At 63.3% G+C, this 115,343-nt stretch carries 97 protein-coding genes (2 of these 97 cut by a window edge); 40 read left to right on the forward strand and 57 right to left on the reverse strand.

Features of this window, described 5'->3' with window-relative positions:
* Positions 1-1,516, forward strand: partial view of a glycosyl transferase gene (locus H351_RS01880; protein WP_019746419.1) — the 3' portion only. Its footprint begins 317 nt before the window's first position; the window shows 1,516 of its 1,833 coding nt (coding positions 318-1,833); its start codon lies beyond the left edge, outside the window; its stop codon occupies positions 1,514-1,516.
* A gap of 9 nt (positions 1,517-1,525) precedes the next feature.
* Here the strand turns inward: H351_RS01880 and map are convergent, their stop codons facing one another.
* Positions 1,526-2,290, reverse strand: coding sequence for a type I methionyl aminopeptidase (gene map, locus H351_RS01885; RefSeq protein WP_020905776.1), 765 nt, complete (start codon positions 2,288-2,290; stop codon positions 1,526-1,528).
* A gap of 49 nt (positions 2,291-2,339) precedes the next feature.
* Between map and H351_RS01890 the strand changes: the two genes are divergently transcribed.
* The 3 genes from H351_RS01890 (at position 2,340) to H351_RS01900 (ending at position 9,325) form a co-directional block, all read left to right on the forward strand.
* Entirely contained in the window at positions 2,340-2,609 is a 270-nt protein-coding gene (locus H351_RS01890; protein ID WP_003943854.1) for a helix-turn-helix domain-containing protein, read from the forward strand.
* 49 nt (positions 2,610-2,658) lie between these two features.
* Positions 2,659-5,949 (forward strand): arabinosyltransferase domain-containing protein, encoded by a 3,291-nt coding sequence (locus tag H351_RS01895; RefSeq protein ID WP_459426308.1) that lies wholly within the window; start codon positions 2,659-2,661, stop codon positions 5,947-5,949.
* Positions 5,950-6,022: 73 nt separating this feature from the next.
* Positions 6,023-9,325: an arabinosyltransferase domain-containing protein gene (locus H351_RS01900; protein WP_029254212.1), complete on the forward strand. Its 3,303-nt coding sequence runs from the start codon at positions 6,023-6,025 to the stop codon at positions 9,323-9,325.
* Here H351_RS01900 and H351_RS01905 read toward each other — a convergent pair.
* Positions 9,322-10,272, reverse strand: coding sequence for a DMT family transporter (locus H351_RS01905; protein ID WP_029254211.1), 951 nt, complete (start codon positions 10,270-10,272; stop codon positions 9,322-9,324). The genes H351_RS01900 and H351_RS01905 overlap by 4 nt on opposite strands.
* 73 nt (positions 10,273-10,345) lie before the next feature.
* On the opposite strand from H351_RS01905, the gene H351_RS01910 reads away from it, so the two are divergent.
* On the forward strand, positions 10,346-11,257 hold the full coding sequence (locus H351_RS01910; protein ID WP_029254210.1) for a LysR family transcriptional regulator: 912 nt from the start codon (positions 10,346-10,348) through the stop codon (positions 11,255-11,257).
* On the opposite strand, the gene H351_RS01915 is transcribed toward H351_RS01910, so the two are convergent.
* The 17 genes from H351_RS01915 to H351_RS01995 form a co-directional block, all read right to left on the reverse strand.
* The gene (locus H351_RS01915; protein WP_019746413.1) at positions 11,254-12,795 is read right to left on the reverse strand and encodes an acyl-CoA carboxylase subunit beta; all 1,542 of its coding nucleotides are present in this window, start codon (positions 12,793-12,795) and stop codon (positions 11,254-11,256) included. The genes H351_RS01910 and H351_RS01915 overlap by 4 nt on opposite strands.
* The gene (gene pks13, locus H351_RS01920; RefSeq protein ID WP_037119111.1) at positions 12,792-17,735 is read right to left on the reverse strand and encodes a polyketide synthase Pks13; all 4,944 of its coding nucleotides are present in this window, start codon (positions 17,733-17,735) and stop codon (positions 12,792-12,794) included. The genes H351_RS01915 and pks13 overlap by 4 nt, the downstream gene beginning before the upstream one ends.
* A 37-nt stretch (positions 17,736-17,772) precedes the next feature.
* Positions 17,773-19,662 carry a long-chain-fatty-acid--AMP ligase FadD32 gene (gene fadD32, locus H351_RS01925; protein ID WP_003943899.1) on the reverse strand — a complete coding sequence of 630 codons (1,890 nt, stop codon included), beginning with the start codon at positions 19,660-19,662 and terminating at the stop codon, positions 17,773-17,775.
* Positions 19,663-19,844: 182 nt separating this feature from the next.
* A complete protein-coding gene (locus H351_RS01930; RefSeq protein ID WP_019746410.1) occupies positions 19,845-20,840 on the reverse strand; it encodes an LLM class F420-dependent oxidoreductase in 996 nt (331 codons plus the stop codon).
* Between the two features lie 206 nt (positions 20,841-21,046).
* Positions 21,047-22,000 (reverse strand): cutinase family protein, encoded by a 954-nt coding sequence (locus H351_RS01935; protein WP_019746409.1) that lies wholly within the window; start codon positions 21,998-22,000, stop codon positions 21,047-21,049.
* 9 nt (positions 22,001-22,009) lie between these two features.
* The gene (locus H351_RS01940; RefSeq protein WP_021342459.1) at positions 22,010-22,561 is read right to left on the reverse strand and encodes a DUF732 domain-containing protein; all 552 of its coding nucleotides are present in this window, start codon (positions 22,559-22,561) and stop codon (positions 22,010-22,012) included.
* A 106-nt stretch (positions 22,562-22,667) separates the two neighbouring features.
* A complete protein-coding gene (locus H351_RS01945; RefSeq protein WP_020905771.1) occupies positions 22,668-24,551 on the reverse strand; it encodes an alpha/beta hydrolase-fold protein in 1,884 nt (627 codons plus the stop codon).
* A 253-nt stretch (positions 24,552-24,804) separates the two neighbouring features.
* On the reverse strand, positions 24,805-25,815 hold the full coding sequence (locus tag H351_RS01950; protein WP_020905770.1) for an alpha/beta hydrolase: 1,011 nt from the start codon (positions 25,813-25,815) through the stop codon (positions 24,805-24,807).
* Between the two features lie 331 nt (positions 25,816-26,146).
* Positions 26,147-28,066 (reverse strand): arabinofuranosyltransferase AftB family protein, encoded by a 1,920-nt coding sequence (locus H351_RS01955; protein ID WP_029254208.1) that lies wholly within the window; start codon positions 28,064-28,066, stop codon positions 26,147-26,149.
* Positions 28,044-28,949: a decaprenyl-phosphate phosphoribosyltransferase gene (locus tag H351_RS01960; protein WP_003943808.1), complete on the reverse strand. Its 906-nt coding sequence runs from the start codon at positions 28,947-28,949 to the stop codon at positions 28,044-28,046. Before H351_RS01960 ends, H351_RS01955 begins: the two co-directional genes overlap by 23 nt.
* Entirely contained in the window at positions 28,946-29,479 is a 534-nt protein-coding gene (locus tag H351_RS01965) for a phosphatase PAP2 family protein (RefSeq protein WP_003943893.1), read from the reverse strand. Before H351_RS01965 ends, H351_RS01960 begins: the two co-directional genes overlap by 4 nt.
* Positions 29,460-31,373, reverse strand: a complete 1,914-nt coding sequence (locus H351_RS01970) for a glycosyltransferase (RefSeq protein ID WP_029254207.1) — start codon at positions 31,371-31,373, stop codon at positions 29,460-29,462. The genes H351_RS01965 and H351_RS01970 overlap by 20 nt, the downstream gene beginning before the upstream one ends.
* Positions 31,370-32,584, reverse strand: coding sequence for a UDP-galactopyranose mutase (gene glf, locus H351_RS01975; protein ID WP_007731822.1), 1,215 nt, complete (start codon positions 32,582-32,584; stop codon positions 31,370-31,372). Before glf ends, H351_RS01970 begins: the two co-directional genes overlap by 4 nt.
* A gap of 69 nt (positions 32,585-32,653) precedes the next feature.
* The gene (locus H351_RS01980) at positions 32,654-33,577 is read right to left on the reverse strand and encodes an MBL fold metallo-hydrolase (RefSeq protein ID WP_029254206.1); all 924 of its coding nucleotides are present in this window, start codon (positions 33,575-33,577) and stop codon (positions 32,654-32,656) included.
* A 110-nt stretch (positions 33,578-33,687) separates the two neighbouring features.
* Complete coding sequence (locus tag H351_RS01985; RefSeq protein ID WP_029254205.1) at positions 33,688-34,839, reverse strand: acyl-CoA dehydrogenase family protein; 1,152 nt, start codon at positions 34,837-34,839, stop codon at positions 33,688-33,690.
* A gap of 2 nt (positions 34,840-34,841) precedes the next feature.
* Positions 34,842-36,023: a thiolase family protein gene (locus H351_RS01990; protein WP_007731825.1), complete on the reverse strand. Its 1,182-nt coding sequence runs from the start codon at positions 36,021-36,023 to the stop codon at positions 34,842-34,844.
* A 90-nt stretch (positions 36,024-36,113) separates the two neighbouring features.
* Positions 36,114-37,535 carry an amino acid permease gene (locus H351_RS01995; protein WP_019746401.1) on the reverse strand — a complete coding sequence of 474 codons (1,422 nt, stop codon included), beginning with the start codon at positions 37,533-37,535 and terminating at the stop codon, positions 36,114-36,116.
* A 170-nt stretch (positions 37,536-37,705) separates the two neighbouring features.
* Between H351_RS01995 and H351_RS02000 the strand changes: the two genes are divergently transcribed.
* A complete protein-coding gene (locus H351_RS02000) occupies positions 37,706-39,199 on the forward strand; it encodes a PucR family transcriptional regulator (RefSeq protein WP_019746400.1) in 1,494 nt (497 codons plus the stop codon).
* Positions 39,200-39,301: 102 nt separating this feature from the next.
* Here the strand turns inward: H351_RS02000 and H351_RS02005 are convergent, their stop codons facing one another.
* Positions 39,302-40,864, reverse strand: a complete 1,563-nt coding sequence (locus H351_RS02005) for a SpoIID/LytB domain-containing protein (RefSeq protein WP_029254204.1) — start codon at positions 40,862-40,864, stop codon at positions 39,302-39,304.
* A gap of 331 nt (positions 40,865-41,195) precedes the next feature.
* On the opposite strand from H351_RS02005, the gene H351_RS02010 reads away from it, so the two are divergent.
* Positions 41,196-43,193, forward strand: coding sequence for an N-acetylmuramoyl-L-alanine amidase (locus H351_RS02010; RefSeq protein ID WP_029254203.1), 1,998 nt, complete (start codon positions 41,196-41,198; stop codon positions 43,191-43,193).
* Between the two features lie 37 nt (positions 43,194-43,230).
* Here the strand turns inward: H351_RS02010 and H351_RS02015 are convergent, their stop codons facing one another.
* Positions 43,231-44,052 (reverse strand): Cof-type HAD-IIB family hydrolase, encoded by an 822-nt coding sequence (locus H351_RS02015; RefSeq protein WP_029254202.1) that lies wholly within the window; start codon positions 44,050-44,052, stop codon positions 43,231-43,233.
* 268 nt (positions 44,053-44,320) lie between these two features.
* Here H351_RS02015 and H351_RS02020 point away from each other — a divergent pair, with 268 nt between their 5' ends.
* Positions 44,321-44,995 (forward strand): Ltp family lipoprotein, encoded by a 675-nt coding sequence (locus H351_RS02020; RefSeq protein ID WP_021332808.1) that lies wholly within the window; start codon positions 44,321-44,323, stop codon positions 44,993-44,995.
* 25 nt (positions 44,996-45,020) lie between these two features.
* Here the strand turns inward: H351_RS02020 and H351_RS02025 are convergent, their stop codons facing one another.
* Together H351_RS02025 and H351_RS02030 are read right to left on the reverse strand one after the other, a co-directional pair.
* A complete protein-coding gene (locus tag H351_RS02025; RefSeq protein ID WP_029254200.1) occupies positions 45,021-45,755 on the reverse strand; it encodes a lysophospholipid acyltransferase family protein in 735 nt (244 codons plus the stop codon).
* A 3-nt stretch (positions 45,756-45,758) separates the two neighbouring features.
* On the reverse strand, positions 45,759-46,514 hold the full coding sequence (locus H351_RS02030; protein WP_020905757.1) for a lysophospholipid acyltransferase family protein: 756 nt from the start codon (positions 46,512-46,514) through the stop codon (positions 45,759-45,761).
* Positions 46,515-46,607: 93 nt separating this feature from the next.
* Between H351_RS02030 and H351_RS02035 the strand changes: the two genes are divergently transcribed.
* A complete protein-coding gene (locus H351_RS02035; protein ID WP_029254199.1) occupies positions 46,608-47,447 on the forward strand; it encodes a hypothetical protein in 840 nt (279 codons plus the stop codon).
* A gap of 10 nt (positions 47,448-47,457) precedes the next feature.
* Here H351_RS02035 and H351_RS02040 read toward each other — a convergent pair whose 3' ends face one another.
* The 4 genes from H351_RS02040 to H351_RS02055 form a co-directional block, all read right to left on the reverse strand.
* Positions 47,458-50,931: a beta strand repeat-containing protein gene (locus H351_RS02040; protein ID WP_144440090.1), complete on the reverse strand. Its 3,474-nt coding sequence runs from the start codon at positions 50,929-50,931 to the stop codon at positions 47,458-47,460.
* A gap of 251 nt (positions 50,932-51,182) precedes the next feature.
* Complete coding sequence (locus H351_RS02045) at positions 51,183-54,398, reverse strand: beta strand repeat-containing protein (protein ID WP_059016391.1); 3,216 nt, start codon at positions 54,396-54,398, stop codon at positions 51,183-51,185.
* A 364-nt stretch (positions 54,399-54,762) separates the two neighbouring features.
* Positions 54,763-56,016, reverse strand: a complete 1,254-nt coding sequence (serS, locus tag H351_RS02050) for a serine--tRNA ligase (protein WP_003945400.1) — start codon at positions 56,014-56,016, stop codon at positions 54,763-54,765.
* Between the two features lie 65 nt (positions 56,017-56,081).
* Positions 56,082-56,477 (reverse strand): ankyrin repeat domain-containing protein, encoded by a 396-nt coding sequence (locus H351_RS02055; RefSeq protein ID WP_003945404.1) that lies wholly within the window; start codon positions 56,475-56,477, stop codon positions 56,082-56,084.
* A 70-nt stretch (positions 56,478-56,547) separates the two neighbouring features.
* On the opposite strand from H351_RS02055, the gene H351_RS02060 reads away from it, so the two are divergent.
* The 6 genes from H351_RS02060 to H351_RS02085 all read left to right on the forward strand — a co-directional run bounded on the left by H351_RS02060 (position 56,548) and on the right by H351_RS02085 (position 62,739).
* The gene (locus tag H351_RS02060) at positions 56,548-57,654 is read left to right on the forward strand and encodes a septum formation family protein (protein ID WP_019746391.1); all 1,107 of its coding nucleotides are present in this window, start codon (positions 56,548-56,550) and stop codon (positions 57,652-57,654) included.
* A 3-nt stretch (positions 57,655-57,657) separates the two neighbouring features.
* Positions 57,658-58,008 (forward strand): metallopeptidase family protein, encoded by a 351-nt coding sequence (locus H351_RS02065; RefSeq protein ID WP_007736028.1) that lies wholly within the window; start codon positions 57,658-57,660, stop codon positions 58,006-58,008.
* A gap of 133 nt (positions 58,009-58,141) precedes the next feature.
* On the forward strand, positions 58,142-58,441 hold the full coding sequence (locus tag H351_RS02070; protein ID WP_029254193.1) for a PE family protein: 300 nt from the start codon (positions 58,142-58,144) through the stop codon (positions 58,439-58,441).
* Positions 58,442-58,509: 68 nt separating this feature from the next.
* On the forward strand, positions 58,510-59,778 hold the full coding sequence (locus tag H351_RS02075; protein ID WP_029254192.1) for a PPE domain-containing protein: 1,269 nt from the start codon (positions 58,510-58,512) through the stop codon (positions 59,776-59,778).
* A gap of 65 nt (positions 59,779-59,843) precedes the next feature.
* Positions 59,844-60,596, forward strand: a complete 753-nt coding sequence (locus tag H351_RS02080; RefSeq protein WP_244891421.1) for an ESX secretion-associated protein EspG — start codon at positions 59,844-59,846, stop codon at positions 60,594-60,596.
* 40 nt (positions 60,597-60,636) lie between these two features.
* Positions 60,637-62,739, forward strand: a complete 2,103-nt coding sequence (locus H351_RS02085) for an acyltransferase family protein (RefSeq protein WP_029254190.1) — start codon at positions 60,637-60,639, stop codon at positions 62,737-62,739.
* Between the two features lie 9 nt (positions 62,740-62,748).
* On the opposite strand, the gene H351_RS02090 is transcribed toward H351_RS02085, so the two are convergent.
* From H351_RS02090 to H351_RS02100, 3 genes are read right to left on the reverse strand one after another with little or no spacing between them, the layout of a single operon-like run.
* A complete protein-coding gene (locus H351_RS02090; RefSeq protein WP_019746386.1) occupies positions 62,749-63,417 on the reverse strand; it encodes a histidine phosphatase family protein in 669 nt (222 codons plus the stop codon).
* Positions 63,414-64,346, reverse strand: coding sequence for a prephenate dehydratase (gene pheA / locus H351_RS02095; RefSeq protein WP_029254189.1), 933 nt, complete (start codon positions 64,344-64,346; stop codon positions 63,414-63,416). The genes H351_RS02090 and pheA overlap by 4 nt, the downstream gene beginning before the upstream one ends.
* Before the next feature lie 13 nt (positions 64,347-64,359).
* Positions 64,360-64,998, reverse strand: coding sequence for a hypothetical protein (locus H351_RS02100; protein ID WP_029254188.1), 639 nt, complete (start codon positions 64,996-64,998; stop codon positions 64,360-64,362).
* Positions 64,999-65,137: 139 nt separating this feature from the next.
* Between H351_RS02100 and H351_RS02105 the strand changes: the two genes are divergently transcribed.
* The 5 genes from H351_RS02105 (at position 65,138) to H351_RS02125 (ending at position 69,286) form a co-directional block, all read left to right on the forward strand.
* Positions 65,138-65,917 (forward strand): DUF2470 domain-containing protein, encoded by a 780-nt coding sequence (locus tag H351_RS02105; protein ID WP_019746383.1) that lies wholly within the window; start codon positions 65,138-65,140, stop codon positions 65,915-65,917.
* 10 nt (positions 65,918-65,927) lie between these two features.
* Positions 65,928-66,749, forward strand: coding sequence for a CPBP family intramembrane glutamic endopeptidase (locus H351_RS02110; RefSeq protein WP_020905746.1), 822 nt, complete (start codon positions 65,928-65,930; stop codon positions 66,747-66,749).
* A gap of 148 nt (positions 66,750-66,897) precedes the next feature.
* The gene (locus H351_RS02115) at positions 66,898-68,133 is read left to right on the forward strand and encodes an LCP family protein (protein ID WP_198586386.1); all 1,236 of its coding nucleotides are present in this window, start codon (positions 66,898-66,900) and stop codon (positions 68,131-68,133) included.
* Between the two features lie 99 nt (positions 68,134-68,232).
* Positions 68,233-68,703 carry a hypothetical protein gene (locus H351_RS02120; RefSeq protein WP_029254187.1) on the forward strand — a complete coding sequence of 157 codons (471 nt, stop codon included), beginning with the start codon at positions 68,233-68,235 and terminating at the stop codon, positions 68,701-68,703.
* 37 nt (positions 68,704-68,740) lie between these two features.
* Positions 68,741-69,286, forward strand: coding sequence for a ferritin (locus H351_RS02125; RefSeq protein WP_020905744.1), 546 nt, complete (start codon positions 68,741-68,743; stop codon positions 69,284-69,286).
* 11 nt (positions 69,287-69,297) lie between these two features.
* On the opposite strand, the gene H351_RS02130 is transcribed toward H351_RS02125, so the two are convergent.
* Positions 69,298-70,239: a cytochrome c oxidase assembly protein gene (locus H351_RS02130; protein ID WP_029254186.1), complete on the reverse strand. Its 942-nt coding sequence runs from the start codon at positions 70,237-70,239 to the stop codon at positions 69,298-69,300.
* A gap of 126 nt (positions 70,240-70,365) precedes the next feature.
* On the opposite strand from H351_RS02130, the gene H351_RS02135 reads away from it, so the two are divergent.
* Positions 70,366-71,010, forward strand: coding sequence for a DsbA family protein (locus tag H351_RS02135; RefSeq protein WP_029254185.1), 645 nt, complete (start codon positions 70,366-70,368; stop codon positions 71,008-71,010).
* On the opposite strand, the gene H351_RS02140 is transcribed toward H351_RS02135, so the two are convergent.
* The 3 genes from H351_RS02140 to H351_RS02150 are packed head-to-tail and all read right to left on the reverse strand — an operon-like array spanning position 71,011 to position 72,972.
* On the reverse strand, positions 71,011-71,958 hold the full coding sequence (locus H351_RS02140) for a M56 family metallopeptidase (RefSeq protein WP_029254184.1): 948 nt from the start codon (positions 71,956-71,958) through the stop codon (positions 71,011-71,013).
* Positions 71,955-72,314, reverse strand: a complete 360-nt coding sequence (locus H351_RS02145) for a BlaI/MecI/CopY family transcriptional regulator (protein ID WP_019746375.1) — start codon at positions 72,312-72,314, stop codon at positions 71,955-71,957. Before H351_RS02145 ends, H351_RS02140 begins: the two co-directional genes overlap by 4 nt.
* Before the next feature lie 28 nt (positions 72,315-72,342).
* Positions 72,343-72,972: a M23 family metallopeptidase gene (locus H351_RS02150; protein ID WP_020968091.1), complete on the reverse strand. Its 630-nt coding sequence runs from the start codon at positions 72,970-72,972 to the stop codon at positions 72,343-72,345.
* 179 nt (positions 72,973-73,151) lie between these two features.
* Between H351_RS02150 and H351_RS02155 the strand changes: the two genes are divergently transcribed.
* Together H351_RS02155 and H351_RS02160 are read left to right on the forward strand one after the other, a co-directional pair.
* Entirely contained in the window at positions 73,152-74,078 is a 927-nt protein-coding gene (locus H351_RS02155) for a cation diffusion facilitator family transporter (RefSeq protein WP_029254183.1), read from the forward strand.
* A gap of 154 nt (positions 74,079-74,232) precedes the next feature.
* Positions 74,233-74,778 carry a ferritin gene (locus tag H351_RS02160; protein ID WP_024487904.1) on the forward strand — a complete coding sequence of 182 codons (546 nt, stop codon included), beginning with the start codon at positions 74,233-74,235 and terminating at the stop codon, positions 74,776-74,778.
* Here H351_RS02160 and H351_RS02165 read toward each other — a convergent pair.
* From H351_RS02165 to H351_RS02180, 4 genes are read right to left on the reverse strand one after another with little or no spacing between them, the layout of a single operon-like run.
* A complete protein-coding gene (locus tag H351_RS02165) occupies positions 74,775-75,593 on the reverse strand; it encodes an alpha/beta fold hydrolase (protein ID WP_020905739.1) in 819 nt (272 codons plus the stop codon). The two genes, H351_RS02160 and H351_RS02165, sit on opposite strands and share 4 nt — an antisense overlap.
* Positions 75,594-75,646: 53 nt before the next feature.
* A complete protein-coding gene (locus H351_RS02170; RefSeq protein ID WP_021342421.1) occupies positions 75,647-76,561 on the reverse strand; it encodes a DUF5926 family protein in 915 nt (304 codons plus the stop codon).
* Between the two features lie 11 nt (positions 76,562-76,572).
* Positions 76,573-77,337: a glycerophosphodiester phosphodiesterase gene (locus H351_RS02175; RefSeq protein WP_019746370.1), complete on the reverse strand. Its 765-nt coding sequence runs from the start codon at positions 77,335-77,337 to the stop codon at positions 76,573-76,575.
* Entirely contained in the window at positions 77,334-78,275 is a 942-nt protein-coding gene (locus tag H351_RS02180) for a DUF4328 domain-containing protein (protein ID WP_029254182.1), read from the reverse strand. Before H351_RS02180 ends, H351_RS02175 begins: the two co-directional genes overlap by 4 nt.
* A 415-nt stretch (positions 78,276-78,690) precedes the next feature.
* Here H351_RS02180 and H351_RS02185 point away from each other — a divergent pair, with 415 nt between their 5' ends.
* Positions 78,691-80,472, forward strand: a complete 1,782-nt coding sequence (locus H351_RS02185) for a hypothetical protein (protein WP_029254181.1) — start codon at positions 78,691-78,693, stop codon at positions 80,470-80,472.
* Positions 80,473-80,488: 16 nt separating this feature from the next.
* Complete coding sequence (locus tag H351_RS02190; protein ID WP_020905735.1) at positions 80,489-81,418, forward strand: LLM class F420-dependent oxidoreductase; 930 nt, start codon at positions 80,489-80,491, stop codon at positions 81,416-81,418.
* A 15-nt stretch (positions 81,419-81,433) separates the two neighbouring features.
* Here H351_RS02190 and H351_RS02195 read toward each other — a convergent pair whose 3' ends face one another.
* The 3 genes from H351_RS02195 to H351_RS02205 form a co-directional block, all read right to left on the reverse strand.
* On the reverse strand, positions 81,434-82,030 hold the full coding sequence (locus H351_RS02195; RefSeq protein ID WP_020905734.1) for an Rv1733c family protein: 597 nt from the start codon (positions 82,028-82,030) through the stop codon (positions 81,434-81,436).
* Positions 82,031-82,141: 111 nt separating this feature from the next.
* Positions 82,142-82,855, reverse strand: coding sequence for a peptide-methionine (S)-S-oxide reductase MsrA (gene msrA, locus H351_RS02200; protein WP_020905733.1), 714 nt, complete (start codon positions 82,853-82,855; stop codon positions 82,142-82,144).
* Complete coding sequence (locus tag H351_RS02205; RefSeq protein ID WP_201026957.1) at positions 82,794-83,972, reverse strand: acyltransferase family protein; 1,179 nt, start codon at positions 83,970-83,972, stop codon at positions 82,794-82,796. Before H351_RS02205 ends, msrA begins: the two co-directional genes overlap by 62 nt.
* A 260-nt stretch (positions 83,973-84,232) precedes the next feature.
* Here H351_RS02205 and H351_RS02210 point away from each other — a divergent pair, with 260 nt between their 5' ends.
* On the forward strand, positions 84,233-84,856 hold the full coding sequence (locus tag H351_RS02210) for a superoxide dismutase (protein WP_003944189.1): 624 nt from the start codon (positions 84,233-84,235) through the stop codon (positions 84,854-84,856).
* Here the strand turns inward: H351_RS02210 and H351_RS02215 are convergent, their stop codons facing one another.
* From H351_RS02215 to H351_RS02230, 4 genes are all read right to left on the reverse strand, one after another.
* Positions 84,857-86,203: a YhgE/Pip domain-containing protein gene (locus H351_RS02215; RefSeq protein ID WP_021342413.1), complete on the reverse strand. Its 1,347-nt coding sequence runs from the start codon at positions 86,201-86,203 to the stop codon at positions 84,857-84,859.
* A 44-nt stretch (positions 86,204-86,247) separates the two neighbouring features.
* Positions 86,248-87,396, reverse strand: coding sequence for an AI-2E family transporter (locus tag H351_RS02220; RefSeq protein WP_019746362.1), 1,149 nt, complete (start codon positions 87,394-87,396; stop codon positions 86,248-86,250).
* A complete protein-coding gene (locus H351_RS02225) occupies positions 87,386-87,958 on the reverse strand; it encodes an HdeD family acid-resistance protein (protein WP_019746361.1) in 573 nt (190 codons plus the stop codon). Before H351_RS02225 ends, H351_RS02220 begins: the two co-directional genes overlap by 11 nt.
* Positions 87,959-88,114: 156 nt before the next feature.
* Positions 88,115-89,464 carry a DUF1254 domain-containing protein gene (locus tag H351_RS02230; protein WP_029254179.1) on the reverse strand — a complete coding sequence of 450 codons (1,350 nt, stop codon included), beginning with the start codon at positions 89,462-89,464 and terminating at the stop codon, positions 88,115-88,117.
* A gap of 165 nt (positions 89,465-89,629) precedes the next feature.
* On the opposite strand from H351_RS02230, the gene H351_RS02235 reads away from it, so the two are divergent.
* Together H351_RS02235 and H351_RS02240 are read left to right on the forward strand one after the other, a co-directional pair.
* Positions 89,630-90,157, forward strand: a complete 528-nt coding sequence (locus H351_RS02235; protein WP_019746359.1) for a hypothetical protein — start codon at positions 89,630-89,632, stop codon at positions 90,155-90,157.
* Between the two features lie 292 nt (positions 90,158-90,449).
* The gene (locus H351_RS02240; protein WP_019746358.1) at positions 90,450-91,163 is read left to right on the forward strand and encodes a TMEM165/GDT1 family protein; all 714 of its coding nucleotides are present in this window, start codon (positions 90,450-90,452) and stop codon (positions 91,161-91,163) included.
* A gap of 3 nt (positions 91,164-91,166) precedes the next feature.
* On the opposite strand, the gene H351_RS02245 is transcribed toward H351_RS02240, so the two are convergent.
* On the reverse strand, positions 91,167-92,186 hold the full coding sequence (locus H351_RS02245) for an Lrp/AsnC family transcriptional regulator (RefSeq protein ID WP_029254178.1): 1,020 nt from the start codon (positions 92,184-92,186) through the stop codon (positions 91,167-91,169).
* 99 nt (positions 92,187-92,285) lie between these two features.
* Between H351_RS02245 and H351_RS02250 the strand changes: the two genes are divergently transcribed.
* The 3 genes from H351_RS02250 to H351_RS02260 are packed head-to-tail and all read left to right on the forward strand — an operon-like array spanning position 92,286 to position 96,269.
* A complete protein-coding gene (locus H351_RS02250; protein WP_029254177.1) occupies positions 92,286-93,494 on the forward strand; it encodes an MFS transporter in 1,209 nt (402 codons plus the stop codon).
* A 27-nt stretch (positions 93,495-93,521) separates the two neighbouring features.
* Positions 93,522-94,784, forward strand: a complete 1,263-nt coding sequence (locus H351_RS02255; protein ID WP_029254176.1) for an amidohydrolase — start codon at positions 93,522-93,524, stop codon at positions 94,782-94,784.
* A gap of 33 nt (positions 94,785-94,817) precedes the next feature.
* Positions 94,818-96,269 (forward strand): amidase, encoded by a 1,452-nt coding sequence (locus H351_RS02260; RefSeq protein WP_029254175.1) that lies wholly within the window; start codon positions 94,818-94,820, stop codon positions 96,267-96,269.
* Between the two features lie 12 nt (positions 96,270-96,281).
* Here H351_RS02260 and H351_RS02265 read toward each other — a convergent pair whose 3' ends face one another.
* On the reverse strand, positions 96,282-97,295 hold the full coding sequence (locus H351_RS02265; RefSeq protein ID WP_029254174.1) for an ABC transporter substrate-binding protein: 1,014 nt from the start codon (positions 97,293-97,295) through the stop codon (positions 96,282-96,284).
* A gap of 152 nt (positions 97,296-97,447) precedes the next feature.
* Between H351_RS02265 and H351_RS02270 the strand changes: the two genes are divergently transcribed.
* The 6 genes from H351_RS02270 to H351_RS02290 all read left to right on the forward strand — a co-directional run bounded on the left by H351_RS02270 (position 97,448) and on the right by H351_RS02290 (position 102,593).
* Entirely contained in the window at positions 97,448-98,338 is an 891-nt protein-coding gene (locus H351_RS02270; RefSeq protein ID WP_244891422.1) for a helix-turn-helix domain-containing protein, read from the forward strand.
* Positions 98,339-98,391: 53 nt separating this feature from the next.
* On the forward strand, positions 98,392-99,363 hold the full coding sequence (locus H351_RS02275) for a TroA family protein (RefSeq protein ID WP_029254172.1): 972 nt from the start codon (positions 98,392-98,394) through the stop codon (positions 99,361-99,363).
* Between the two features lie 54 nt (positions 99,364-99,417).
* Entirely contained in the window at positions 99,418-100,140 is a 723-nt protein-coding gene (locus H351_RS02280; protein WP_029254171.1) for a FadR/GntR family transcriptional regulator, read from the forward strand.
* A complete protein-coding gene (locus H351_RS02285) occupies positions 100,137-100,787 on the forward strand; it encodes a sterol desaturase family protein (protein WP_019746348.1) in 651 nt (216 codons plus the stop codon). Before H351_RS02280 ends, H351_RS02285 begins: the two co-directional genes overlap by 4 nt.
* 144 nt (positions 100,788-100,931) lie before the next feature.
* On the forward strand, positions 100,932-101,090 hold the full coding sequence (locus tag H351_RS32230) for a hypothetical protein (RefSeq protein WP_020905720.1): 159 nt from the start codon (positions 100,932-100,934) through the stop codon (positions 101,088-101,090).
* A 90-nt stretch (positions 101,091-101,180) separates the two neighbouring features.
* Entirely contained in the window at positions 101,181-102,593 is a 1,413-nt protein-coding gene (locus H351_RS02290; RefSeq protein WP_029254170.1) for an amidase, read from the forward strand.
* A 19-nt stretch (positions 102,594-102,612) separates the two neighbouring features.
* Here H351_RS02290 and H351_RS02295 read toward each other — a convergent pair whose 3' ends face one another.
* From H351_RS02295 to H351_RS02315, 5 genes are read right to left on the reverse strand one after another with little or no spacing between them, the layout of a single operon-like run.
* Positions 102,613-104,811 carry an acyl-CoA dehydrogenase family protein gene (locus tag H351_RS02295; RefSeq protein WP_029254169.1) on the reverse strand — a complete coding sequence of 733 codons (2,199 nt, stop codon included), beginning with the start codon at positions 104,809-104,811 and terminating at the stop codon, positions 102,613-102,615.
* A gap of 4 nt (positions 104,812-104,815) precedes the next feature.
* The gene (locus H351_RS02300) at positions 104,816-105,682 is read right to left on the reverse strand and encodes an SDR family oxidoreductase (protein WP_007735961.1); all 867 of its coding nucleotides are present in this window, start codon (positions 105,680-105,682) and stop codon (positions 104,816-104,818) included.
* A gap of 41 nt (positions 105,683-105,723) precedes the next feature.
* Complete coding sequence (locus H351_RS02305; RefSeq protein ID WP_029254168.1) at positions 105,724-106,599, reverse strand: MaoC/PaaZ C-terminal domain-containing protein; 876 nt, start codon at positions 106,597-106,599, stop codon at positions 105,724-105,726.
* 7 nt (positions 106,600-106,606) lie between these two features.
* Complete coding sequence (locus H351_RS02310; protein ID WP_029254167.1) at positions 106,607-107,038, reverse strand: type II toxin-antitoxin system Rv0910 family toxin; 432 nt, start codon at positions 107,036-107,038, stop codon at positions 106,607-106,609.
* 42 nt (positions 107,039-107,080) lie between these two features.
* Positions 107,081-108,271 carry a lipid-transfer protein gene (locus tag H351_RS02315; RefSeq protein WP_007735955.1) on the reverse strand — a complete coding sequence of 397 codons (1,191 nt, stop codon included), beginning with the start codon at positions 108,269-108,271 and terminating at the stop codon, positions 107,081-107,083.
* 102 nt (positions 108,272-108,373) lie between these two features.
* On the opposite strand from H351_RS02315, the gene H351_RS02320 reads away from it, so the two are divergent.
* Both H351_RS02320 and H351_RS02325 read left to right on the forward strand, forming a co-directional pair.
* The gene (locus tag H351_RS02320) at positions 108,374-109,057 is read left to right on the forward strand and encodes a TetR/AcrR family transcriptional regulator (RefSeq protein WP_020905717.1); all 684 of its coding nucleotides are present in this window, start codon (positions 108,374-108,376) and stop codon (positions 109,055-109,057) included.
* On the forward strand, positions 109,054-109,521 hold the full coding sequence (locus H351_RS02325) for a GNAT family N-acetyltransferase (protein WP_244891423.1): 468 nt from the start codon (positions 109,054-109,056) through the stop codon (positions 109,519-109,521). Before H351_RS02320 ends, H351_RS02325 begins: the two co-directional genes overlap by 4 nt.
* 61 nt (positions 109,522-109,582) lie before the next feature.
* Here H351_RS02325 and H351_RS02330 read toward each other — a convergent pair whose 3' ends face one another.
* The 4 genes from H351_RS02330 to H351_RS02345 are packed head-to-tail and all read right to left on the reverse strand — an operon-like array spanning position 109,583 to position 113,431.
* Positions 109,583-110,701 (reverse strand): FAD-dependent monooxygenase, encoded by a 1,119-nt coding sequence (locus tag H351_RS02330; protein ID WP_051636437.1) that lies wholly within the window; start codon positions 110,699-110,701, stop codon positions 109,583-109,585.
* 3 nt (positions 110,702-110,704) lie between these two features.
* A complete protein-coding gene (locus H351_RS02335) occupies positions 110,705-112,162 on the reverse strand; it encodes an HNH endonuclease signature motif containing protein (RefSeq protein WP_029254165.1) in 1,458 nt (485 codons plus the stop codon).
* A 35-nt stretch (positions 112,163-112,197) separates the two neighbouring features.
* Positions 112,198-112,848, reverse strand: a complete 651-nt coding sequence (locus tag H351_RS02340) for a DUF6308 family protein (RefSeq protein WP_029254164.1) — start codon at positions 112,846-112,848, stop codon at positions 112,198-112,200.
* A complete protein-coding gene (locus tag H351_RS02345) occupies positions 112,841-113,431 on the reverse strand; it encodes a hypothetical protein (RefSeq protein WP_029254163.1) in 591 nt (196 codons plus the stop codon). Before H351_RS02345 ends, H351_RS02340 begins: the two co-directional genes overlap by 8 nt.
* A 158-nt stretch (positions 113,432-113,589) precedes the next feature.
* Between H351_RS02345 and H351_RS02350 the strand changes: the two genes are divergently transcribed.
* Positions 113,590-114,357, forward strand: coding sequence for an SDR family NAD(P)-dependent oxidoreductase (locus tag H351_RS02350; protein ID WP_019746337.1), 768 nt, complete (start codon positions 113,590-113,592; stop codon positions 114,355-114,357).
* A 55-nt stretch (positions 114,358-114,412) separates the two neighbouring features.
* On the opposite strand, the gene H351_RS02355 is transcribed toward H351_RS02350, so the two are convergent.
* Positions 114,413-115,343, reverse strand: the 3' portion of a protein-coding gene (locus H351_RS02355) for a putative bifunctional diguanylate cyclase/phosphodiesterase (protein WP_029254162.1). 1,397 nt of this gene lie beyond the right edge of the window; the window shows 931 of its 2,328 coding nt (coding positions 1,398-2,328); its start codon lies off the right edge, out of view — the gene reads right to left on this strand; its stop codon occupies positions 114,413-114,415.

Here is a 115,343-nt window from a genome sequence, read left to right on the forward strand (position 1 = left end):
TACCGCGATGTTCGGCATCAGCATCCCGCTGGCCCCGATCACGCTGATCTTCGGACCGACGGCCACGTATGCGATCGGGCTGACCGCCGGCCTCGGCGGCACTGCCATCGCTTGGTACTGGGCATTCTCGCGGCACGTACTGACCGGCGTCTCCGTCCGCTCCAAGATCGCGGCCGCCGTCGGAGCGGGGTTCTGCGGATTCGCGCCCGCCATGATCTCGCATGCCAACGGCCACCCGAACTTCGTCGCGTTCTTCGTACTTCCGTTCATCTTCTTGCAGGTAGTGCGCATCTCGAACGGCAAGCGTCCGGTTCGCGACGGAATCGTTCTCGGCCTACTCGTCGCGTGGCAGATCTTCCTCGGCGAAGAGCCGCTCCTCATCTTCACGATGTCAGCCATGGTGTTCGGCGCCGCCTATGCACTGCCTGACCTGGCCAAGTCGCGCCAGGCGATCAAGCGCGCGATGCCCGGTCTCGTGATCGGCGGCGCGGTCACACTCCTGATCACCGCGGTGCCGCTGTGGTCGCAGTTCTTCGGCCCTGCGAGCTACGACGGCGTCTCGCACGGTCAGGCCGGCAACGACACCGCTGCACTCACCACGTTCCCGACCGAATCGGTCGCGGGCGATCCCGAGGGCGCGGAGTTCCGGATGAACCCGACCGAGGAGAACGCGTACTTCGGATGGCCGTTGGTGCTCCTGCTTCTCGGCGCAACGGTGTGGCTGTGGCGCATCCGCCTGACCCGCGCTGCCGCCGCCGTGATCGTGGTGATGGGTGTGCTCTCGCTCGGTTCCGAACTGACCATCGACGGTGACAAGACCGGCATCACCCTGCCGTGGAAACTCCTCGCCGACTTGCCGTTGTTCGAATCGGTGCTCGAATCCCGATTCGCGATGGGCGCGATTCCGGCGATCGGACTGTTGCTCACCCTCGGCACCTACCGCGCTTTTGTCGAACTTCGTGGACCGCGCCGCACGGCAGCCGGTGTCTGGCTGGTGGCACTCGCCGTCGCGATGATTCCCCTCATCCCGACCCCCATCGACGCCGATCAGCGATCTGCGACGCCCGAATTCATCACCAGCGGCTCGTGGGAGAACTACGTCAGCGACGGCACCCTGGTGACGGTCCCTGTCGCGAGCGCCGAAGACGCCCGCGCACTGAGCTGGCAGGTCGACGCCGACTTCGGCTTCCCCATCGCCGGCGGGTACTTCGTCGGCCCGGATTCGAAGACCCGCGCCGGGATCTACGGCGCCGAGTCCCGGCCCACCTCGACCCTGCTGGTCAATGCCAAACAAACCGGCAAGGTCCCGTTGATCGACGTGGGCACCAGGGCGAACGCACTGACCGACCTGCGGTACTGGCACGCCGACGTACTGGTGCTTCCCCGATTCTCCGGCGACGACGCCCTGCGCCACACGGTCGACGAGCTGGTCGGCTTCGACGCCAAGCGCGTCGACGACGTGTGGGTGTGGGACGTACGAGACCTCGTGAGCGGCAAGACCTCCAACCAGAGCTGAGCGGGTTGATCAGCGGGTCATGATCACCGGACCGTCTTCGGTGATCGCGACAGTGTGCTCACTGTGCGCAGCCCTGGCGCCCGAAACGGTGCGAAGGGTCCACCCGTCGGCGTCGTGCCGGTAGTCGTCGGTTCCGTCGGCGATGAGCATCGGTTCGATGGCGATGACCAGGCCGGGCCGTAACCGGAAGCCTTTGCCTGCTCGACCTTCGTTGGGCACGTCCGGCCCTTCGTGCATCTCGCGGCCGATGCCGTGCCCACCGTGATCGGCGAGCATTCCGTATCCGAGGCCGCGCGCGTACTGTCCGATCGCGGCACCGATGTCGCCCAATCGGTTTCCGGGCTGGGCGGCGGCAATGCCACGGGCTAGTGCCTCATCGGTCGCGTCGATCAGTGCCTGATCCTCACTACTTCCCTGTCCGACGGTGAAGCTGATGGCGGAGTCACCACACCAACCGTCGAGTCTCGCGCCGCAGTCGATACTGACCAGGTCACCGTCACGGAGTCGGTACCCATTCGGGATACCGTGCACCACAGCATCGTTCACACTGATGCAGGCGACACCGGGAAAGGGTATCGGCGCCGTCGCCGGCCGGTAATTCAAGAACAGCGCCGAGGCGCCGGCAGCCGAAATGACCTCCGCGGCAACGGCGTCCAATTCGAGCAACGTCACTCCGACGCTTGCCGCCTCACGCGCCGCAGCCAGCGCCTGCGCGGTGATTCTCCCCGCCGCCGCCATCGCGTCGATTTCCCCTGCGGTCTTGATTTCGACCATCTCGAACACCTTCCTTGTCGAATAACTATACCGGTATTACTATAAGCACATGGTGCGCGTGCCGCTGACGGCGGAAGAACTCGAACGAGGACTAAGACTGGGTGAACTCCTGCGATCGGCGCGGGGGGACCGAAGCATGGTTCAGGTAGCGCTCGACGCCGGTATTTCCGTCGAAACGCTGCGCAAGATCGAAACCGGACGCATCGCGACACCCGCCTTCTTCACCATCAGCGCGGTCGCGGAAGTGTTGGGTATTTCACTCGACACCATCGCCCGAACACTTGAAACACCACAATCCGAACAGGAAGTTGCATCCTGAGTAGTTCTCTCAGGATGTGTGGGCCCGCACTCGCCTAACATCGTTCCTTGTGCCGTCTGAAGTAGTAGTGCCCCCGAAACCCGTGCCCACTGGCCCCGAAGCTCCCCGAGAATCGGATTCCCAGAGAGTCCGGACGGCACGACTCATCGCGATAGTCACCGGCCTTCTTGGCCTGCTTCTTGCACTCGCGACGCCGTTCCTGCCCGTCAAGCAGGAAGCCGCGAGCATCGACTGGCCGCAGGGTGGGACCGTCAACAGCGTCTCGTCGCCGCTGATCTCCTACTCGCCCACATCGCTGGACATCAGCATTCCCTGTTCCACCCTCGGCCAGTTGGGCGGCAGCGGCGGCACACTGCTCTCGACCATGCCGAACGGTGCGCCGGACCGAAACGCCCGCGGCCTCACCGTCCGCACCACTGCCGACCGCCTGGAAGCACTCACTCGCGATTCGGTGCTGATCTCGGCTCCGCTCGATCAACTGAGCGGGTGCACGGCGATCACCATCACGACCAACTCCGAGCAGACCGTCGCGGCGGTCACCGGAATCGACGGCGTCGGCACCACCCTGACCGGTGACTACCGCCCACAGGTTGTCGGCATCTTCACCGACCTGCAGGGCGCAGCGCCCGCCGGACTGTCCGCCCACATGGACGTCGACTCGCGGTTCTCGTCCAGCCCCACACTTCTCAAACTGTTCGCGATGATCGTCGCCGCACTCTCGACCGTCGTCTCGCTGTACGCACTGCACCGGATCGACGGCGTCGACGGCCGTCGTGCCCGGCGGTTCCTTCCGGCACGGTGGTGGAAGTTCACCGGCATCGACGCCCTGGTGATCGGCACGCTGGCGCTCTGGCATGTGTTCGGCGCCAACACTTCCGACGACGGTTATCTGCTCGGCATGGCCAGAGTCTCGGAGCACTCCGGGTACATGGCGAACTACTTCCGTTGGTTCGGCGTCCCCGAAGCGCCGTTCGGTTGGTACTACGACGTGCTGGCGCTGTTCGCGAAGGTCAGCACCGCGAGCATGTGGATGCGCCTGCCCGCGTTGATCGCCGGCATTCTGTGCTGGATGGTCATCAGCCGCGAGGTGATACCGCGACTCGGTGTTGCGGTGCGCCGCAACAAGGTTGCCATCTGGACGGGCGGGCTCGTGTTCCTGGCCTTCTGGTTGCCGTACAACAACGGCCTGCGTCCCGAACCCATCATTGCCCTCGGCGCCCTGCTCACGTGGTGCTCCATCGAACGCGCCATCGCCACCGGACGTCTGTTGCCCGCCGCGATGGCCGTGCTGATCGCCGCATTCTCGTTGGCCGCCGGACCTTCGGGGCTGATCGCCATCGGCGCGTTGATCGCCGGAGCCAGGCCGATCCTGCAGATCCTGATCGCCCGCGGCAAACGCGTCGGCTTCCTGTCCCAGGTCATGCCGATCCTCGCAGCCGGAACCGTGGTTCTTGTCGCAGTCTTCGCAGATCAAACCCTCGCAACGGTTCTCGAATCCACCAGGGTGCGAACCGCCGTCGGGCCGAACGTTCCGTGGTTCGAGGAGCGGTTGCGGTGGGACGCACTGATGACCATCTCCCCCGACGGCTCACTGGCCCGCCGCTTCGGCATGTTCGTCATGATCGTCGGACTCGTCTTCTGCGTCATGATGATCCTGCGCAAGGGCCGGATCCCCGGTACCGCGATCGGGCCCTCGCGCCGAATCCTCGGCATCGTGTTCGCGTCGCTGCTCCTGATGCAGTTCACCCCCACCAAGTGGACCCACCACTTCGGTGTGTACGCCGGTCTGGCCGCCACGGTTGCCGTGCTCGCCGCTGTCGGCGTGAGTGCGTCGAGCATGCGTTCCAAACGAAACCGCGCGCTGTTCGCCGCGGGCATCCTGTTCATCCTCGCTGTGGCGTTCACCAGTTCCAACGGCTGGTGGTATGTCTCGAGTTACGGCGTGCCGTGGTGGGACAAGCCGCCGTCAATCGCCGGCAAGGGATTCTCGACGGCCTTCCTCGGCCTCACGATCCTCGCGCTGCTGTTGGCAGCTTGGTACCACGTCATGGAGCCGCGCGAGCGAAACGGCACAGAAGACAGCGTCAAGAAGACAAGGCGACTTCGTCTTCTCGCCCCGTCACCGTTGACCATCGCGGCCGGAGCCGTCGTGCTCTTCGAGGTGCTGTCCCTACTCAAGGGAGCGGTCGCTCAGTACCCCGCGTACTCGATCGGCAAGTCCAACATCGAATCCGTCTTCGGCGGAAGCTGCGGTCTCGCGGGCGAGGTACTCGTGGAGTCCGATCCCAACACCGGCGTCCTGCAATTGGTGGACAGGCCCACCGATCTCGCCGGCGCCGGAGCTTTCGGTGCAAGCGAATCGACCGGATTCTCGCCGGACGGAGTCGCCGGCGACCTCACCGCAGACGCCGAGGACTCGACGGCAGGCAGTGCAAACAGCCTCGACACGACAACATCTCAGTCCGGCACCACCAGCACGCCCGGCACCGGATCCGGAACCGCTGGCGGCTCGCAGTCGACCTCAGGCGTCAACGGCAGCAACGTCGCGCTCCCGTTCGGGCTCGACCCCGCAAAAACGCCGGTGCTCGGTAGTTACGGAGCGCCCCAGAACGCGTCACTGACCACCGGTTGGTACTCACTGCCCGAGCGCAACGACGCCGCGCCGCTCCTCACCGTCGCCGCGGCCGGACGAATCCGCTACGTCAACTCCGACGGCATCGTCACCCCCGGCGCGGTCTTGCAGGTCGAGTACGGCAAGAAGCAGGCCGACGGAAGCGTCGACGCGCTGGGACGAGTCGATCCGATCGACATCGGCCCGTCGCCGTCGTGGCGCAACCTGCGCGTTCCGATGGATCAACTGCCCGCAGACGCCGACACCGTGCGTCTGGTGGCCAGTGACACCGACATCAGTGCCGACCAGTGGCTGGCGGTGACACCGCCGCGAGTGCCGACCATGCGCACGCTGCAGGACGTCGTCGGATCCACCGATCCGGTGCTGATGGACTGGGCCGTCGGTCTGGCCTTCCCGTGCCAACGTCCGGTCGATCATCTGTACGGCGTCGCCGAGATCCCCGAGTGGCGCATTCTGCCCGACCGCATCGGCGCGGAGTCCACCAACGCCTGGCAGGACCACTACGGCGGCGGACCGCTCGGTTGGACCAGCGAACTGCTCTCGGCCAGGGCATTGCCCACCTACCTGGACAACGACTGGGATCGTGACTGGGGTTCGCTCGAGCAGTACACACCGCTCGATCCGGACGCAGTTCCCGCGCAAATGAACGTCACCACCGAGACCCGGTCGGGCACCTGGACACCGGGCCCGATTCGTTACCAGTCGTAACTGTTACGCGTGGACCTACCAACCACCCGGTCACGGTAGGTCCACGCTCAGCCCTGACATACCATCGGTAGCCGTGCCCGACGCCGTGACAGCTTCACCCCAGACTTCGAGTTCGCCGCCTCCTGCTGGTCAGGATGCCCGCGAGCGTTTCCATCGCACTCGATGGGTTGCGATCATCGCCGGCTTGCTCGGCTTCGTACTCGCACTGGCAACTCCGCTGCTTCCTGTCGTGCAGACGACGGCGACGGTCAACTGGCCACAGAACGGCGTGATCGGCGACGTCGAGGCACCGCTGATGGCGCAGGTTCCCATCGACGTCAACGCGTCGATCCCCTGCACCGCGGTCAGCTCGCTCCCCGAGGGCGGCGGCATCCTGATGTCGACGGCACCTGCTCAGGGCGACGGCGCCGCGCTCTCGTCGATGTTCGTCCGCGTGTCCGCTACCAGCGTCGACGTGCTCGATCGCAACGTCGTCGTCGCTTCGGCAGCGCGCGAGGACGTCGAGTCGAGTCGCTGCGGCGCCATCGCGTTCAGCTCTGACGTCAACCGGACCTCGGCAGAGTTCGTCGGCCTGACCTATCCCGACGGCAACCCGATTCGTGGCCAGCTCGACGGCGACTTCCGCCCGCAGGTGGTCGGCGTCTTCAGCGACCTGCCCGACGGCGCTGCCCCCGAGGGCCTCGGCTTCTCGATGACGATCGACTCACGTTTCTCGTCGAGCCCCAGCGTCCTGAAGCTGGTCGCGATGATCGTGGCAGTGCTCTCGACCATCGTCGCGCTGGTCGCCCTGGCTCGCCTCGACGGCACCGACGGCCGCAAGCACCGACGCTTCCTGCCCGAACGCTGGTGGAAGTTCTCCGGTATCGACGGAGTTGTGGTCGGCACGCTGGTCGTCTGGCACTTCATCGGCGCGAACACCGCCGACGACGGTTATCTCCTGACCATGGCCCGAGTCTCGCCGGACGCGGGATACATGGCCAACTACTTCCGTTGGTTCGGCGTTCCCGAGGCCCCGTTCGGTTGGTACTACGAAGTCCTGGCCGTGATGGCGAAGATCTCGACGGCGAGCCCGTTCATGCGTCTGCCCGCTCTGCTCGCCGGAATCCTCTGCTGGATGGTGATCAGCCGCGAGGTCGTCCCGCGTCTCGGCCGGGCGGTTCGCCGGAGCAACGTCGCCCTGTGGACCGGCGGTCTGGTATTCCTGTCCTTCTGGTTGGCGTACAACAACGGTCTTCGCCCCGAGCCCATCGTGGCTCTCGGCGCACTGCTCACCTGGTGCTCCATCGAGCGCGCCATCGCCACCGGACGTCTGCTGCCGGCGGCCACGGCAATCTTGATCGGCGCCTTCACTCTTGCCGCCGCACCCACCGGATTGATGTGTATCGCAGCCCTTCTCGCCGGTGTGCGCCCGTTGGTGCGCATCGTCGTCAAGCGTCACCGACTGGTCGGCACACTGCCGCTTCTCGCTCCGATCGCCGCTGCCGGAACCATCGTGCTGGTGGCCATCTTCGCCGACCAGACCTTTGCCGGCGTCATGGAAGCCACGCGCGTCCGAACGATCATCGGCCCCAATCTCGAGTGGTACCAAGACTTCCTGCGCTACTACTACCTCTTCGTCCAGACGGTCGACGGCTCGGTTGCCCGACGCTTCGCGTTCTTGACGATGATCCTGTGCCTCTTCACGACGCTCTTCGTGTTGTTGCGCCGCGGCCGCGTCCCCGGCGCGGCAACCGGTCCGTCGTGGCGCCTGGTCGGCGTCGTCTTCGGCACGATGTTCCTGATGATGTTCAACCCCACCAAGTGGACTCACCACTTCGGTGCGTACGCGGGCATCGCCGGTTCTCTCGCCGCGCTGACCGCCGTGGCAGTGTCCGCGTCTGCCCTGCGCTCGCGTCGCAACCGATCGGTGTTCGTGGCCGGGCTGCTCCTGATGCTCGCGTTGACGTTCGCCGGCATCAACGGCTACTGGTACGTCTCGAGTTACGGCGTTCCGTGGTTCGACAAGACCATCTCCTACGACGGCCGTGAATCCAACACACTGTTCCTCGCGCTCTTTGCTCTCGCCTTGGCCTTTGCCGCCTGGCAGTACCTGCGTGAGGGATTTGCAGCCCCGCCCGAGAAGCCGAACACGGCCAAGGGCAGACGAATTCGCAAGTTCGCGGCTGCTCCGCTCACCGTGATCGCCGGTCTGATGGTCCTGTTCGAGGTGCTCTCACTACTCAAGGGCGCTGTGTCGCAGTACCCGGCGTACTCGCTGGGCCGAAGCAACATCGAGGCACTCGCGGGCAAGACCTGCGGCATGGCCGAGGACGTTCTGGTCGAGACCGACGTCAATTCCGGAAATCTGCGGCCTCTGCCCGCTCCCGGATTCAACGCCGAGGATCCGTTGTCCGGAGTCGATTCGAAGGGCTTCTCCCCCAATGGGGTTCCCAGCGATCTGACTGCGGATTACATCGAAGTCAAGCAGGGCATGGGCAATACCGACAGCCAGAGTGTCGGCCCCACCTTCGCCACCGGTTCCGGCGCCGGAACCAGCGGCGGCACCGGTAACCTCGGCGTCAACGGCAGCACGGCCAAGCTCCCCTTCGGCCTCGATCCGTCGAAGACGCCGGTCATGGGCAGCTACCAGCCCGGCGTGCAGGAACCTGCTTCCCTCATCTCGAGTTGGTACGGATTGCCCACTCGCAGTGAAGAATCACCGCTGGTGGTCATGTCCGTAGCGGGCCGCGTGTGGTCCGTCGACAACACCGGTGCGATCACGTACGGCCAGTCGCTTCTGGTCGAGTACGGCAAGACTCAGCCCGACGGAACAGTGCAGGTTCAGGGTTCGTACATGCCGCGAGACATCGGCCCGGCGCCGTCGTGGCGCAACGTCCGTATCCCGATCGACGAACTCGCGCCAGATGCCGATGCCGTTCGGGTGGTCGCGTTCGATCCCAACCTCACGGGCGATCAGTGGATGGCGTTCACGCCGCCGCGCGTGCCCAAGCTCGAGTCCCTGGACTCGTACATCGGCAGCGAGCAGCCGGTCCTCCTGGACTGGGCTGTCGGCCTTCAGTTCCCGTGCCAACGTCCGTTCACACATCAGAACGGTGTGGCCGAGATGCCGAACTTCCGCATCCTCCCGGACCGTCCCCTGGCCGTCAGCTCCACCGATACCTGGCAGTCCGCAGACAACGGTGGACCGCTCGGATTCACCGAGGTCCTCGCCGGTGCTACGACGGTTCCGACGTACCTGAAGGACGACTGGGCACGAGACTGGGGATCACTCGAGCGCTACGACCGGTACTTCCCGAATGCTGTTCCGGCAGAGGTGGAGACGGGCACCGCAACCCGCTCGGGCATGTGGATGCCCGGCGAGATGCGAGTGCACTAGCCTGCGCTACCTACTCGGGTGACTGCTCGGGTGCGACGTACGGAGACGGCCGAGACCGCTCCGACAACGACGACGCACCCGAGTAGTTGCCCAACGCCTGGCCGTTCGCCGAGCAGCACAACCGCCAGCAGTACGGCGAGGACCGGTTGCATGAGCAGGAGCGTCGCGCCCACCTCGGCGGGCAGCCGAGGGAGCGAGTGCCCCATCAGCATCCAGCCGAACACCTGGCCGACCAGCGCCAGTGCCGCGAGCCAGCCGAACGCTTCCCAACCCGGGACGAAATCGATCCGGCCCCACAGTGATCCGATGACGGAGCCGGCGATGCCCGCGGACGTCGTCGAGATCAACACCTGGCTCGCGGCCCGATCCGCCTCGCCCGTACGGCCGACCACGAAGATGTAACCGCCGTACGCGATTCCGGAGACGAGCGAGAGCGCCGTTCCCCACAGCAGTTCGTCGCCGGTTCCCCCACCCCCGAACACGCCGCCCGCCAAGGCGATTCCCGTGAACATGAACGGTAGGGCGAAGACGAAGCGCATCGGCACCCGATTGCCGAACACCAACCAGGACAGTGCGGGCACCACGATCACCTGCACGTTCACGACGACGCTCGCCATACCCGCGCCGATCATCAGAATCGACTGCGACCACAACGCGAAATCCAGTCCGAGCAACAGACCGCCGAGCACCTGCAGAACGACTGCCCGCCGGCTCGGCTTGCCCACCCGGCGGTACTCTCGCCACGCCAACCACAACAGCGGCGGCAAGGCCAGGAAGCAACGGAAGAAGACGGCCGTCGAGGGCCCGACATCAGCCAGCTTGATGAGGAGCGAACTGATCGAGATCGCGGCTGCGCCTCCGACGACGAGCAATCGAGGGTCGATGCGCCCCCGAGGAGTTCGGGTGGGTGTCGGTGTCTGCGCGGTCGCGGAGGTCAGAGTGGTCACTCGACAATGTTCCTGCCGCTAACTATTCAGCACAAGCAAATGTTCAGACCGTATATTCGGTAGCATTTCTACTGTGTTGAATCTCGAAAGACTCCGCGCCCTGCACGCCGTCGCCGAGAACGGATCAGTGGCGGCTGCCGCCCGCACCTTGCATGTCACACCGTCCGGGATTTCGCAGCAGTTGAACAAACTCGAGCGCGAGGTCGGTTTTCCGCTCCTCGAACCGCAGGGCCGCGGTGTACGACTCACCGAAGCGGGCCGGATCCTCGCGCGCCGAACCGCAGAGGTTCTCTCGACGCTCGCCCAGGCCGAGGCGGAAATCGCGTCGCTGCAGAGCGAGGTGACGGGCCGCGTACGTATCGGAGCCCTGGTCTCCCCCAGCAGGACAGTGCTGCCGCGAGCCATCGCCGAGATCAGGCACGCGCACCCCCAGCTCGAAATCACCTTCAACGAAGGCGAATCCGAAGAACTCCTCCCCGCACTGATTCGCCGCGACCTCGACGTCGTGGTGGTCGACAGTTGGAGCACTCTGCCCGTCGAACTTCCCGACGGAGTCTCCTTCACGCCCGTGTACGACGACGTGGCGCTGCTCGCTCTCCCCGCGTCACATCCGCTGGCGGAGAACAAGGTCGTCGCGCTCAGCGAGCTGTCCGAGCATGCCTGGGCGACGTGGACCCGGGGAACGGACTTTCACACCTTCACCGTCAGGACCCTGCGCGCGCAGGGGTTCGACCCACGAATCGAGTACGAGGTCGCCGAGTTTCCCACCCAGGTCGAATTCGTCGCTCAGGGCCTCGCCGTCGCTTTGATCCCGCGCCTGGCGAGAGTTGTACCACCGGAAGGTGTTCGAATGCTCGACACCCTTCCGCCGCTGGGCCGCGACATCTACCTCGCCTGGCGGACCGACAGCGAAAGACCTGCCGTCCTGGCGGCGATAGAAGCGCTACGCCGCCAGTTCGACGCCCTCGGTGACAAGAAGAATTAGAGCGGCATCAAGTTGTGCTTGCGCGGGTTCTTGAAAATCGTCTTGTCCTTGAGCAACTTCAGAGCCTTGCGGATTTCGAGACGCGTCTGCGAAGGCTCGATCACCGCGTCGATGTATCCGCGCTCAGCCGCGATGTACGGCGTCGCGACGAACTCGTTGTAGAAGTTGATCAACTGAGCACGCACCGCGGGTGCGTTCTCGCCCGCCTCGGCGAGCTGACGACGTCCCATGATGTTGACGGCACCCTCGGCGCCCATCACGGCGATACGAGCGGTCGGCCACGCGAGGTTGATGTCGGCACCGAGCTGCTTGCAACCCATGACGGCATAACCGCCGCCGTACGCCTTACGAACCACCACCGTCACCTTCGGCACAGTGGCTTCGATGTACGCGAACAGGAAACGCCCGCCACGCTTGATGACACCGACCTTTTCCTGATCGACGCCGGGAAGAAAGCCTGGTGTGTCGACGACAAAAACGAGCGGGATGCTGAAAGCGTCGCACAGGCGCACAAAATGGGCAGCCTTGTCGGAGCTGTCCGCATCGAGGGCGCCACTGAGGTACGTGGGCTGGTTGGCCACTACACCGACGGGCAGGCCGTCGACGCGGGAGAACCCGGTTATCACGTTGTGCGCGACCTGGGCTCCGATTTCATGGAAGGTTCCGTCGTCGAAGATCCGCAGAATGATGTCGTGCATGTCGTAGCCGGCATTGTCGGCATCCGGCATGAAGGCGTTGAGTTCGAGATCCGACTCGGTGATCTCGGGTTCGAGACCCGGGTTGATCAACGGCGCCTTCTCCGTGCACGAGGACGGCATGAAGCTCAGGTACTCACGCACCCAGTCGAATGCAGCCTTCTCGTCGGGAGCGACGTGATGGATGTTTCCGTACTCCGCCTGCTTGCGCGCCCCGCCCAGATCCTCGAGACTGACCTCTTCGCCGGTGACCGACTTGATGACGTCGGGTCCGGTGACGAACATGTACGACTCTTCGGTCGCGACCACGACGTCGGTGTTGATCGGTGCGTACACGGCACCGCCGGCGCACTTACCGAGGATGACCGAGATCTGCGGGCAGACGCCGGACAAGGGCTCCTGACGTGAACCCATGTTGGCGTACCAGGCCAATGAGGAAACGGCATCCTGGATTCGAGCTCCACCGGAATCGTTGATACCGACGACCGGGCAGCCCACCTTCAGTGCAAAATCGTTGACGGCGGCGACCTTACGGCCGAACATCTCTCCGGCGGCACCGCCGAACACAGTCTGATCGTGCGCGAACACGGCAACCGGACGCCCGTCGACAGTTCCGTGACCGGTCATGACGCCGTCGCTGTACGGGTTGTCCTCGCCCGCCATCTTCACCAGGGCGCCGACCTCGACGAAGCTACCGGGATCGAGCAACATGTCGATGCGCTGGCGCGGCGTACTGTGCCCTGCTGCATCGCGCTTCGCAATGGCCCGAGCCGAGCCGGGTTCCTTTGCCTTCTCCAACTTTTCGCGGAGTTCAGCGAGCTTCTCCGCGGTGGTTGTCGTCACTTCTGAACTCCGGTTTCCGCTGCTTTGGTCTGAGCTGTCTCGATCTGGGCCAGCTTGGTGGTGAGGTCTGCCGCAACCTTCGCGATGTACGGCTCGTCGACGATCTGCAGGTGGTCCCCGCCGATGTAGACGACCTCGAGGTTCTTCACGTAGTCACCCCAACCACCATCTGCCTTGCGGGTCTTGAATGCAGGCTCGAGCGTCATCAACTCGTCGTGGTACTTGTCGGCCATGTAGAGCACGACGTCGCCGTCGTAGCTGCTGAACTCGGCCGTCTGGATGGCACGGTTGTCCAACCACGACGTCCGCTGATGCTCGATGATGCCGCCGGGAATCTTGGCGCCGCTCATCTTGATCATGTCCATCAAGATCTGGATCTGATCCTCGTCCGCTTCGGTGGAGGCCAGAACGTCAAGCGGCAGCGGAACATCCAGGTTGTAGGTGCGCTTGGCGAACTTGCCGTAGCGCTCCCAACGCTTGCGTCGTTCCGCCTCGGTGTCCGGCACGACCTCGCCGGCCATGACGGTGTCGAGCAGTCCGACCACACGCACGTCAGCGCCCTGCTCACGCAGCAACTTCGCGACCGCATACGACATCACGCCGCCGAACGACCAGCCACACAGCACGTACGGTCCGTCGCCCTGGATCTCACGCAGCAGCGGAACGTAAGCAGCAGCACGGGTTTCGATCGAGCCCTCGACCCGCTCGAACCCGTACATCGGCGTGCCGGCGGGCAGGCGCTTGAGCAAAGGCTCGTACGTCACGGTCGAACCACCGGCAGCATGGAAAACGAATACCGGTACGGCAGTGGAACCTTCGGGACGGGCACGCAGAGTGCGTACGAGTCCGTCGATCTTGCCGTCGTCCTCGAGGTACTGGCGCACGACGTCCGCGAGCTCTTCGATGGTGGTGGAATCGAGAACGTCGTCGAGAGTGATCTCGCCGCCGGCACGCTCGGAAAGCCGAGCAGCAAGCTTCTCGGCGACCTCGTCACCGACGATCGGCAGATCGTTGAAAATACCCTTGGCGGACTTCCCGGTGACGACGGCCCACGTCGCAAACGTCAAGCGCTCGGCCGCATCTCGCGGCGGAACATCGGAGCCGGCATCGTCGGCAGTTCCGGCTCGAGAAGGATCGGAAGGCGCAGCAGCAACCGGAGCAGTCGCCGGCAGTTCCACCGACTCCTCAGCGGGAGCAGCGTCCTCGTCAGCCGCATCGGCTGCCAACTTCTCGGCAGCCTGCTTGTCGGCCATCGCCTGAACCTCTTCGCGATTGTCGATCGCGTAGCGCAGGTACTTGTTGACCTCGTTGAGGCTCGCGTCCTTGACTGCCTGGAGCTGGAGCTGCGGAATGTCGAACTCGTACTCGACGCGGTTCTTGATACGCATCGCCATGAGCGAATCGAGACCCAGTTCGATGAGCGGAACCTCGGCCGGAAGATCTTCCGGCGAGTACCCCATCGACTCGGCCACAACGATCTTGAGGCGGTCGTCGAGGCTCTGCGAACCGTTCGGATCCCACTTGTCTCCGGCGTCTTCGACGACCTCGGCCAGGGTTTCCATCGGCGCACTGGTCTTGACCGGCGCGCTAATGACCAGCTCGGGCAGCGGCTCACCGGACGTGACGACGGCATCGAACAGCAAACGGAACGTAGCGCCCTCGCGTGCGTGCACCTGCACCGACGCTCCACCCGGATGCGGGTTGAGGGTTGTCGTCAGGGTCGCAGCGCCGGCCAGTTCACCGTGCGGAACGGCAGCGGTGAGAGCGACATCCGAGAGCACCTGTCCGGCAGCAGCGCTCACGAGCACAGCCAGATCGGTGACGGCGGATGCGTCGACCTCCCACACGTGGCGGCCGTCGGGCAGAGCGACGTGCGAGCCGGGTACGCGAGCCGAACCGCCGGCACTGACGCGAATGTCGAGCCAGTACGGCTTACGCAGGAATGCAGTACGCGGAACCGAGGCGAAATCGCCTGCAGGAAGCAAGGACTCGAGGTTCACGGCATGGCCGTGCACGTACAGCTGTGCGAGAGCGGCAAGCACACCCGCGGACTCGTCTTCCTTACGCTTGAGCGTCTGGATGAGTTCCATGTCGTGCAGGCCCGAATCGAAAGCGGTAGCCGCCACCGACATCAGCGTCACCGGGTTGGGTGCAAGCTCGACAAAAGTGGTGTGGCCGTGGGCAACTGCACCGCGTACCGCATTGGTGAAGTACACGCTGTGGCGAAGGCCCTTGACCCAGTACGCCTCTTGATGGATCGGCTCGTGACCGGGACGGTAGAAGGTGTCCTTGTCGACGGACGAGTAGACGCCGAGCTTCAACGTGGTCGGCTCGATACCGGCCAACTCCGCGGCAAGCTCGCCGAGCAGCGGATCCACCTGTGAAGTATGGCTGGCACCCTTGGTCTGCAGGACACGCGCCATCTTGCCGTCGGCCTCGGCGGCCGCGACGATCGCCTCGATGTCCGGCTGCGGTCCACCGATCACCGTGTGCGTCGGAGCTGCGTAAACGCAAACCTCGAGCTTGGGGTACGTGGGCAGCAACGCCTCGATCTCGGATGCGCTGTACTCGAGCAGTGCCATCAGACGGATGTCGTCACCGACGAGTGCGCCCTCGGCCTCACCCATCAGCCGTGAACGTGAACAGATCACGCGCACAGCGTCTTCCAAGTTCAGACCACCGGACACGTATGCGGCAGCGGCCTCACCCATCGAGTGCGGAACCACGGCTTCGGCCTCAGCGCCGTGGTGACGCAGCAATGCGGCCAGACCGACCTGGATGGTGAAGATTCCCACCTGTGCGGTCTCGACGTTGTACTCGATCGAATCGTCGAGGAACATCTCGACCATCGAGTAGCCGGCCTCGTCCTGGATCAGCGCATCGACCTCGTCGACGGCTGCCTTGAAGGCCGAGTTCTCCGTGTAGAGCTGCTTGGCCATCTTGCGGTGCTGCGAGCCGAAGCCCGAGAACACCCACACCGCGCCCTTGGGCGACGGCGAGTCGGCCGAGAAGACTCCTTGAGCCGGCTTGCCTGCGGCGACGGCGCGCAGCGAGCTGATGGCCTCGGATCGCGTCTTCGCCAGAACAGCGGCACGCGAGCGTCCGTGGTTGCGACGCGCGAGTGTGCGGGCAACGTCGGCGAGGGGCGTCTTGCTTCCCTCTTCGGTTTCGAGCCAGTCGGCCAGATCTGCAGCTGCGCGGCGACGACGCGAAGGCAGCGCACCGGACACAGCCAGCACAACGGTGCTCTCGTCCTCTGCTGCCGGTTCGTCAACTACCGGGGCATCCACGACTGGTTCATCGACTGCCACGTCGGCGGGCACGTATTCCTTGACCACGACGTGCGCGTTGGTTCCGCCGAAACCGAAACCGGAAACACCGGCGACAGCCTTGCCGGTGTAACGCGGCCAGTCGGTGGCCTCGGGCGTCACCTGCAGGTGCGACTTCTCGAAGTCGATGTGCGGGTTCGGGCCCAGGTAGTTGATCGTCGCGGGAATCTTGTTTTCCTGCATCGCCAGAACGACCTTGATCAGGCCGGCGGCGCCCGCAGCTGCTTCCAGGTGCCCGAAGTTGGTCTTCGCACTACCGAGCAGAGCCGGCTTGTCGTCGTCACGGCCACGACCGACGACACGGCTGAGCGCGTCGGCCTCGATGGGATCACCGAGATCGGTACCCGTTCCGTGCGCCTCGATGTAGTCGACTGTGGTCGGCAAGATTCCGGCGTCGCGGTACGCGAAACGCAACACGTCGGCCTGGGCGTCCGGGTTGGGCGCGAGCAGACCGTTGGAACGGCCGTCCTGGTTGACCGCGGATCCGGCGATCACCGCGAGGATGGAATCGCCGTCACGCTCGGCGTCTTCGAGACGCTTGAGCACGACGAGTCCGCCGCCCTCACTGCGAACGATTCCCTGAGCGTGTGCGGAAAATGCACGCAGTTTGCCGTCGGGAGCGAGCATCCCGGTCTGGTCGAAACCGAGGGTTCCGGGAGGGGCCAGCAGCATGTTGACGCCACCGGCCAGCGCGATGTTGGAATCACCACTGCGCAGCGAACGCACAGCCTCGTGAACGGCAACCAGCGAAGACGAGCACGCGGTGTCCAGAGCGATGGACGGTCCACGGAAGTCGAAGAAGTACGAAACCCGGTTCGCGACGATGGCCGTCGACGTTCCGGTCAGTGCGTACGGGTGCGCCGTCGTCGGATCACTGACCGCGAGCAGCTGGTAGTCGTTGGCGGAACTGCCGATGAAAACACCGACCTGCTTGCCCTTGAGCCCGCTGGCCGGAATGCGCGCGTGCTCGAGCGCTTCCCACGCGAGTTCCAGGGCGAGGCGCTGCTGCGGATCGACGTTGACGACCTCGAGCGGAGACATCGCGAAGAACTCGGCGTCGAAGCCCTTGACGTCGTCGAGGTACCCGCCCTTGGTGTTGGCGTTCTCGACCGCGGCCTTGATGGCGGGATCCGACATGAACTCGGCCCAGCGGTCCTCGGGGAGGTCGCTGATGCCGTCGCGTCCGGCCGCCAGCATTTCCCACATGTCCGAAGGCGTGTGCCCGGCACCGGGGAATCGTGTGGACAGTCCGACGATGGCGATGTCGTGGGCGTCCGTCGTGGCGCCTGAGACGTAGTACGACGCGTCGACGGTCTCCTCCGGCGCCTCGGGCTCACCTTCGATGATCCGAGTAGCCAGCGAGGCGATGGTGGGGTGTTGGTAGACGATCGTGGCGGTCAGCGTGACACCGAGCAGATCCTCGATGTCTCCGCTCAGAGCAACTGCGTCCCGCGAGGCGAGTCCGAACTCGTCCAGCGGCCGGTCGTCCACAATCGTCGACACCGGCTGACCGGTCGCGTCGGCGATCCAGTTGCGAAGCCACTCACGCAACTGCGCGACACTCATCTCGCTCACAACGTCTTTGCTCTGCACACCATCTTGTTCAACCATCAACTCACCAAGCCACCGATCATGAAGGGACTGCTCCTCAAACGCTATCGGGGAATGCGGTCTGCTGATAGCCGCCTCGCAACGTTCCCTCGATATAACTCGCCTTACACGCGCGGCGAGCGATCTTGCCGCTGGACGTACGCGGAATCGAACCCGCGGGGACGAGCAGGATGTCTCGGGCCGTAACACCGTGACGGGAAGAAATCGCCGCACGCACGGTGTCCGCGATCGGCTGCGGATCGGCCTTGCCTGCGCCGGGAGCACGCTCGGCCACGATGACCAACTGCTCCGAGGAATCGTCGTCGTCGAACTTCAGACCCGAGTGCGTGTTGGAGAACACGACAGAAGGCAGCTGGTTGGCCGGGACGGCAAACGCAGCGATGAAGCCGGGGCGCAGGGCGGGGCTGGCTTCCTGAGCCGAAGCCTCGAGGTCCTGCGGGTAATGATTGCGACCGTCGACGATCACGAGGTCCTTGACGCGGCCGGTGATGTACAGCTCGCCGTCGACGTAGACACCGAAGTCGCCGGTACGCATCCAGTTGGCATCCGCCGGCGTGCCCTCGGTGTGGCTGTCTTCGCTCAACCGATTGTCCAGCTTGTTGTGGAAGGTCTCCGCCGTCTCGTCGGGGCGACCCCAGTAGCCGATGCCGATGTTCTCGCCGTGCAACCAGATCTCGCCGACGTGATTGTCGGGGACCTCGGTCAGAGTTTCGGGATCGACGATCGCCGCCCACTGACTGCGCGAGACGTACCCACAGGAGACCTGTGCGATGGCGTTCTCGGAGTACTGGTCGACGATGACCATGCGGCCCTTGTTGAGTTCCGTGCGGTCGACGTAGATGACCTTGGCCTCGTCGGAATGCTTGGTCGAGGAGACGAAGAGCGTCGCTTCGGCCATGCCGTACGACGGCTTGATCGCAGTCTTGGGCAGACCGTACTGAGCAAAAGCGTCGTTGAACTTGCGCATCGACGACGTCGTGACCGGCTCACTGCCGTTGATCAGGCCGATGACGTTGCTCAGGTCCAGGGTCTCGCCGTCCTTCGGCAGGCCGCGCGCGGCAGCGTGCTCGAAAGCGAAGTTGGGAGCGGCGGCGAAGGTGCCTGCGCCGTCGGAAACCGCAGCCAGTTCCTTGATCCACCGGTACGGCCGCTGCACGAAAGCGCGCGGGCTCATGATGGTGATGTACTTGCCGCCCAGAGCAGGCAGGATGACCGTCAGCAGGCCCATGTCGTGGAACAGCGGCAGCCACGTGACGCCGCGTGAGTCCTCGTTGAGTTCGATGGAGTCGACCATCTGGAGCGCGTTCGTTCCGACAGCGCGGTGGGTGATCTCCACGCCGGCGGGAACTCGGGTCGAACCGGAGGTGTACTGCAGGTACGCGATGTCGTCGAGCTCGATGTCGGGACGAACCCACGTTTCACCGACGGTGTCGGGAATCGCGTCGACGGCGATGATGCGCGGACGCTCGGCAGCGGGAAGCGAGCGGAACAACTGACGAACACCGGCAGCCGACGAAGCGGCAGTCAGAATCGCAGTCGGCTTGCAGTCACCGAGAACAGCGTGAAGACGGTCGGTATGACCAGGCTCGTCCGGATCGAAGAGCGGCACCGCGATGGAACCTGCCTGAATGGCGGCGAAGAACGAAATGACGTAGTCGAGCCCCTGCGGCGCAAGAATCGCGACACGGTCGCCACGCTTGGTGACCTGCTGCAAACGGGCTGCAACAGCGCGCAGACGCACACCGAACTGCTCCCAGGTCAGCTCCAGGGCTTCACCGTCACGCTCGCGTGAGTAATCGATGTACCGATACGCGAGCTCGTCCGCGTTGACACGCGAGTGTTGCTCGACGTAGTCGACCAGCGTGAAGCCTGGTTGCAGGCGGATCTGGCCCTTCTCGTCGAGAAAGCCATCGAACAGCGCGTTCATTCCATCTCCTCCGAAGCGATCACACAAGCACTGTCTTTCATGCCTGCGCCCCAGACTTCCTTCGCTCTCTCGGGTCCATCTTCGATCAATCGAATCGCACTTTGTGCGCAACTCACCTGAATCACTTCATCGATCCCAAACCATCGATATGTTACAGATTCGCATCGTCCGTATTCTCCGGCCTACTCGCCCGCCAGTAACGGGATGATCGGGGCGAACGCTTCCATCTGCGTCGGGAAGACCCCGACGTACGACATCGACGTCTTCTCACGGACCAGTCGAATCTGGTCTGCGATTTCCTCGAAAGTGCCCACAGCCAGGTATGGAGAGTTCAGCAACTCCTCCACGCTCAGCTTACGATCCACTTCGATGTTCGGCGGAAAACCTTGGTCCAGAGCGGCGATTGCCATCTCGGCAGCCTGCTCTCGATCGTCGGTGATCATGATCATGGTGATGGTCCAGTTGAGTTCGATCTCATCGAAACGCTCGCCGGCAGCTTCGCGGATCCGCTCGACACGTTCGATGGTCTTTTCCATCGTGATTCCGGAGAGCAGAAGCCGCCCGTCACGGTTGGTCGGTGTGGCGACCGAGATGATGTCCGCGTACTTCGCGGCGAGAGCGAGCATCTTCGGTCCACCGCCACCGACGATGATCGGTGGCCGCGGGCCCTGCCGCGGTCGCGGGCTGCCCTTGAGGCCACGCACCTGATAGTGCTTGCCTTCGAAAGTGCATTCCTGCCCGCGCAGCAGTGTGTCGAGAATCTGCAGAGACTCCTCGAGTTTCTCGATGCGAACGCCTGGGCTTTCGTATGCGATGCCGCCCTTGTCGAACTCTTCCTTCATCCAGCCTGCGCCGATACCGAGTTCGAGTCGACCACCGGACAGCACGTCGATAGTCGCCGCGTCCTTCGCGAGCACAGCAGGATGACGGAAGCCGTTGGCCAACACGGCAGTGCCCAGACGGATCTTGTCCGTGGCCACTGCGAGCGCTCCCAGAGCGGCGATCGGTCCGACCTGATTACCCAGGTGGTCCGGAATCATGAACGAGTCGTAGCCGAGTTCCTCGGCCTTCTGCGCAAGCTTGACGAAACGTCGCGCACCACCCTCTTCGGCGTTGCCCTCGCCACCGGCCGCAAACCGGAATTTGCGTAGGGCATCGCTGCCGTGGGTGGAACTCATATAGCGATTCTCCTGTGATGGACACGTACGTCGTACTCGGACTTCGAAACCGGACAAATCGAACCTACTCGCCAGTCACTTACGTGACAGCACTGTAGAGGACGCCCCCGGACCGTGCAGCACTCTACCGGGACCAAACGAGCAGATTACCCGCGAGCGAACTCCCGAGACGCCCGATTGTGACGAATCAACAGTGCGGCGGTGACTCAACTGTGGGGCGGTGTCGGTGCGGCGTCGATCTTCTCCGCAGCCCACTGTGCCATCCATTGGGTGGCCGTCGTGCCGTTCGGATCGACTTGGAAGGAGTTGTACATCGCGTGCACAGGGTTGTTGTAGTACTCGAGAAGCCGCGGCGCCGAACTCAACCAGTTGGTCGGATTGAGAGCGGCGGCCGGAGCGTCGCAGATACCGTCGCTCGGCGCGCAGATCTGATAAGTCCGGTCGTTGAGGTCACCGAATCCGCCTGGCCTCGGGCCGGTCATCGTGAGACCGGGAAGCTTCAGCCCGTTCAGCGACAGCTCGGCGCCGACACCGGCAACGCTCGGGCCAACCGTGTTCCCGAACGCCGGATCGCGCCGACCGTCGGCAATCAAGCCGACGCCCAGAACCAGATCGGCAGGCACCGCGCCGGTACCGTCGCCGATACTCGCGGCGACGTCACCCGCGATCACCGCGCCCTGGGAAAATCCGGTCAGGACGTAGCTCGTGAGTGGGCACTCGGCGTGCCGCTTCATCAGAAAGTCGTTAGTGGCAGCAGTTCCCGCAGCCCGGCTGTTGTTGTAGGACTGCTGTCCGTCCGGCGGGATCGCAACCGGATTCGAAAACTGTGCGACGTAAGGAACGGTGTAGACGTCGGCCCTCGAACTATCGAACTTCTCCTGAAGAGGACGGGTCACGTTCAGCATCAACGACGCCGGATTGGCCGTCGGGTTGTACGGGTCGTCGGTAGCGCTCGACTCCCACGTACCCGGTATGGCTACTACCTGGACATCGGGGCAACTGGCCGGCTGAGACACCGGTGGCTCCGGACTCGGCGGGATCGGAGTCGGCGAAGGCACCCGCCCGGCCAGGATGTACCAACCGCCGATCACGACCGCTGCGACCACAAGAATGATCAGCAGCGGGATCAGGCACCCACGACGCTTTCCAGACCTCGCCATGACCCGCGCCTACTTGCAGTAGGTGGTGTTGGCGACGTCGATATAGATCTGAGCGTTCGCACCTGCCTGCTCGGGAGTGATCTGCTTGCCTTCCGCCGACGCTTCCTGGCCGACGAAGGCAGTCACGAAGGTCAGGACCTCGTCGTCGGTCTGAGGACCGGCAGCGCAGATGTAATTGGCCGTGTTGACGGCGATGCTTCCGTCACCGGCTGGGGTGATGCCCTTCGCCTTCAGTCCGTCGAGGAACTTCTGTGCCTCTGGACTGACCTCGACGACTGTGGGGCCCGGGAAGCCTTCGATGCTCTGCGGCTGCTCCGGCGGCGCGGTGGCTGCTGCTCCTGGACTGGTGGGCGCAGCCGACGCCGTCGTGGTCGCAGAGGCGGACGCAGACGCCGAACCACTCGAGGACGAAGCCGCAGCGGACGTCGTGGTGACCGGATTGGAGGTTGCAGTGGAGTCGTCACTACCGCACGCGACCAGCGCGCCACCCGCGGCGAGCGCCAAGGCGCCGACCGCGATCGCGCGTGCACAAGTGTTTCGGTTACCCGAGAAAAGCGACATCAATGTCCGTCCTTGCCTTCAGTCGAAAGTCCATCAACAGGTTACGCAACGCACGCGGGCGGGCACCGATCCGTGATCGGGCCCGCCCGTCGTGCACCACTGTGAGTTAGTGAACTTCTGTCTTGTCACCGATCACCGTGATGTAGCCGAACTGGAAGTTCTGCTGGACACCACCGGGAATGTCGAATTTGTCACTGATCGGGAATCCGAGGCGGCCGCCTTCGTATCCGACGCTCTTCCAGCCGTCGAAGAGCGGGCCGTTCTCGACGGACCATGCACCGGTGCCGGGGCTCCAGTAGATGTTGCCGCCCTCGAACTCGGTGAAGCGTCCGTTGTCCTTGATCGGAACCTCGTTCGACTTCGGGAATCCGAGCCAGCCGTTTTCCCAACCGAGTTCGCCGTACTTGCCCATGATCATTCCGAGAACCGCGTGAGTTCCGTTGGCGCTGCTGTACATCGCGCCGATCTCGAATCCCTGAACCTTGCCCGGCTTGCCGGGCGTCGCGATCTCGTCGGCGGTCGGGTAGCCGAGCGGGCCACCTTCCCATCCCTGTGCGGACCACTCGGCGAGGATGTCGCCGCTGACGGGGTGAGCGCCGGTCTGCGGGGTCCAGTAGATGGAGCCGTTCTGGAAGTGGTTGAAGCGTCCGCGTCCGTCGGGGGTACCGAGTTCCGGAGTGCGCGGGAAGCCGAGCGGGCCGGCCGCTGCTCCGGTGTTCATGTACGCGCCGGCGATACGACCGGCGACAGGCTGGGCGCCCGTTCCACTGGTGAAGTAGATGCGACCGTTGCGGAAGTCCTGTGCCAGGCCACCCGCGACGCTGTACTCGGGGGTGATGCAGTCGCCGATCCAACCGTTGGCTGCGGCCGTCGCACCGATCTCACCCGAAGTGCCGCAAGCCGGCTTCTCGACCTCGACGCCGATGGCGTTGGCCAACTGCGGCCACAGCTGATGAAGCTCGAACTGCCAGTACGGCCACGAGTGGGTTCCGGACGGGCGGTAATTGACCTGCGCGGGGATGCCGAGCTGGTTGAGCTTGGTCGCGAAGGTCTGCGAGGTCAGGCGAGCGAGGATCTCGAGGCCCATACCTGCGTAGTTGGTGCTGACGCCGGGAATTCCCGACGGCTGGTCGTACGGGCCGGTCGTACCGCTACCACTCGAGACGTACAGGCTGACGCCCTTGAGCTTCTCGGCGAGCGCATACGGATCGTGTGCAGCCCACTGTGCGTTGGACGGCGGTCCCCACATCGCGGCGGAGTTGTATCCACCGGCGTCGGTCATCGCGAACTGGATTGCCTGAGGCATGCCGAGCGAGGTGGTGGTGAGGATGCCGGACAGCGAAGCCGCGAACTTGAAGAAGCCGGGGTTTCGCGCCGTGAGGAACATCGCGGACGTTCCGCCCATCGACAGTCCGACTACTCCGCGCGTCTGCGTGGTCCGCCAGTCCTTTTCGAGGATCGGGGGCAGTTCCTTGGTCAGGAACGTCTCCCACTGGTAGTTCTTGCCGTTGTCGGGCTCGAGCCAGTCGGAGTAGAAGCTGGACTGCCCGCCGACGGGAAGAATGACGTTGACGTTCTTGTCCGCGTAGAAGGACTCGGCGTCGGTTTCGTAGGTCCAGGCGTTCTCGTTGTCGGTCGCGCGGAGACCGTCGAGCATCCAGACCGAGGGGAAGCTGGCCGACGGATTGACGTTCCAATCGCGAGCCAAGAGGATCTGCACCTGAATCGGGGTGCCCATCGCGGGAGAGTTCACCCACAGCGCGACACGACGCTCACTGAGCCAGTCGACCTTCGTGACCGCTGCGCCGGTGGGGTTCTGGGTCACGGCCGGTGCGGCCTGAGCAGGTGCCGGCGCGGCTGCCGCGGTTCCGGCCGTCGTCAAGCCCGCGGCGATCGGCAGTACCAGCATCGCTGCCAGTGCGCCGACGACCTTTGTCCGGAAGGTTGCCCGGGACCGGCGACGGTCCTCCGTGGCAAGGCCTACTCGCATGAGCTCACTCTCTTTCCTTACGTTCGGTCCGCGCGTCGATCGTGTAGCCGCCTGAGCAGCCAGACCCCCGTTGAAACTATTTCTACACGCAAACGATCCCCGCTTGGGGTAGCCGCGCTGTTACTGGTGGTGCAATTGTTACTGACCTCAGGCGATCGTGCAGCGCCTGAATACACAAGTGCCGTCCCGGTTTCCCTTGGAGGGAGTCCGGAACGGCACTGGTGAAGTGACTAGGTCACGGGATGGCGCACGATCACCAAGCGTTCATGGTGTCGAGGATCTGGCCGCGAGCCTTCCACAGCTCTGCCGACCAGTACGGCCACGAGTGCGTGCCGTTGGACGGGAAGCTGTAGGTGGCCGGGATACCCAGCGAGTTCATGCGGATCTGGAATGCACGGGTGTTGACCAGGGCGAGAGCTTCGAGGCCCATGCCGTTAGCCGTGTTGTAGTAATCGATCGGTGCGCGCGGGTGGTCGTATTCACCGGGCAGGCCGCTTGCCGACGAGATGTACATCGACAGGCCCTGCAGACGCGGTGCGAAGACGAACGGGTCGTTGCGCAGCCAGGACGGGCTCCACGGCGGTCCCCACATGGAGTCGACGTTGAAGCGACCGGCATCGAGCATTGCGACGCGGATTGCCTCGCGCATGCCGGGAGCCGAGATGTTCAGGTAGCCCGACAGCGAGCCGGCGAACTTGAACTGGTCACGGTGGTAAGCAGCCAGCGTCAGAGCAGCGCTGCCACCCATCGAGAGACCGAGAACCGCGTTGTTGTTCGGCGAGACGCCGTAGTTCGCGAGGAAGTTGGGGAGTTCCTGCGTGAGGAACGTTTCCCACTTGTACGTGATCTGCTGACCGTTGAAGTTCGACGGTGCATACCAGTCGCTGTAGAAGCTGGACTCGCCGCCGACGGGCATCACGAGGGTGATGTTGTCGTTGCGGTACTGGTCCATCGCGTTGGTCTCGAAGCTCCACGCGTTGGCGTCGTTGCGCGCACGCAGGCCGTCGAGGAGGTAGAGGGCAGCGTTTCCGCCGCGTGCGGCCCACTGGACCTGGACCTTGATGTTGCCCATCGAGGAGGGCACCCACAGCTCGTCGTATCCGCCGGAGGGGGCGGTGTGGCTGGGAGCAGTGTGCGCGGGCGCAGCAGAGGCGACAGCACTACCGGCAACTCCTGCAGCAAGGGGTAGCACAAGTGCTGCGGCACCGATGGCCAACGCTCGGTGCTTGAGGCGCTGGGTCAGCCTCTTTCTGGCAAAACGCATGGATACTGCTCTCTCTCTTCGTCTGCGGCACTCACTCGGTGGAGTGGCTCCGGCGGATTCCGTCGGGGAACAGGCTTTTCTGCCAGCCCGAACAAGTTCGGGTCGGCAGCGGACCTCTTCCAAGTCACACTGCGCTCGCTGGACTTTATGTCACAGGTTCAGCTGTGACAAATAGACAGACCGTTACGTCTCAGTCCGCGGGCGACGCCGTCATCACCCGCAGGGAGTGATTCAGGTTAGGTGAATCGTCTTCGAGTACATCGTGGCCAATCGATTCGGTGTTACTGAATCGAAATATTCAAACCTTCAACCGTCGGTGATGCTGATCACATCACTTGGGTGGCTCCGGCGGAACGAGCCCGCAACGTTCCAATTCGTAGGCCGGAACCCGGTCGAATCGGTACTTCGCGAAGTCGAAAGCCTGCTGGAAGTTCTGTTTGAATCTGGCCCAGGTCAGCTCGGAGCGATACGACGTGAGCAGCTCCTGCGTTTCCGGGCACGTGATCGCCAGCTTCGCGTCGGCAACCCAGTCCTCGTCGAGGAAGAACGGCAGCCACGGGCGAACGTCGATCATTCCGGTATCCGCGACCACCCAGTCCGGGTAAAGGTTCTTGTCGTGCCCGATCCGGCCGTCTTCGAGGCGCTCGGTGTGTGCTGCCAGGGGGTACGCCAGCCCCATCTGATCGAGCACCCGAACGTCGAGGCCCACGTTCATGCTCGTCATTCCGAGGTTGAGGAAGAAGACGACGTGCTCGGCAGGCTCCTCGAGCGGCCCTGGCGGTGGGACGACGAACCAGGAGTCGTAACTCGCCGACGGCAACAGCAGCCCACCCTCCGGAGTCCGCGCGATGGTCTCCACCATGGCACGCATTCGCGGATAGTCGAGGTAGTCCTCGGCAAGAATCGGGTGCTTGTGACCGGTGTTGAGTGCATAGAACGCACGCTCGTCGACGATTCCCGAGCGACCCACCACGGAGCCTTCCGGCATGCCCGTCGTGTTTGCAGCGAAGAAGGCCCAGATGATCGTGCCGATCCACAGCACCGCCGAGACTCCGAAGATCGCGGTGTCGCGGTTACTTCCGAACGCTGCCCGCGCCGGAACCCGCAACGGAATAACCGCGACCGGGATGAGCAGGCAGAACAACACCGGCAACAGGACGCGGCCGTGCATGAAGTCGCCGCCGACGCGTAGCGAATAGATCCCGAGGATCAGCCCACTGCCGAGGATGAACGTGACGACGGCCCGCGGCGTGCGCAGAAACTGCTGAAAGCGCTGCCACAGCGAGCGTGCGGGTTGATCGGTGGCGGTAGCAGGTGCGTCCGCTCGGCTTCGCCACACGAGCAGCAGCGCGCCGATGAGCAGGAACAGCAGCGGCAGCCAGAGCAGGTACGGCCCGACGAGGTTCCACAGGTACGCAAAACCCTGCGCCCACTTCGCGCCACCGGCGTCCTTCGACACCGCGGTGTTCGGGTACGGCAGGGCGTAATAGCCCATTCGCCAGATCTGATAGCCCACCGGCACAAGTCCGGCGACTACCACGATCAGTGCGCGAATCTTCCAGGTCAGGCCTGCGGAGAGAACGATCATCATCAACGCGGCAGCACCGGGAATTGCCATCTCGGGTCGAACCAATGGTCCGAGGCCTGCCACGAACGAGAGAGTCAGGATCGACGCCGTGGACGGCGTCGACGCCTGCGCCCACCGAACGAGCAGTAGCCACAGGAGCGCGATCCAGAAGATCACCAAGCAAGTCTCGAGCCCGGAAGTGGCGAAATCTCGCGCAGGCGGAACCGCGATGTAGACGAGAACACCTGCCGGTACCAGCAGGATCGTTCCGCCCGCCGACGGCCGAACGCCTCGGTACAGACGACCGGTGCCGAGCATCGCCAGCACGACGGCAGCAGTCGAGAGTACGAGCGCGATCGTCAGAACGACGTATTCGAGGCGGATCTGCGTGAGCCAACTGAACGCGTAGACGATGTATGTCCACGCGGTACTCGTGTTCGCCTCGACACGCTCCCCCGCATTGAAGACCGGGCCGTTCCCCGCGAGCAGGTTGCGGACGGTTCGCAAGACGATGAGTCCGTCGTCGGCGATCCAGCGACGCTCCCACGCCCCCCAGAACATGAGGGCAGCAGCAAGCACCACCCCGCCGAGAAAAACTCCTCGACTGAGGGTGGTGCGATTCGCCGCAGTGTCGACGTGCGGGTCGGCCTCGGTGCGTGGCTCAGACGAGGTAGACAGCGACACCCACTACTCCGATCCACGCAATCGCGAGGAGTTGCAGCACCCGGTCACCGAGCGCGATCTCCTCAGGCTCTCCGGCTTCGCCGCCGTCGACGTCCACCGCGTATCGCAGCACCGCGATGGTGAAAGGCACCATCGAGATGGCATACCAGTTGGTGCCCTTGATGGCGTCCTGTTGGAACGCCCACAGTCCGTAGCAGAGGACCAGCGTCGTCGCTGCCATCGTCCACACGAAACGCAGGTACGTCATCGTGTAGCTCTCGAGGGACTTACGGATCTTCGCGCCGGTCTTCTCGGCCAACTGCAGTTCGGCGTAGCGCTTGCCTGCCGCCATGAAGAGTGAGCCGAACGCCATCATCAGCAGGAACCACTGCGAGAGATCGATCTCGGCGGCAACGCCACCGGCGATCGCTCGAAGCAGGAAGCCGGACGAGACGATGCAGATGTCGATGACGGCCTGATGCTTGAGACCGAAGCAGTAGGCGAGCTGGATGACGATGTACACGCCCATGACCACGGCGAGTTGCCAGTTGGCCAGGAAGGACAGCCCGATCGCACCGGCAAGCAGCACGACTGCCATGCCGTAGGCGATGTTGACGGGTAGAACTCCGGCCGCGATGGGACGGAATCGCTTCGTGGGGTGAGCACGGTCGGCTTCGACATCCATCGCGTCGTTGACGAGGTAGATGCCCGATGCCGCCATGCAGAACACGACGAACGCCAGCGCGACGGGCAGGAGCACGTCGGCTTCGGTGGCGGTTCCGGCCGCGATGGGCGCTGCCAGCACAAGGACGTTCTTGACCCACTGACGTGGGCGAAGCGCCTTGACGATGCCGGCGGGCAGGGACTTCGGGGGTCCGCTGACCGTAGCCGGTTCCTCGCTCATTTATCTCCACATTTCTGTTCGGCTCTGGCTTCTTCGACCCGGCGAACTACCGCCGCGGATGCGGCTCCCAGTGCCGCTCCGGCGAGTACGTCGGTCGGGTAGTGAACTCCCAGGACCAGACGCGAGAGCATCATCGGGGGCACCAGCAACGCCGGTAAGGGTAGCCCGGTGAGTCGACCGATCAGCACAGCCGCCGCCGTCGTCGACGTCGCGTGTGACGACGGGAAGCTGAGCTTGCTCGGTGTCGAGACGTTGACCTGCACCGAAGGGTCGGAAGGTCGCTTGCGCCTGACGACTCGTTTGATCACCACGGAGGCGGCGTGTGCACCGAATGCGCCGACGGCTGCTCCGGCCCACTCACGTCGACGCGGCTTGTCCACAGCAGCTCCGACGGCAGCGATCGCGATCCACCCGAGGGAGTGCTCACCGAAGTGAGACATACCGCGGGCGACCTTGACGGCTCCCGGCAGCTGCCCGACGGTCGATTGAATTCCGGCCAGAATCTGTACTTCAGGAGATGCCGAAGACACGTTCCCACCTTTCCGTGCTGGTCAGTGAAGGAACGGCGTCCTGGTACTGCTTCTTGAGTTCAGGGAAACGCGCGGCGAGTTCGCGGCGCAAACGCATGGCTTCCTTGAGCAGTTCGAGTGCCTGCTTGGGGTTGCGCTTGCGGTAGACGACGCCGCGGCCGTCGGCGGTGGTGACGGTGACGCCGTCGACCTGCGAGAGCAGGTACCACCTGGCGTCGATGGTCGGCACGTTGAGCTGAGGACGCTCGTGATGCTCAGGGTGCGCAGGCTTGAGGTTGTGTACCACGGCCTTGCCGACGCGGACGATCTTGGCGACGGGGTTGGTCGGCGCGCTGACGTCCCCGACCTCGGCGCCGGAGGGCAGCGGTAGTGCGGTTGCCGAGGGCACCACGACGGCGTCGGGGTACTCCTTGCGCTGGGCATGGACCTCACCGAGTGCGGTGGGCAGCATGTTCGCGACGTGTTCCGGTCCGGCAAGGAAGTCCGCGATGGCCTTGTTCTGGATCGCAACGGTGGAGTACTCGAGGCACAGCAGGTGCTTGAGAGTCGCCTTCACCGTGTTGACGACAAGGCCGCGGCCGTTGCCCGGCATATGGAGCGCGGCCACCACCAGACGGTTTCGGAGGTGGAAGTACGCCTGCCAGTCGATGGCGTCGTCCTTGTCGCTCCACGCCATGTGCCAGATCGCGGCACCGGGCAGCGTGACGGTCGGGTATCCGGCTTCCTTTGCGCGCAAACCGTATTCGCAGTCGTCCCACTTGATGAACAGTGGCAGCGGCTGCTTGAGCTCTTCCGCGACCTGGCGCGGGATCATGCACATCCACCAGCCGTTGAAGTCGACGTCGATGCGACGGTGCAGCAGTTTCGAATCTCGCAGCGAATTCTTGGAGAAGTCGTGGTCGTATTCGACGTTCGGCGCCGCAGACCACATGAAGATCCCGCGGTTGACCACTTCACCCATCACATGAAGGTGGCTGCGTTCCTGCAGGTTGAGCATCTGCCCACCCACCAGCATCGGCGACTTCGCGAAGCGCGAGAAAGCAAGCGCGCGAAGGATCGAGTCGGGTTCGATCTCGATGTCGTCGTCCATGAACAGGATGTGCTGGCACTGCGTGGTCTTGAGTGCCTCGTACATGATTCGGCTGTATCCACCGGAGCCGCCGAGGTTGCCCTGATCGTGAATGGCGAGCCGATCACCAAGTGCTGCAGCAGCTTCGGCGAACCCGGGCTCGTCACGCACCTTGCGGGTGCCCTGGTCCGGCATGATGACGGCCTTGATCACGTCGGACACCAGAGGATCCGAGGACAATGCAGCCAGCGCCTTGACAGCGTCGGTCGGGCGATTGAACGTCGGAATACCAACGGCAACAGTCGCTTCGCCGGGCGCCTCGACGGGCGCGTACCAGCCGCCGCTCTCGACGACGACGGCCGTATCGGTGGTGATGTCGAACCAGATCCAGCCACCGTCCTCGAACGGCGCCAGTTCCACCTCGAACTCGACCGCGGCATCGCCGTCGGCAAATTCCTTGCCTTCCACGTGAATTCGCGAAGAGTCCGCCTTGGAACGGTAGACATCCACGCGGCCGTGTCCGGACAGTTCGAGTCGAAGGACCACAGATTTCAGAATGGACCAGCGGCGCCAGTAGCTGGCGGGGAACGCGTTGAAGTACGTGGCGAACGAGACCTCGGTCTCGGCGCCGAGCGCGACGGACGTCCGCGAGGTGGAGTGAGCCCGACGACTGTTGGTCGAAGCTTCCTCCAAGTACAGCGTGCGGACGTCGAGAGGTTCGCCGGCGCGGGGAAGGATGATCCGGGAGAGCAGGGACTTGCCGAGGTAGGTCACCTCGTCGCCGGTGACGACTTCTTCGCCTTCGAGTAGATGACGTGCGTTCATTCGCTCTCCCCTGCCAATTCCGCACCCGTTTCGAGATGCGGGCGCAGGGTGTTCTCGAACATCGTCAGTGCGCTGGCGATCGCCATGTGCATGTCCAGGTACTGGTAGGTGCCGAGACGCCCGCCGAAGAGGACCTTGTTCTCCGCGGTCTCCTTCTTGGCGCGGGAGCGGTACGCGGAGAGCTTCTCGCGATCCTCGGGCGTGTTGATCGGGTAGTACGGCTCGTCCTTCGCCTCCGCGGCACGTGAGAACTCACGCATGATGACGGTCTTGTCGGTCGGGTACTCGCGCTCGGGGTGGAAGTGACGGAACTCGTGGATGCGGGTGAACGGCACGTCCGCATCGTTGTAGTTCATGACCGGTGTGCCCTGGAAGTCTCCGGTGGGCAAAACCTCGGTCTCGAAATCGAGGGTGCGCCATCCGAGTGCACCTTCGGAGTAGTCGAAGTAGCGGTCGAGCGGGCCCGTGTAGATGACGGGTGCGTCGGGGCTCGCGGTGCGCAGTTCGTCGCGAACGTCGAAGTAATCGGTGTCGAGGCGGACCTCGATCTTCGGATCCTTTGCCATGTTCTCGAGCCACGCCGTGTAGCCGTCGACGGGCAGGCCCTCGTACGTGTCGTTGAAGTAGCGGTTGTCGAAGTTGTAGCGGACCGGCAGGCGGCTGATGTTCGCCGCGGGCAGCTCGGTGGGGTCGGTCTGCCACTGCTTTGCCGTGTAGTCACGCACAAATGCTTCGTAGAGCGGGCGTCCGATCAGGGAGATCGCCTTCTCTTCGAGGTTGGAGGCATCCTTCGAATCGATCTCGCTGGACTGCTCGGCGATGAGGGCCCGTGCCTCTTCGGGAGTGAAGTACCGACCGAAGAACTGCGACACGAGGCCGAGGCCCATCGGGAACTGGTACGCCTGTCCCTTGTGCAGCGCGAAGACGCGGTGCTGGTAGTTCGTGAACTCCGTGAACTGGGTGACGTAGTCCCAGACCTTCTTGTTGGAGGTGTGGAACAGGTGGGCACCGTACTTGTGGACCTCGATGCCGGTCTCCGGCTCAGCCTCCGAGTATGCGTTCCCCCCCAGGTGGTGACGGCGGTCCAACACCAGCACACGCTTACCCAGCTGGGTAGCGGCACGCTCGGCGATGGTCAGCCCGAAGAATCCCGAACCGACGACGATCAGGTCGTACTGGGCACGGGCGGTCTCTGAATTTGCAGCGGTCACGATGAACCAGGGTATCGGACCTGTTCGGACGCCGAGGGTTGGATGCGTCACCAGGGACGATGCCGCAAGTCAGGACGTTGCAAGACCGATCAGACCGGAAGCACTCGGTGCACCGCTCGAATCGAATTCGATGGTGATCGGTTCGTCGACGGGGAAGTGTGCGGGAAGTAGAAGCAGTCCCTCCGACGCGCAGCGTTCGAGAAGTTCGCGGCGGGTGACCCTGGCGATCTCGGGATCGGCGTCGCCGCCCTGGCTGAGGTCCGGGTACAGAAACTGGATCGGATGGTGGATCACGTCGCCGGAGATGACGGCGCCGCCGTCGGCAGTGCGGATCTCGATCACGACGTGGCCCGGCGTGTGGCCGGGCGCGCTGCGCACGACGACGCGTGTGCCTTCGGACTCGGCCAGAACGTGGCCGTCGTCGACCGCCTCCCACTTCGCCCCGTCCAGAACGGGACGGACGCTGTCCTCGAAGGTCTGCGCCAGATCCGAGACCACTCCTTCGTGTGGACCGTCGGCGGCGAGTTTTTCGAGCGCGGCCAGTTCGGTGCGGTCGAAAATGTAGGTCGCGCGGGGAAAGGTGGGCCGCCAGGTTTCGGCCTCGAGGTTGGTGTTCCAACCACAATGATCGGGGTGCAGATGTGTGCTGACCACCAGATCGACGTCGTCCACGTCGACGCCGGTGTCGGCGAAGCGCGAGAGGTAGTCGGTACCGAACATGTGGTGCGGCAGGAGGTTCGGCCGGTGCTTGCTGTTCCCGTTGCCGGTGTCGACGACGATGGCCTTGCCGCCGATCTCCACCAGGTAGGTGTGGATGGCAAGTACGAGGTCACCGCTACCCGCGTCGAAGAACTCCGGTGTCAGCCGCGCCGACGCGTCCTCGATCTCCGCATCACCCGCGTGCGGAAAAAGCTCTCGCGGCGGGAACGGCCAGTGCGCCAACTCCGTCAGTTGGGTGACGCGCGCCGATCCGACGTCGATGGTGAAGCTCATCAGTGATTGCCTTCCGAACAGCTCGATCCCGCTTGTAGGCACACACAAAGGCACCCACCGAAATGCTCGGTGGGTGCCTGGTCGGTGTCAATGGTTTTCGACGCCGGTGATCAAAGACTCTTCGCGATGATGCCCTTCATCACTTCGTTGGCGCCGGCGTAGATCTTCTGGACGCGGGAGTCCTCGTACATGCGCGCGATCGGGTATTCACGCATGTAGCCGTATCCGCCGTAGAGCTGCACGCACCGGTCGACGACGGCGCACTGCTGTTCGGTGAGCCAGTACTTGACCATCGCGGCGTCTGCGCCGTCCAGCTCGCCGTTGAGGTGATCCTCGATGCAGTTGTCGAGGAAGACACGGCAGGTGCGCGCGATCGTCTGGCACTCGGCCAGCTCGAAGGCGGTGTTCTGGAACTCGAAGAGGCTGTGCCCGAACGCTTGACGCGCCTTGGTGTACGCGACGGTCTCCTCGACGGCACGCTCGATGGTGCCGATGGCCTGCGCGCCGATGATGAGACGCTCCTGCACCAGCTGCGCCATCAACTGACCGAAACCGAGCCCCTCGGACTCGCCGAGGAGGTTCGAGACGGGAACGCGAACATCGGTGAAGGACAGCTCCGACGTATCGGCGCCGTGCTGACCGACTTTGTCGAGGACGCGGCCGACCGCAAAGCCTTCGCAGTCACGCAGATCCACGATCAGGAGCGAGACACCCTTGGCGCCCGCCTTGGGATCGGTCTTGACGGCAAGCACGATCATGTCTGCGCTGCCACCGTTGGTGATGAAGGTCTTCGACCCGTTCACGACGTAGTGGTCACCGTCGCGGGTCGCGGACGTGGTGATGGCCTTGAGGTCGGAACCTGTTCCCGGCTCGGTCATTCCGATGGCGCCGAGGATCTCGCCCGTCGCCATACCTGGCAGCCAGGCCTTCTTCTGCTCTTCGCTTCCGTACTCGAGCACGTAGTGGGCGACGATGCCACTGTGCACGGAGTTCCCGAGTGCATAGTCCCCGCAGTAGCCCTGCGCCTCGAAGACTGCAAGATCGTGCGCGAAAGTTCCACCGCCCCCGCCGTATTCCTCGGGAATCGAGCAGCACAGCAGGCCGAGCTTGCCGGCTTCGAGCCACACGGACCGGTCGACGCGATGCTGAGCGTCCCACTGCTCACGCTTGGCGATCAGTTCACGATCGAAGAAACCACGGGCCAGTTCGGCTACTGCGGTGATCTCGTCGTCATGCCACGACGGCTTGCGCTTGGTCGCCATGATCAGACCCGCTTCAGCAGGGCAGCGAGTGCCTGACCGCCGCCGATGCACATGGTGACGATGCCGAATTCGAGGTCGCGACGGACCATGTCGCGGGCGGCGCGCAGGGTCAGGATGGCTCCGGTGGCGCCGACCGGGTGGCCGAGGGCGATTGCTCCGCCGTACGGGTTGGTCTTCTCCGGATCCAGGCCACTGTCACGGATGACGGCGATGGCCTGCGAAGCAAAGGCCTCGTTGACCTCGGCGGTGCCGATGTCGGACGGCTTCAATCCTGTTTGCGCAAAAAGCTTTTCGAGAGCGAGCACGGGAGCGTAGCCCATCAGGCCGGGCTCCATGGCTGCCGTCGTGACGGTTTCGAGCGTGACCAGTCCGGTGAGGCCGCGCTTGGCTGCCTCGGTTCCTGTAGCGAGGACGAGTGCGCCGGCGCCGTCGTTGATGCCCGACGCGTTACCGGCGGTGACGGATCCGCCCTCTTCGAATGCGGGGCGCAGCTTGGCGAGGGTTTCGACAGTGGTTCCGGGCTTGGGGTGCTCGTCTTCGGTGACGGTGACGGAGCGCCGACCACCGGTCTCGACGGGAGTGATCTCCTCGGCGAATGCTGCCTTGGCTGCGTCGGTAGCAGCGCGGCGCTGAGATTCCACGGCGAACTCGTCCTGCTGCTCGCGGCTGACGCCGTACTTGCGGGCGACGGCTTCGGCGGTGCGGCCCATATGAGCCTTGCTGAACGGGTCGGTGAGCATGGCGACGGTGCCGTCGACGAGGCTGCGATCGCCGAGCTTGTAGCCCGAGCGGGCGGCGAAGTCGTAGAACGGCATGCGGGACATGCTCTCGTCGCCGCCGGCGAGGGTGATGGCAGCTGCGCCCCAGCGCATCTGCATCGCCGCCGACCACACGGCCTGCAGGCCGCTGCCACAGAGGCGGTTGACGGTGTAGGCGGGAACGTTCTCGGGCAGTCCAGCGGCGATGCCCACGCGGCGTGCGTTGTAGGCGTCGGGGCCGACCTGGCCGATGCAGCCCATGACGACCTCGTCGATGTCTTCGGGTGCAACGCCGGCGCGGCTCAGCGCGGCCTTGGCTGCTGCGGCACCCAGCTCGTGTGCGGGTACGTCCTTGAAGACGCCGCCGAAGCTACCGACGGGGGTCCTGGCCCCGTCGACGATGACGATCGGTTCGGGTGTGGTCATGATTGTCCCCATCTGCTGTGCTCACGTCGATTTCTCTGTCCGTGGCCGATACTAGGACATCTAAGTATCTCGCAGATGGGGACGTTGGTGTCAGGGTGTGGGAGCGCTCTCGGACACGGGTACAACCTCGGCGTCGGCGCCTTCGGCGTCCTCGGTCTCTTTGTGGTTCCGGTATCGGTAGAGCCCGATGCCCACGAGGATCGCTGCGAGCCCCAGGGACACGATCATCTGGCTGCGCGTCGAGTCCAGGGTGAGCATGCCGATGCAGAGCGCGATGATGGCGGCGATCGTCGCGTAGGTCAGGTACGGGAAGAACCACATCTTGAGTTCCAGCTCCTGGCCGGAAGCTTCGAGCTTGCGGCGGGTGCGCAGCTGGGACACCGAGATGACGAGCCAGACGAACAGTGCGATCGCACCGGAGGAGTTGACCAGGAACAGGAAGACCTTGTCCGGGGAGAGGTAGTTCATGCCGACGGTCAGGAAGCCGACGATCGTCGAGACCAGGACAGCGCGCATCGGGACGCCGGTCTTCTCGATACGTGAGAGCGACTTGGGGGCGTCGCCGCGGCCGGCGAGAGAGAAGATCATGCGGCTCGCGGTGTAGAGACCGGAGTTGAGGCAGGACAGAACCGACGTGAGGACGACGACGTCCATGATGTTGCCCGCGGCCGGAATGCCGTAGGAGTCCATGACGGCGACGTACGGGCTGAGCGCGACCGATGCGCTGTCCCAGGGAAGCAGGGTGACGACCACCGCGATCGAGCCGATGTAGAAGATGAGAATTCGCCAGACGACGGACTTGACGGCAGCGCGAACAGCTTCGAGCGGGTTGGCCGATTCACCGGCGGCGATGGTGGCGATTTCGGCGCCGAAGAACGAGAACACGACCACAAGGACTGCGGCGAGCATGGCTCCTGTTCCGTTCGGCAGGAAACCGCCGTGACCGGTCAGGTTGGTCATTCCCGGTGCTTCGACGCCGGGCATCCATCCGCAGATCGCCACGATGCCCATGCCGAGGAACGCGATGATGGCGACGACCTTGATGGAAGCGAACCAGAACTCGAACTCGCCGAACGACTTGACCGAGATGATGTTGGTCAGCGTCAGCACGATCATCAGAATCAGAGCCCAGGTCCACTGGGGAACGCCGGGAACCCAACGATTCATGATGAGGGCACCGGCGGTGGCCTCGATGCCCAGCACGATGATCCAGAACCACGCGTACAGCCAGCCGATCGAGAAGCCCGCCCAGCGGCCGATGGCCTTGTCGGCGTACGACGAGAACGAGCCGGTTTCCGGCGACGCTGCCGACATCTCGCCGAGCATGCGCATCACGAGGATGACGACTACGCCGGCCAACGCGTAGGAAACCAGGACACCCGGTCCCGTCTCCTGGATCGCCACACCGGAGCCGACGAACAGTCCGGCGCCGATGACGCCCGCGATCGCAATCATCGACAGATGCCGCTTCTTCAGCGTGTGCTGAAGTGCCGGCTGGTCTGTACTGGACATCAGTACTCCTTGTGGGCTGTTCGGGACGTGGATCTCGGTGACGCTCTTCTGGAGCGCATTTTCGATAGCGCCAGTGTCGGACCTTCGGCAAGCTCGCGTCAGGCTCCACTTTGTACAAACGTGACCGCAGGCACTACAAAGTGGCGAGTTCGAGGTGTCAGACTGGACCCATGCCCATCACGCTCCGCCAGCTTTGTGCGACCGAACAGTTCGGCCTTCGCGTCCTGGCTGGGCACGACCAGCTCGATCGCACCCTGACCTGGGCACATGTCTCCGAACTTCCCGACCCGACGCCCTTCCTCGACGGCGGCGAACTACTACTCATCACCGGGGTGTCGCTACCGACGACGGCCGCGGAAACAACGCGATTCGTACGGACCCTGGTGGCGGCCGGAATTGCCGGAATCGGTTTCGGAACCGGCCTCGGATACGAGCAGGCGCCGCAGACTCTGGTGGATGCGGCCACCCGTTTCAGTGTGCCCCTACTCGACGTCCCATTGCGAACACCTTTCATCGCCCTGACCAAAGCGGTGTCGAAGGCGCAATCCGACGACGACATGAAAGCGCTGCGCAGCAACTACCAGAGCCTTCGGCGACTACTTCAAGCTGCAGTGACGGTCAACGGCACCCGGGCAGTCGTACGACGGGTGGCGGAATTGATCGGCGGATGGGCGGCCCTGCTGGACTCGGCCGGCCATACCGTCGAGATCTCACACACCGCTGCTGCCGCAGGAATCGAGCGAACGGCTCCCGAGCGCGACGCCCGCCCGATGGAAGTCAGTTTCCTCACGAGTGAGAACGAGGACGTCATCTCGCACCCATTGATGACGTCGAGGGGAAAGCTGATGGGGTATCTCGTCGCCGGCTGCCCCGGCGCCGTCGGCTCTCTGAATCAGGGCATCGTCATCGCCGCCGCGTCTCTGCTCACGTTGATGACGGCTCGAACCCGAGATGCGCAGTTGACGATGAACCACTTGCGTACCGTGGCGATGCATCAGCTGTTCGAAGGACAGAATGCGCTCGCCCGCAACATCTCCGGGGAACTGTGGGGAGGATTTCCGGTCGAACCTTTCCAGGTCTTCCACGTAGCGGGCCCGAGTGGCCTGCTCGAGAGCGTGTCCGTCTCACTGCTCGACGGTCTCAGCCGCGATCTGGCGTTCGGCATCACCGACGGAGCGTTGATCGCCGTCGTCTCGGCTACCGACAGCGGGCGAATCCTCGCCCGTGTCAACGAAATCGACGTAACCGTCGGCGTGTCGGACATGCTGTGGTGGGACGATCTCTCGCGCGCCAGACGCCAAGCCGCGCAGGCAGCAGCCGAGGCCGGCGCCCGCAACCTGCCTTCGATGCGGTTCGCCGAACTCTCGGAGAGCGGATTGTCCGCGTTTCTCGATCAGGATCGCTCGACGGCATTCGCGGCGGCACACTTGCGCCCGCTTCTGGAAGCGAAGGGCGGTAGCGATCTCTACCGAACCTTGGCCATGTGGTTGGCACACAACGGCGTGGGCGACGCCGCAGCCACAGCGCTGAATATTCATCGGCATACGTTGCGCAGCAGACTCGCTCGGATCGAGAGTCTTCTCCAACTGGACCTCGGCTCCCCCACGGAACGTGCGGAGTTGTGGCTCGAGTACCGCTTGCTCGGCGACGCTCCGACCATCTGACCGACAACCAATGAGCCCTGAACGACCTGAAGGGCCTCCGCCGGGTTACGGCAGAGACCCTTCAGAGTCGATACGTGCGAGTCGCTACCGACCGACCTTCCCCTAGCTTCCGCCCGTCGGTATCCACTCGCGGAGCACGTTGGCATCAACTACCTGCGCACCCAAAACCTTTGTCCAGATGATGGTTCCGTTTTCGTAGACACGGAAAGTGCCTGCTTCGGAGGGCAACTGCATCTCCGGGCCGGCAGGAGCACCGAGAGAGCCGCTTTCACCGCCGAGCTCCCGATACTTCTTCTCGATCTGCGTCTCCGTAACCGTACCCGATGGATCGTCGGATGGCGAATTGGATTCCGGCACTGTCGATTCCGAATCCGGTGCCACTACCACACCAGCGCCGTCGCCGACGGTAAACCAGTCCGATTTCAGGCCGAGTTTCTGACGGAACTGCATTCCGGTGGCGCCAACAGTTGCATCTGTTCCGACCACCTCGACTGCCGTCACTCGCCCGCCGTCGGTACCGAATCCGTTGCGCGAGAGAATCTTGAGCGATTGCAGCTCGCCCACATCGAAGGCGTCCGCAATCTCACCCGCGGTCAGATTCACTGTCCAGTCGTGATTGGGCGAAAGGGCGTCACCGAGATCCTCGACGGCCGGGAATTCACCGCCGGAGCTGTAACCTCCTGTGGACGAAGAGAATTCGGTGGCAACAATCTTGCCGTCACGCGACAGAACGGCGCCGGCGGTGGACCGAACGGCTTCAGTGGTCCGGGGATCTTCCTTGCCAGCTCCGCCGTAGACCTGGCAGTCCTGAGTGTCGCACGTGTCGGCGTACGAGCTGCGATGCTCGGTCGCAGCGTACGAGCGCGCCGCCACGGCTTGCGCCCGTAGTGCTTCGGCCCCACCGGAATCGGCCCATTCGGCTTTCGCCTCGACCGGCACCACGCCGAGCAGGTAGTCCTCCATGTCGAGGAGATTGACCGTCCGAGCCGAGCCGTTGTCGAGCACTACGCCGAGGGCGCCGCGATAGGGCGCGTCGTTGTTGCACAGCTTCAGGAACTGGTCGGCGGGTCGATCGGGACTGAGATCCACAGGATCCACCCACGGATGCTCGGTGACCGCTTCCCAGACAACCCCGCCACCACACCCGCTGGTGACAACCACCTGCGCACCGCCACCGGGCAGTGCAGTGAGATGGGCAGCCTCGCCCGGCGCGGTGCGCTGACCGTTGACCACGAGGCCGGCGTCGGAGTAGACGTCGAGCGTCGAGTTGTCCTGGGCTGTGAGCCGCACACTCATCTGGGCGGGCGGCAAGGAGTCCAGGACGGTTCCGCCGTAGTAGTGACTGAGGATTCGCTCGCCGGACCAGCCGTCGTTCTTGGCGTAGCCGTAAGCGCCCCACTGCCCCATTCCGCGGCCGTGTCCGTTGCCATGACCGGAGAGCGTGAATTGTGTATCGGCGGCGACGGCGTGCAGGATCGACGGCTCGTCAGCGCGGATTTGCGTGAAACCTCCGATCGCGACGCCGAGCGCAAGAGCCGGAACGAGACCGAGGACCGAGACCCGCATCAGCGAGGTTCGCCTCCCGGGTCCGCCCACCAGAAAGCGACCTGCGCGACCGGACACAGGCTTCTTACCTGCAGTTCCGCTTCTTCCGCTTCTCGCCATCAATGCTCTCCTCATCGCTACCGGCCTCACGAGTCCGCGAAGTCGGTACTTCGCGCGCAGGCCAGTCCACAACGATTTAACTAAAGTCTCACCCTAAGGTTGAGCGTTATGGACTTTTGTGACTAGTGTGGCAAGAGTGTTTGGAGTTAGCAACACCAGTCACACGAGTCACATCAGCATCACGAGTTGCAGACGTACGCGTCCGAAAACTGGAGTTCAACCCCAGAACATGGCATCCGACCTGCTCGGATCCGGTTTTGAAGGATTCCGTTCACGGCCGTCATCGGCCCTGAAGTTCGCTCGCAAGTAACTACAACCGAGGAGTAATCCCTTGCCACACCGTCGACCGAAGCCCTCGCTCGTACTCGGGGCTGTAGCCGCAGTGGCTGTCGCAAGTCCTTTTGCGGTCTACGGCTTCACGAGCACTACGTCCGATGTACGTTCCGCGAACGAAACGACGTCAGTAGCAGTGCCGACCCAGATCGCAGAGGTGCTCCTCGCGTCGGTGCCCGACATCATCATTCCGGTCAAGGAGCTGACCGGTCTCGATCTCCCCGACATCAACCTGGGCGATCTCAGAAACCTCAAGCTCCCGACCGAAATCCCGCTACCTCCAGGGATCACGTTGCCGACCGAGCTCTTCCCGGCACCCGCTGCTCCCGGTGCTCCGACCGAAACCGCTCCGGTCCCTTCCGAGGAAGAGCCAGGTGCCGTGGTCAAGGAAGTCACCCGCGACACTCCGTTCAGCATGGTCGCGTTGACCTCGGACACGCTCGCCTCGGCGCAGTCCAAGGTCCGCGCCCTGGCCGAGGACGGCACCTGGGGTCCGTGGTTCACCCCTGACGCCATCGACTCCGCCAGTTCGGATCAGGCCACCAACGCCGGTACCGCCACCGAACCTGTCTTCGTCGGCGCCACCAAGTCCATCCAGATCCTCACCCCGCAGGGTGTCGCTGCCCCCGCGGCCGAAGCTGTGCCGGCTCCGGAAGCCGCACCCGCACCTGCTGAAGCGCCTGTGCCTGCCGAAGCACCGGCCGAAGCGCCTGTGCCTGCCGAAGCACCCGCAGCCACCGGCGAACTCGGGTACACCCCGGCTTCCGTGTCCAAGCCGCTTCGCCAGGCGACGACGGCAGCAGATGCCGTTACCGCAGTGTTGATCGATCCGGGCACCAGCGACGCGGACAGCAATCTGCAGGCAGTTGCGGCGCCACTCGGCGGCAGTGGACCCTCCGTCATCACCCGCGCACAGTGGGGAGCAGACGAGTCACTTCGCTGCGACTCCCCCACGTACGACGACTTCACCGGTGGAGCAACCGTTCACCACACCGCGGGCAGCAACAACTACACCAAGGAAGAATCGGCCGGCATCGTCCGCTCGATCTACGCCTACCACGCACGCACTCTCGGCTGGTGCGACGTCGGATACAACGTCCTCGTCGACAAGTACGGTCAGACCTTCGAAGGCCGCGCAGGCGGACTCGACAAGGCAGTTCAGGGCGCGCACGCCGGCGGCTTCAACGAGAACACCACCGGTATCGCGATGATGGGTGACTACTCCACCGTCGAGCCTTCGCAGGCGACGCTCAACGCCGTCGGCAAGTTCCTCGGTTGGAAGCTCGGCCTGGCCGGCCTCGACCCGAAGGGCCGAACGACGATGTACTCCGAGGGCACGGAGTTCACTCCGTACCCGCAGGGCGCAGCAGTGGATCTGCCGATCATCTTCGCCCACCGCGACGTCGGAAACACGGCTTGCCCTGGTGATGCCGCATACGCACACATGAACGACATCCGGAACATCGCGGCCGCGAATATCGGCGGATCGTTGAACCCGTCGAACCCCTCCAATCCGTCGACGCCTGCGCCCAAGCCGACCACTCCGGTCGACACGGTCACCGGTGGCACCGGATCGTCGATCCCGGATCTGGTCACCCAGATTCTGAAGATCACCGACAATTCACCGCTCGCGCAGAAGTGGATCGCCGAAGGTGGTGACCTCGGACGCCTCGGCCAGGCGCTGTCCGGAATCCTGCAGGCGAAGCTCGGCAACCAGGGTGCGTTGTTCCAGAACGGCGCTGTTTACACCTCACCCAACGGCGGAGTGTTCACCGTGCTCGGCGAGATCTTCAAGTCGTGGCAGAGCTTCGGTTCCGACGCGGGTGAACTCGGATTGCCGATCTCGGACGAATACTCGATCCCGGACGGCCTGCGCAGCGACTTCGAGAACGGTTCGCTGATCTTCAACCAGATCACCGGCATGGTCACGAAGGTCCTCAAGACCTACAACGAGACCTTTGCCCAGGAAATGGCCAACAGCGCGCCTGTCGGCTGACACTCGCGCAGTACACGTCCTCGGGCGCTGGTGGGTTCTACGACCACCAGCGCTCGAGGACTTTTGCGACCCCGTGCGCCGAATTGGTGTCGGTGACCTCGTCGGCTGCGGCTTTGGCTTCGGGGTGAGCGTTGCCCATGGCAACGCCGAGGCGTGCCATCCCCAGCATCGGGATGTCGTTGGGCATGTCCCCGAAGGCAACCAGACCCGACAGGTCGAAGCCGAACCTTTCGGCCGCGGCAGCCAGGCCGGACGCCTTCGTGATTCCCGGCGCCGAGAGTTCGATCAGTCCGTTCTCGGTGGAGTACGTCATGTCGGCGAGCGCACCGACGTGCGGGGCGAGCGTGTCGTACATCGCCGTGCTGGTCATGCCTGGACGGCGAATCAGGAGTTTGACGGCCGGCGCCGCAAGCACTTCGTCCTCGGACATCTCGGTGTTGTCCGGGTTGAGCCAGGCGTGTTCGTAATCTGGTGAGCTGACGAACTGTGGGGTGGCGGCGTCGTGTGCGCTCTCCCCCACCCGTTCCGCGGCCAATCCCGACCCGGGAAGTGCAACCAGAGCCAACTCGGAGAGTTCGGTGAGTGCGTCGACCGACAAGGTCGCGGCGCTGAGGACGCGGTCGGCGTAACTGTCGTAGACAACAGCACCGTTTGCGCAGACCGCGAGTGGCGCGTATCCCAAACCTTCGACGACGGGCGAAATCCATCGCGGAGGACGCCCGGTTGCCAGCAGGAACGGCGTGCCGGATTCGACGACGGCATGCACGGCGGCGCGGGTGCGGGCACTGACCAACTCGTCGTGATCGATGAGGGTGCCGTCGACATCGGTCGCAACCAAGGTTGGGCGGTCAGGGCTGATACGACGGTCTGGGCTCACACCGCCATTGTGCCTGCCCGGTACGACGGTCTCGCTCAGCGCGCCCGCTTCGCGCGTCCTCACCGGAGATCGCGAACCCCGAGAGATTCCCGCAAATCACATTTCAGTCCGACCGGTCTGGTATCTATTGCGGGAGAACCAGACATTCGGCCTTACCTGGGTACCGCTGCCCTGCTCCTTCGGCGCACCTGACTCAGGGTCCTTTCGTCCTCGAACCCGAGACGATCAACCTTCTCAAGGAGAACACCCCATGTCCGTGCCACCCGATCTGCCGCCGCCTTACGGGGGCTCACAGCCTCCATTCCAGATTCCGCCACAACCGCAACCTGAGACCAAGAAGTCGAAGAAGTGGCCGTGGATTGCCGGTGCAGTCGTCGCGTTGCTCGTCGTCGCAGGCATTCTCGGCGGACGAGACAAGGACGACGCAAAAACCACCAGCGCTGCACCGAGCTCGAGCGCCTTACAGACCACTACCAGTGCCGTTACGTCGCGCGCCTCTGTCGCACCGATCGTCAGTTCGCCGACCGCTGCTCCTGCCCCGCCATCCAGCAAGGTGGCGGAGCCCACGACGACCACCTACCAGGCGCCCGCACCTGTGGTCACTCCGACAGTTGCGCCTGCCCCAGCCAGGCCGCAGGTCAGCTCCGGTCAGCGCAACGCCGTCCGATCCGCCCAGCAGTACATCGACATGACTGCCTTCTCTCGCAGCGGACTGATCGAACAGCTCGAGTACGAAGGTTTCTCCACGGAGGATGCGACGTACGCGGTAGACAATTTGAACGCCGATTGGAACAAGCAGGCTGCGCTGAGTGCCGAGCAGTACCTCGAGATGACGTCGTTCTCCAGGTCAGGACTGATCGAACAGCTCGAGTACGAGGGCTTCACGAGTGCGCAGGCCGAGTACGGAGCCAACGCTGTGTACTGACCGCATCAGCGCAAGCGCCGTCTATTCAGCGCGCCCGCTTCGCGCGCTCCTGGGCATCCATGGCCGCGGCTTCCGCCGGCGTCGGCGCGCCACCGCCGAGTCGGCGAGGCACCCAGTACGCCCCGGGCTCGTGCACGAACCCGTCCTGAACGTGGCGCAGGATCGCATCCATCTCGATGCGCAGGATCTCGCTCAGCGCTTCGGCGGGCTCGACCGGATCGATCGGTGCACCCACCTCCACCGAGATCGGGAAATGATTGCGGCCCAGATTTTTCGGTCCGCCCTTGGTGACGATCCGCTGGGCGCCCCAGACGATCAGCGGAATTATCGGCACGCCGGCGTCGATGGCCATCCGAGCTGCTCCGGATTTCATTTCCTTGATCTCGAAGCTCCGGCTGATCGTCGCTTCCGGGTAGACGCCCACCAATTCGCCACGCTCGAGGGCGTCGACTCCGGCTCGATACGCCTGCGCTCCGGCGGAGCGGTCCACTTCGATGACGCCACATCCACGCATGAGGAAGCCGAGGACCTTGTTGTCCGCCAACTCAGCCTTGGCCATCACTCTGAGCTTGCGTTTCGCGGTGCCGACCGCCAGGGCCGCCGGTATGAAATCGAGGTAACTCGTGTGGTTGATAGCGATGACGGCACCGCCGGACACCGGGACGTGTTCCGTCCCGGTGCGGGTGACTTTCACGCCCTGGAAACCGCTCAGACCACGCGCGACTACCTCGACGGCGGTGTAAACGGGTTCGAAGGACATGGGTCAGCCTTCGGACTTCCGCGCCTCACGTGCTTTGGCTTTCGCCTCGGCCTCGTCGGCATCCATCTTGTCGGCCTGCTCGAGCGTCGGCGCGCTGCCACCGAGGCGGGCCGGTACCCAGTACTCGCCGGCGGGATGGTCGTAGTCCTTCTGCAGATCGAGCAGCAACTCCTGCATCGTCGACCGTAGCTTCGCCGTCAGCTCACTCGCCGGTTCGAAAGGTGCAATCGGCTCGCCGACGGCAATGGAGATGGGAGTGTTGGTGCGGCCCAACCGCTTCGGATAACCCTTCGTCCACACGCGCTGAGCGCCCCAGATGACGACGGGAACGATCGGGACGCCCGCCTCGATCGCCATCCGGGCGGCTCCGGACTTGAATTCCTTGATCTCGAAGCTCCGACTGATCGTCGCTTCGGGGTACACACCCACCAATTCGCCGCGCTTCAGGAAATCTACGGCCGCCTTGTAGGAGTCGGCGCCCGCGCCGCGGTCGACCGGGATGTGCTTGAGGGCCCGCATGATCGGTCCGGAGATCTTGTTGTCGAAGACCTCCTTCTTCGCCATGAACCGGATGTAGCGCTTGGGGGTCCGCGCCGGCAGTCCCGCATAAGTGAAGTCCATGTATCCGGTGTGGTTGATCGCGATCACGGCGCCACCGGACGCCGGGATGTTCTGCTCTCCCTTGACGGAGAACTTCAGGCCCTCGAAAGCGAAGACGGTACGGGCGATGCCGATGACTGTTCTGTAAACGGGATCCACAGTTCGCTAGCGTAGACGGGAATCCGTGATCTGACCCGCAGCAGTTATGGGGTGGATGTTGGTCAGAATGTCGCAAAAGGGGCGTAAGAACGAATGAAGTCGGCAGGACGAGCGGCAGTGGGGGCAGTCGCACTCGCCATGACGTTGGCGATAACCGCATGTGAGGACGACGGACGGACAGGAATCCTGACGGACGAACCGTCTCCGCCTACGACGGAAACCACGACGACAACCACTCTCGCGCCCACGACCACCACTGCGCCCGCCACGCCGGTCGCGCCACCTCCGGTTGGTGACGTGCCCGGTAATCCGGCTGCTGCGCCGGCCTTGGCGGCCTGGGCAACGGACCTGGTGTCTTTGGACGTCGACGCGCTCACGAACGCATGCTGGACGATGCCGCCCACAACAATTGCCGACCGATACTCGGATGTGCCCGCCATCTTGACGGCCATCGCCGCACCAGGCGTCGACGGCCAGTACGCGGTCACCTGGAGTGGAGGCGGACTCTCCGTCGCCGCCAAGCGCTCGGAGATCGCTTCCGGCTATGCGTGCCCGTTCGTCTTCCCTGCGGGGCAATCAAACTTCTACACCGCGGCCGACGCTTCCCACGCCGTCGTCCGGTTTCTCTCACGCGCCACGGGACGGCCGGTCAATACCCGCGACGTCGAGACGTTCTATCCACTGATCTGCCCCGGCAACAGCCCGTGGGATCCCGACGGCACCGGCGCCACCGGCCAGCCGCCACTCAAGCTCGATCCGAATCAGCTGGCCGGTATCAAGTCTTTTGATGCCGCCGCCGCAACAGTCACTCCGGTTCGCGGCGACTACGTCCGTGTCACCCTGCCCGTCACTGACGGAACCGGTAACTCACGCTCGATGCAGTTCACCCTGTCGATCGGCCCCGAGGGATACTGCCTCGGGGCCGCGACCTGAACTGCTTCGGTCAGGAACCGAAGGGAAGGAAATCGCTCGAGCCAGCGCTGCCTGAACCGAGGCTGCCCGTGCCACCGCCGGTTGCAGCCTTGATCTGAATTGCGTGGGCCGCCGAGGTGGAGCCTGTGAATCCGGCTGCGCCGCTGTAGATTGCCGAAATCGAATGCGCGCCGGTTGCGGTGAAGGTGTGGTTCAGCGCCGCGATCCCGTTGACCACTGGCACAGCGTCACCGACCGGGGTGTCCCCATCCATGAACTGCACCGTTCCACCGTTCTGCACCGAACTGACAGTCGCCGACAGGGTCACCGACTTGTTCACCACACCATCGGCAGGCACCGTCACCACAGTCTCCGTGGTGACATCCGAAGGCGCAGGGTCCGTCACATTCACCGTCCGCGCCTGGGCCGAGGACCCGACTACACCGGCTCCTCCCGAGTAAACCGCCGTGATGCTGTGCGCACCCGCAGAGGTAAACGTATGCGACAGACCAGCAGCGCCGGCCGTAACCGCTTCAGGACCGCCGATCGCGACGCCACCGTCGTAGAACTGCACGGTTCCGACGCCGACAGCGTCATCCGACGACGTTCGGACTGTTGCCCACAAGTCGGTCGCCACACCAGTTTTGGCATCGGTGGGGATATTCAGTTCGACGACGGATTCCTGGTCGGCAACACTCACCTGAACTGACTTCGCACTCGCAACCGAGTTCTTGAATCCGGAACCAGCGGTGAAGTCCGCCGTAACACTCTGAGCACCAGCAGCATCGAACGAATGCGACAGCGTCGCAACACCCGACGTGACTGCCACCGGAGTGCCGATCGCAGTGCCATTCGACTTGAACTGCACCGTACCCACAGCATTGTTCGGAGCAACCGTCGCAGTCAGATCAACAGCCGCGCCCGTGATCGCCGTCGCCGGAACCGAGAGCGACGTCGTCGTCTCCACATCCACCGGAGCCGGATCGGACACCGTCACCGTCTGAGCCGACGCCGACGAACTCACAAACCCTGCACCAGCGGTGAAGTCCGCCGTAACACTCTGAGCACCAGCAACATCGAACGAATGCGACAGCGTCGCAGTCCCACCGGACACCGTGACCGGTGAACCAATGGCCGTGCCGTTCGACTTGAACTGCACAGTGCCCACCGCATTGTTCGGAGCCACCGTCGCAGTCAGATCAACAGCCGCGCCCGTGATCGCCGTCGCCGGAACCGAGAGCGACGTCGTCGTCTCCACATCCACCGGAGCCGGATCGGACACCGTCACCGTCTGAGCCGACGCCGACGAACTCACAAACCCTGCACCAGCGGTGAAGTCCGCCGTAACACTCTGAGCACCAGCAACATCGAACGAATGCGATAGCGTCGCAGTCCCACCGGACACCGTGACCGGTGAACCAATGGCCGTGCCGTTCGACTTGAACTGCACAGTGCCCACCGCATTGTTCGGAGCCACCGTCGCAGTCAGATCAACAGCCGCGCCCGTGATCGCCGTCGCCGGAACCGAGAGCGACGTCGTCGTCTCCACATCCACCGGAGCCGGATCGGACACCGTCACCGTCTGAGCAGATGCCGACGAACTCACAAACCCTGCACCAGCGGTGAAGTCAGCGGTAATGCTCTGAGCGCCAGCGACATCGAACGCGTGCGATAGCGTCGCAGTCCCACCGGACACCGTGACCGGTGAACCAATGACCGTGCCGTTCGACTTGAACTGCACCGTACCGACAGCGTTGTTCGGAGCCACGGTCGCCGTCAGATCAACCGCCGCGCCCGTGATCGCCGTCGCCGGACCCGACAGCGACGTCGTCGTCTCCACATCCACCGGAGCCGGATCGGACACCGTCACCGTCTGGGCCGATGCCGAGGAGCTGACGAAGCCTGCACCGGCGGTGAAGTCAGCCGTAATGCTCTGCGCGCCAGCAGCATCGAACGAATGCGAGAGCGTCGCAGTCCCACCGGACACCGTGACCGGGGAACCGATCGCCGTGCCGTTCGACTTGAACTGCACCGTACCGACAGCGTTGGAAGGAGCAACCGTCGCCGTCAGATCAACCGCAGTACCCGTGATCGCAGCAGCCGGAACTTGAAGCGTTGTAGTCGTACTCAGCGCTGAGCTCGAGATCTCGATGGTCTGAGCTTGCGCGGTCGAACCACCAAAACCTGCAGTGCCTGAGTAGACCGCAGTGATCGAGTGCGATCCCGTCGTAGTGAACGTGTGATCCAGGGTCGCTCCGCCGGCAGTCACCGCGATCGGTCCGCCGATGTCTGTGCCACCGTCCTTGAACTGGACCGTTCCGCCGTCAGCTGCCGGAGAGATGTTTGCGGTCAGCGCGACCGAGGTCTGCTCGACGGCGCTGCTCGGAACTGTCAGCGCCGTGGTCGTCTGTACATCGGCAGCAGCCACGCTCACTGTGCGCGCAGGTGACGTTGAGGTCAAGAACTCGAGAACTCCGTCGTACACAGCGGTGATGGAGTGATCTCCCGCCGCGGTGAATGTATGTGGCAGTGTGGCAACGCCATTGACGACGGCCACCGGGGCGCCGATGTCAGTCCCGCCATCCTTGAACTGAACGGTGCCGCCTGTCGGCGCCGGGGAGACCTGCGCAATCAAATCCGTCGATTGACCGATCGTTGCCGACGCGCCGGACGTCACTGCGGTCGTGGTCGCCGCCTGCGAGACGACGTTGACGGTGGCCAATGCCTGACCACCCGCATTCAACCCACCACCACTCGAATCGCGCGGAGAGCAGTTGTACCGCTCCCAGTACCCCGGCCAAAGGGTCTCGTACTGCAAGAACGTGAATGCATTCTTCGGCGAATTGAACGCACCCGAATCACCATCTGTGGCACGCAACTTCGGCTGCACCGTACTACCCGCGGCACCGGCAACCACCGTCACGTCGATCGCGGGCAACCGGAAGGTCTTCCCCGCCCCTACCTCGATTCCACCGTCACTGTTCTTGCTCGTGCTCGGGCCGTTACCGCCCTTGTTGTTTGAGTCAGCAGTCTGATTGTTCCCCGAAATACGCAGATGCGTACCCGCGCCATCCGGCGAACCGCCGTCGTTGATCCGAATCACCGACGGAGTCACACCGGACAAATTCGACGAAGTACCTGCCACGACCTGAGCATCCACCAACGACACCCCTGCAGGTATATCGAAGTCGTACTTGAGCCGCGTCCACTTACCGACACTGCGGCCTGCGTGCCCACCCGTCGGCACCGACATCACATTCGGTTGAACCCGATAGGTGAACGTCGACCCCGCCACCACTTTCTCCGGCGCAGACACCGTCGCACCCGTCGAATGAAACACATCCGCGATATCAACAGCCAGATGTTCATAACCATCGCAACCCAGCTTGAACCCGATCGTGTTCTCCACCGCGGGAGATGACGTCGGAGCAGCCGAAGCAACACCACCTGCCACCAGCACGCCACCGACCAACGCTGCCACCACAACCGCGGAACTTCTTCTCACCAACACGAACTCTCCTCAGCTAGCAACAGACGTGGATCGGGAACCGCACGGAAGGAGGTCACTCGAACAGAGCGGAAATCAGAATGGAGCTGGACGCTCGTACAGTACCCGTCGAAAGTAGTACTTGTATCAGTTATTTCAGACAAATATTCACGAATTGCCGATAGTTCTGCTAACGACCAATCATCGATTCGCGAAGAGCGATGCCCCTTGCACCCGTCGGGCGCAAGGGGCATCACATCATCGGAGAATCAGGACCCGAACGGCAGCGACAACGATCCGAGCGAACCGAAGTCACCGCCCCCGTTACCGACGTCCACAACCGATGCAGTCGACGTGGAACCCGTGACGCCCTGGGCTCCGCTGTAGACCGCGGTGATCGAATGGTTGCCGGTCGTGGTGAAGGTGTGGCTCAACACAGCCTGCCCACCGACAACATCGACGGCCGTTCCGATCGGAGTCGTTCCATCGAAGAACTGGACGGTTCCCGACGTCGCGCCGGAAGAACTGACCACAGCCTTCAGCTGCACCGACGTGCCGACCTTTGCCGAAGACGGAGCCGTCAACGACGTAGAGCTTTCGACATCCGACGGGGTCGGAACCGTGACATTGACGTCGACGGATTCCGCGGTGGACGACGTGAACACGCCGGAGCCACTGAATACAGCCGAGACTACAAAGGTGCCTTCTGCTCCGAACACGTGCGGCAGCTTGGCAACTCCGTCAACAACCGCGACCGGGGCACCCTGATCGACTCCACCGATCTTGAACTGAACAGTTCCGCCGGACGGCACCAGGGCGTCCGAGGGATCTTCGGACACTGTCGCGAAGAGATCAACAGGCAGTCCGACCTTGGCTTCACCCTGAACGCTCAGAACCGTCTTCGTCGCCTTGTCGACCGGAGCCGGATCGGACACCGTCACCGTCTGAGCCGACGCCGACGAACTGACAAACCCTGCACCGGCGGTGAAGTCAGCCGTAACACTCTGAGCACCAGCAGCATCGAACGAATGCGACAGCGTCGCAACACCCGCGGAGACTGCCACCGGGGAACCGATCGCCGTGCCATTCGACTTGAACTGCACCGTACCGACAGCGTTGTTCGGAGCAACGGTTGCCGTCAGATCAACCGCAGTACCCGTGATCGCCGTAGCGGGAACCGACAGCGACGTCGTGGTCTCGACATCGACCGGAGCCGGATCAGAGACCGTCACCGTCTGAGCCGATGCCGACGAGCTGACGAACCCTGCACCGGCAGTGAAGTCCGCCGTAACGCTCTGAGCGCCAGCAGCATCGAACGAATGGCTCAATGTCGCAACACCCGCGGAGACTGCCACCGGAGTGCCGATCGCTGCACCGTTCGACTTGAACTGCACCGTACCCACAGCATTGTTCGGAGCAACCGTCGCGGTCAGATCAACAGCCGTACCCGTGATCGCCGTCGCGGGAACCGAGAGCGACGTCGTGGTCTCGACATCGACCGGAGCCGGATCAGAGACCGTCACCGTCTGAGCGGACGCCGAGGAGCTGACGAACCCTGCACCGGCGGTGAAGTCCGCCGTAACGCTCTGAGCGCCAGCAGCATCGAAGGAATGCGAGAGCGTCGCAGTCCCACCGGACACCGTGACCGGGGAACCGATCGCCGCACCGTTCGACTTGAACTGCACCGTACCGACAGCGTTGTTCGGAGCAACGGTTGCCGTCAGATCAACCGCAGTACCCGTGATCGCCGTAGCGGGAACCGACAGCGACGTCGTGGTCTCGACATCGACCGGAGCCGGATCCGAAACGGTCACCGTCTGAGCCGACGCCGACGAGCTGACGAACCCTGCACCGGCAGTGAAGTCAGCGGTAACACTTTGTGCACCAGCAGCATCGAAGGAATGCGACAGCGTCGCAACACCCGACGTGACCGTCACCGGCGAACCAATGGCCGTGCCGTTCGACTTGAACTGCACCGTACCGACAGCGTTGTTCGGAGCCACCGTTGCCGTCAGATCAACCGCAGTACCCGTGATCGCCGTCGCCGGAACCGACAGCGACGTCGTGGTCTCGACATCGACCGGAGCCGGATCCGAAACGGTCACCGTCTGAGCCGACGCCGAGGAGCTGACAAACCCTGCACCGGCAGTGAATTCAGCGGTAACACTTTGTGCACCAGCAGCATCGAAGGAATGCGACAGCGTCGCAACACCCGCGGAGACTGCCACCGGCGAACCAATGGCCGTGCCGTTCGACTTGAACTGCACCGTACCGACAGCGTTGTTCGGAGCCACCGTTGCGGTCAGATCAACCGCAGTACCCGTGATCGCCGTCGCCGGAACCGAGAGCGACGTCGTGGTCTCGACATCGACCGGAGCCGGATCCGAAACGGTCACCGTCTGAGCGGACGCCGAGGAGCTGACAAACCCTGCACCGGCGGTGAAGTCAGCGGTAACACTTTGTGCACCAGCAGCATCGAAGGAATGCGACAGCGTCGCAACACCCGCGGAGACTGCCACCGGGGAACCGATCGCCGTGCCATTCGACTTGAACTGCACCGTACCCACAGCATTGTTCGGAGCCACGGTCGCGGTCAGATCAACCGCGCTGCCCGTGATCGCCGTAGCCGGAACCGAGAGCGACGTCGTCGTCTCCACATCCACCGGAGCCGAAGCAATGCTGATTGTCGCAAGCGGACCCGCGCCGGCATTGAGCGGTGTGGTGTCCTTGTTCTCGCGGGGCGAGCAACGGGTCGGCGCCCACTGTGTACCAAGGAAACTCGCCTTTGCGAGCTGAGTGCTGAAGTTTTCGCTGGCACCGAGGTTGCCGGCCGTACCCGCGGTCCTCACCTTCGGTTGGATCACTCCCGTCGCACCAGCGACCATTGTCACGTCGACTGCGGGAAGCCGGAACCAGGTGTCTCCGTTGCCGTTTGTCGAGCCATCGAGGTTCTTCTTGGACTTCGGTACTCGAATACCTCCCTCCGAGTTGGTACTCGTCGTCGGACTGTTGCCGATCACCTGGTTGTTTCCGGACAGCCGAAGGATCCCGCCGCTACCGTCGACGTTGCCAGAGTCGTTGACCCTGAGAACGTTCGGTGCGACGCTGTCGAGTCCGACCGAGGTGCCCGCGACGACGGCTGCGGAAACGAACGTCGCGTTGGCCGGGATTGCGTAGTCGACCTTGAGACGTGACAGGTTCGTAGTCGTCGCGCCGGAATCCTTGTCCGGATACGACGTTCCGCTCGGCTGAATTCGGTAGGTGAAAGTCTCGCCGGGTTGGACAGAAGCGGGTGCGTCGACCGTGATGAGGTTGTCGGTGACCTTGTGGACGTCTCCGATGATGGAGCCTGCGACACACGCTGTTTTGAAACCGGTGGTCGAGATCGCGGCGGATGCGGGCGTGCCGATCAGCAGCATCCCCGCGACCATGGCGGTTCCGGTTATGGGCACGGCGAATCGCCGCAACTGAGAGATTTGGGGCATGGGCACTTCCTTCGGAAGGGCAAACATAAGCAGTGGATTCGGACAAAACGTGTGCGCGCCGTCACAACATAACGAAAAAACTAGTACGCGTACTACTTTTGGCAAGACACTTGTCCAATTCACCCCGGACTCACCCTCACATCACCTGACGGGGGATGGAAAAGCAGGGTATGGAAGCCCGATTGAACGCAAAACTAACGCCAAAGCGGTCTATCGACAACGCTTTTGGCGGTCAACTCGTCAATCGGCGGGAAAAATTTGATATTCCGCCAGTTCAGAAAAAGTTCCAAACCTACCAGTACGAAAGTACGAATCAGGGCCGCGACGGAGTCCGTCGCGGCCCTGATGGTGTTGGTTCAGCGTGTCAGCGAAGCACATCCGTGCCGACAAACGGCACCAATGCCTCGGGCACTCGCACCGAGCCGTCGGCCTGCTGATGGTTCTCGAGAATCGACACGATCCAGCGCGTCGTTGCCAGGGTGCCGTTGAGAGTGGCAGCCGTCTGCGGCTTGCCGTTCTCGTCGCGGTACCGAACTCCGAGGCGGCGGGCCTGGAAAGTCGTGCAGTTGGACGTCGATGTCAGCTCGCGGTAGGTGCCCTGCGTCGGAACCCATGCCTCGCAGTCGAACTTACGCGCAGCCGAAGAACCGAGATCTCCGCCGGCGACGTCGATCACGCGGTACGGAACGTCGATGGCCGCCAACATGTCTCGCTCCCAGCCGAGGAGACGCTGGTGTTCGGCGTCGGCATCCTCGGGACGGCAGTACGTGAACATCTCGACCTTGTCGAACTGATGGACACGGATGATGCCGCGGGTGTCCTTGCCGTAGCTTCCGGCCTCGCGGCGGAAGCACGACGACCAACCGGCGTAGCGCTTCGGGCCTTCGTTCAGTTCGAGGATCTCGCCCGAGTGGTAGCCGGCCATGGGTACCTCGGAAGTTCCGACAAGGTACAGGTCGTCATCCTGCAAGTGGTAGATCTCGTCCGAGTGAGCACCGAGGAAGCCGGTACCCGCCATGATTTCCGGGCGTACGAGCACCGGCGGAATCATCATCGTGAATCCGTTGGCGATCGCCTTCTGCGCAGCCAACTGCAGCAGTCCGAGCTGGAGCATGGCTCCGTAGCCGGTCATGAAGTAGAAGCGCGAACCCGAAACCTTGGCGCCGCGTTCCATGTCGATCAGGCCGAGCGACTCGCCCAGCTCGAGGTGATCCTTCGGCTCGAAGTCGAACTTCGGAATCTCACCGACGTGTTCGAGCACGATGTAATCGTCCTCGCCGCCGGCCGGCGCACCTTCTTGTACGACGTTGGAAATCGCGCGGTGTGCGGAGTCGAGCGCGGCCTGCGCCTCGTGTTGCGCGGCCTCGGCTTCCTTGACCTTGGCCGCCAGTTCCTTGGAACCCTCGAGCAGCGCGGGACGCTCCTCCGGAGATGCCTGTCCGACCTTCTTGCCGAAGGCCTTCTGCTCTGCGCGGAGGTTGTCTCCGGTCAGAACGGCAGCGCGTCGGGACGCGTCGGCTTCGAGCAGAGCGTCGACCAGTCCTGGATCTTCTCCACGGGTGCGCTGCGACTCGCGGACGATTTCGGGGTTCTCACGGAGAAACTTGAGGTCAATCACGACTTCGAACTTTACCCACTCACCGCAGCTCGCCGACGGTCACGTCCACGTCGGAGAGGGGGAGATCACGATTCGAGCAGACTCAGGTAGTCCTCGCGTCCGAACATCCGAGCCGCGTCGACGGCCGTCGGGTGTCCGCCTTTCGGGTCGGCTCCCCCGCTCACCAGCGCTTTCACCACCGCATCCTCGCCCTTGAAGACGGCTCCGGCGAGGGGTGTCTGGTTCTTGTCGTTGGGCCGGTTGACGTCGGCGCCGCGCTCGATCAAGGCAACGACGGCGTCAGCGTGACCGTGATACGCCGCCAACATGACGAGCGTGTCGCCACTCTCGTTGGTCAGATTGACGGGAACTCCAGCATCGACGTACGACGCCAGCCCGGCCGCGTCGCCGGTTCGTGCCATGTCGAAGAGCCGGCCCGCCAGCTCGACAGCCTCGGGATCGAGTGGGGTGTTTTCGCTCATGACTACAAAATACTCACAGACGCGTTTGTGAGTTTTGTAGTGAAGGTTCGATATCGCCACGGCAACAGGCATGATGGAATCGATGTCCGAAGACAAGATCGAGAAGTCGCCAGATCCGGCAGATCCCCAGGGGACGCCGGCGAAGAAAACTGTCTCAGCGAGTCGCACCCGTCGGGTCCTGGCTGCCGTGGCGGTAGGTGCGGTGGTCGCCGCGATCGCAACGATCGCGATTTCCGGTGGATTGAACAAGGACGACTCGTCCTCGGTCAGTGTCAGTGGTGGCGGTCCGGCAGCGACGGGATCTACTCGCGACGACGCCTTCACCGCGGCTGCGGCCGGCGACTGCCTCAACTGGACGCCTGCGACCGAGTCGGGCGGGGACCGCACGGACATGTCAAAGGTTCAGTGCGGAACTGAACACCGCTTCGAGGTTGCCGGACCACTCGACCTGTCGGTGTTCCCCGGCGCCGAGTTCGGCCCCGGTTCCCGGTACCCGGGCGCCCTTCGATTCGCCGAACTCCGCGACGAGCACTGCACACCCATCGTCATGTCCTACCTCGATTCGAAGTTCGATCCCAAGGGCAAGTTCAGCGTCGGCCTGATGTTCCCGAGCGAATCGGGTTGGGCTTCGGGCGAGCGCGCACTGCGTTGCGGCTTGCAGTTCTCGACCACGACCGGCGAACTACAACCGTTCGTGGGCCGCGTGGCGGACCAGGACCAGTCGAACGTGTGGGACGTCGGCACGTGCATCGGCATCAACCAGAACCTCCCGACCGATCCGGTCGATTGCGCGAAACCGCATGCATACGAGGTTATTTCGGTGATCGACCTCGGCACTCAATTCCCGGGCGCAATGCCGTCGGTCGAAGATCAGGACCGTTACCTCGAGGGCGTCTGCACTCAGGCGTCCAACGAGTACCTTGGTTCCGCAGACGCGCTTCGCGACAAGACGCTGACGCTGTTCTGGGACAACATTTCACTGGAAAGCTGGTTGGCCGGTAGCCGCCGAGTCAATTGTTCGATCGGCAAAGAGGTCGAAACCGGCGGGTTTGCCGCGATCACCGGAAGCGCCAAGGGCGAAATCCTGATCAACGGCGCCGCTCCGGTCCCGCCACCCGCTGCACCGGAAGGTCGGTCGCTGCCGACGCCGTTGCCCGGCGCAGCTCCGCCGTCGTAAGCCATGACGGTGACTATGACGCCCGACCGGTTCGAGGAACTGGTCGGCGAGGCGCTCGATCTGATTCCGCCCGAACTTGCCAAGGCCATCGACAACGTCGTGGTGCTTGTCGAAGCACGTGACGAGGAAGAACCGGGGCTGCTCGGTTTGTATCAGGGCGTCGCTCTGACCGAGCGGGATTCTCATTACGGTGGGTACCTGCCGGACACGGTCACTATTTTCCGCGATTCGATACTCGACATCTGTGCATCCGAGGACGAGGTTGTTCACGAGGTTGCCGTGACCGTCATCCACGAGATCGCGCACTACTTCGGTATCGAAGAAGACAGATTGCACGAACTCGGCTGGGGCTGAGGGCAAAGTCGTCCGATTCCGGGGGAACCAAAAGCGGCCGGCATGCATCAAACTATGTGCGGGGGGATTTCTACGGCTGTGTGCACGACCTCCCGACCACTTATCCGCCCTGGTCAGGAAGGAGTTCGGCACTATGTACGTCGACCCTCAAGCCCTAGTTGCCGCCGCAATGGAACTCGAGTCTGCGGCGACGCGATTGCGCGGAATCGTCTCTACTGCGCAGCCGACGCTACGCGTTCTCCCAGCCGGATCCGAAGAAGTGTCCGGTAGCGCGGCAAATTACTTCAACACCATCTCGGGCAGCCTTGCCTCGTCCACCGATCGGGCAATCGAGGAGCTCACCGCGGCTGCGGCAGCTCTGCGCAAGAATGCAGCTGCCTACGAGCTCGAAGACCAGCTCACCAAGTCCAGCCTGGCAGCCGCACCGATCTGATCGACAGAAATCGAACTCGGTAACTCGGCAACTCGGCAACACAGTCACACTTCCTGGGGGGAAGAACAATGGTCGGCATCACCGGCGTCATCTGGTATCCACGGGGCGCAGCACCCAACTCTGCAGCACTGGTCGCCGGGGCCGGGCCGGTCCCTCTCGGTGTGGCGGCCGGGGCCTGGTCCACCGTGTCGTCCGGACTGACCGACACCGCTGCGTCCATCTCTCGCGTGATGGCGGACCTTCGCACCGGGTGGTCAGGAGAAGCCGCGGATGCCGCGTTGAGCAAGTTCGCACCGTTCCAGGAATGGGCTGCCTCGGCCGCGCTGCTCGCCGGAGAAACCGCTGGTAAAGCCCAAGTGCAGTCCGGTTCCTACACCGTTGCCACCCTGGCCATGCCGTCCCTGGCGGAGATCGCGGCAGTTCAAGCGGCCAAGGTCGCCGCATACTCCATCGGCGGGGCCCTGGTCGGCGGTGCCGCTGCCGCCGAGGCTGCCGAAGAAGCTCTCAAAATTCGAGCGGCGGTGACGATGGAAACGTACGACGCCGCAACGACGCATCTGGCCGTGCTGCAGAACTTCGAATCACCACCGTCCATCGCGGAACCCACAGCTGGGGCATCCGCTTCGGCCGAAAGCCCAGGCAACGCCGCACGACAGTCCGTCGCGCAAGCGGCATCAACGCTCGCTGACGTAATCGCGGATCCCGTGCGCGCCGCAACCGCTGCTGTCGCATCCGTAGCTTCCAACCCGGTATTTGCCGCCGCTGCCTCACAGGCCGGTGCCATCTCCGGTGGAGCGTCGGCCGCCGTCAGTGCCGCGACCACCGCCGTCACGGGCGCCACCACTGCCGCATCAACTCTCGCGACGGCCGGAGCAGGACTCACCGGACTGGGCGGCGCAGGGCTCGGTGGCGCAGGACTCGGCGGCGCGAGACTCGGCGCTTCCACACCATCACTGTTCGGCACCCCGTCGGCAAGTCGGGCAACGGCACAGGTCAGCGCAGCTTCCGCGACCACCGGAGCCGGAGCATTCGCGGGCTCGTCGTCGAGCAGCAGCACCGGCCGGCACGCTCTTCCAGATCCCTCCACCGGCCAGAGCGCCGCGCGCCAGAACCCCGTGACCTCGCCGGTTCAGGGCACCGTGGATACCGTCAAAGTGGATCCGTCCCGAACCGCGGGCGGATCTGCGCCGATCGCCGGCGGCCGTCATGCGGCCCAATCTGAAGACGAGACCGAGCACGACACACCCGATTACCTGAAGCACTTCGAGCACTTCGCCGACGGCCGAACAGTCATCCCGTCCGTGATCGGTGGCGCACTCGAAACTGCAGAGCGTTGATGGTGGACCTCGGCACCTCACCTGATGGGTGGAATTTGCCTGTCGTCGCCCTGTCACAGGACGAAATGGACTATGTACGTGAGCGACTCGGGCTCGATGCGCTTCCCGTGGTTCTCGGTGGCGCGACGGTTCACGCCAGTGCGAGCGCTCACCGTATGGCGATGCAGTCCGCGGCAGATTCACTCTCCGAGCGCGATCTCCTCCCCGGCGGGGAGATCCATCACGAACTCAGCGCCCGCCTACGCGTCCTGACCCACCCCAAGTGGGAGTTGGCGCTGCGTCGGCATGTCGGTGGAAGGATTTCACGCCTCTGCGTCGCACAGGGCGAATTCCTTTGTGTCGAAGCAACTTCAACCGATTCTTCGTTCGCATTGTGCAGCGTCACCACCGAACCAGCTGCACCCGTTGTCACCGCGCTCGGCAGCGCCGAAGCAATGCCGATTGCCGTGATCAACGCACCGACCGAGATGCTCAGCCTGGCATTCGGCGCCGGCCCGGATGCAGACAGCGTGAGCTCGGCCTTGATCAACGCCGGGATACTCGAAGATGACGCACGCCAACTGGGTAACGCAATCGTCACATGCACCGCCTTCGCCGAATTGGTTGGAATACCACACAGTTTGGGAGCGACGACGCACATGACCGGCGCAGTGACTGTGTACGACACCTTGGCCGGCCGGCTCGTGGGTTCGACTACTCGGGCTGCCGACGGCACCGAGTGGACGTCCATCAGTTCCGGAACACCGCATCGCCTGCGACAAGCCGTGAACGCGCTGGTAACCGAACTCGAGGAATCGACGCCGGAGACTTCCGGGTAACCTCGGGGCGTCCCTTCAACGCCCGGAGCCTTACTTCAGCATGCAGTTCTCGCGTCAACCGTCGTCACCGGGCGAACAAGGCTCGGTCGCCACGATCGACCGGCCGAACGAAGAACGGGCAACAACACCGCACCGACAAGACCTGAACGGACTGCGTGGCCTCGCCATCGGTTTGGTGGTCGTATTCCACGTGTGGTTCGGACGGGTATCGGGCGGGGTGGACGTCTTCCTGGTTCTGTCCGGATACTTCTTCGTCGGCTCACTGGTTCGACGCGCCGAAGCCGGGGGTTCACTCAACCCGGTCCCGGCACTGCGGCGGGTGTTTCTGCGGCTGTTCCCCCTGATCGCGGTGGTCAGCATTTTGACCGCACTGGGGACCGCGTTGCTGCTGCCACGCACACGCTGGGCCGATCTGGGTGATCAACTGATCGCGGTGCTCGGGTTCTTCCAGAACTGGCAGCTCGCCAGCACCGCAAGCGACTATCTGGCCGCCGACGGCTCGGTCACTCCCCTGCAGCACCTGTGGTCGATGGCCGTGCAAGGTCAGTTCTATCTCCTGGCCATCGCACTCGTCTCCGTGATCGCTTATGTGGCGTCACGCGTGAATCCCAACTATTTCCGCCCGTCACTCGCGGTCACCCTTCTGGTTCTGACCGCAGGATCTTTTCTCTACGCACTCGCCAAATCTTCGCGTCACCAAGCCTGGGCGTACTACGACTCCGGCGCCAGGTTGTGGGAATTGGCCCTCGGTGGTCTGCTGGCCGTTCTGATGACCAGCACGCGCAGTCGGCAGATCGCATCCCTGCCGTTCTCGGTCAGAGCGACGATCGGCTGGGCGGGGCTTTCGTCGATCCTGTTGTGCGGCATAGTGCTCGACGGCGCCCAGCAGTTCCCCGGCCCGTGGGCGCTGGTACCGGTGCTGGCCACTCTTGCGTTGATACTGTCCGGAGTCGGCGACGACACACCTTGGACGTCGAAGACGCTCGCCCATCCGGCACTGACGTGGCTCGGCTCGTTCGCATTCGCGCTGTACCTGATTCACTGGCCGATTCTGGTGTTTGCACTCGTGATCACCGGACGCCCCGAAGCCGGCCTGCTCGGCGGGGCACTGATCATCGCCCTCTCCGTCGCGGGGGCGCTTGCACTCCGGCGCCTGGTCGAGGTTCCGGTGGAGCGCGGAGGCCGCTCGCGCCGGTACACCGTCCTGGCATGCGTCGTCACCGCTGCCGCGGTCCTCGCCGCTTCAGTCGCCTGGCAGTCGTACGCGAGCAGCCAGACGACGGGCCAGCGGGCGGTCGACACCCTCGACCTCCCGACCCATCCCGGCGCACTCGCGCTCACCGACGGTGCCGAAGTACCCAAGGCGTCGATGGTTCCCTCGATCTTCGATGCGCCACTGGACCTTCCGGCCAGTACGCTCGACGGCTGTATCGCCGATTTTCTCGAGCGGGACGTCGTCCACTGCACCTACGGCGACGCCGATGCAGACAGAACCATCGCGCTCGCGGGTGGTTCGCACTCCGAGCACTGGCTCACTGCGCTCGACGAACTCGGCAAGAGTCACGGGTTCCGCGTCGACACGTATCTGAAGATGGGCTGTCCGCTCACCGTCGACTCCATGCAGACGTTGTCGGACAACGACTATCCGGATTGCGTCGACTGGTCGCGTGGAGTGCTGACCGAGTTGGCCGACGCCTCACCCGATTTCGTGTTCACGACGGCAACCAGGCCGAGTTCCGACGGCCCTGGTGACGTGACGCCCGAATCGTACGTTCACGTATGGGAGGAACTGGGGCGCGACGGTATCGACGTCCTCGCCATTCGCGATACCCCCTGGCTGCACCACGACGGCGTCGCCTACCGCGCGATCGACTGTCTGGCGACAACCACGTCACCCGATCACTGCGCGATGCCACGGTCCGAAATGCTCAGCGACGTCAATCCGGCGCCGTCGGCAATTGCCGATCTGACCAACGTCCGCCTACTCGATCTCAGCGACGGTGTGTGCGGACCGGAGTTGTGCCGCGTCGTAGAGGGAAATGTGTTGGTGTATCACGATTCCCACCACCTGACAGCCAGCTACGTGAGCACACTGTCGGCTGAACTGGGGCGCCAACTGAGCGTCCAGACCGGTTGGTGGTGAAGCAGTCCGTCAGCCCATCACGTCGTCGGCACCGGGAATGAGTCGGTGCTCGAACGGCGGGTTGACGGCTCCCCAGCGTAGGCACTCCCAGCCGCCATCAGCTGAGGGCAACAGTTCGACTGTCTCGGTGTTGGCCAAGTGGTTGTTGGCTGCGAACAGTCCGGGGACACCGGCAAGCTGGGCGGCGACAAGACGAATCGCAGCACCATGACTCACCACGACGATGTCGCCGCCGTCTCGTGAGCCTTCGAGAAATTCTTCGCGCAACGCATTGACGACGGGGACGTACCGTTCCAGGACGTCGTATCCCGTTTCACCGCCGGGAATGCGAGCGCCGAGGTTGCCGGTGTGCCAGTGATGGAACGTCTCCATGAACAGTCGGTGCGCGGCCTCGTCGGTGCGATCCTCGAGGTCACCGGCCTGGACCTCGTGCAGTCCGTCCCGCACATCCAGGGATACGCCGGCGGCTTGCTCCACAAAACCTGCGGTCTGCCGGGCACGCAAAGCCAAGGACGATACGAGCGCCAGAGGAGGCGCCGAAGCCAGACCGATGCCCAACGTCTCGGCCTGCGCCAACCCTTCCGGCGTGAGCTTTGCTCCGGGCAGAGCGGTGTCGAGACGTTTGGCGACATTCGCCTCCGTCTGACCGTGCCGAACGAGGATGAGCCTTCCGGTCATCGTTCTCCCCCTCCATGCTTGAGCTGGTCGATCCACCGAATCGCTTCTTCGTCCGAAGGAGGTTGTGGCCCGGTCGAATTCGCTGTCGCCCACGACCCCAGGAAGCGGACTCCGGATTTGCGATGCAGTGCACGCATCGCCTCGGCCACCAGCGAGTCCTCGACGTGTCCGACGCAGTCCACGAAGAACCGGTACGTACCCAATTCCGTTCGCATCGGACGTGATTCGATCCGAGTCAGATCGATACCGCGAGCGGCGAATTCGGAGAGTGCGCGCACCAGGGAGCCTGGAGCGTTGTCGAGGTGAAGCACCAGCGCGGTGCGATCGGCACCGGTCCGTTCGGGAACCGGAGCCGGCTTGGTGACCAGCACGAAACGTGTACGGGCGCCGCCCACATCGGCGACGTTGTCCGCCAGGCTGTCGAGTCCGAGCATCTGACCGGCCAAAGCCGTGGACACACCGGCGTCGACCGTTCCGGCCTGCACGTCCAGCGCTGCACCGGCGTTGGACGAGGCCAACACCACCTCGGCCTGGGGCAGGTTCTCGGCGATCCATCCGCGGACCTGTGCGCCCGCATGCGGGTACGCGCCGATCGTGCGGACCTGGTCGGCGGTCGTCCCGGCCCGAACCAGGATGGAGAAACTCACGTCCAGATCGGTTTCGGCGACGATCTGCAGGGGCGAACCGAGAGCGAGTGAATCGAGCGTCGGCGCTACGCCGCCTTCCACCGAGTTCTCGAAGGGAACTACGGCCCCGTCCACGGAACCGTCGCGAACCATGTCGAGAGTCGCCGGCGGACTGCCGGCCGGTACTCGCTCGACAGTTTCGCCGAACGCGCCCTCAGCCTCCAACTGGGCGAGAGCTATCTCCGTGAAGGTTCCCGACGGACCGAAATACGCGATTCTTGGCACGCCTAAAAGATTACGCATCGACCCACGCCGGTCACTGCAAACCCGCGGCACGCAGAGCCGTTTCCACCGCAGGCAGATCTGCAACCTCGATCGTGAGCAGCACCTCGCGCATCGCGGATGCGGCTTCCGGGATCAGCGCGGCGAGTTTTTCGGGCTTCGGATCGACTATCGCGGCGCGCACGTCGTCGCCGCGCAGTGCAGCGACGGTGCCACACAGTAGGGCGATCACCTCGTCGCCGTCGGCTGCGCGGGCTACGAAACCGACGGACTCGTGCGCGAGTACCGCCAGGAAATCAGCCACTTCGGTGGGCGTGCGACCGGCGGCGAGTCCGGGGATCCGTCCACCTTCGCACAGGCGCAGCGCCGCTTCGGCGGGTGTCAGATCCTCTTCGCCGCCGTCGACGTACACCGCGAGCGGAGCGGGCAGACGTAGCGCGATCGCGTCGTCGATCTGGTCGGTGGTGACGTCGACGTCGAAACGGACGGCCTCGTACGACGCATCCGTGTCCGCGCGCAGTTCTTCGGGATCGATATCGAGGCGGACGACAACCCGGGCTGCTGCTTCGCCACCGATCAGCGCCGACGCCGGAACGACCGGGAGAAAGAGTGCTTCGAGGAGTCCGCGCGAGTTTCTCGGGGCGGGCAGCCCGAGCGAAAGAGGAATGGCCACAGACAAACCGTAACCCCGGCGCAGGCGGCGGATTCCACGCGAGTTGCGCAAAAGTCTTGCGATTCACACCGAAGCGCCTTAGGTTAGGGTTACCTCATCATCCGATGGAGTTCGAGAGAACACCCGCCAAGGGGGCAGCATGGCAACGAAGACCAGCACCGGCCCGTCCACCGCCGAACGCGTCCGCAGCGCCTGTGTGCGCGCACAGGACGCAGTTCTCGCCATCGAAGGCAGCGATCCCACCGTCACGTCGGTGCATCACCTGCGTTCGAACGGTGACGTCGTCGTTGCAGTCCCACATGCCTCCGCAGCTGCGGCCCTGGCCTGGAACTCCGGCGGCGGCGGACTGCCTGCCGTCCTCGAGATCACCGATCACGCACCACTGCGGCTGCGTGAGCCCGTGCGCTCCCTCGTGTGGCTTCGCGGCTCGTTGCACGCCGTGCCCGACTACGAGGCACGCGTTCTCGCCGACGACGTCGCATCCGAACATCCCCACCCGGGGCTCCTCGACATCGGCCACACCTCGGTCCTCCTTCGCCTGAGCCTGGCCTCGGCCGTTGTCGCCGACTCGACGGGGGCAGAGCCCGTCGCCGTGGACGAACTGCTGAACGCCAGCCCCGATCCCTTCTGGGAAATGGAGACGGCGTGGCTGCAGCATCTCGACGAAGACCACCGCGATCTCGTGGACCTGCTCGTGCGCAAGCTTCCCCCGTACATGCGCACCGGACGCGTTCGCCCACTCGGCATCGACCGCTACGGACTGCGCCTGCGGGTCGAGGATCACACCGGTGACCGCGACGTGTGGATGCCGTTCGCCAACCCCGTCGACGACGCTCCCGCGCTGAGCCGTGCCATCCGAATGCTTGTCGGGTGCCCTTTCCTCAACGGCCTCCGATCGGGTGGCGCTGCAAACGGCTAGCGTTGCGCGGGTGAATGCCCGCGAAACCGTCCGCACCTGGTTACGGCCGCCGTCTCCCGTTCGAACGGACCCGGAACTAGATCCCGCCGCCAGACGCGGAATCCGGATCGAGATCACTATCGTTCTGCTGGTCACCTTCGGGCTCAGCGGATTGTCCGGGATCCTTTCGCTCGCCGAATCCTTGGCGACGCCGGTTGCGCTCTCGGATCAGACGGTTGCACTCAACCCGTCGCGCGCTGCCATCGACTGGATCGACCTGGCGCGCCAATTACTCGGCGTTGCAAAGCTTCTCGCGTGGGCAGCGCTGGGACTCTATCTACTGTGGCGTTCGGGGATCGGTCCACGTGCTGCGGGCCTGACTCCCAAACCTCGATTCGGTCGCGACATAGCTCCGGGATTCGGCCTCGCCGCTGTGATCGGCCTCCCCGGACTCTTGTTCTACCTCGTCGCTCAGGCACTGAGCATCAACCTCACCGTCCAAGCCAGCGCGCTCGACGACCACTGGTGGCGGGTGCCGATCCTCGTACTGTCCGCGATCGCGAACTCGGGCGCCGAAGAGGTACTGGTCGTCGCCTACCTGATCACTCGCCTCCGAACACTCGGCTGGAGCGAGAACAAATCTCTGCTCGCGTCCTCGCTCCTGCGCGGTAGTTATCACCTCTACCAAGGGTTCGGCGGCGGTGTGGGAAACGTGATCATGGGGCTCGTGTTCGGTCGATACTGGCAGCGCACCGGCAAGCTGTGGCCGCTGATCATCGCCCACGCGCTCATCGACATGGTGGCGTTCATCGGTTACGCCCTCCTGCGCGATCACGTCTCCTGGCTGCCGTGACCGGTACCGTGAACTGGTGACCGGCGACTCCGAATATCCTCAGCGCCCTCCGCGGCGCCAGCCGCCAGGGCCACCTCCGCGGCGCCAGCCGCCCCCGCGTGGGCCGATGCCACCCCGTCAGGGCCCACCCCCGCAGCGGCGCCCACCGATGCCGCCCGAAGGGCCGACGGTCATTCGCCGCGACGGACGTCCACCGCAGCAGAATCCGGCCAATCAGGCCTGGTCACAGGTCCCACCAGAAGCGCCGCAGCAACCCAGGCGTGAGGACTGGGCGCCGACCCAACGCCCGCAGCCGTTCCAGGATGACCCCCGCAGGCAGGGGCCGCCGCGTCAGGATCCGCACCGCCAGGCGAAGTACGCACCCGCGCCGCCGCGCCGAACCCCGCCGAACGCCCCGCCTCGCCCTCCTGAACCCCCGAAGCAGCGACGCCCACGCAAGCGTCGTAGCTGGGGTAAACGTATCGGCATCACGTTGTTGGTCTTGCTGCTCGCGCTGGCCGGCGCGGTCTATTACGTCGACAGTTCGCTCAATCGAATCGACGCGCTGCCCGACTACGCGGGACGCGTCGCCGATACTCCGGGCACGAACTGGCTGATCGTCGGCTCCGACAGTCGTGAGGGACTCACACCCGAGCAGGAGCAAGCGCTTGCGACAGGTGGTGACACCGGCCCCAAGCGCACTGACACGGTCATCTTGGTCCACGTTCCCAAGAGCGGGAAGACGACGATGGTCAGCATCCCTCGCGATTCGTACGTTCCGATTCCCGGCTACGGCTCGGACAAGATCAACGCCGCCTTCGCTTTCGGTGGTGCCCCCTTGCTGGTGCAGACCGTCGAGGAGGCAACCGGACTTCGCATCGACCACTATGCCGAGATCGGATTCAGCGGGTTCGCCGGCATCGTCGACGCCGTCGGTGGCGTCAATGTATGCCTGACGCAGGCGATCGACGATCCGCTGGCCGGAATCAACCTCCCCGCTGGATGCCAGGACTTGAAGGGTTCGGATGCACTCGGGTTCGTGCGGACCCGAGCAACCGCGCTCGCAGACCTCGACCGCATGAACAACCAGCGCCAGTTCATGTCGGCGTTGCTGTCGAAGGCGACGAGTCCGAGTACGTTCCTCAATCCGTTCCGGTTGTGGCCGCTCGTCTCCGATACGGCCAAGTCTTTGCAGGTCGACGAGGGCGATCACATCTGGAATCTGGCCTCACTCGCCTGGGCGCTTCGCGGCGGGATGACCACCACGACGGTTCCGGTCGCCGGTTTCGAGGACGTGGACGGGTCGGGCAACGTGTTGTTGTGGGACAAAGCACGCGCTTCGCAGTTCTTCGACGCCCTGGCCAACGATCAGCAGATTCCGCAGGATCTGATCACCACGGGGTGATCGCCCTGAGTTTCGGTAGTACCCCGGGAGGACAGGCCGAGCGAACAAATCGCTTTCCGGCAGGACGCGGAACGGCCGGCGGAAAAATACCGTGAAGGTATGAACACAGCACACCGCCGATTCCGCACTGCCGCCGTCATCGCCGCCTCGGCCGGAGCGGCTTTACTGGCCACGTCCTGCTCGGGCACCTTCGACAAGTTCGACGAGTCGAAGGCATACAAGAAAACCGAAACCTTCTCTTTTGCACAAGCATCCAGCGGAATCGACACACTGCCGAGTTGGGTTCCCGCCGGCGCGACGGGTATCGACGAGGTCATCCGCACCACCGGCAACGAACGCATCCTGCGAATGACTGCGAACATCACAGAGATAGATCACAACAGCTGCATCGCACGACCCACCGTCGAAACTCGTCCGGCATCGCTGTCCGCACAGTGGTGGCCGACGGGGGTCGAGAAGGGCAGTTCTTTCCAGTGCGGCGACTGGTACGTCGGCGAAAAGGACTCGTTCGTCTACGGATACCGGCCGGAAACTCTCGACTTCATCATCGATCAGCTCGACAACAAGTAGCTCCCTGTCCGTGCCGCCGACCCAGTAATCTGTTGGGATGACACAGGCGAAGAACTCGAGCGAATTCACCACTCTGCTGCGTCAGCAGATCCGTAACGAGTTCACTGCATCGCAGCAGTACATCGCGGTAGCGGTGTACTTCGATGCACACGATCTTCCGCAGATGGCCGCGCGCTTCTACAGCCAGGCCACCGAGGAACGCGGTCACGCGATGATGATGATCCAGTACCTGCTCGACAACGACCTCGACGTGGACGTACCGGGTGTCGACGACGTCGTGACGAAGTTCGACAGTGTCCGGGCTCCGGTCGAATTGGCACTCGAGCAGGAGAAGACGGTCACCGAGCAGATCACGCAGTTGGCGCGCACCGCGCGCGATACCGGCGACTACCTGGGCGAGCAGTTCATGCAGTGGTTCCTCAAGGAGCAGGTCGAGGAAGTTGCAAGCATGACAACACTTCTCACCATCGTCGACCGTGCCGGCGACAACCTCTTCCACCTCGAAACGTTTGTCGCACGCGAGATGAACACACCGGCAGCTGCCGACGCAATGGCGCCGACACCCGCCGGCGGCGGCGTCTGAGGGCCACCGGCCTACCGAGTCTCCGGCCGCTCGGCGGCGCTCAGTGATCTGAGGAAGTTGTTGTATGCCTCCAGATCACTGTCGCCGTCGATCTCGGCGCGGCGGTCCTGGGCGGCATTCATCCGTTTGTCGTCCCGGTTCCAGCGCATCGCGAAGATCACGACCACCACCAGCGCGACGGGCTCACCGTACGACCACGCAAGGGCACCGGCCAACTGCTGGTCCTGCATCACGTCCACGCCCCACTCGGGAGGCGGATTCACGAACGTGGTCAGCAGCGGCTTTGTCGCCATCATGAGGACGACTCCGATGAACACATGCAGCGGCATCTCCACGAAAAGGTCGAAACACCGGCCGAGATAGCTTTGCCGCACCGGCAGTGGTCCGGTGGCGAGCACGGGCATGATGAAGAGCAGACCGCTGGCGAGAAAGAAGATTTCGAGAAAGACGTGTCCGGCCGGCAATCCCGAGACGGCGTCGAAGATCGGCGACAGGTAGATCCCGTAGTAGCTGAACAGAAAGACCGGGATCGTGAACCCGGGGTGCAACATCCACCGTGCCGGACGGCTGCGCAATGCCAATAGTGCAAGCGCCAGAACATTTCTCCCGGGACCTCGATGCGACGTCGAACGCAGTAGCAGCAGTCCTGGCGAGCCCAGCACCCACAGCGGCGGGATCGCCATCGAGAGCGTCAAATGCTGGAACATCCAGACACTGAAGAGTTCGTTCCCGTAACTTTCGACCTTCGAACCGGTCACGGCGATCAACAGCAAGCATCCGGCCAGAAAACACGCAGTTCGATACCAGGGCCATAGCCGTCCCCGCGCACGCACACGGTGCATTGACCACCAATACCAAAGCGCCAGAACAGCTCCCAGCAGAACAATAGGCGACAGGGACGAGAAGTCCCAGGTCAACATCTGTCCGATCGACGGCGGCGCCAGACCGTTCACCTCCGATTCACGGGCGAACCCTCCTTCGAATCCTTTCGGGTACCGTCGACTCTACACCTAAATACTATGTTGAATAGTATTTAAGTAATCGACGGAAGGTCAAGGTACACAGCAGTGTCCAGAAGCATGAAGATATCCGCCGCCCTGATCGCGTTGTTCGCGGTAGCACTGATCACGTTCATCACCGTCGATCCGATCAGGGCGGACAACGAGAGCACCGATCGGGCAGCACAATCCACCGCCGTCCTGACCGACGACGCGTACCGATTGACCTCGGCCGCTGACGACAAAGTGAATCTTGTCGAGTTCCTCGACTTCGAATGTGAGGCCTGCCTCGCGCTGTACCCGACGATGGAGCGAATCAGAGCCGAGTACGAGGATCGAATCACATTCGGTATCAGATACTTTCCGATTCCGAGTCACACCAACAGCACTCTCGCGGCGCAGGTCGTCGAATCCGCATCTCGCCAGGGCAAGTTCGTCGAGATGTATCGGCGGATGTACGAGACGCAATCGCAGTGGGGTGAATCCGCCGAATCGCAGGAGGCACTGTTCCGCTCCTACGCACAAGATCTCGGCCTGGACATGACCCGATTCGAATCCGACCTCAGCAGCCGCGGCGTCCGCGAGCGGGTCGAGCGCGACTTCAACGAGGGCAAACGCCTTGGCGTCCAGGGCACCCCGACGCTGTTCCTCAACGACGTGAAGCTGGCCCAGATGCCGAGCTACGAAGATCTGAAAGCCCAGATCGACTCAGCGTTGGAGCAATGATCAGGTCAGAACAGCGCAGATACCCGCGGAGACGGCCACCGTCACGGCTGCGGCAACGGCCGTCGTTACGGCCGCCGGCACGCACGCCGCAACCGCGCAGGTCAGTCGCCGAGGCGACGCCACGTCGCCGTCGACCAGGGAACGCAATCGCACTGCGGTCGCGCCGCCGCGATCGCCCAAGCTCCAGTCCGGCTGAGGAAGCGGCGATTTCGACACCGCGGCAAGGGCGGAACGCACTGCAGCCGGGCTGGTGACGCGAGCGGCGTGCCGGTCCGCCGACAGTTCCACGATCGCGCCGACGGCAGCAGGTGCCGCCGCGAACAACGGCACTCCCGGCAGAACAGCGGCCAAGACTTCACAGGCACCGACGATTCGGTGATGACCGCCGCTCAGGTGCGCACGCTCGTGCGCGAGGACCGCGTCACGCTCGCCCCCGGTAAGAGCGGATGACAAGCCTTGTGTCGCAACAACAAATCCAGGATTTCCGGCGACACTGTAGGCCATCGGCAGCGGATGATCCAACCACAACACGTCGGACTCCGAGTTGTCGCGGCGCGCGACGATCGAGAGAACATCACGATGGAAATCTCGGACTCTCGCGTGCTCACGTGCCTGTTTGCGGCCGGCCAGCACGATCCGAACAGCGATCAAACCCACCACACCAACGGCTGTACCGGTGATCAGTTCACCCACCCATGAACTCGTGCCGTGCGCGAAGGCGCTGAAACACCGAGCGATACCGTCGACCAGCCCCTCGACCGGCGCGTGGCTCGGCCACACCAGAACCAAGACCGCGGAGAGAGCGAGATACAGAGCCGACGCCATACTGCCGAGCCACGCCGCGAGCAGCACCGTCGGTGACAACGTCGAGGAAACGGCCCGTAACGCTCTCGGAACCAAAAATCCGACGAATACCGCACCGAGAAGCATCGGCAAGGCCAGTGTCATTGCGCACCTTCCCCGGAAAGTCCTCGGCGCAGGGCCTCGTTCTCAGCGTCCGTCATTGTCTTCGCGAAGTGCAACAGCACGGCAGCGGAATCGGAACTGCTGTCCAACAATTCGCGCAGTGCCCTGGATGTGGCCTCTTCACGGCTGCGACTCGGCCGATAGAAGTAGGCGCGACTCTTCTTCTCACGACTCACCCAGCCCTTGTCGTAGAGATGAGTCACGACGGTCAGGATGGTGGTGTACGCGAGTTGTCGACGCTCACCCAAGATCTCGACCAGATCCTTGACCGAGAGCGCGTCGTCGGACTGCCAGAGCACATCCATGACCTCGGCTTCGAGTCCGCCCAGCCCCTGCATTGCTCCTCCATCGCGTCGTGACAGAACTTCAGCCGCTCGCGGCCTTCTCCCCGAACGACACGCCCCGGGAATTCAGATACGCGAGCGGATCAGTCTTCTGCCCGTCAGATTGCCACACCTCGTAGTGCAGGTGCGGTCCCGTCGATTGTCCACGATTGCCGACGGTCGCGATCAGTTCACCCGCCCGCACCTTCTGACCGGCAACCACGAGCGCCTCGTTGATGTGCCCGTAGACGCCGACGGTCCCGTCGTCCTGCTGGATGCGGACCCAGAGCCCGAATCCCGCGGCGGGACCGGATTCGATCACAACACCGTCGGTCGCCGAGACGATGGGCGTACCGATCGAGTTTGCGATGTCGAGACCGTAATGGGTTGTTCCCCAGCGTGGACCGAAGTTGGACGTCATCGTCCCGCTGACGGGGGCCATCACCCGCGGCTTTTCTGCCTCGTACGCCAACGCCGCCCGTTCGGCTTCGAGTTGTCTCGTTTTACCGAGTTGTTCGGCTATCCCGGCAAGATCCGTCGTCCGAACAAGGTCGAGTATCTCCGGCACCGACACCAGCGCTGGACCTTCCGTTGCAACTGGAAGCGGCGATGCGTGCCCGATGGAAGTGCCGGACGCCAGGATTGCACCCGTCGCCACGGAAACCGCGGCCATGCGCCCGCCGGGTCTGATCGGCTCGGATTTTCGATGTCTTCCCACTTCTCGGTCCTCGCGTCGATGACAAATGAAGGTCTACGCCGCCACCTTACAACTATGTTGCATAGTTTTTAAGACATGCACTATTGCGCATATATGCATAGGTGTCTAGGCTGACGTCGACGAAAGGACCTTCGATGTCACACGGACACGGGCACGGAATCTCTCCCGCCGAGGCTGCGACCAGCAACAGCGGCAAGCATGTCAACAAACTGTGGATCGCCGCCGGCCTCGGGTTGGTGACGTTCGTGCTGCAGGTGACGGTCGGCTTCTTCACCTCGTCACTGGCGCTGCTTTCGGACTCGGCGCACGTGTTCACCGACATCTTCGGCATCTTCATGGCGCTCGCCGCGATCCTCGTCGCACAGCGCGCAGCACGGCGCCCGGATCGCACTTTCGGCATGTACCGCACGGAAGTGTTTGCGGCACTGGCCAATGCGATCCTGCTCTTCGCAGTCGCCGGGTGGGTGCTCTACGAGGCTGCCAGCCGATTCTCGGATCCGCCCGAGGTTCCCGGCCTCCCCGTCGCGATAGTCGCCGTCGTCGGTTTGGCGATGAACGTCATCGCCTTCCTGATGCTCCGCAGCGGCGCGAAGGAAAGCATCAACATCCGCGGCGCCTACCTCGAAGTCATGGCGGACATGATCGGGTCCATCGGCGTCCTCGTCAGCGGCTTGGTCACGCTCGCTTTCGGTTGGCGCTACGCCGACCCCGTCATCGGCGTCGCCATCGGCCTCTTCGTCTTGCCGCGCGCCTTCAACCTGGGCCGCCATGCGGTCCGCATCCTGCTCCAGCAGGCTCCCGATCGCATCGACGTCACCTCGATACTCGAGAAGATCAACACACTCCCGGGAGTCGTCGACGCGCACGATCTGCACGTCTGGACACTCACCTCGGGGATGGAAGTTGCTTCCGTTCACGTCACCGCGGCCAGTGACGCCGATCCCACTACGGTGCTCGCCGCCACCCAAACCTTGCTGGCCGAGGTATTCGACCTGGAGCACGCCACCGTGCAGGTGGAACTACAGGGAAGTGACGGTAAATGCACGGAACTCGCCTGGTGAAAAGGACATTCCTAAATGAAACATTCGCTTTCGGGCCAATGGATAACCGCACCGAATTCGAAAAGAAATTAGGTCTTCTTTAGTTTGGGAACGCTTACCACAATAAGGTCAGACTGGGATGACAGGGCCTCTGACCTGCACTATCTTGGAATTCATGACTTCTGGGGAGACTCACATGACCAAATTCCACGCACTACTCCGAGACCAGATTCGCAACGAGTTCAACGCTTCGCATCAGTACATCGCGACAGCGGTTTACTTCGACAATGCGGACCTGCCACAGCTGGCAAAGCACTTCTACAAGCAGGCTGTGGAAGAGCGTAACCACGCCATGATGATCGTTCAGTATTTCCTCGATCGCGACATCAACGTCGAACTCACCGGCGTCGACGCCGCGAAGGCCGACTTCAAGGATGCCCGTGAGCCCATCGCTCTCGCGCTGACGCAGGAGAAGACGGTCACCGAGCAGATCGTCCAGCTCGCGAGCACTGCCCGCGAAGAAGGCGACTACCTCGGTGAGCAGTTCATGCAGTGGTTCCTCAAGGAGCAGGTCGAGGAAGTTGCCAGCATGACAACACTTCTCACCATCGCGGACCGCGCAGGCGCCAACCTGTTCGACCTCGAAGACTTCGTGTCCCGCGAGATGAGCACCGTCGGTGACACCACCGGTGCGCCGAACGCAGCAGGCGGAACCATCTAGCCTGCAGCACTCACGGATTTTGCCCTCGAGCCGAACGGTTCGCTTCCTGCCAGCAGGATCGAACTGATCAGCTCGGGGGCATCTGTCATCGGCACGTGCCCCAGTCCGGGCAAAACCATCAACTTCGCCTGCGGGAACGGCTTTTTCACGCGCTGCGCTTGGTACACGGGCAGAATGAGATCGCGTCGACCCCACGCAACCGTCACCGGCACAGTGGGATCCACGATGGGCGGCAACACGAAGTCCATCTCGAGACCGAGATCGACGAGTTCGTTGGACACGAGCGAACGGCAGTCGGCCAACGCCGCCGCATAACCGACATGACTCGGATGAGCGAAGAACGCGGCGAGCGCTGGATAGCGAATCAGCTTGTACCGCAATGCACGTGGCAGACCATCGCCCATGAGCTTGGCCGTGCCGCGCAGTGCACGGAACGTGTTGATCGCCCGCACCTGATCGAGGTGATTGACAAAGAACCCGGCCGGCGAAAGAGCTGTCGCCGACGCGACGTCTCCGCGCGCGGCCAGCGAGAGTGCAATCCATCCGCCGAGTGAGTTTCCGGCGACGTGGGCGCGCTCCCCCGCCGGAGTCACTTCCTTGACGAACTCACTGACGTCGTCGATCAGCTGTCCCATGACGTCCGGACCGAGTTCGGGCAGCACGGACTCTCCGTGACCTGGCAGGTCGACCGTGACCACACGGCGATACGGCGTCAGCTGGTCCAAAAGCGAATCCCACGCCTGCCGTCGATGGACGATGCCATGGACGAGCACAAGCGTGGGACCGCTACCGGAGATGTCGTGCGACAAAGTCATGCCGCCAACATTAACCGTAACTTTGCGTAACGCCTATAGTTCTGGCGAAAAAATCAGCGCAGCGTGACCTGGCGTCCGCGCAGGCCGTCGCGCGAGCGCAGCTCGGCCGAGGTCAGCGGAGCATCGACAGCCAGAGCCTCGGCAAGACGCTCACCGAGCTCGACGGTTGCCGCTACCCACTCGTTTGCATGCTTTTCGCGGTCGAGGTCGAAGACGGGGACCAACAGGCCGTGGGTGCGGAACGAGCCTGCGTAGCGCGAGCCCTCACCCAGGTGCAGTCCACCGGTCGCGTGCACGCGCGCCAACGCGAGCATCAGGTCGTCTTCGCTCTCGGGGCGAACCCAACGCAGGTGTGCCTTCTCGCCGGCGTCGACCCACCACGCGGCAACGAGGCCGTCTCCTTCGAGGCGTGCAGAGGGCATGATCGCCGAGTTGGCGTGCTGCACGGTGGCGGCAACCTCAGGATCGGTTTCGACGCCTTCCGGAATCCACCAGTTGAAGTTCTGGTGCACGGTGATGTCGAGCAGAGCCGAGGGATCGACAACCTCGGTGACGGCGGGTGTCTCGGAATCGGGGTTCGCGGCAGAAAGCGCGTCGCCGGGGGCCGCGTCCTTGATCCAGTTCACCGAAGCGGCGAGGTCTGCGCCGAGGTCGGCAGAGTGCGCTTGAACCTGGACACCGACAAATCCGGTGGCCGTCTCGCCCTCGTCGCGGACGAGGGCGGCAACAGCGCCGGGGAGGACCGTCGCCAACGTGACGGGACGGTCGGAGCCGATGACCGGCAACGGAGCCGTGGCGGACGGAACGAATTCGCGCAGCGCGACCAGATCGCACTCGGCGGCAAGGCCCTCGAACGGGCGGTTCACTGCGCCGGCAGCGGCTTCACGCTCTGCTTGGCGTGCCGCCAGCTTCTCTGCGCGTGCGCTGCCCTGCTTCGGTCCACTGTTTCTTTTGCTCTTCTTGGCCACGAGGGCAAAATCTACACGCTGCCCAGCCATTGCTTCGTGCGCCCGGGATGGTTGGTGGCCACCCAACTGACCCCGAGCTCACGACACAGGTCCACATCCGCCTTGTCGTCGACGGTCCAGCAGTACGTCGCGCGACCCGCAGCGGCAGCCCGATCGACCAGATCGGGATGTTCGCGCAACGCCTTGATCGACGGCCCGATCGCCGTGGCGCCGACAGCCGTCGACGCACCACCGCCGAGGTACCGCGACGCGTCACCGAGTAGGACCGTCGGCAGCAGCGGTGCCGAACGGCGCACTCGCCAGACCGCAGTAGCCGAGAAAGACATGACCACCGCGCGAGAGTGATCGGCCGACGGCGGCGACGCGATCCCGAAGCGGTGCAGTTCCGCGAGAAGTTTTGCTTCGACCAGGCCGCCGAATCGCACTGGGTGCTTGGTTTCGATGAACAGCTTCACCGGCCGCGCGAAATCCAGGGCGAGAGTGATGAGGTCGGAGAGAGTCAGCAGTTCGGCCGGTTCGCTCGTCGACCCGTAGTCCAGAGCGTTCAGCGAATCGAGCGTCATCTCGCTGACGATCCCCGTGCCGCTGGAGGTGCGGTCGACCTTGCGGTCGTGAACGCAGACCAGGTGCCCGTCGCGGGTGAGGCGGACGTCGCATTCGAGCCCGTCGGCACCCTCCTCGAGGGCCAGTTCGTAGGCGGCGAGGGTGTGCTCCGGCCGCGCAGCCGACGCACCTCGGTGCGCAACGACGAGTGGACCTCGACGATCTGGGCTCACAGGGCAGCGGTCTCCTTCTCTTCCATCACCGAGCGCGGCACTGGCACCCATCGAGTTTCCGATTCGGGTTCGCCGCGCCAACCCCTGCGCTCGATCCGTCGGATCACGACGAGCGTCAACGCCGCGGTGACGGCTGCGACCAATGCGATGAAGGCGTTCAGCAGAACCCCGTCGGCCATTGCCTGAATCCCCGGGCGTGATCGCCAGTACGCGTTGACCACCAGCAGCAGAGCGCTGAATCCCCAGAAGCCCCACCAGATCTTCACCAGCAGAGTTCCGCGCGGATCGCGGCGGACCAACTCGAAGAGATAAACGGCCGGCATCACGAGGTTGAGGATCGGCACAGCGCAGCCGACGACAACTTCCGACGCTGTGCGCGGATCGGATTCACAGCCACCTGCGAAGTGTTCACGACGCCGACGAAGCAGCCAGCACACACCGGCGACAGCCGCGAAGACCGAGATCAGCAGTCCACCCAACTGAGTGAAGTACACGGCGGCGTCGGAGACCGTGAGAAGCCACTGCGGGATCAGCGTGGTGCGGTTACGCACCAGGATCGCGTACCTGCCCAGTTCGGCGAACACAGCGAGTCCGTAGAGGATTGTCGCGAGTGTCAGCAACGGCCCGACTCGGTCGGCCATCCGGTCCGCTCGCGAGGGCGGCACCGGTGAGGTGTCGACGATGTCCTGGAGTCCCCACTGCGGGACGGCGTCGTAGCGCGGGGTGGTGAGGCTACGACGCACTGGTGTGTCCCCCACGCCGCGTGGGTCGGACGGTGAGCGCGCGATCCAGCGGAAGCCACGACGGTTGGGTGGTTGGTAGATCTCGGTGCGGGTGGGGATCAGCAGGACGCCGCTGCAGCGCGGGCACCACTGCGTTGGGCCGCCGACGACAGGCCATCGTGCGGCGCACCGGGCGCAGACCTGAACGACACTCACAACTTCGATTCTGTCACGCCGTATCGGTAACGGCAGCAAATGGATTCACTCCCGATTTGTGATCGAACCTCCACCCCGTTCACCTGCATTGTTCGAATAATGTGACCTCCGCCACTTAAAAACTCGAGTTATCCACAGTTTCCACAGGTTCATCCACAGTTCTGGATGAATGAATCGGGCTTTATCCACAGGTCACGGGCAAGACCCTGAGAATTTGCTGACAGGTGTTAGCGAACGATGCACAGGCTCGAGGATGAATTTGACACCGCAGGTCAGTGAACTTTTGGGCGTCGGCGTCATTTATCCCGGCAAAGTTCACAATCCATTCAGAAATTGCTCCCGAAAAGACAGAAAAGACCGTTATCCCTTTTTTGGGGGAAGTCGGTTTTTGACACACCTGGAAGCATGACCGTCGATGACTTCTCCACAGCCCGAGCCAACTCTGACGTTCACCCCGAAACGGGTCGCGCAGCTCGCGTTCGTGTTGATCGGATGTCAGCTCGTCATTCGCGCCTGGGTTGCCTCGAGCAATTACTTCTACTGGGACGACCTCATCCTGATGGGCCGCGGAGGACGCTTCCCTCTCTTCTCGAACGAACTCCTGCTCTACGACCACGACGGTCACTTCATGCCCGCGGCCTTCTTCTTCACCGGGTTGATCACCCGCATCGCGCCGTACAACTGGGCGCTGTCGGCAACGCTGCTCGTCATCGGCCAGGCCACGGCGTCGTTGGCGCTTCTGCGCACTCTTCGGTTGGTCCTTGGTTGGCGACCGGCGCTGTTGATTCCGCTGATCCTGTATCTCTTCGTCCCGCTGACCCTTCCGTCGTTCTCGTGGTGGGCGGCCGCACTCAACGCCTTGCCGCTTCAGATCGCGCTTGCCTGGGCGTGTGGGGACGCGATCAAGCTGTACCGCACCGGGCATGTGCGCTACGTGTTCTCGGGCACCGCGGTTTTTGTCGTCTCTCTGCTGTTCTTCGAGAAGGCAGTGCTCGTTCCGTTCGTGGCACTCGCTTTTCTGGTGCTGTACTTGCGCACACAAGGTGAAGGAACGCCGATACGAAGTGCGGTCACGAAGTGCCGACGCCTGTGGACGGCCTGCGCCGCCGTGCTCGCGATCTGGATTCCGGTGTATCTGACAACTGTCGAATCTCCGATCACCGGCAACGGCCGTTCCATGTCCACCGAACTGCTGCATCACGGCACGTCTTTGGGGATGCTTCCCACCCTTCTCGGCGGCCCCTGGCGCTGGGAGCGGTGGATCCCCAGCCCCGCCTGGGCCGATCCGCCGACGGTCTTGGTGGCCGCGGCCTGGGCCGCGCTGCTGACGACGGTCGTGATGACCGTGCGTGCCCGACGCGGCGCTGCCTGGATCTGGGCCGCCGCGGCGCTGTACTTCCTGGCCTCCGTCGTGGCGATGACCGCTACCCGATCCGACGCCGACACCACGTACGAGTTGGCGCAGACCTTGCGTTACTTCACGGATTCGGCGACGGTGTTCGCCCTCGCCGCCGCTCTGATTCTCGCCGCGCCCCGGCGACGTCCGGCCCGAATACCCGTCGCAGTCGCCGCCGGCCTGTCGGCGCTCTTCGTGGTCAGTTCGCTCGTCTCGACCGTCACGTTCGTCGACATCTGGCGCGAGAACCCGACTCGCGACTACCTCGCCAACGCACGAATATCGTTGTCACAGAATCAGGATGCTCCACTGCTCGAGCAACCCGTCGCGATCCAAGTGCTCCTTCCCGTCGCCTTTCCGAACAATTTGGCAAGCAATGTTCTCGCGCCACTGCCTGATCGCCCCGAATTTTCTTCCAGCACCCCGATTCTGCGCACCATCGACGACAGCGGACGGATTGTCGACGCCGAAGTGACCTGGACGAGAAGGATTCCCGAAGGAGCGGCACCGAACTGCGGCACCCGTGCCGAAGGCCCGACCGAACTCCCCCTCGACGGCCCCCTGGCCGGCTGGGAATGGACGGTGCAGCTCAATTACCTCGCGAGCACCGACGGAACGATCGATGTCGCGTTGGAGTCCGGTGACGCAGTATCGGTACCCGTGACGCAGGGTTTGCACTCGGCATTCGTGCGCCTGGTCGGCCACGGAAACAGTGTGAAGATCACGCCGACAACGCCGGGACTGACGCTGTGTTTCGGCGCCGGACAAGTCGGTGCCGTCGTCCCGACCTCCGTAAAATAGTGGCAGAGTAGAAGTCATGGAGCTGCGTATATTCACCGAACCCCAGCAGGGCGCTACCTACGAACAACTACTGACTGTTGCCCAGACCGCCGAAAAACTCGGCTACGGCGCATTTTTCCGCTCGGACCACTATCTCGCCATGAATTCCGACGGCCTTCCCGGGCCCACCGACGCGTGGATCACGCTCGCCGGAATCGCCCGCGAAACATCCACCATCCGCCTCGGCACTCTGGTGACGTCGGCTACGTTCCGTCACGCCGGACCGCTGGCCATCTCGGTCGCACAGGTCGATCAGATGAGTGGTGGCCGCGTAGACCTCGGCATCGGTGCCGGCTGGTACGAGGAAGAGCACCAGGCGTACGGCATCCCGTTCCCGGCGCTCAAGGATCGCTTCGAACTGCTCGAGGAAACTCTCGACGTAGTGACCGGCCTGTGGCGTACGCCGGTCGGCGACACGTTCGACTACGACGGTAAGCACGTGCAGATCAAGAACTCTCCCGCGCTTCCCAAACCGCACCAGGTCGACGGTCCGCCGATCCTGATCGGTGGCACGGGCAAGAAGAAGACTCCGGCGCTCGCCGCTCGGTTCGCGAACGAGTTCAACATCCCGTTCAAGTCCCTCGCGGAAACGAAGGACATCTTTGCGCGGGTTCGTCAGGCTTGCATCGACATCGAGCGCGATCCGAACGAATTGGTGTACTCCAACGCTCTCGTCCTGTGCTGCGGCCGCGACGAGGCGGAGATCAAGAAGCGCGCCGAAGCGATCGGACGCGACGTGGACGAGCTACGTGAGAACGGTCTGGCCGGAACACCTTCGGAGCTGGTCGACAAGATCGGCACTTTCGCCGAGGCCGGTTCACAGCGCGTGTACCTGCAGACTCTCGATCTGGCCGATCTGGATCATCTCGAACTCGTCGCAAGCGAGGTCATGCCCCAACTGCAGTGAGGAAAGGTCCGGGATCTACAGCGCGTTCGCGTCGAGGAACGCGCGTAGGTCTCGGTCCCACTGGGCCGAGCGGGAACGATCGAGAAAGACCCGCACCAGCATGAACGCGATGACCAACAGGGACATCACGCTGAACCAGGTGAAAACCCCGGTCACCACGGCTGCGACGTCGGCAGCACTCTGCGTGATCGGAGCTACGGTCTTGTCGCCGTGATCGTTGACGTAGATGGGGACCTCGGTGCCGACGGGCGTCGCCGAGTCGACAGTGACATCACCCGTGTGAACCTCACCGTTCCAGTTCCATTGCGCGCTGGCCATTTCGGTGGTCGGCGCAATGTAATCGGCTGTCGAGGCGGTGGTCTGCGTCGAGTCTGCAGTCGTCGTCGCCGAAATGCTGTGTAGTTCGGCGGATTGTTTGGCGATCAGTGCGTTCTGGCTCGAAGCCGTCGCAGCCCCTGCCCATACCGCGAGAGGCAGCAGAAGAATCGCGAAAATGATCAGACCGAAGGACATGAATCCTTCGATCCGATCACTGCGGCGAACCATCGGATCGTGGCCTACATGAATGGTGCGTCGGAGCAGCGACGCAGTTCCTCGCGTACTACCTGACATTATTAGCTCAGTTCTCTCGACGACACACTCTTACATCGAGATTCCCTTTGTTTCGATCTAGTTGCAAGTGTTAACGAGCTGAATCACATGTGTCCTCCAACACCTGTCCAGTTATTCACTCGGCGGAAGGATGTCCGTCTGCGCCGGAACCTGATCCTGACGGAGCAATCCGACCGGGCAACTGACGCCGGTGGCATGCACCGGGCAGTAGCCGCCGGGGTTCTTCGCCAAATACTGCTGGTGGTAATCCTCCGCGTAGAAGAAGTCGCGCAGCGGACCGATTTCGGTGGTGATCGCGCCGTATCCGGCTTCGGCAAGTCGTTCACCGAAAGCGACGGCCGACGCATGAGCGATTTCTTCCTGCTCGGCGGACGTCGTGAAGATCGCCGAACGGTACTGCGAGCCCTGGTCGTTACCCTGACGCATCCCCTGCGTCGGATCGTGGTTCTCCCAGAAGTGCGCCAGGATCTGCTCGTAGGAGATCACTGCGGGATCGAAGACCACCAGCACCACTTCGGTGTGACCCGTGCGTCCGGAGCACGTCTCTTCGTACGTCGGGTTGGGAGTGAAGCCTCCCGCATAACCCGCAGCGGTTGTGTACACACCGGGAAGCTGCCAGAACTCCTTCTCGGCGCCCCAGAAACAACCCATCCCGACGACGACGGTCTGCAGTTCGGCCGGAAACGGCGGCGTCAACGGATGCCCGTTGACGTAGTGCGCGGTAGGTACCGGCATTTTCTGCTCTCGCCCGGGCAGGGCGTCCTCAGGCGCGATCAGCGTGGATTTTGCGGACGCTCGTCCCAGAATGTCGTCGTACCAGCTCATGCTTCGATGCTACGCGCGAGCGGCTGTTTCGCCACGCCGTCACCGCGCGGGCGCCGGGCAGCTCCACCCACCGGTAGCCGATTTCTGCTACCGCGGCCGTTGCCAGAAGGAACAGCGCGAACGCCAGCGTCGGTCCGACGTACAAAACGGTGTTCTCGACAACGCGGTACAGGATCAGGGTGTGCACAAGATAGATGATGTAACTGCGCGTCGAGAGCCATTTCACCACCGACCAGCGCGTCGGGACACCGTCGTAGCGGCCGATGAGAACTACCGCTGCGGCGACTACCGAAATGGTCCACAGGTAGTGCTCGCCGGCCCAGTAGACGCGGAACTGGGTCGCCACGATGATGACGTGCATCTGAACGAGGACGGCAACGATCAGCCAGCGGCCGGGAGCGAGCTTCGCCCACGCGAGGTACATGATCTGACCGAGGAAGACAGCCGGCAGCGTCGCGGCGATCTTGGACAGCATCGGCACGGTGTACGGCAACGGCGCGTAGACGTTGTAGAGCAGCACCAATGAGCACAGTGCTCCGCCCGCGAGCGGCATGACGATTGGACGCAGACGCAATATCGGTCGAGCCGCGACGCAGGCGAGATAGAAGAGGAATTGGACGGTGAGCGTCCAGGTCACTCCGAGAACCGCTACCTCGGGTTTGAGAAAGAATCCGCCGAGAAAAAAGCTCATCAACGCTTCGGTATCGGAAATACCTTCCTGACCGCTGAACATTCCGTTGATTCCGAGGCGGACCAGAAGAATGGCAATCGCGGTTGCCACCCAGAATGCAGGCAGCAGGCGGCTGAATCGGTTGGTCAAGAACTTTCCGGGGCCGTCACGAATCGCGGACCGCGTCACCAGAGCGCCGGTCAGCATCATGAATACCGCGACGCCGACAAAAGAGAGGTGCTGGTTGAGTTCGGCGGGCTCGATCAGAACGCCGTAAACGACGTCGATCACCCACCAACCGGAGCCGAGATCGTCGATGACGTAAAAAGAGATGTGGGAGTAGATCACGGCGACAACCGCCAGTGCTCGCAGCAGGTCAGCGCCCGGAAGATTCACCCGAGGCGCGGCCGCCTCTGGTGAATCCGGGAGGAAAACTGGTGCGGGCATCGCGCAAGTTTAAGGTTCCGTTCACCTGTACGACGAATTTGCGCATATTAGCTTACCCTTAGATCTCACCAAGTTCGGTTAACCAAACTTTATTCTTTGGTGATTACTACCTGAGCCGGACTGTTGCGGACGGTGTACGAATGTTATTGGGTGGAAACCCGAAGAATGATTTGCACATACGCGAGTGACGTCACGCCGTGACCGGTGATCGACGCACTCTAAAGCACCAGGGCTCACCAGCCCGCAAAGAAGGGACCCTCGTGTCTGTTTACACGCTGCCGGAACTCCCCTACGACTACGCAGCCCTCGAGCCGCACATCTCGGGCAAGATCATGGAGCTGCATCACGACAAGCACCACGCGGCTTACGTTGCCGGCGCCAACGCTGCACTCGAGAAGCTGGCCGAGGCTCGTGAGAACGACACCATCGCAGCGCAGGCCAACCTGCTCGAGAAGAACCTGGCGTTCCACCTCGGTGGCCACACCAACCACACCGTTTTCTGGAACAACCTCAGCGCTGACGGTGGCGACAAGCCCGAAGGCGAGCTCGCCGCAGCGATCGACGACAACTTCGGTTCGTTCGATCTCTTCCGCGCTCACTTCTCCGCGAACGCCAACGCCATCCAGGGCTCCGGCTGGTCCATCCTCGCGTGGGACTCGATCGGACAGCGTCTGATCATCGTCCAGCTCTACGATCAGCAGGGCAACATCTCCATCGGCCTCACGCCGCTGCTGCTCCTCGACATGTGGGAGCACGCTTTCTACCTCGACTACCAGAACGTCAAGGGCGACTACGTCAAGGCATTCTGGAACATCGTCAACTGGAACGACGTTTCGGCTCGCTTCGACCGTGCACGTACCCAGACCGCAGGTCTGATCGTCTAGTCACAGCTCTTCTTGCGAACGGCGGCGCCTCACCAGGGGCGCCGCCGTTCGCGTCAGCAGAGCGCCACCGAGCAGGACCGTCGTGGCTCCGAAGACCAATGCCAGTGTGCGAGTTCCGGAGTCACCACTGTTCGCGCTGGTCTGATTCACGGCCACCGGATCCGACAGCACCGAGGTCAACTGAACCTGCTGCGGAGTGGTCATCGCCGGAATACCGGATTTTGCGCCGTCGAGGCCCGTGACCAATGACTTGGCGATCCCTTGCAGCGTCGTGAATCCCTGGGTGATCTGGTCGGTCACGTCGCCGAGCATCTGCGGTGCCTGATCGGCGATGGGGATGAGTCCGTCGTTCAATTGTCCGGCAGCACTGCTCAGTTGATCGCTCGCGCCTTGCAGCTGCCCGACAGCGGTGCGGACTAGATCACCGAGCTCCGTATCGGGTCCGACCGAGCCACCCAACAGTGCCGGAACGGTGCCTAATTGCGCATTCAGCGCACCGAGATCCGAACTCACACCGGCCAGTTGCGCTGTCACGTCGGGCGGGATCGGAAGGCCGTTCAACGCAGTTTGCAACGTGTCGATCCGTGTCTTCAATTCCGCGGTCGACGACGACGCCTCCCCCAGCGTCAGGCCCAGTGAGTCAGCGCGCGTGGCCAGCTCTTCCGCCGACCCCGACGCCTGATCGACCACGCCGGATACCTGGTCCGCCACGCTCATCAACTCCAACGCTCCCGAGCGTGCGGTCTCGAGATACGGCAGCAGAGTGCCTGCGCCTGCCTTCACCTGATCGATGGACTTTCCGGCCTCATTGGTGCCGGCGACCAGAATCTGTGCGGTGGTGAGGTTTTGATCGATCGAGCGCCGCGCGGCCGAAGTCTGAGCCAGCAAACCCTTGATTCCGTCCGCGCCGACCTGCGCCGATACGGCCCGAGTCAACTCGGCGGACTTCTCCGAGTCCGAGCCATTCACCGCCAGTTCGACACTGGCTTGGCGGGGATCAGTGCCGAACATCGACGCGACGGTTTCGCTGAAGTCTTCCGGCACCGTCAACGTCGCGAAGTAGTTCCCGCCGGGGTTGTCGACCACCTGGAAGTCGAAGTCTTCGTTCTTGCCCAACGTGTCCACCAGGGTGTCGCCGGCCCGAAGTTCCTTGCCGTCGAGCGTGGTTCCCGCGTCGGCGTTCACGATCGCGACGGTGTTCGAGGAATCGGCACCGCCCGCGAAGATCACGAACCCGATCCCCGCCACCGCAGCCGCGACAATCGCGGCCACACCACCCACTGCCAGCCGTCGACCGAGGCGTGACGGCTGGCGGTGGGAGTTCTCGGTGGTGTTCTCGGCGCTCATGGGCGAGACGATAAAGCAACAACTTGTAGAAACACTGAGAAGTTCTAGGTGGGCGCCGGGGTCGGTTTCGCTTCTTCTTTCGGGTCTTCATCCGGTTCGGTTCGAGGACCACTGATCAGGATGTCCGCCCAGCGTGTGGCCGGGTCGATGTCGAGCAGGACGGCCTTCACCAGCAACGAGAGCGGAATCGCCAGCAATGCTCCGAGTGCTCCGAGAACCCACGCCCAGAAGACAAGCGAGAGGAAGGTCATCGTCACCGACAGCCCCACGGCGTCGCCGACGAACTTGGGTTGGATGATGGACTGGATCACGAAGTTGATGACGGAGTAGACGACGATCACCCACAGCATCAGCCACGGCCCGCCCTGCAGGAGTCCCAGGAGCGCCGGTGGGATGACGCCGATGACAAACCCGATGTTGGGGATGTAGTTGGTGATGAAGGACAGCAACGCCCACAGGACGGGCAGCTGAATGCCCATCAGCCACAGCGCGCCACCGTCGAGTACCGCCACGATGAGGCCGAAGACCGTCGAGACGACCAGGTATTTGCGAGTGCCGGCGGCAAAGGTGGAGAGCGCGTAGGAGATTTCGGGACGTTGCTCCGACAGCACATTCAACCGTGAGCGGATACTCATGCCGTCGAAAGCCATGAACAGCAACAGCGCGAGGATGAACACCAGATCCGACAGAATGCCGAGCAGACCCTCCAGCCCGCTTTCGAGTACGCCCACGACCTTCGTGAGATCGATACTGCTGAGTGTGCTTTGGATCTGTTCGGTGCTGACTCCGAAGTCGGCCAACTTGTCGCGGCCCTCGTTGAGGAGGTTGGTCATCTCCTCGGAGTATTGAGGCAGGATTGTCGCCAACTGGGCCGTCGACACGATCAACGACGCCGCCAACCCGAGCAGAATCAGGTACACGGTGACCAGCGAGCCGAGCATCCCGACCCACTTGGGCCACCCTCGTCGCTGTGACCAATCCTGAATGGGCTGAACGGCAATCGTCAGCACGAGTGCCAGGAATACCGGTCCGAGGATGCCGCCGAACACCTTCATTCCGCCGACGGCAACCACGGTGGCCGCGAGACCGAGCAGGACGATCAGACCGCGCGGGATCGACCAGTTCTCGCTACCGGAAAGCGTGGGGATCGGAGCGGGAGCCGCGGCGGCCGGCTTGCCCTTCCTAGAGAACACCGGCTTCCTTTGCCCGGCTTCTGATCTGGAATGCGCCCACGATCATGAAGAGGCCGAACAAGATTGCGTACCAACCCAACAGCCAGATGAGGCTGATGATGCCTTCGCCTGGTGCGATCAGAAGGATGATGCCGAAGATGACCGCGAGCACCGATGCGGCGAGCAGCCATCCCCAACTGGATCCTGGCAGCGCTTTCATCTTGAAGGCGCCGACAATTCCGAAGATTCCGAACATGATGGCGTAGAAGGCAATTATGTACAGAAGTACCAGCGCCGTGATGCCTGGCCAGACCAGCGCGACGATACCGGCTCCCACCGAAACGACGCCGGTGAACACCCACCATCCCCACGAACTCAGGTGTTCGCGGTCCCGGATGGCTCGAACGAGCGTGATCAAGCCGTCGACAATGGAGTAGATACCGAACAGGAAAACCAAGGCCACCACGGTAATTCCCGGCCACACGAGCGCGATGATTCCGAAGATCACGCCGAAGATTCCGCGGATCAGGATCATCCACCAGATCTCTTTGCCGTACTGCACGAACGGATTCTGCGTGACCATCAGTAGCCTCCGAAGCAAGCGGGTGTCTCTGACCGATTCAACAGCTTTTCAAACAGGGCAATACCGACAGATCGTATGGCTATCGTGACCTTTCCGCCCATCGAAACGCGCGGCTGATACCGAGTTGTGCTCTTCGGGTGCGAAGCGAGGGGACTTTCAGCCCGCTTCCCGAATACTTGCTTCCCGAATACCGGGCGCAGTCCACGATCCCGAAAGCACTGCAGCCTTCGGCCAGTACAGGCGCAGAAAGACGTTGAACTCACCGGACGGAGCCGGCAGCCAGTTCCGCTCCTTCTCGCCACCAGGCGACTCGTGCTGGAGATAGATGTCCAGCGAGCCGTCGTCGGCGAACACCAGATCACTTCGATCGCCGATGGCATATCGATCGATCGGGTTGTCCACGAAGTACTGTCGCTCGTTCATCATCGTGAGCGACCAAAATCCCTCGACCGGCGGGAGCTCGTCCTTCTCGAAATGAAGTACGTACTTCTTCTCACCGGTCAGAGGCTTACCGGCGACGTCGGTGGTGGCGTGCGGGTACACGGCATCTGCGTCGAGGTTGGCCCCGAAACCGAGCCAGACGATCAGAGCCCGCTGAGCGTAATGAGTCCCGTAATGCCCCAAGCCGCGGTGCATCGTCCAGCCGTTCTTCGGATTGCCTTCCGCCTCCTTGGCGATCTCGCTCAGCACGTCCATTCCGGTCCGCGCAGCCCGGTCGAGGGCATCACGCACCTCTTGCGGGCGCGACTTCCAGGGCAGCGAGGAGCCGATTCCGATGTCGGACAGCTGTTTCATCATCTCGGTATCCTCCGGACGCGGAGGATTGTCGTCGAGAAGTGCGTCGAGCGTGGTGAAGAAGGCCTCGCCGTCCATTGCGGCCACCTGGTCCACCGGCGGTGTGCGCGTGTCGACAGCAGAGTTCACCGGAACTTCTCCGGGCGTGTAGTCCTGCGGGTCACCCGTCCATTCCGACAGTGGTGTGAGTCGCGTCCGGTCCTGCAGGCTGTGCACTTCGGCCAGGTCTGTTCCCCCTGACGTCGCGTAGCGGGCGACTATCCAATTCATCGCCGTCGGCGACCGCAGCAGCGTCAAACCCTTGGGCACGTTGCCTTTCCAATTCGGTCCGGCCACCAGGTACGGCCCCCCGGTGCGTCCTACCGTCCGAGATCCCGGCACCGTGAAGACGTCGCTCCACGCGTCGAGGATGGGGACCAACCAGTACCGGGTGCCGAAGTCCGGCAGCGAGAGCACCTGCGGTTCCGTCGAGACGTCCAGCCACCCCGACGAGTAGAGAGTGTCCGCGTTCGGCGAGACGACATCGGTGAAGCTCGCGTCGGGCGTCGTACGCGCATAAGCGAACTGGTTGAGCGGGGCTTTCATCGCCACCGGGGTCGGCGTCGCCGTCATGACGTCACGCGATACCGCCGCAATCAACAGGGGATACCCGAAGATCCACGCCTGCGTTGCCAGGTCTTCGAGCCGAGAACGGTTCTTCGACAGAGTCATGCCTGCGCATACCACCGCTCTCACCAGCGCAAACCTGGCTGGCACTCTCCCTGTCTTGTGTGCCAGTACCGAATAGGTGCATATTTCGATTACCCAACGAGGTGTGCCGGACCGACGCATGCGCGTCAGACCGAGATTTGCCCCAGCACCGAGGGAGGAACAGAAATGAACAGAAACGAAGCAATAGGCATTTCTCCGTTCCAAGCCGCTGGGTCTTTGCAGGGTTTCGTCATTTCCGGCCGTTGGCCGGACACCACCCAGGAGTGGGCGCAGCTTCTCGCCCTGGCTGTCCGAGTGGCCTCGATGCCGGGATTGTTGCCGACGACGACGGTCTTCGGAGTGCGTGAGGACGTTCCCGAGGATCCGCAACCCGGCACCGTCGGTCTGGTGGTTGCCGAAGGTCCGGTGCTCGGCGATTTTGCACTGACACCCGGCCGTTTCTCCGACCATCAGCCGCCGGCACTGATCATGCTGCACCCGCCGTCGGAAACTACCCCCAGCCTGCCGGAATGCGAGGGAAGCGCGTCGGGGTGCGTACTACTGCCAGGACTTCCCTACCTGGGCTTGGAGCATCGTGCGGCCTGGGTGGAGGCAGAGCCGGACGGCACGGTCGTCTCCATGATCAGCCGCGTCGGCATCGATTTGATCAGCGATCCCGACACCGCTGTTTTGGCCATGCTCCTCGCTTCGTGACGGCCGCGGTAAGCGATAAGTTCGGACTCCCAAACTTGCTGTGCGCTTTGCCAATTCGTTTCAGGCGCGCTAACGTGGGGAGCAACGAAGGGGAGTAGCCCCCAATCGCCTGTGTCGACATACTGGTTCGACGCGCTCCGCCTGGTGCGGATCGCGAAGCACCCGGCCTGGCGAACCGAAGGTCCTGTGGCCTCGGTGGGCGAGACCTTCGGCCGGACAAGCGCACTATGCGCCTGCCCAGGCCGGAGGCTCGCATTTTTCCTCCGACCTACACCGACTGGAGGAGTAAACCTTGCTTGCCGCAATACTTTTGAGTTTCGGCGTCATTTTCGTCGCGGAACTCGGCGACAAGTCGCAACTGATGGCAATGACGTTCGCCTTGCGATATCGCTGGTGGGTCGTCCTCGGCGGAATCACCGTCGCCACCACCCTTGTTCACCTTGTCTCGGTCGCCGTCGGCCACTACCTGGGCGTCGCACTCCCCACCGCGGCAATCTCCATCGTCGGCGGTATCGCGTTCCTGATCTTCGGCCTCTGGACCCTGCGCGGTGACGATCTCACCGACGACGAGCAGAACAAGGCCGGTCGCGTCACGCGATCCGCCTTCATCGCCGTCGCGTCGGCCTTCTTCCTGGCAGAACTCGGCGACAAGACCATGCTCGCCACCATCACCCTTGCGACCGACAACGACTGGATCGGCGTCTGGATCGGGTCGACGGTAGGCATGGTGGCGGCCGACGCTCTCGCCATCATCGTCGGCTCGGTACTGGGCAAGCACCTCCCGGACGGATTCATCAAGATCGGCGCCGCGGTGCTGTTCTTCGTCTTCGGTGTCTGGCTGCTGCTCGAGGGCATCTTCCCCGACTCGTCGGCCGGCATCATCGGCGGTGGCGTTGTCCTGGCAGTGTCCGTGCTGGGTGCGCTGGCTCGGATGATCTGGAAGCGCTCCCGTGCAACCGACTCCGATACACACCTCGTCGACGACAATCGGACGCCGATCGACTGACGCTCAACGAATAACGTCGCCGGCGCCCCAAATCGCGACCGGGACATGACCTTCCGCCACTCCGCTCGGTCCGAGCAGCTGCCCGAACCGCTTCATCGGGTACAGCGAGACACGTCGATCGAGGATCCGCACACTACCGATTCGGCGGAGTCGATCCTCGACGACAAGACTCTGCGCGAGGGTGCTCAGCCACACGCTGATCAACATGTTCGCTGTTCCGGTAGTCGCCACCAACAATCTGATCTCCGGCCAACTCGACACAAGATTGCCGAGTTCGTCGGTGGAACCGTCCACAGCGACATCGAAGATCACTTCGAACGGTGAACCGACAGCCTGTTGCGAGACATCGCAGCGGAAAATCAACTGTTGCGATGCAGTCAGCTGGGCCAAGCGCCGTCGAATCGCAGTCTCGTTCGTTCCACAAATCGCGGCGAGACGCGCATAGCTGGCACGTCCGTCACGGCCGAGCGCCTCCAACAGGGCACCGTCGGACTCACGGAACACTGTCGGATCTGCCGGCGCCGCAGCGGTTGCCAGCTGAGCGCGACCTGCTTGCCCCAGAGCGCCCGGCTCCCAACTGAAGCCGTCTCGGTACACCTTCACCCCGACCCGGCTTCTGATCGACAAGATTCCAGGATCGGCAGCAAGGTGCTCACACACCAAGGCGTCCAAACTCTTCTGGTCGGCGGCCACAACTCCGACGAAGTACTCGTACTCACCTTCCGTCCTGGCCAACAGATAAGCGCAGGCCAGCTCACGTAACCGCTCCCCCACGTCGGCAACCGCATCCTGAGTGGTCCTGATCAGGAGATAGCCGAATATGTGGGTTCGACCGATTGCGACCGCGTTGACCCACGAATGACCGTTCGAGACGAGTCGACGCCACCGGCGGGCGATCGTCGTCGAATCCATGTCGAGTACCGACGACAACTGTGTCCACGACGCGCGGGGGTTGAGTTGGAGTGCATTGATGATCTCCAGATCAGATTCCGCGATCACAAATGCGTCGGATTCCGGCTTCATCTGCCAAGTATTGCTGGATTACTGCATTCTGGCCGGTGATCCCTGCCTGTTTGCCAAGGATATGTGAATCACTTCACAGGTTCACCACTTGGAGGCCCAGTGCTTCGCTCCACCAAAGTCACGGTCGCGCTGCTGTTCGTCGCCTACGCGATCGACTACATAGACCGGCTGGCGATCAACCTCGCCCTCCCTTTGCTCGGTGAGGAGTTCGATCTCGACTACTCCCAGCGTGGGTTGATCATCTCCACGTTCTTCATTGCATACACACTGGCCCAACTGCCTGGTGGACTGCTCGCCGATCGATACGGCGCAGTCCGGATGGCTCTGATCGGGTTGGTGGCGTGGAGTGTCTTCACCGGCCTCACTGCCCTTGCGTGGTCGTTCGGGACGCTTCTGGTTGTTCGCTTTCTCTTCGGTCTCGCACAGGGCGTGTTTCCGGCAGCCGCAGTAAAGCTGGTTGCCGAACGCAGCATCCCGGAGCAACGTGCCACCGCAACCGGATGGATGAACAGTTCCAACGCCGTCGGTACGCTTCTTGCCATTGTCGTTGCGGCAGCTCTTCTCCCGTTGATCGGCTGGCGCGGGATGTTTCTGGCCGTCGCGGCGCTCGGCGTACTCTCGCTCGTCAGCATCAAGTTGTGGCTCCCGCCCGCACTTCAGGCGGAGATCGACCACGGTCCGGATTCCTCCTGGGACAACATGCGCACCGTACTTCGCTCCCGCGCGATGTGGCTCTTCGCCTTGATGTTCTTCGGCTACGACTTCGTGATCTGGGGGATGTCGTCCTGGGTTCCGTCCTACCTCCATGACGAACGTGGAATCGCCCTCTCGAGTGCGAGCCTCCTTCTCATCCCGGCAACCGTGGTGGCCGCCGTGACCACCGTCATCGGCGGCCGAATCTCGGATCGACTGGCAGGCAACAGCCGCATCGTCGTAGTGCCGTCCATGCTCGCGTGCATCGTGATGCTCGTTTCAGTTCCTTTCGCCTCCAACACGGCCTTGTTCGTCGTTCTCGTCACCCTCGGATCTGCCGCTGCCTCTTTCGCTTTCATGCCGTGTTTTGCACTCCCACTTCGTAGCCTGCCTTCTTCGGTGGTCGGAGCCGCCTCGTCGATGATCATTTTCGGCGGCATGGTCGCCGGGATTGTCGCGCCACTGGTGTTCGGATTCATCGTGGACCATCTCTCCTGGTCAGCGGCGTTCGTATCGCTCGCGCTCGGGCCCGTCGTGGCGATCATCGCGGTAATGGCAGCGCCGCAGACCCGAGAAAAGATGCTGAACCTGGTGCAACTGAAAACCGCCAACTGATCATCACCAACCGAAAGAAGATCGACCATGAACCAACTGCTTTCGAATCTTGAATTCGGAGACCCGTCGCGGTCGCGAACCGTCGAGCCGCACTGGTTCGATCTGTACCGGGACCTGCACGCACACCCCGAGTTGTCCGGCAACGAAACTCGCACTGCCGCACTTGTTGCCGAAGAGCTTCGGCGGATCGGCGGCTGGGACGTCACGATCGGAGTCGGCGGCACGGGTGTCGTCGGTGTTCTCCAAGGGAGCAGCGGGCCGGTGATCCTGCTACGCGCCGACATGGACGCGTTGCCGGTCGCAGAAGACACCGGGTTGTCATACGCCTCCAAGACGGATGGCGTCATGCATGCGTGCGGCCACGACGTCCACGTCACCGCGTTACTTGCCACGTGCGCAGCACTTTCCGCGGATCCGACGTCGATCACCGGCACTGTTGTCGCGGTCTTCCAGCCTGCCGAGGAGACCGGGTCCGGCGCTCGTGCGATGGTCGACGACGGAATCTTCGACCGTTTCCCGCGACCGGACCTCTGCCTGGGACAACACGTGGGTCCGACTCCGGCTGGGATGCTGGTCAGCAAACCCGACATCTTGATGGCAGCATCCGACACGATTCGAGTGGTTTTTCACGGCCGTGGTGGACATGCGTCCTCGCCGTACGCGTGCATCGACCCCTTGTTGATGGCAGCATCTTTCGCGCTGCGCATTCAAAGTCTGGTCGCTCATGAAGCGGCAACCCCGACAGCACCGGTGCTCACGGTGGGAGCATTGCACGCCGGCACAGCTGCGAACATCATTGCCGACGACGCCGAACTACTACTCAGTCTGCGAACTTTCAGCGCATCGTCGCGAGAACACATGCTCGAATCTGTAGGCCGGATCGCTCGCGCAGAAGCGGACGGAGCAGGCGCCGCCGAAGCGCCGGACGTTCATGCGTACAACGGCTTTCCGGCCACGGTCAACACTCCGGACGCAACGTCCACGGTGATGACCGACCTACGCCGGGCAGGATTGGGAATGCACACCCTGCCGCAACCGCTTTCAGGCAGCGAGGACTTCGGAGTCTTCGGCACTGCTGCCCAATGCCCCTCCGTATTCTGGCATTTCGGCGGGACGGCGCTTCGGAGTTTCGACGAAAGAGCTCTCGCCGCACTCGCCGAGGGACGGATTCCTCCCGGCACACCCTCGAATCACTCACCGCGCTTCGCGCCGGATCCGGCCGCGGCACTACCCGAAGGTGTCACGGCTATGACTGCGGCCGCACTGGGCGCCCTTGCGCGAAGCGCGTGATTCCTACACATACTTCTCCAGGGAGATAACACCATGTCAGACGACCTGCATTACCTCAGCGCCACCGAAGCTATTGCACACTTTCGCACGCGAGAATTGTCTCCGGTCGAACTGCTACAAGCAGTCGTCGACCGAACCCAGAAGTTCGAACCTCACATCAATGCCTTCACCGAAGAGATGTTCGAGGAGGCACTGACCGGCGCTCGGGAAGCTGAGAGCCGATATCTCGGCCACGGACCCGATCCGCGGCCGCTCGAGGGAATTCCGGTAGCTGCCAAGGAAAAACATGCTATTGCCGGAAAGTCTCTGACCGAAGGTTCGCTGGCGGCACGCGGAAACATCGCCCGCGAGAACGCACCGGTGATCGATCGAGTTCTGGCAGCAGGCGGCCTGATTCACGCACGCACCACGACGCCGGAGTTCTGTGTTGCGGCGTTCACGCACTCTCCACTGTGGGGCGTGACTCGCAATCCCTGGAACCTCGATTACAGCCCCGGCGGTTCATCCGGAGGTGCGGGCGCCGCCCTCGCTGCCGGAACTACCACTCTGGCAACAGCATCCGATATCGGAGGGTCGACGCGGGGCCCGGCAGGCTTCACCGGCACCGTCGGGCTCAAAGCGTCGTACGGCCGCATTCCCGGGGTCGCCCCGCTGTCCATGGATTCCTACCGTGGCGACGGTCCGATGGCCCGAACTGTCGACGACGCAATTCTTTTGGCCAACGTTCTGATCGGGCCGGATCCGCGTGACCATTCTTCCCTCAGGCCGGCGATCACGCTGCCACACGAGTACCCGTCGGTCGAGGGAATGCGCATTGCCCTGTGCCTGCGGCTCGGTGACTTCCCCATCGAGCCTGACATCGAGGCGAACACCCGGGCTCTCGCACAGTCGTTGGTCGATGCCGGCGCGATCGTCGAGGAGATCGAGTTGCCGTGGACTCGTGATTCGATGGCAGCAGCGGTGAAAGTCCATTTCGGAACGATCATGGGTGCATCCGTCGCGGAAGTTGCTCGCGTCCACGGTGATCTTCTTGCCGACTACACGCTCGACAACGTCGCGATCACGTCGAAGGGCGCTGCGGAAATGTCATTTCTGGACGGCCTTCGCAAAGAAACCCAGATGCAACGAGAGCTCGCCGAGGCGATGGCTCCATTCGATGCGCTGATCTGCCCGACTTCGGGCACCATCGCCTTCCCGGCAGGCGAGTCTTTGCTCGACGGCCTCACGGTTGCGGGCCAGCACGTGAACACCACCGCCGAAGCACTTCTCACGTTGCCGTTCAACGTCGCCAATCGGTGCCCCGTACTAGCGGTGCCCAGTGGACACGCACACAACGGCGTTCCCACGGGCGTCCAGATCGTCGGCCATACGTACGACGAACCGACCGTGTTCCGGATCGGCAAAGCACTGGAGAAGATCCGCCCGTGGGCATACACCGACCAGCATCAACCGAGGCTGGATGTGGTGGCGCCGGCTTCCTCTTGATCGCTGAGGAGATCAGCGCTTGGCTCTGATCTCCTCAGCAATCGGCTGGAACTGCTCGAGGAACGTCAGGGCCCAACCGAACGACGCGACGCCCTCGTAGTCGAACGAGTACACCTGATCGTTCTTGACGGCGCGCAGACGCTGGAAGATGGTGTCGTTCGCCAACTTCTCGTTGATGGGGCCCTTGCCACTGTTGGTGATGATGACGTCGGCTTCGTCGAGTAGCTCCAACTGCTCCTTCGGGAACCACTCGTTGCTGCCGGCAGGAATTGCGAGTGAGCGGTCGTTGAACTGGAACCCGGCCTCGCTGATGACCGTCGTCTGATACTTGGTCGGCGAGTACAGCGAGAAACCACTCTCCTCGAAGTACGTGGTGTAGACGACCTTCACCTTGCTCAACACGTCAGCATTGTCGCTGCGGAACTTCGCGATCCGCGCCTCGTACCGGTCTGCCAACTCTTGAACCTTCGCACTCTGGTTGAGTGCGTCCGCGACCCCGAGGGCGCGCTCCTTCCACGCGTACTGGCCGTCTTCGGCAAAAACTGCGGTCGGTGCAATCGACCGGATCTGCTCGTAAAGATCCGGGTTGTTCTCCGAAAGGAGGTTGGTCATCACGATCAAGTCGGGAGACAAAGCCGCTATCGCCTCGGCGTTGGGCTCGTACCAGCGTCCCACCTTCGGAAGAGACCGCAGGGCAGACGCATACGGTTCCGGGACACCGTCGGCGTTCTCGTAGTCCACCGGCAATCCGACGGGCGTGAATCCGGCGTCGAACATCGCGGGGCCCGTGTAGTAATCGGCGCTGACCACTCGCTGCGGGTTGGTGGGAACCTCCACCTGCCCCAGGGCCGTGTTGATGGTGCGCATCGAGCCCTCGGCCGATTCACTGGAGCTGGTTCCACAGGCCGTGAGCAATCCGATCCCCGCCAAGGCACCGGCCCCGAGGAAACCGCGTCGGGTAAGTGCTGCGGTGATGCGAGCGAACTCGGCATCGGTGTCAGCGGTAGGCAAGAGAAGTGATGTCATGGGTTTCCTGACGGTATCCGAATTAGGGCTACCTAAAATTACTCTCACCTGCACTGTTACGGTGAAGCGTCATGGCCAACCACTGTTTCGATCGAGCCATCGATACGCGCACCCCCTCGGTCGACGGCCGGAAGCCGGTACGTTCTTGGTTCGTGACGCCTTCGCGACAGGACTTCCCCGGCATCATGTTGTGGGGAGCGCCGACCCTGGAACCGTCGACGTGGAACGAGCCGGTGTCCACCCCGAACCGGATCGTCGCGGAGCCGTGGTCCGTCAGCACCATCCGGTTCAAGAGCACGGCAACTGGCGTCTGGGATTTCCATACCCACCGCGAACATGAACTGCTGTGGTCGGCAGGTGGGACCGTCACCCTCGAAGCGTCCGAACACCTCTGGATGGTTCCGCCGATGCTCGGCATCTGGATTCCTGCCGGCACTGCGCACCGCGTCCGCTCCGACGACGGCGCCGTCATCTTCGCGACGTACCTGACGCCGGATCGAATCGACACCGATTGGGACTCGATAGTCGGCATACCCATGACCGGTGCACTTCGGGAGGTGTTGTTACACAACGAGAACAACGCCATGCCCGACCTGAAGCGACTACGGCTACAGCAGGTGGCAATCGACCTCATCCATCCCGTTCAGGCCGCGAGTCTCGACATTCCGTTGCCGAGAACGCCTGACCTTCTTTCGATTGCCCAGCAGATCATCGCCGATCCGGCGGACGACCGCACCACTTCCGACTGGGCTCGCACCATCGGCGTGAGTGGCCGGACCTTGATGCGCCGCTTCCAGGCCGACACCGGCACGACGCTCACTCAATGGCGAATTCTGGTGCGCGTCCGCGTTGCATTGATCGAGATTGCCGCAGGCAAACCTGTCGTCGCCGTGGCCCGCGGCCTCGGGTATGCCACCCCTGGAACGTTCATCGACCTGTTCAGGCAGGTCATCGGCCACACCCCCGCCGCGTACTTCCGCTCGTTCTCACCTGTCATGAAACCGCATCGGAATGGCACCAAACCCGCACGGGTGACACGTTAGCGTTGTTAGGCAAGGCAAACCATGTTGCCCGAACACGTTGGAGAACACCACAGATGCACCACCGCCGCCGTTTTGCCAGGTCTATCGCGCTCGCGGTCGGCGCGATCCTGATCGGCACGCTCGCCTCGTGCAGCTCGTCCGACGACCAGCCCTCGCCTTCGGCCGAGACCATCGACTACAGCTTCGCGGGGTACTCCGCCCAGATACCTGCCGACCCGCAGCGAGTGGTTGTCATCGACTCCCGGACGTCCCTCGAGTTCGCACTTCTCGCCGATTACCCGATCGTCGCCCTCGATTACGACGAGTCGAGCCATCTCGCATCCAAGGTCCCTGCCGATGCGGGGCATTTGGGCGGCAATCTCAGTAAGGAGGACGTGCTGAGCTACAACCCGGACCTGATCCTCATCTCCGTCGGCTGGTACGAGAGCTACAAGTCACAGAACCTCACTTTCGAGGACATCGCACCGGTTCTGGTGATCCAGGACGGCAGCTCGCCCGACAAGGAGACCGAATCACTCGGCGGGCCTCTGGGATTCATGGGCGAGCAACTGGCACTACTGGGCAAGACCGCCGCCGCCTCGGCAGCACAGGCGCGGTACGAAGCCGCTCTCGCCACTGCCCGCGACGACGTCGGTTCCGTCGCGCAGACCAAGACGATCGCCTTCGTATCGCTGATCGAGGACAAGTTCTTCGTGTTCAACACCCCGAACAACCTGACCGTCGACGTAGCGTCGTCACTCGGTTACACGATCTTGTCCAACGACGCGATCACCGCCGCCCAGTCGGCCGCGATCGGCGGCTACAGCGCCGAATTCGGTTGGGAGAATGCGGATGTGCTCGCCGACGCCGATGTCGTCGTCGCCCAGAATCTCGACTCCTGGCCGGGCAACCCGGCGTGGGATCGTGTTCCAGCCGTGGTCGCCGGCAATGTTGCACCGCTCGACTACGACGACAAAGTCGGATTCGCACTCACCTACACGGACTTCCTGAACAAGTTGGCGGACACCACTCGCAACCTGCAGTGACGGTAACTGGTCATACCACTTGACCTCTCACCAGTTAGCGCTTACGGTCAGTACATGTTCCAACCCGTTGCACGTACCTCCGCTTCCGGCGCAGTGTTCGACCAGATTTCGGTGAAAGTGCTGGCCGGAGAGTTGGCCGCGGGTGAGGCGCTACCCAGCGAGCGCAAGCTCGCCGAGGCATTCGGTGTCTCGCGGCCCGCAGTCCGCGAGGCAATTCAGAAGCTCGCCCGGGCCGGGCTCGTCGAGGTCCGCCAGGGCGAGTCCACGTCCGTGCGAGATTTTCGACGCCAGGCCGGACCCGAACTTCTCCCCCAGTTGTTGGTTCGAGACGGCGTCCCCGACCTGACCGTGGTGCGCAGCGTCCTGGAAACTCGCGAGTTGATGGGACCGCAGATCGCGGTGCTGGCCGCCCGTCGCATCTCCGCGGAATCTGCCCGAGAACTCGACACGGCCGTGGATCAACTAGGCGCCACCGAAGATCCGGTAGAGCTGCAAGACCGCGCTCTGGCGTTCTGGGACGTCGTCGTCGACAGCGCGGATTCCATTGCCTTCCGTTTGATCTTCAACAGCCTGCGCGCTGCATACGAACCGGCCATGACTGCACTTGCCTCCGTCATGGTCGCCGAAGTCGGCCAGACCGACCTGTATCGAAAACTGGCCTCCGCCATCACTTCACACGACGAGTCAACTGCCGAGGCGTCAGCCGCACAGCTCCTTCACACCGGTACGACGGCAATCGGCGATGCTCTCACCTTCCTGGAAGGACTCAAACCATGAGCAAGCCTCTCACTCTGGCCGACGCAGCACGGACGTTCCGCAAGTCACCGACGCCGTGGATGATCGGCACCATGTTGGTGGTCGCTGCGGCAGCGCGCTTCACGCTGGGCAACTGGCAGATCACCGACGCCCTTGTTCCGCTCGTGATGCTTGCCGCATTCCCCTTCGTGGAGTGGATTATTCACGTCTTCGTTCTCCATTGGAAGCCGCGGACCATTGCCGGCGTCACCCTCGATTCACGCCTGGCGCGCAGCCATCGGGAGCACCATTTCGCCCCGCGAACCATCTCACTCATCTTCATTCCGTGGCAGACGCTCCTGATCGTGATTCCCGTCCTGACTGCCGTCGCACTCCTGGCGTTTCCCCGCGTCGAACTCGGTCTGACCTTCCTGACCTGTATTTCCGTACTCGGCCTCGGCTACGAGTGGACTCACTTCCTCATCCACAGTGACTACAAGCCGAAAACTGCTCTCTACCGGTCGGTTTGGCGCAACCATCGCAACCATCACTTCAAGAACGAGCACTACTGGTTCACCGTCACCACCGCGGGAACGGCCGATCGCGTACTGGGCACGTACCCCGATCCAAAATCCGTCGAGACGTCCCCGACAGCCAAGAATCTGCACGGCACCGCGTCGAAGCTGTGAAGAAACGCCGATTCCTGGCCCCCAGCTGGCAATGAACTTGAACTTGACTGTGTATCAGTGATTTTCGTTGAAACCCACCCGAACCGTGCTTAGTGTCGATGGAGTCAGAAGTTCGAAAAACGCTGTAACCGAAGGACACAACACATGTTCAACGATGTATTCAACAACGTCATCCACCCGATGGTCACGAACTTCCAGCAGTTGGGTCCCCAGCAGTTCATTCCTCAGCAGTTCATCCCTCAGGGCCTGTTCCAGCAGGCACCGCAGGCAGCAGAGCAGGCTGTGACGATCTTCGGTAGCTGATACCGCAATCCACAGATAGCGCCACTCAGGGGTCGTCCGTCCAATATGCTGGACGGACGACCTGAGTGCCTCCGCCTGACAAGGATCCCCATGAGCCCCAACACCCCCGTCCACGCATTCACCGATGACGCCCTAGGCGATCTCGACGCCACCGGCGTCGCCGCCCGGATCGAATCAGGCGAGGTGACCGCACGGGAAGTCATGGAGGCGTCGATCGCGCGCGCCGAGGCAGTGCAGGGGCGATTGAACGGTCTGGCCTGCACAGACTTCGATCGCGCCCTCGCCAGGAGCAACCGGTCGGCCGCGGGCATCTTCGCCGGCGTCCCCACCGCGATCAAGGACAACACCGACAGCGCCGGCCTTCCCACCCAGCAGGGCAGCACCGCCTTCACCGCAGTCCCCGCCAAGGCTGACAGCGATTTCGCGAAGCAGTTCCTCTCCACCGGGGCCATTTCGATCGGCAAGACCCGACTGCCCGAGTTCGGATTCAGTGCGTCCACCGAGTACATGACGGAAGAACCCGTGCACAACCCGTGGAACCCGGCCTACTCGTCGGGCGCTTCCTCGGGTGGCGCTGCCGCACTGGTTGCTGCCGGAGTCCTCCCGATCGCGCACGCCAACGACGGTGGTGGATCGATTCGCATTCCCGCCGCTGCCTGCGGACTGGTCGGACTCAAACCCACTCGCGGCCGTACCATCGCCGATCCGGCCGACAAGTCGATGCCGATCCGGCTGATCTCTCAGGGCGCCGTCACCCGCACGGTTCGCGACACCGCACGATGGATGTCAGCGGCCGAAAGTTACTACCGCAATCCACGACTCGCACCGGTTCGCCTGATCGAAGGACCCAGCTCAACCCGCCTGCGCGTCGGCGTGATCACCGATTCCGTGACGGTCACCAAGACCGACGACGAGACACGCAAGTCCGTCGAAGCTACGGCTGAACTCCTTGCAAGCCTTGGCCATCACGTCGAGGACGCGGCATTGCCCGTCGGACCGGAATTCATCGACGACTTCAGCATCTACTGGGGATTTTTGTCGTTTGCCATCTCCACCGGTGGCAAACAGATGCTCGGGCCCGACTTCGACAAGTCCGGCACCGACAATCTCACCAAGGGCCTCTACACGCTGTACCGGAAGAACCTGGTGAAGACGCCGCGCGTGCTCTACCGCCTGCGACGCCTCCAGCAGCAGTACAGCGCCATGTTCTTGAAGTACGACGTCGTGCTCTCGCCGGCCCTGGGGCACACCACCCCTGAACTCGGATACCTCTCTCCCGCTCAGCCTTTCGAGGAACTCTTCGACAAGTTGATCGCGTACACGTCGTTCACACCGCTCAACAACATCTCCGGTGGTCCCGCGATTTCGCTACCGATGCACCAGACCAGCAACGGTTTGCCGTTGGCTTCGCATTTCTCCGCCGATCTCGGCGACGAGCGCACACTCCTCGAATTGGCCTTCGAACTGGAAGAGGCTCAGCCCTGGAGAAGAATCCAGGACTGAGCCTCACCGGTAAATACCCTCAGTCTCGCGGCAATCCGAGCATGCGCTCACCGATCACGTTGAGTTGCACCTCGGTTGTGCCGCCGTAGATGGTGGTGGCACGGCCCGAAATGAGCTGCTCCATCGCCTTGTCGCTTGGCTGACCTGGGATGCTGACCGCTCCGGCAGCACCCAGTTCGGCGACGACGAACTCGGCGATCGACTGGCTGATCTTCATCGCCAACAGCTTGCCGACGCTCGACGTCGTACTCACGTCGATCCCCGAAAGTTGCTTGAGCACAACGCGGGAGCCGATGAGGTCGATCGCCTGACTCTCGGCAACCAGCTCGCCGACGCGGTAGCGCCCGATCGGGCTCAGGTCTGCTGACTTCGCGAACTTCAGTAGATCGGAGTCCGAGGCGTACGCCTCCATCTTCTGGCTCAGTGCGACGCGCTCGCCGGCCAGCGTCGTACGTGCGACGTTCCAGCCGTCGTTGACCTCGCCGACCACGTTCTCGTCGGGGATGAACACGTCGTCGAGGAACACCTCGTTGAACAACGCCGAACCCGTCATCTCACGCAGCGGGCGGACGGTGATGCCCGGTGTCGACATATCGAGCACGAAGTAGGTGATGCCCTGATGCTTCGGCTTGGTGGCGTCCGTACGGGCGATCAGCATTGCCCAGTCGGAGAACTGCGCAACCGTGGTCCAGATCTTCTGACCGGTGATCTTCCAACCGCCGTCGACCTTTTCGGCCTTCGTGGACAATGACGCGAGGTCGGAACCAGCACCGGGCTCACTGAAGAGCTGGCACCACACCAGCTCACCCTGCAGGGTCGGTATTGCCAATTCCTGCTTCTGCTTGTCCGAACCATGCGCTACGACGGCCTGCACGGCCCACGTGCCCATCAGGAGCTGCGGCATCGAGATACCCGCAGCCTTGATCTCCTGGGAGATGACGATCTGCTCGAGCGGAGCGGCGCTGCGCCCGTACGGCTTCGGCAGGTGAGGCTGAACCCAGCCGCCGTCGCCGAGCGCGATCAGCTGGTCGTCCTCGTCGAGCTCGACCAACTTGGCAAGCTCGGCCGCGATGCCTCCGCGGATCTCCTCTGCCTCGGGCGGCAGTTCGAGAACCGAAGCCCGGCTGACACCGTCAAGTGCCTGCTGCGCAACGCGGTTGGCACGATCCTCGCGGGTGCCGAGAATGCCGCGGATCGAGAGCGCGCGGCGGTAGTACAGGTGGGCGTCGTGCTCCCACGTGAATCCGATGCCGCCGTGGACCTGCACACAATCCTGCGCTACCTGCACTGCGGCGTCCGGCACGATGACTGCGGCGATATCGGCGGCAAAATCTGCCGTGTCGTCGCCCTTGTCCAATGCGCTTGCCGCATCCCACACAACGGCGCGTGCCTGCTCGAGCGCAATGCCCATCTGCGCACACTTGTGCTTGACACCCTGGAACTGGCCGATGGGTCGCCCGAACTGCACGCGTGTCTTGGCGTACTCCGACGCAGTGGAAACACACCAGGACATGACGCCGACGTCTTCGGCGCCGAGAACGACTGCGGCAATGGACCGTACCCGCGCCTCGGTGAGACCGTCGAGTATCCGTTCGGCGCTGATCTGAACATTGTCAGCTTCGATCCGCGCACTGCCGCGCAGCACGTCGATGCTGTCCTGCACGGTGATCGCGACTGCGCTGCTCTCGAGCACCGCGTAGCGGACACCCTCGGGCAACTGGATCGGGACCAGCAGCACGTCGGCATGTTCACCACCGAGCACACCGTCGAGTGCGCCCGTGATCTTGTATCCGCCGTCCGACGACTCGGCCGTCAACGGTGCACCCAAGGCGACTGCTGCCGTACGACTTCCGTCGATCAGGCCCGGCAGGAACTCGGGTCCCGCCTTGGAATCAGCGGCGCCGAGAACGGCGCTTGCCAATACCGTCGGAACAAACGGGCCGGGAGAGACAGTGCGGCCCAATGCTTCCAGTGCCACCGCCAAGGTCAGCAGACCGGCGCCGTGACCACCCTGTTCTTCCGGAACCGCGAGCCCGAGAAGGTCCTGCCCGACCAGGGCCGTCCAGAACTCGGGAAACTTGTCCTCGGTCCGTGATTCCACCGCCGAGCGCACCTGCTCGGTGGTGATGGTGCGCTCGGCGAAGGACCGCACCGAATCTGCGAGTGCGGTGTGCTCCTCACTCAGCCCAAGGCCGAGTTCGTATGCGTTGCGTGCCATGCGCTTACAGACGTTCTGCGAGGTCGGCGGTGGTCCAGGGACCCTCGCTCTCGATGGTGTTCACACCGTGCCAGCCGGCGAGTTCCGTGATGGCTCCACCCTGAACGGCATACACCTTGCCGGTCAGCTTGCAATCCGCTGCCGCAAGATAGGCCACCAGCGGGGAGATGTTGGACGGCGCAAACGCGTCGAACTCACCCTCGGGGACCTCGGCGGCGAACAACGCGCCCATACCGGGTGTCGCCAGCGTCAGCCGAGTACGCGCGATCGGCGCAATAGCGTTGACACGCACGCCGTATCGATCGAGCTCGTCAGCGGCCACCAGAGTCAGGGCTGCGATGCCCGCCTTGGCGGCGCCGTAGTTGCCCTGGCCCGCGTTGGGCATGAAGGTACCCGAAGCCGAAGCAGTGTTGATGACCGAAGCGTTGACGGTCTCGCCTGCCTTGCTCTGGTCCTTCCAGTACGCGGCAGCGTGGTGCAGCGTCGCTGCGTGACCCTTGAGGTGCACGGCAATGACTGCGTCCCACTGGCTCTCGTCCATACCGGCGATGAAGGCGTCACGAAGAATGCCGGCGTTGTTGACCAGTACGTCGAGTCGGCCGAACTCGCTGACGGCCTGCTTGACAAGGCCCTCGGCGCCGTCCCAGGTGGCGATGTTGTCGGTGTTGGCAACAGCCTTGCCGCCTGCAGCGACGATCTCGTCGACTACCTGCTGCGCGGGGCCGGCATCTGCACCGGAACCGTCGTTTGCTCCGCCGAGATCGTTGACCACGACGCTCGCACCCTCACGAGCGAAGAGCAGCGCATGCTCACGGCCGATGCCGCGTCCTGCTCCGGTGATGATCGCTACGCGACCGTCGAGACTTCCCATCAGTTCAGATTCCCATCAGTTCAGTTGTCGGACATGAAGACTCATTTGTCGGCGATGACCGCGAGGCCGTCCTTGATGACGAGGTCGCCGACCGCGCTGGTTTCGTACGAGTACGACGTGGCTCCGTCTGCCGAACCCGACTTGTGGAACACCGTCTCGATGTCCTGTGTCGGGAGTACGGGTTTCGCGAATCGCACTGCGAGACGGCGCAACCGCTCGGTCTCGCCGCCTGCCAGTTCGGTCAGGGCTCCCCACGACGTGAACGCCATCGTGCACAGTCCGTGGTTGATGATTCCGGGGAGACCGGACATCCGAGCGATCTCCTCGTCGAGGTGGATCGGCATCGGATCGCCGGAAGCCGGTGAGTACCGGAACGTCTGGTCCTCGTCGATATGCTGGTTCATCACCGCTGCGGGACTACCCGCGCGAAGAGCGTCGTCGAATCGGTGTTCGGGAGCCTTCTCACCCAGTCCGGGGCCCGCGTCGACCTTGCGGAAGAACGCTGTCATCCATTGCTCGTTGACCAATTCACCCTTGTCGGTTTTGGTTTCGACGTAGATGACGACGGTGGATCCGTTGTCCCGGCCCTCGAATCCGATGGGCTTGGCGCGAGCGACCAGATGGTCGCCAGGGTAGATCGGACGGTGGAACAGGAAGTCCTGCTCACCGTGAACGAGCTTCATCAGCAGTTCGACCGGCGCCACCGACAGCGCAGCGGGTGCCATCGACATGAAGACGGGTACCACCGCGAAGACCGGCGGAGCGATCTCGCCTTTCAGGTGTCGCTCGATGGGGTCGTTTGTGGCAGCGGCATATTCGGCGATGCGCTCGGCTGTCACCTCGAAGTGCTCCGGATCGGTCCATACGTCCAGCCCGGACGTATCGAATTCGACCGCGTTGGTCTTCGGTGTCGTCATCGAGCCGTTACCCGACCAGCTCGGCGAACTTGGCCAGCGAGGCCTCGAGATCAGCCTTGGCGTTCTTGGCTACTGCCTTGCCGATCGGCCCGACGATCATGGTGCCCTTGAAGCTGGCGTCGACGGTTGCCTTCGAACCCGCACCGTCGGCCTCGACCGAGAGAACGAATTCGACGATGACGCCGGCCATTCCGGTACCGGCAATCTTGACCATTTTCGGAACCTCGACCTCTTCGACGGTCCACTCGATCTTGTTTGCCATACCCATCACGGAGACGACCTCGGTGAACTTGGCGCCCAACGCAACCTGGGTGGGGAGTTCACTCTTCCAGCCCTGGTGAATGGTGAGCCACTCTTCCCAGCGAGACAGGTCGGAGAGCGCATCCCAGGTCTTCTCGGGGGATGCGGGCAGTACAGCGGAGACGGAAACGGAAGCCATGATGAAACTCCTAGTGGGTAGCTGGCGGGTTGTGGGTGTGATTCAGCGTGCGTAGGGCTTGTATGCGGTCACGACAACTGCGCCGCCGAGTCCGATGTTGTGCTGGAGAGCGACCTTCGCGCCGTCGACCTGACGCTTGTCGGCGGTTCCGCGGAGCTGCCAGGTGAGTTCGGCGCACTGGGCAAGACCGGTTGCGCCGAGGGGGTGACCCTTGGAGATGAGGCCGCCGGACGGGTTGACCACCCAGCGTCCGCCGTAGGTGGTGTCGTCGGCGTCGACGAGCTTGCCGCCGTCACCTTCGGCGCACAGTCCGAGCGCCTCGTACGTCAGCAACTCGTTGGTGGAGAAGCAGTCGTGGAGTTCGATGACGTCGACGTCGTCGGCGGTGATTCCGGCCTGCGCGTACACCTTCTCAGCGGCCTTACGAGTCATGTCGGCGCCGACGAGGCTGATGGCGCTCTTGTCCTCGAAGGTGCTGTTCATGTCGGTGACCATGGCCTGTCCGACGATCTCGATCGCCTGAGCAGCGAGCCCGTGCTTCTCGACGAATGCTTCGCTGGCGATGATCGCCGCGCCGGATCCGTCCGAGGTAGGCGAGCACTGGAGCTTGGTGAGCGGCCCGTGGATCTGGCGTGCTTCGAGGATCTGCTCGAGGGTGTACTCGTCCTGGAACTGCGCGTACGGGTTGTTCAGTGAGTGCTTGTGGTTCTTGACGGCGATCTTCGCGAACTGCTCTGCAGTGGTTCCGAAGCGTTCCATGTGCTCGACGCCGGCCGCGCCGAACATGTACGGAGCGGGCGGCATCGCGAACTCCTGCAGCTCGGCGAGAGCGAGGAGGTGCCGCATGAGTGGCTGTTCACGGTCGTCGTAGGTGGATCCGAGGGACCCGGACTGCATCTTCTCGAAGCCCAGCGCCAGTGCGCAGTCGGCCTGACCACTCTTGACTGCCTGCGTGGCGAGGTAGAGCGCGGTCGATCCCGTCGAACAGTTGTTGTTGACGTTGACGATGGGGATGCCCGTCAGACCCAGCTCGTAGACAGCCCGCTGACCTGCGGTGGACTCGCCGTAGACGTAGCCGACGTATGCCTGCTCGACCTCGGTGTAGTCGATACCCGCGTCTTCGAGCGCCTTGGTACCCGACTCGCGTGCCATGTCGGGGTAGTCCCACTCGCGGGCTCCCGGCTTCTCGAACTTCGTCATGCCGACGCCGACGACAAAAACCCTGTTACTCATTGCCACTCCTGAAGAGAACGGTATCTGTGTGTGACACGCTGTCCCACCAAAGTATGTGAGACATCTTGTCCAGTCAATGGCGGGGTGAGTATCGTTCGATTTATGACAAAAACAGCCGAGTCGGCGCAGCCCGACGGGCGCAGCACTCGCTGGAACGATCACAAGGAGCAGCGCAAAGCGCGGATCCTCGACGCAGCACTCGATGCAGTCAACGAAGGTGGCGCCGACGTCGGCGTCCAGCAGATCGCCGAGCGCGCCGACGTCCCCCGTTCCGTTGTCTACCGGATCTTCAAGGATCGAGCCGACCTCGACGAGCAGCTGCGAGTTCGTATCCTCGAGATGATGATGACCGACCTGACACCCACCCTCACGCCGCAGGGTACGGTCGGCGAGGCTATCTCACGGGCAGTCGAGACCTACCTCCAGTGGATTGTGAAATACCCACGACTGCACCACTTTTTAGGCAAGGGCTCGCCGAGCACGCGGGCCACCGGTTCGAAAGTGGTGACCGGAACCAAGACGGCCATCGCCGTGCAATTGGGGAACCTGTTGGGTGCGATCCTCGCCAGCCGCGGCAAATCGTCGAAGATGGCGGAGCCCTTGGCTTTCGGCGTCATCGGATTGGTCGACGTCAGCGTCAACCGTTGGCTCAGCCAGCCGGGTTCCGATGTGACCAGTGCGGAATTGGCCGAGTTCCTCGGGCGCTCCATCTGGCAGGTTCTGGACGGCAATCTTCGGAGCATCGGCGTTGACATAACTCTGTCGACTCCGATCGCCGACCTGTGACAGTCACCGAACTACCCTGGGCACTCGACGGACGTGGACTTCAACTGAACCGGGTTCCACCACTCGCCCTACACGCGCTGGGTGAAGACAACGCCACTCTCGCAACGGAACTCGAACCCAACCTCCTGACCCCGTATCTCCTCGGCGAAGAATGCCAGGGCTTGTGGCGCTACCGGAGCACGCAGATAACCGGGAACCCACTCGACAGCGCGTGGATCACCCGCATCGCCGTCGATGCCCGCACCTCGACGCCGGTGGGGTTGGCCGGATTCCACGGTCGCCCCGATGCGCGCGGGATGGTGGAGATCGGATATCGCATCGACCCGGCATTCCGGCGACTGGGTTACGCACGAACTGCCCTCGAGATACTTCTCGACGTCGCGAGTCGCCAATCCGAAGTGCACATCGTTCGAGCGACCATCAGCCCGGACAACATCGCATCGCGAAATCTGATCAGCCAGTAGGGTTTCAGCGAAGTCGGTGAGCAGTGGGACGAAGAAGACGGTCTGGAGACCATCTTCGAAGTCAGCGCCTCTCGATCGGCTTCGGCCGCCAACGGTTGATCACACCGAAGACCGACAAGGCAAGAATGTCGGGAGTCAACCGCACCGCAACATCACGCACTGCCGCCAACGGGCGACTCGCCGGCATCACCACGGTCGACATGTGTCGCGAAATCAATTGAACAACTTGAACTCTGCGCCGCCGAGCCTTCGTGTAGCCTGCAAGGTCGTGCACATAAGCGGCGAGAGTAACGGCGTCCTCGATGGCCAAAGCCGCACCTAGCCCGAGGTGTGGGCGCATGGCATGAGCGGCGTCGCCGATCAACGCAACTTTGCCGCGTGTCAACAACTTCGGGGTCCGAATCTCGAGTAACTCGTTCACAATGATGCGAGCTGGGTCAGCGTTCGCGACCAGTTGCGACACCGGTTCGGGCCAGTCAGCAAAATGCTCGAGGCTCTCGACGCCGCGTCGCGCACCCGCGAAGGCATAGGTGCGGTTGTCCGCCAACGGAAGAATCCCGAACTCACCTCGAATCCCCCACACCTGTCCGACAAAATCCGGCGGTGGACCATCGATGATCCAGCGCCAAGCGGACACGCCGGTCCGTTCCACGGTTCCCTCGTCGGGCCAGATCTGCTGTCGCACAACACTGTGCACACCGTCCGCGGCAACGACAAGGTCGTATCGAGCGACGTCAGATCGATCGGTATCACCGTCGGTGATTATCTCGCCGCGGCCATGATCTCCGCAGCCCACGCCCGTCACCCTGGTTCCGGTGCGTAGGCACTCGGCGGGGATTGCGCGAACCAATACCTCGATCAGATCGGCACGGTGGATTGTCACCAGATCGCGGCCGCCGGCGAGATCACCAATTCTGCGCGTCACCAGATTTTGACCGCGCAGATTCCTGATCGCGCCCGAACTGTACGGAAGCGACTTCGCCCTGATCTGGGGGCCTACACCGATTTCGTCCAGTGCTGCCAGCGCGTTGGGAAACAACACGACGGCGGCGCCCACCTCCGTGAACTCGGATGCACGCTCGTACACGGTGACATCCCAGCCTGCTTTGCGGAGCGCGATGGCAGCCGTCAGCCCACCAATTCCCCCGCCGACGATTCCCGCGCACTGTCCTTCCGGCACAGGTCAGATCCTCTCCGGAACCGTGACAGCCGTCAACCCGCTGGTTTTATCGGTCCAGTGAATGGCACGATCCACGAGCATCACCGGCGTCCACAACCTGTAGGTCTTCACCTGATGGTGATGACGACACAGGCATTGGAGGTTGCTCGCAATGGTCCACCCACCGCGTCTCGGATCGGAAGGATCGAATTCGGTGATGTGGTCGAGTTGGCACCTGCTCGCGGGCACCGAACAACCAGGGAACCGGCAGTGACCGTCGACGGCCCGTACAAGCGCGGCCAGTGCCGCTCCCGGAGCATAGGTCAGCGCGCCGGGAGGTGGATCGGGCTGGGCGCCATGCCCATCCGATCTTCGAACTATGTCCGGGGCCCGCGCGACCAACCGTTGCATCGCCCGAATCCGATCTCCGCAGCCTTTCGGTTCGCGACTCAGGCGATCACGTCGGGTGACAAGCGGCAGGACAGTCGGAGCATGTTGCCGACGCGGTCGATTCCCGGCGGCCTGAGAGCGTAAGTCGACAAACAGTGCCTGCCAAGTGGAATCGGCGGCAAGCTCGCGAGCAAAGTCGGGATCGATTGGCCCGTACCCGTCGATACTCGCGGGATCTGACGTCAACCCGAGGAGCGTCGGCAGATCGCACACGATGTGCAGCAACGGCTTCCGACGCGAGGGCGCAGTTGATCGACTTGCTGGGGATACTGCCTCGCACGTTTCGCTGCCACACTGGCAAGTCAGCCCGTTCTCACCGTGCAGGAGAGCAACCAGCGCGTCGGCCCGGCGCGTCGAGGCATTTCGTGGATCCTGGTTGCAGACGCTTCCGGCGGCCTCGTTGATCAGGCCAAGCGCTTCGACAGCCTCGTTCGCGCTGAGTGTTGCCTGCAACTGGGCGAGTCCGTGACGGTCTGCACGCGTGCGAACATCGCGGTGTTCCAGCATTTTCCGGCGACGTTCGGCGGCAGCGTCCGGATCGTAGGCAAAGAGCTGACGTTCAATGTCGCGCTCCAGTTGCCCGGGCGGAAGACGGTGCGCCGAGGCAAGTACCCGGCGCTCGAGTACTGCGATCGCCTCGGGGTCGACCCCGGTGAGTCCGTCGACAATCTTGCGCACGCGCGCATAGTCCAGCTCGCCGGCAGCAAATGCGGCCTTGGTGAGCGGAAGGAACTCGCGCAAGGCGTCACCGATCTCGATGTGAACTTCGGCTGTGCGCCGCGAACACGTGAGCATGACCGCGATCTCGTTGCACGCGATCCGCCACGCCTTGTCGACATCACCGGACACGTCGAGTTCCGCATTGAATCTCGACTCCGACAACATGGACGCACCGAGCACCTTCTGTGCGGCCAGCATGTTCTCGCTCTGCGCCGTTGCAAAGAGCATGTCCGGCAGCACGAGTGGATCGACGACAGGACGGCCGTCATCTACAACTGCCCCCACACCACCCGTCGATCCATTATCGAACATACATTCGAGACTAGACCTGCCCACCGACAAGAAAGCTAGAGTGCCGGTTTGTATCCCTTACCCTGCATCCAGGCGAGCACATCCAGCACCCGGATCGCCGGAACGGCATCGTCCAGTCCGGCCCGAACTCGCAAGTCGAGCAATCTCACGTGTAATTCTCCGTCGTGCAAGGCCTCTCGTACCGGTTCCAGATGGGCAGCCTTCGTTCCCAACTCCCGCCCGATGACGTCGTCGTAAATCGGGTAGAGCCGCGGACGCTTGCGTGCGATCAGTTTGGACGCCATGGTTCGCCCGACGCCGTGAATCTCTCGAAGCGCCGTCTCCAACCGCCACACCGGAGATTCCGGAGTGAAGGGATCGGGTTCGTTCGACAGATCGCGATCGGGGCCCACGGCGGCCAGGAGTCGATTCAGTTCGGCATTGTTCTCCCCGAGTAGGAAGAAGGCTCCCTGCGCCGGAACCTGAACCGACAGAAGCGTCACCGCAACAAGATCTTCCGCGGTGAAGATGTTCGCATCACGATCGCGGTTGCCACTGGGATCCCAGGAATCCCACAGCGCACCGGTACGGAGATAGCCCGTCTTCCGGAGCGGCCTCGTGAAGTATTCCTGCAGCACGTCGACCGCGCCGGCATCGTCCCCGTCTCGCAGCACACGCGGGAGGCGGATGGGCAACTGATCAACCATGGTCGAGCGACCTTTCCAGTACATATTTGGCGAACCCGGAGTTGTGATATTGCCGAAATGGGCCCTTGCCCTTGGCAACAAGATGCTCCGCGAGCGGACGAACCGTCGTCATGTCGACGGGCAGTTGAGCAAACTGTTCCAACGCATCCGAGTCCTCGAGACTGCAGTCGATCACGGTCCCGTCGCCGTCGGCGGACGCCAACTCGGTGCGTCTGATGGCGACCAGATCGTGCTTGGCATCGAGTTCTTCGATGCTGCAGCCGGTTCGCGATTCCAGTGCCGAACTGGATACGTACACGGACATGACGTGCTCGATCGGCTTACCGCCGACCAGATGGCACTCGACGCTCAGAATCTCCATCGGACCGATGTTGAGTGTGAACAAGCGATGGCGCTCCGCCGATCGATTTGTCGACGGCAGGCAACTGATCGTCCACTGTTCGATCTCGACGGCGGCCGGAGCGTCGAACGCGTAGGAGAGAACCTCGGCAATCAGCTCGGCAAGATCTTCGAAGAGCGGGTCGCGCTGCAACCGCTCGAAATTCTCGACAGAAGCGGCGGGACGCACAGGCGCCTTGCTCACGCAGGTCCCCTCTCGTCCGGTGCTTTGCTCTCAGACCTCGCGTCCAAGGTACCCAGCCCTACGCGGGTCTCGCGCGTTCGCCCTCACATACACCCTCGCGTTATGGTTCTCGACACGCACCACCGCCTTACCGATCGCTAACTCGAGGAGCACACGAAGTGGAAATCAAGGGAACCGCAGCACTGGTCACCGGAGCGGCATCAGGCCTCGGCGCCGCAACAGCCAAGCGCCTCGCCGACGCCGGCGCTACCGTCTTCGGCCTGGATCTGCCCGCGTCGATCGAGCGCGCAGGCGACAACGTCCCCGCCGGCGTCACCCTCATCCCCACCGACGTGACCAGCGGCGAAGAGGTCGAGGCAGCGATCAACCAGATCGTCGAGTCGGGCTCCCCGCTGCGTATCGTCGTCAACTGTGCCGGTGTCGGCTGGGCCGGACGCATCCTGTCCAAGAAGGGTCCGCACGACCTCGAGCTGTTCCGCACGGTCATCACCGTCAACCTGCTCGGCACCTTCAACGTCATGCGCCTCGCGGCCGACGCCATCTCCAAGACCGAGGCCGTCGACGAGTCCGGCCAGCGTGGCGTCGTCATCAACACCGCTTCCGTTGCTGCCTTCGAAGGACAGATCGGCCAGATCGCGTACTCCGCTTCCAAGGGCGGAGTGCACGGCATGACTGTTCCGGCTGCCCGTGACCTCGCGCAGTTCGGCATCCGCGTCAACACGATCGCCCCCGGCATCATCGACACCCCGATGCTCGCAGGCGTCACCGACGAGTACCGCAAGGGCCTCGAGGCCGGCGTTCCGTTCCCGTCCCGCCTGGGCCAGCCGTCCGAGTACGCGCAACTCGCGCAGATGATCGTCGAGCACGACTACCTCAACGGCGAGACCATACGCATGGACGGCGCTCTCCGCATGGCGCCGCGCTAACCTCCCTGCTGTGCGCCTTTATTAACCGCCCGCGGTTAATAAAGGCGCACAGTTGTCAGAACGAATGAAAATACCCACCGCTGGATTGGGCAGTTGCGCTGAGGTACTCGGCCACTTCCGTCGCCGGCATCGGTCGGCTGACGTAGTAACCCTGAACCAATTCGCAACCGGCGGTACGCAAGAGACTCAATTGGTCGGCCGTCTCCACGCCTTCCGCCAATGACTGCATACCGAGCGCCTTCGCCACCTCGACCACCGAAGTGACAACTGCCGAATCACCCTCACTCAGTTCGGTGATGAACGACCGGTCGATCTTGAGAATGTCCAACGGCAGTTTCTTCAAACTCTCGAAAGACGAATAGCCGGTTCCGAAGTCGTCCAGGGCAATCGCAATTCCGGTGGCACGCAGGCGATCCAGCTCGGCGACGGCAAGCTCCTCTACCGCTCCCGTCTCTGTGATTTCCAGCTGAAGCCGTTTGCTGGACAGACCGGATGCCTCCAGCGCATCGTTGACTGCTGATCCGAAGCCGGACGACATCAGTTGCACCGGAGAGACGTTCACCGTCACGTAGGTATCATCGGGCCAGGTCGTCGCTTCGGCGCAGGCCATGTGTAAAACCTGAAGCCCCAGCGGGACAATCAAACCCGTCTCTTCCGCGACATCAATGAAGATGCGCGGCGCAAGCACTCCCCGCACCGGATGGTTCCAGCGAAGCAGCGCCTCGAAACCCTCGACGCGGCCGGTGTCCGCACGAACCTGCGGTTGGTAGTACAGCTCGAACTGCCGAGACTCGATCGCAAGCCCAAGCTCTTGCAGGGCCGATGCTCGTTCCCTGGCCCGCGCCCGCAGCACCGGTGAGTATCTTCCGACCCGGTTCTTACCAGCGGATTTTGCCGCATACAGCGCCAGGTCGGCGGACATGACAAGCGTGTCCGCGTCTTCGGAATCTGCCGGCGCGCTGGCATACCCGATCGATGCACGAACC

This window comes from Rhodococcus erythropolis R138 (genome assembly GCF_000696675.2).
GTDB lineage: Bacteria > Actinomycetota > Actinomycetes > Mycobacteriales > Mycobacteriaceae > Rhodococcus_F > Rhodococcus_F erythropolis.

Excerpts from the sequence above, each read along its gene's own strand:
- H351_RS02070 (WP_029254193.1), top strand. The coding sequence starts at position 58,142 with ATGTACGTCGACCCTCAAGCCCTAGTTGCCGCCGCAATGGAACTCGAG.
- H351_RS02255 (WP_029254176.1), top strand. The coding sequence starts at position 93,522 with ATGAACCAACTGCTTTCGAATCTTGAATTCGGAGACCCGTCGCGGTCG.
- H351_RS02160 (WP_024487904.1), top strand. The coding sequence starts at position 74,233 with ATGACTTCTGGGGAGACTCACATGACCAAATTCCACGCACTACTCCGA.
- H351_RS02230 (WP_029254179.1), bottom strand. The coding sequence starts at position 89,464 with ATGACTCTGTCGAAGAACCGTTCTCGGCTCGAAGACCTGGCAACGCAG.
- H351_RS02155 (WP_029254183.1), top strand. The coding sequence starts at position 73,152 with ATGTCACACGGACACGGGCACGGAATCTCTCCCGCCGAGGCTGCGACC.
- H351_RS02150 (WP_020968091.1), bottom strand. The coding sequence starts at position 72,972 with ATGGCCGCGGTTTCCGTGGCGACGGGTGCAATCCTGGCGTCCGGCACT.
- fadD32 (WP_003943899.1), bottom strand. The coding sequence starts at position 19,662 with ATGAACGCGCTGTTCGATGGCTTTCTCGACGAGAAGGGCCAGATCCGC.
- H351_RS01935 (WP_019746409.1), bottom strand. The coding sequence starts at position 22,000 with ATGGCGAGGTCTGGAAAGCGTCGTGGGTGCCTGATCCCGCTGCTGATC.
- H351_RS02265 (WP_029254174.1), bottom strand. The coding sequence starts at position 97,295 with ATGACATCACTTCTCTTGCCTACCGCTGACACCGATGCCGAGTTCGCT.
- H351_RS01950 (WP_020905770.1), bottom strand. The coding sequence starts at position 25,815 with ATGCGTTTTGCCAGAAAGAGGCTGACCCAGCGCCTCAAGCACCGAGCG.
- H351_RS02335 (WP_029254165.1), bottom strand. The coding sequence starts at position 112,162 with ATGTTCGATAATGGATCGACGGGTGGTGTGGGGGCAGTTGTAGATGAC.
- H351_RS02225 (WP_019746361.1), bottom strand. The coding sequence starts at position 87,958 with ATGGTCACGCAGAATCCGTTCGTGCAGTACGGCAAAGAGATCTGGTGG.
- H351_RS01970 (WP_029254207.1), bottom strand. The coding sequence starts at position 31,373 with ATGAACGCACGTCATCTACTCGAAGGCGAAGAAGTCGTCACCGGCGAC.
- H351_RS02125 (WP_020905744.1), top strand. The coding sequence starts at position 68,741 with ATGACACAGGCGAAGAACTCGAGCGAATTCACCACTCTGCTGCGTCAG.
- H351_RS02135 (WP_029254185.1), top strand. The coding sequence starts at position 70,366 with ATGAAGATATCCGCCGCCCTGATCGCGTTGTTCGCGGTAGCACTGATC.
- H351_RS01940 (WP_021342459.1), bottom strand. The coding sequence starts at position 22,561 with ATGTCGCTTTTCTCGGGTAACCGAAACACTTGTGCACGCGCGATCGCG.
- H351_RS02295 (WP_029254169.1), bottom strand. The coding sequence starts at position 104,811 with ATGGCACGCAACGCATACGAACTCGGCCTTGGGCTGAGTGAGGAGCAC.
- H351_RS01960 (WP_003943808.1), bottom strand. The coding sequence starts at position 28,949 with ATGAGCGAGGAACCGGCTACGGTCAGCGGACCCCCGAAGTCCCTGCCC.
- H351_RS02205 (WP_201026957.1), bottom strand. The coding sequence starts at position 83,972 with ATGCCCGCACCAGTTTTCCTCCCGGATTCACCAGAGGCGGCCGCGCCT.
- H351_RS02320 (WP_020905717.1), top strand. The coding sequence starts at position 108,374 with ATGACAAAAACAGCCGAGTCGGCGCAGCCCGACGGGCGCAGCACTCGC.
- H351_RS02145 (WP_019746375.1), bottom strand. The coding sequence starts at position 72,314 with ATGCAGGGGCTGGGCGGACTCGAAGCCGAGGTCATGGATGTGCTCTGG.
- H351_RS02005 (WP_029254204.1), bottom strand. The coding sequence starts at position 40,864 with ATGGCGAGAAGCGGAAGAAGCGGAACTGCAGGTAAGAAGCCTGTGTCC.
- H351_RS02285 (WP_019746348.1), top strand. The coding sequence starts at position 100,137 with ATGAGCAAGCCTCTCACTCTGGCCGACGCAGCACGGACGTTCCGCAAG.
- pheA (WP_029254189.1), bottom strand. The coding sequence starts at position 64,346 with ATGCGTAATCTTTTAGGCGTGCCAAGAATCGCGTATTTCGGTCCGTCG.
- H351_RS02065 (WP_007736028.1), top strand. The coding sequence starts at position 57,658 with ATGACGGTGACTATGACGCCCGACCGGTTCGAGGAACTGGTCGGCGAG.
- H351_RS02190 (WP_020905735.1), top strand. The coding sequence starts at position 80,489 with ATGGAGCTGCGTATATTCACCGAACCCCAGCAGGGCGCTACCTACGAA.
- H351_RS02060 (WP_019746391.1), top strand. The coding sequence starts at position 56,548 with ATGATGGAATCGATGTCCGAAGACAAGATCGAGAAGTCGCCAGATCCG.
- msrA (WP_020905733.1), bottom strand. The coding sequence starts at position 82,855 with ATGAGCTGGTACGACGACATTCTGGGACGAGCGTCCGCAAAATCCACG.
- H351_RS02055 (WP_003945404.1), bottom strand. The coding sequence starts at position 56,477 with ATGAGCGAAAACACCCCACTCGATCCCGAGGCTGTCGAGCTGGCGGGC.
- H351_RS02025 (WP_029254200.1), bottom strand. The coding sequence starts at position 45,755 with ATGTCCTTCGAACCCGTTTACACCGCCGTCGAGGTAGTCGCGCGTGGT.
- H351_RS02215 (WP_021342413.1), bottom strand. The coding sequence starts at position 86,203 with ATGAGCGCCGAGAACACCACCGAGAACTCCCACCGCCAGCCGTCACGC.
- H351_RS02020 (WP_021332808.1), top strand. The coding sequence starts at position 44,321 with ATGTCCGTGCCACCCGATCTGCCGCCGCCTTACGGGGGCTCACAGCCT.
- H351_RS02315 (WP_007735955.1), bottom strand. The coding sequence starts at position 108,271 with ATGAGTAACAGGGTTTTTGTCGTCGGCGTCGGCATGACGAAGTTCGAG.
- H351_RS02120 (WP_029254187.1), top strand. The coding sequence starts at position 68,233 with ATGAACACAGCACACCGCCGATTCCGCACTGCCGCCGTCATCGCCGCC.
- map (WP_020905776.1), bottom strand. The coding sequence starts at position 2,290 with ATGGTCGAAATCAAGACCGCAGGGGAAATCGACGCGATGGCGGCGGCG.
- H351_RS01995 (WP_019746401.1), bottom strand. The coding sequence starts at position 37,535 with ATGTCCAGTACAGACCAGCCGGCACTTCAGCACACGCTGAAGAAGCGG.
- H351_RS02045 (WP_059016391.1), bottom strand. The coding sequence starts at position 54,398 with ATGCCCCAAATCTCTCAGTTGCGGCGATTCGCCGTGCCCATAACCGGA.
- H351_RS01990 (WP_007731825.1), bottom strand. The coding sequence starts at position 36,023 with ATGACCACACCCGAACCGATCGTCATCGTCGACGGGGCCAGGACCCCC.
- H351_RS02300 (WP_007735961.1), bottom strand. The coding sequence starts at position 105,682 with ATGGGAAGTCTCGACGGTCGCGTAGCGATCATCACCGGAGCAGGACGC.
- H351_RS02090 (WP_019746386.1), bottom strand. The coding sequence starts at position 63,417 with ATGACCGGAAGGCTCATCCTCGTTCGGCACGGTCAGACGGAGGCGAAT.
- H351_RS02195 (WP_020905734.1), bottom strand. The coding sequence starts at position 82,030 with ATGTCAGGTAGTACGCGAGGAACTGCGTCGCTGCTCCGACGCACCATT.
- H351_RS02340 (WP_029254164.1), bottom strand. The coding sequence starts at position 112,848 with ATGGTTGATCAGTTGCCCATCCGCCTCCCGCGTGTGCTGCGAGACGGG.
- H351_RS02075 (WP_029254192.1), top strand. The coding sequence starts at position 58,510 with ATGGTCGGCATCACCGGCGTCATCTGGTATCCACGGGGCGCAGCACCC.
- H351_RS02275 (WP_029254172.1), top strand. The coding sequence starts at position 98,392 with ATGCACCACCGCCGCCGTTTTGCCAGGTCTATCGCGCTCGCGGTCGGC.
- H351_RS02235 (WP_019746359.1), top strand. The coding sequence starts at position 89,630 with ATGAACAGAAACGAAGCAATAGGCATTTCTCCGTTCCAAGCCGCTGGG.
- H351_RS02290 (WP_029254170.1), top strand. The coding sequence starts at position 101,181 with ATGAGCCCCAACACCCCCGTCCACGCATTCACCGATGACGCCCTAGGC.
- H351_RS01985 (WP_029254205.1), bottom strand. The coding sequence starts at position 34,839 with ATGGCGACCAAGCGCAAGCCGTCGTGGCATGACGACGAGATCACCGCA.
- H351_RS02260 (WP_029254175.1), top strand. The coding sequence starts at position 94,818 with ATGTCAGACGACCTGCATTACCTCAGCGCCACCGAAGCTATTGCACAC.
- H351_RS02035 (WP_029254199.1), top strand. The coding sequence starts at position 46,608 with ATGAAGTCGGCAGGACGAGCGGCAGTGGGGGCAGTCGCACTCGCCATG.
- H351_RS02165 (WP_020905739.1), bottom strand. The coding sequence starts at position 75,593 with ATGACTTTGTCGCACGACATCTCCGGTAGCGGTCCCACGCTTGTGCTC.
- H351_RS02115 (WP_198586386.1), top strand. The coding sequence starts at position 66,898 with ATGCCGCCCGAAGGGCCGACGGTCATTCGCCGCGACGGACGTCCACCG.
- H351_RS02185 (WP_029254181.1), top strand. The coding sequence starts at position 78,691 with ATGACTTCTCCACAGCCCGAGCCAACTCTGACGTTCACCCCGAAACGG.
- H351_RS02310 (WP_029254167.1), bottom strand. The coding sequence starts at position 107,038 with ATGGCTTCCGTTTCCGTCTCCGCTGTACTGCCCGCATCCCCCGAGAAG.
- H351_RS02085 (WP_029254190.1), top strand. The coding sequence starts at position 60,637 with ATGCAGTTCTCGCGTCAACCGTCGTCACCGGGCGAACAAGGCTCGGTC.
- H351_RS02245 (WP_029254178.1), bottom strand. The coding sequence starts at position 92,186 with ATGAAGCCGGAATCCGACGCATTTGTGATCGCGGAATCTGATCTGGAG.
- H351_RS02080 (WP_244891421.1), top strand. The coding sequence starts at position 59,844 with ATGGACTATGTACGTGAGCGACTCGGGCTCGATGCGCTTCCCGTGGTT.
- H351_RS02105 (WP_019746383.1), top strand. The coding sequence starts at position 65,138 with ATGGCAACGAAGACCAGCACCGGCCCGTCCACCGCCGAACGCGTCCGC.
- H351_RS01980 (WP_029254206.1), bottom strand. The coding sequence starts at position 33,577 with ATGAGCTTCACCATCGACGTCGGATCGGCGCGCGTCACCCAACTGACG.
- H351_RS02000 (WP_019746400.1), top strand. The coding sequence starts at position 37,706 with ATGCCCATCACGCTCCGCCAGCTTTGTGCGACCGAACAGTTCGGCCTT.
- H351_RS02140 (WP_029254184.1), bottom strand. The coding sequence starts at position 71,958 with ATGACACTGGCCTTGCCGATGCTTCTCGGTGCGGTATTCGTCGGATTT.
- H351_RS01930 (WP_019746410.1), bottom strand. The coding sequence starts at position 20,840 with ATGAGTTCCACCCACGGCAGCGATGCCCTACGCAAATTCCGGTTTGCG.
- pks13 (WP_037119111.1), bottom strand. The coding sequence starts at position 17,735 with ATGGTTGAACAAGATGGTGTGCAGAGCAAAGACGTTGTGAGCGAGATG.
- H351_RS01890 (WP_003943854.1), top strand. The coding sequence starts at position 2,340 with ATGGTGCGCGTGCCGCTGACGGCGGAAGAACTCGAACGAGGACTAAGA.
- H351_RS01945 (WP_020905771.1), bottom strand. The coding sequence starts at position 24,551 with ATGCGAGTAGGCCTTGCCACGGAGGACCGTCGCCGGTCCCGGGCAACC.
- H351_RS02305 (WP_029254168.1), bottom strand. The coding sequence starts at position 106,599 with ATGACGACACCGAAGACCAACGCGGTCGAATTCGATACGTCCGGGCTG.
- H351_RS32230 (WP_020905720.1), top strand. The coding sequence starts at position 100,932 with ATGTTCAACGATGTATTCAACAACGTCATCCACCCGATGGTCACGAAC.
- H351_RS02280 (WP_029254171.1), top strand. The coding sequence starts at position 99,418 with ATGTTCCAACCCGTTGCACGTACCTCCGCTTCCGGCGCAGTGTTCGAC.